Source organism: Microcoleus sp. MOSTC5, from assembly GCF_036701825.1.
GTDB lineage: Bacteria > Cyanobacteriota > Cyanobacteriia > Cyanobacteriales > Microcoleaceae > Microcoleus > Microcoleus asticus.
This window is the reverse complement of record NZ_JAUBRK010000023.1, coordinates 1-112,156: the sequence shown is the minus strand read 5'-3', so window position 1 is coordinate 112,156 and position 112,156 is coordinate 1. Positions and strand designations below refer to the sequence as shown.

Here is a 112,156-nt window from a genome sequence, read left to right as displayed (position 1 = left end):
AGGAGGAACTGGACCCTGACCCACTGTGCTGTCTTTAAAAATTGTAGCAAGTTCTTCTTGAAACTCATCATTAAATATGAATGAACGATTCAATCGAAGAAACGTGAATAACTTGGCTCGTTTAATGCGTTTGACGATCGACGCTTCAGCGTCTGAGAGTTCAACTGGAGGATGCCATAAGGGAGGACGCATAAGGTTTCTTTCTTTTTCCCGATCGATGAGAATTTAACAGGCTTCTCAATTCACATATCATTTTCAGTCTTTTTTGTCAACTCCTAATACTGAACCGACGCCCTAGACAGCATTTTGCCTCCGCCATCAAATCCGCCTAAATTTTCACCGCTAAATGCTCTAAGTGCTGCTTACTGCATTCACTTAGAAGTCAACCGCAAAAAAGATGGCAATCCCGACTGGGGGAAATTGTCAGATTTAGCACGCGATTTAGAAACCAGTCCTCTTTATGTCTTTCACTACCTGAATAAATGGCTGCGGAAACAAGACAAACTTGAGTCCGTACCTATTGCCAAAATCCGCCTGTACCTAAATTTTTACTACTACTTTGAACCGGAGGGAAAAACCGTGAATCAAATGCGAGAACTGACCGAACTGTACCGCCGCTTTTATCGGGCAAAAAGTCAATATGCGAAAGCTAATGCGGTGCTGAAACCTATTGACGAAGCTGCTGATGTTATTCTGAAACTTGATAAATCTTTAGCCAACAATACTGAATCTTTAACAGATATTGTGGGGGGACGTTTATCAAGGCTGATGCATAATGTGCGGCGGCGGGCGGCGGAAGGAAAACCGACACTTACTTTTGTTGATGGGAAGTGGAAACCTGCTTTGAATTCTGAGGAAGAACGGCAAGCAATTTATGATTTTGCTAAGTATTTTGTGGAGGTGATTTTTGATGGGAGTTTAAAAGGCGATCGCGCGCGTTTAGCAGGCACTCAACTCAACTTAATCCGGGATACTTGCGATTACCTTTATCGCTTGGAAGATGACAAAGAACGCAGGGAGCGCAAGCAGGAGGAACCTGATGAAGTTCCCGAAACAGAAACACAATCCTCCTAAATTGTCCTTATTTTTGCAATCAACTTGTACTGGAGAAACAAACCATGAAATTTTTGAAAAGCCTCGATTCTAAATTTTTCCACGATGAAATTCCTGCAAAACCGATGGGAAAATATGCTCACTTCATCACCATTCGAGTCACCGAGTCTTACCCGTTATTTCAGACAGACGGCGAATTGAATAAAGCAAGGGTAAGTGCTGGAATTGAAGACAAAACGCACATCAGCCGTTTAGCAATGTTTAAGCGGAAACAGTCTACACCCGAACGTTTAACAGGACGGGAATTGCTGCGAAACTACAAAATTGGCGACTGGGAAAAGTGCGACTACAACGTTGATTTCAGCAAAACTACTCCTGATTGTATTTTGTACGGTTTTGCGATCGGCGATTCGGGTTCTGAGAAATCCAAGGTAGTTGTAGACACTGCTTATTCCATCACTCCTTTCGACGATTCTCACCTCAATTTCACCCTCAATGCACCGTTTGAAAGTGGAACAATGAGCCGTCAGGGGGAAGTTACCAGTCGCATTAACAGTCAAGACCACATTTTGCCTCAAGTTTTTTTTCCCAGCATTGTAACGTTGAAAGACCCGACAGAAACAGGTTTTATCTACGTTTTTAATAACATTCTCCGAACGCGGCACTACGGGGCGCAAACTACTCGCACGGGTCGAGTTCGCAATGAATTGATCGGAGTGATTTTTGCTGATGGCGAGATTGTTAGCAATCTGCGGTGGACGCAAAAAATCTACGATTTGATGAGCAGTGCGGGCAAAATTAATCCCCCAGATCCTCTCAATGAAGATGATGTTTTGACTCATGCGAATCGAGCAATTTCTGAACTGATGGATGGAGAGTGCATCTCGCACCGCGATTTTCTCGGCGAAGCTTTTAATAGCCTTTTGGCAGAAGTTAAATCGATTTCCAGTGATGAAACTAAACTGCAAGCAATGCTGACTCAAGCCAATACAGAATCAACAGCTTACGCTCAGAAAAATATCTTAAAGAGTTCTGAAAAAGGCAAGAAAGGTAAAAAAGCAGTTGCACCTACGGAGTAAAGATCGTGGCTTTTATTTACCGCTGTCAAATCGAGTTGCACGATAGCCTTTATTTTGCAACTCGCGAGATAGGGAGACTTTACGAAACAGAGCCTGTAATTCACAATTACGCGCTTTGTTACGCCCTCGGTTTGGTGGATAGCGAAATCTATTCCACCACCGTTTCTGAAGAACATTCCTATCGCTATTTCTGTCCCGAACAAGTTCCTAAATACGAGCCGCATTTAACGGCGCTCAACGAACAGGGGATTTATGTTACTCCGGGGCGTTCTATTTCTCACTCTTCCACTCTCAATACTTGGAAATACGCCAACAACAACTATCACGTTGAGATGGAGAAAACTCAGAAAAATATCCCTAGTTTTGGCAGAACCAAAGAAATTGCGCCGGAAAGCAAATTTGAGTTTTTCCTAATCTCAGATAAGTCTCTCAAACTGGCAAAGTGGATACGGTTGGGAAAGTGGATGAGCAAAGCAGCAGTTGAAATTGTAGAACAGAAGGAAGTGAAGCGATCGCCCTCAGAAACAAACTTCATTTTTCCCTATCTTCTCAACCCTTTAGATGTGATGTTTTCCCATCAAGTGATTAGCTACGATGTGATTAATATGCCTCCGGTTAGCCTCATCCAAAATGTCAAAATCCTAGGGCGATATTACGAGTTTGACAAACTCAAAATTCCGGCGTGTATGGAATACCGCTTTCGAGCCGATTAATAGGAGGCAGAGCCTCTAGAAATGCGTTCCCAGGTAGAACCTGGGAACGATAAAATTTAAACCAATTTTAAGCATTAACCATTAACCAATTATGCCACACAGCCTCGTCCTCAACATTCTTCCCCTGGCCCCAATTCCCCCCGGATACCTCACCGGAAGACACCTGCACGCCCTCTTCCTCACCCTCGTGAGCTCCGTTGACAAAAAACTCGGCGATCGCCTCCACGATGCCGCCGCCCAAAAATCTTTCACCCTCAGCCCTTTGCAAACTAAAAAATGCCCTTTCAAAAAACACCATTTCCTCCAATGGGAACACGCAGAACCGATTCCAGAACACACCCTCTGTTGGTGGCGGATTACTCTGCTTGATGACACTTTATTTGGCAAATTAACTAACCTTTGGCTGAATCTCAATCCGTCGAAGCCGTGGCATCTAGGGCCAGCCGATTTTATGATTACTAAGATTCTCGGAACGCCCCAAGTAGATCAGCCTTGGGCTAATGCTTGCGATTACTCTCAATTGTACGATCGCGCTTCCGAAACTAATCGTTTAATTGCCTTCAGTTTTGCGACTCCTACTACCTTTAGGCAGGGGAAATTTGATTCGGTGATTCCTACTAGAGATTGCGTTTTTAACAGTCTCCTCAGTCGGTGGAATAAGTACAGCCCGATCGCAATTCCCGATCTTTCCTTCGATGCACTTTTCTCGACATTTGTCAATATCCGAAGTGAAAAGTTGACTAACTATGAAAGCAATTTTGTCGGCATGGTTGGGGAGGTTAGTTATCGGATTTTGGGAGATGTCGAGCCTTTAGCGATCAAGCAAGTTAATGCTTTGGCTGATTTTGCTGTTTACTGCGGGGTGGGGAGGAAAACTCCGATGGGGATGGGAATGACTAGGCGAATAGTTGTTAAAAAATAACCGAATGCAGCAAAGCGATTTAACTGGTTCCTAGGCTCTGCCTGGGAACCGATATCCAGAGGCTCTGCCTCGCTTGCTTGCGGAGGAAAATTGGAGGCAGAGCCTCCGGTTCTGTGTTACCAGGCAGAGCCTGGGAACCAGTTAAATCTATTATAAACCCTTGGAATTATGAATGATTTTGATTACATTTCTATTGCATCTCTCAACCAATATTCCTATTGCGCTCACCGCTGTTGGCGGATGTTTTGTGCGGGCGAATTCGCGGACAATCAGTATACCATTGAAGGGACGAGCTTGCACGATCGCGTTCACACGATGGGCGAGATTAACCGCGATGAAACTTGGCAGGTTCGGGCAATTTGGCTGAAGTCTGAGCGCTACAAACTGATTGGTAAATCGGATTTGATTGAGTCGGCTGAGGGTGAGATTTATCCCGTGGAATACAAGCGGGGACGGAAGGGAGAATGGGATAACGACGAGTTGCAAGTTTGCGCTCAAGCGCTTTGTTTGGAGGAGATGACGGGGAAAACTATTGCGACTGGATATGTGTATTACGCGCAGTCGCATCAGCGGCAATTAGTGGAGATTTCTGAGGGGTTGAAACAGGAGGCGATCGCCACTATCACCGCTATCCAATTTTTGCTGCAAACAGGCACAATGCCTCCATCTAATTATAGCAAACGCTGTCAAGGTTGCAGCCTTTATCAGCAATGTTTGCCGCAAGCTGCTGAGAAAGTCCTGCGCTATCAAGAAGCTAATTAATCCAAACTACAAATTTAGGAGTCAATCGTGGGGACACTGTATATCAATCAAGATGATGTGTTTATTGGGAAAACAGATGAACGCCTCAATGTCAAGGCAAAAAATCAAATATTACAGGATGTGCCTTTGATTCATTTAGATGGAGTGGTGATTTTGGGACGGGCGACTATTTCCCCGGCGGCGATCGCAGAATTGCTACAACGGAAAATTCCTCTGACTTTTATCACCGATACGGGTCACTATTTGGGTAAGCTGGAACCGGAATTAAGTAAAAACATTTTCGTTCGCAATGCTCAGTGGAAAGCGGCAGGGGAAACTCCGCAAGCTATTCATGTTGTTCGGGGTTTTATTCGGGGTAAATTGAAGAATTATCGCAGCAGTTTATCTCAAACTCAGCGGGAACATTCGGAAATCAATTTAGCTTCGGCAATTATGCAGATTTCCAATGCGATCGCCAAACTTGACAAAACTGACAATATAGACTCCTTGCGCGCACAGGAAGGTGCTGGAAGTGCGGCATATTTCAGGGTTTTCAACCAATTAATTCGCGCGGAAGGCTTTGTGTTTCGACCGCGACACCGCCCTGCTACCGATCCGGTGAATTCTTTGATGAATTTTGCTTACACGCTGCTGCGTCACGATGTGCAAAGCGCGATTAATATTGTGGGATTTGACCCTTATTTAGGATACCTTCATATGCAGCGCTACGGCCGCGTGGGTTTAGCATTTGATTTGATGGAAGAGTTCCGCCCTTTGGTAGCAGACAGTATCATTTTGAATGCGATTAACCGCCGGATTCTGACGCTGAATGATTTTACTGTGGAACCTCTGAGTAATGTGGTGCGACTGTCGGAAACGGGACGGAAAGAGTTTCTGAAGTTGTATGAAAAGAAAAAGCAGTCTGAGTTTAAGCATCCTGTTTTGAAACGCAAGTGTACCTATCAAGAAGCATTTGAAATTCAAGGGCGGCTGTTGGCGAAATATTTGATGGGCGAAATTGACAAATATCCACCTTTAGTTTTGTACTAGATATGCACATTCTGATTTCTTACGATATTTCGGAAGACAAGCGGCGGACAAAGATTCACAAAATGCTGAAATCCTATGGGCAGTGGATGCAGTACAGTGTGTTTGAGTGTGCTGATTTGAGCGAGACTCAGTATGCTAAGTTGCGATCGCGCCTGAACAAAGTCATCAAACCGAACGAAGACAGTATTTTGTTTTTCCCGCTGTGCGCTTGCTGTCAGGGTAAGATCCAACGCATTGGTGGGGTAGTGCCAGCCGATCGCACTATATTTTTTGCTTAGTTTCCGTGAATGGGTAGGTGTTAAAATCGGGGTATCAAATTTTTCCGCTCAAACTCACGTGCAGCAAGAGTTTGATGCCCCTCCTCTGAAAAAACGCTTCACCGAAATTGTGAAAGCTTTACAGGATAAAGTTTTGGAGTGAGTATGAATTTTTTGGTATTGACAAGCCGCAGGCTGGAATGGTACTTTTGTTTGAGATTTACGGAACTGCACCTTGAAAACCAAATACAGCAAGGCTTCTGGAACGGGCTGGCCGGAAAAAACCTAAAACCCTATCAGGGATTGAAACTTATAACGCTTAGCTACTTCCTCAAGAAACCAGGCCGGAAAAAACCTAAAACCCTATCAGGGATTGAAACTTTCAAAACTTTAATTACCGCGTCTATAGCTTCAGCCGGAAAAAACCTAAAACCCTATCAGGGATTGAAACTAAAGATTGAGACATCAGGTATGTCTAATTCTATGCCGGAAAAAACCTAAAACCCTATCAGGGATTGAAACTAAACGCTTCCAAAGATTTAGCAGCAGCACCGCAACTCTGTGCCGGAAAAAACCTAAAACCCTATCAGGGATTGAAACGCAGAAAGGGATAGCGCTATAGCTAGAGTGAATTCGAGCCGGAAAAAACCTAAAACCCTATCAGGGATTGAAACTCACGACACTCAAGGAAAAAGCTACGAATTTGGGCCTGCCGGAAAAAACCTAAAACCCTATCAGGGATTGAAACTTGATTTTGGGTGATTTAGGCATTGGTTTTTATAAGCCGGAAAAAACCTAAAACCCTATCAGGGATTGAAACGGAACAATCGAACCCCCAAGAATCATTCATGAAGCCGGAAAAAACCTAAAACCCTATCAGGGATTGAAACTTGTTAGAAGCTAAAGTTTTATCAGCATTCCACGCCGGAAAAAACCTAAAACCCTATCAGGGATTGAAACATTCCAGGCAGCCACGGTAACGCAACTGAATTAGCCGGAAAAAACCTAAAACCCTATCAGGGATTGAAACATTCTACGCAATCATTTCCGTTTTTTTTATCGTAGGGGCCGGAAAAAACCTAAAACCCTATCAGGGATTGAAACGCCAGTGCCATCTTTTCGTGCCAGTTGCATCCGTGGGCCGGAAAAAACCTAAAACCCTATCAGGGATTGAAACCTGGTATTGGATTCCAGAGATTGACAAGTACGAAAGGCCGGAAAAAACCTAAAACCCTATCAGGGATTGAAACCGATAGCTGCATTCTTATTTGGAGAATGGGAACCGCCGGAAAAAACCTAAAACCCTATCAGGGATTGAAACTCCAAATCTCGCAGCAGCAGCTTATGAATCACCCAAGCCGGAAAAAACCTAAAACCCTATCAGGGATTGAAACAGATAAAAAAATCATGGTACTGGCAGGAGGATTAGTAACGCCGGAAAAAACCTAAAACCCTATCAGGGATTGAAACTCAATAAATTTATCTGGCAACCCACGGTATCTTTCAGGCCGGAAAAAACCTAAAACCCTATCAGGGATTGAAACTAAACTAGAACCAGGAATGCCCGTTAAAATAACACTGCCGGAAAAAACCTAAAACCCTATCAGGGATTGAAACTTTCCCGGTCAGCGCTACGGACACAGAATCGAAGGCAAGCCGGAAAAAACCTAAAACCCTATCAGGGATTGAAACCTTAAATTTTAAATGTGGATGTTTACGGCGAAGAATAACGCCGGAAAAAACCTAAAACCCTATCAGGGATTGAAACGAGATGAAAACCTTGCAATTTTATCTACCTGCCTACGCCGGAAAAAACCTAAAACCCTATCAGGGATTGAAACGATGAGGTGGAAGAATACCTCGCAAGCAATCAGATGAGGCCGGAAAAAACCTAAAACCCTATCAGGGATTGAAACCTGTTGCGATCGGAGCAAGCCAAATCCCTGACATTGAGGCCGGAAAAAACCTAAAACCCTATCAGGGATTGAAACGGCAGTGATCCAAACAAACCACCATCCCTTGCGCCGGAAAAAACCTAAAACCCTATCAGGGATTGAAACACGGGGTAAACCAGCATTGGGGCTACGATTTGCCCGCGCCGGAAAAAACCTAAAACCCTATCAGGGATTGAAACCGATTCCAACTCCAAGCCCGACTTGAGCGCCTTTTGGCCGGAAAAAACCTAAAACCCTATCAGGGATTGAAACCGACGAGCGAGTGGAAAGTATAATCTGCCATTTAAAGGCCGGAAAAAACCTAAAACCCTATCAGGGATTGAAACCCATGAAAGCAAAAAGTAAGACAACTACGCCAGAGCCGGAAAAAACCTATTTCCCCATCTAGGGCTTGAAACGCCCAAACTACAAAATTATTGGCTCAAAAATAGACTTCTCCTCTCTCTTTTTATCTCCTCCCATAACCTCAAACAATCGATCGACTACGCGCCTCCAAGTAAAATTTTCAGCAACAAAACCCGGGCCCGCAAACCTAGCTTTCGCAGCTATACCAGGCTGCTCGATCGCTATGCGCATCAAATCAGTCAAATGTTCCCACTCAGGAGCTAGGATAAATAAGGTTTCCCCATCGCTCGCCACAGCCGTCAATTTACTCTCAATCCGCAGTGCAAAGTCCGATCGCGTAAAATCATCCGTAGGGCCGCCCTGCGTGCAAATAACCGGCAAACCGCAAGCTGCAGCTTCCAACACCGGCAGATTAAAACCTTCTGCCAAATAGGGAGAAACATAAGCATCTGCTGCTTGGTAAAACTCAGCTATTTGAGCAAAAGATAGCTGGCTGCCAGTATAAATTAATCTCGGTAAAACTCTCGCTCTTTCGGCATCGTCGAGCACAACTCGGCTGGCTTCAGCAATCTCGTGTCTCGACGGATAAAGCAGTTCAGAACCTTTTAAAACCAATCTCGCATCTGGATATTTGTCAACTACCGCAGCGAAGGCTTTTAATAAAGGGCGAATACCTTTGCGATCCGTTTGCCCTCCGATGTTTAAAAATATAAAATAGTTTGACCAGCCAAAGCTTTGGCGCAGCGATTGACGCCGATCGCCCGAGACAGGATAATAAATCTTAGGATCGACTCCCAAAGGTACGACGGCTATGCGATCGGCTTCAACACCGCTGCGAATTAAGCCAGCTTTTGACCACGCCGACGGTGTAATAATTTTGGTTTCTGAATTAACCGGGGTTTGGGCGATCGACTTAACCCCCATCGCCTGCAATACTGTACTCGTAACAATCCCCCATTCTGTCGCTGCAAATACCCAAGTTGCGGCGCTGCTAGAGCCCGAGAAGTCCCACGGGCAGTACATTCGCAGGGTAACATCCGCTGACTGATTTGCGGCAGGGCTCTTAATGCTGCGGAGTAATGTTTCATTTGGGCGATCGAACAAACTAATTTTCGTCTCCCAAGCTGCGTCTATGTAAGGCATATCGCGGTGGAAAAGCTCAATTTGTCCTCGCGGGCGATTCCCTACGGGATAGCTGCGCCGCGCGTGCATTTCCAGCAGTTGAAATTGATTGGCTACGCAATAGGAATGATAAATAAAACGCCAGCCTTCAACAATAATCTGCAATTTAAAACTCCAGCTTTTGGGATTAAAAATTTAACTAACAATCAGAAATTGGTAATTAGCAACTAGCAAGCAGAAATTACCAATTACCAATTACCAATTCCTTACTTAATCACTTGCCAATCCATAATCCGCCACTGTCCGTCTTGGCGGATCAAGTCGTAGCGCACCCGGAGGTTTTCGTTGCGGGAAGAAACAAGCTGATCGCGATCGAACACTTCGGCTTTTTCCGCTACTTGGGCTTCTACTTGGGCGCGATCGGGATTAGTCGGATTCGTCTTAACTCCATTAACTTGCAGCTTGTGTACGTAACGCTGATGCGCGTTGTTTCGCTCTTGAGCGTCTGCCATCAATTGCCAGCGAGACAAAGCCGGTTCTGTCAGAACTTGCTTTAATTCTTCCACAGTGTGGTTGGGGCCCAAAGCCGCTGCTTTCGCCGACAGCCAGCCTTGAACTATTTGTTCGGCTGATTCTTCAGTGATTGCTCCCGACACGGGGGCCGCGGTGCCAGGCTCTGGGGCCGCAGAAACAGCCGGGATTTCTACGGGCGCTGCTTCCAGCCCGACGCGGGCTTGCTCTCCTTGCAGGGATGGGCCCGAGAGGGCTTGCATCGCGCTCGCCAACAGACTGAGTATGAACCACAGCAGTAAAAGGCTCAGGACACCTGCGACTAGAAACAGAGCCAGTCTGTTTCGAGGCATAGACTTGACTTGGGCGGAAATTTCTGCTGCCTTAGTGCGCGCCCGATCGACCAAATCGCCTGTTAGCGCCTTGCCTGTTGCTCCGCTGCGCCCTGAATGTTGGCGCCTGCGATGCTTGGAAGTTGAGTCTGCGGGCTGTCCCGCCGTAGCTGTCGGGAGAGAGACGGCGGCGAGCCCTGCTGCCGCAGCAGCCGTTGCCTGGAATTTCGGGCCTGAGGCTGCGGTTTCGGTCTCGGCCGGTACGGGGGTCAAGGTGACGGTACTAGCTCCCTGCGGGGCGGATGGTGGGGTTACTGCTGCGGGCGATCGGCCTGCTGTCGGTTGCAGCCGCGCCGCGGGCTTGCCCGAGCGGGGCTGCACCACGACCCATTCGTTGGCGGTTTCTGCGTCCTGTGGCAAAGCTTCTAGGTAAGCTTGTACTTTCGGGTCGGCAAAGTAATCTTTCAAAGAGACTGACTGGTTGGCCAAGTCGCGGAAGTGGGGAAACACTTCCTCTTGCAGCCAGTGTTCGGCGTACAAGCACAGTCCCGGCAACAAATCGGGAGAATCTTGGGAATGTTCGCGAATGAACGCGAGGGGTTCTTTTTCCGAACTGAGTTCGAGGGCTCTGCTGGCTTCTTCTGTCTGGCCCAGCAGCAGGGAACAAACGGCTTTTTCCAGGTGAACGTCTTGGCGGCGGCCGAGCTGCATCAGCATGAGCTTGGCGCGACGGATCATCGATGGCTGTCTGGCGGCAAATCCTTGGGCTAACAGGGTGTAGACCGAGAGGTAAGTTGCGACTGCGGAGGGGCGGCCGGCTTCGGCTTCAAATAGGGTCTGCTGCTCGCTGCTGGTTAGGTGTTTGCGCAATTGCTGCACGAAGCGGAGGAAGTCTTCTATTCCTAAACCCGATCGATCGTCTCCCGAGCCGTCGATACCGCCCCGTTCTTGAAGCATTTCTCGCAGGATTTGCAGTCCCCGGCGACGCTCGGCGACTTTTTCTTCAGGGAGGGATAGTAGCTCTAAAATGTTGTACGGACGGAGTTTGTATAGGTCGGCTTGCATTTCACCCCTCACGCTTGCAAATAGGCTTTCGCGCAGCAGCACTTCTTGGCCTGCTTCTAATGATTTTGCGGCATTTTCGTACTGACCTTGCTGCCACTGTTCGCGGCCGAGTTCTAGACAGGCAAGGCTGACGGTTAAAACTATATCTGGCCGCACGAGCTGGGGGTCGCCGAAACGACCTTCTGCGATCGCGATGCTGCCATTGTTAAGATACGGGCGACCCAGCTTCTGTACGAGTTCGTATTCCCCCAGTTCTTGCAGTATGAGCAGGGCTCCTACGAATTGGTTGTCATCGATTTCAATACTTGGAGTGTGGGGGTCGGGAGCAGCCTCTAAAGGCTTGGACTCTGCCGGAGCTGTTTCTCCTGCGTCTTGCAGGACTGTGGCCGTGCCTGCTGAGGTTTTCAACCTCTGGTGCTTGGCTTCCTGTGCGGCTTCCGACTCTCGATCGTAAGTTTTGGCTAAAAAACTGGCATCGTAAGCTTTGCGCTCGTCTGAGTCTGACAGAACGGCGCAGGCTTCATCGAGCAGTTGTTTGCGGGCCACGATCGCAACTTCGGAATACTCCCTGCGCGGAAGCTGTAAAGTTCGATCGCGGTGAGCCTGCTGCAACTGTTCGGCAGTAGCTTGAATCGGTAGACCCAAAATCCGGTAGTAATCTAGTGGAATTAACACTGTCCACTTCCCCAAAGCGCTAGCAACTGAATTAGCCTATCTTAAGTGAGATACTCCCGCAAACCAAATCAAAAATTCTGGTGTTGGCTTCCAACCGCCCAATTCACGGTATGTTGGAGTTACGGTAGAGATAATGTGATTTTTTTCCCTCTACAGGGTTTTACAGCAAGGAAAATGGAAAGCCCCACTGCCCCTGAGCTAAATGAGTTGTTTGACTCTTGAGCATTTTCGGGTTTGAGAGTAATGGAATTATATCATTCGTCGGCATGGGGTTTAGATGGGAGTTGGTTCTCCGAGTCCGGGCAATCGGCCCCGCCTGCCAAACTCATTTTAACAATTGGTGAACTGCTGCGGAGCAAAAGTGCGATCGTTTTCTGCTGCGGTTGTGTCCCATCTGGGTTTAAATTTAGATGTCTAGGAAGCCGATCGTCGGGTATTAATTATTTATGGTTCAGGAACGGACTTTACCAGTTTTTGACGCGCAAAGCGTAAACATTTCTCGGGATGAGGGCTTGATGCTCTACGAGGATATGGTCTTGGGGCGCTACTTTGAGGACAAGTGTGCTGAGATGTACTACCGGGGCAAAATGTTTGGTTTTGTCCACTTGTACAACGGTCAGGAAGCTGTGTCTACTGGCGTGATTCGATCGATGCGCCGGGATGACACCGATTACGTCAGCAGCACCTACCGCGATCACGTTCACGCTTTGAGCGCGGGCGTGCCGGCGCGAGAGGTAATGGCGGAGTTGTTCGGGAAGGAAACAGGTTGCTCGAAGGGCCGCGGCGGTTCGATGCATATGTTTTCGGCCGAACACCGACTGTTGGGAGGTTATGCTTTTGTGGCTGAGGGGATTCCTGTAGCTACGGGGGCGGCTTTTCAATCGAAGTACCGGCGCGAAGCTTTGGGCGATGAGAGTTCCGATGGGGTAACTGCTTGTTTTTTTGGCGATGGTGCTGCAAATAACGGGCAGTTTTTTGAGTGTTTGAATATGGCGGCTTTGTGGAAGTTGCCGATTCTTTATGTTGTCGAAAACAACAAATGGGCGATCGGGATGGCCCACGAGCGAGCTACTTCTGACCCGCTGATTTACAAGAAAGCTCATGCTTTTGGCATGGTTGGCGTCGAGGTTGACGGGATGGATGTTTTGGCGGTGCGGGAAGTGGCGAAAGAAGCTGTAGCGCGGGCGCGGGCCGGCGAAGGGCCGACTTTGATCGAAGCTTTGACTTATCGTTTTCGCGGCCATTCTTTGGCAGATCCCGACGAGTTGCGTTCTAAAGAAGAGAAGGAATATTGGTTCCCCCGCGATCCGATTAAGAAGTTGGCTGCTGATTTGATCGATCGAACTTTGGCAACTGCTGAAGAATTAAAAGAGATCGATAATAAGATTCAAGCAGTAATTGATGATGCGGTAGATTTTGCTGAGAAAAGCCCCGAACCCGATCCGAGCGAATTGTATCGATTTATCTATGCTGAAGATGAATAGTCTTTAGAGATATTTTGCGTGCGGTTGCAGCCTACAGGTTAACACCTGTGGCTGCACGGATTTCAAGCTATAATCAAAGGTAGACTTTCTAGACGAAAAGAGAGGCGATATGATAAATCTCGATCGCGATCGAAGTCAAAGCAGCAAAAATATCGGTGCAGTTCGAGTCAAAGTCAAGCTAACGAATGCCATTGATGAAGCCTTAGTGAGTCGAGGAGTGCTCAATCCAAATCTGTTGCGCGTGTACGAAGCAGAAGCACTCATAGATACTGGCGCAGTCAGAACTGCGTTACCTGCGGATGTAGTAGAGCAGCTCGGTTTAAGAATTCGGAGTCAGGAAATAGCAAAATATGCTGATGGCAGACAAGAAACAGTAGGATTGACTGAACCTGTTATCATTGAAATAGAAGGGCGCGAAACTATTGAGGCGGCAATGGTTTTAGGCGATATGGTGCTAATCGGTCAAACTGTGTTAGAAACTTTAGATTTGCTAGTAGATTGCCAAAATCAGCGTCTAATTCCCAATCCCGAAAATCCCGAAAAGCCTGTATTGAGAGTTTAATCTAAATCACGCTTAAATACCTCCTTTATTTATTATGTTCGAGTGCCGGTCGCGGCATGATGCCAGCATTTTTAATCAGCACATCTTCAACGGTTTACGCAGGCTTGTAGCTGTAGAGCCATTCTTGAAATTTATCTGGATTCATTTGCGACGGCTTCATCATTTCGCGGAATCTTGTCTCGCTCTCTGGCTTGTAGGAGACTTTCCCCTCATAGGCACTTTGAGTATAAATCGCTTCTAGGCGAGGGATGCGACTGTGCTCGTAAGCCTCCAGGGCGGCTTCAATGCTAGGTGCTGAAGAAAGGCATTCTGCAAGTTCGTAAGCGTCCTCAAATGCGCTGTTTGCTCCTTGCCCCAGAGATGGCACAACTGGATGAGCGGCATCTGCCAAAAGCGTTACTCTGCCAGAGCTCCAGCGTGGTAACGGGGTTCTGTCACAGATAGGTCGCTCCACAATGTCATCCGCAGGGGTTGCCTTGAGGATCGCCTCGACAGGCTCTGTCCACTCTGCAAATATCTCCAAAACACGAGCCTTGGTATCAGTTGCACGTTGACAAACAGAATCGTCTGTTAATAGTGCACCGGCACTCCAAAAGGTGTAACCGTCACCCACATCAATTAGGACGATATTTTTGCCATCGGGTGCCGTGATTAAGGTTGCTGACTCAGGAGATAACAATTCGTGGGGATATTGAATTACGGCACGCCAAGACATTCGACCGGCATAGAGAGGAGAACCATCACCGATTAGCTTTTGCCTCACGATAGAGTTGATGCCATCTGCCCCAATCAGCAAGTCTGACTGGACTGTTTTTCCATTTTCAAAATGAGTTTCAACACTGTTTTCATCCTGCTGAAAACCGATACATCGATGATTGAGATTGATAATATCTGGCGGCAGTACCGATGCGAGGATGGCTTGCAGACGCGACCACTGAATGTTCAACAGAGGTTGTCCATATTGCTGCATGGTCGTGAGCTGCTGCAATGCGATCGTCTCTCCGGTGCTTCGCTTCAGGGTAAGCGTTTTCACTTGGCTGCCTGCTTTTTTCAACAACTCAACGATCCCTGGGTGAATGGCGTCAATACTATTTAATCCGTTTGGGGTCAAGGTCAGACCTGCACCTATGGGTAGCAAAGCCTGTGCCCGCTCGTAGACTTGCACGTTAAATCCGTGTTTGAGCAGGGCGATCGCAGTTGCTAAACCGCCAATGCCACCTCCGACAATAGCAATGTTCATTCGATTGATTACCTTTCTTGAAACTTCTGATTTATTTTGAGGAATTGGATTTTTTGCATTAGTGCTAGATGGAGTTATAAAATCCTCAACCAGCCAATCACTAGAAGGAAGATTAAGTTTGCTGACCAAAACAACAGCAGTATCCATAGTAAGCCATGCGCGAGTCGATCGCCAACCTTACCGCTTGGAGCGCCGATGCTTCTTAAAAAGTGTTTACTTTGCCACAGTTGCCAAACTCGAAATGCGGTGTAAATGGGGCCGATGATGACTAATATACTAGAAGAAAAAACGCGACTGAAAATTTGCTCGCTGACAATTTGAATTGCCAAAACTAACAAATAGAATCCAAAAACAGCCCGCAGGTTGGGGTGACGTATCCACACCAAAAATGCAACTCCAGGCAAGAGCAAGCCAATCACGATCGCTACCTGGAGCCAAATCTGCACAAAGCTCCGCTCCGCCTCGCTGTAGTCGATCGTGGCTTGAATCGGCAGCAGATTTGCGACCATCAACCAACCGCTCATTAGAGTCAGGACTGTTGCACTGACAATAAATGAAAGTATCGTTTTCCAGGTCATGATGGGTCGATCGCGCCTGAGATGGATATAGAGCGATAAGTTAAATGGACAATGGTCTATCGTCCCATATTTCCAGCGGTACTGGCCGCAATCTTCCCGCTACTTCTACACTCGGCCAATTCGGATCGAATGTCAAATTTTCCAACGTTCCATCGCTGTGAATTACAAACGTATCCTCAATTTTTGCTCCTGACAAACTCGGATTCCAAGCCACAGCCATATTTTCTGCCAAAATATCTGAAGTAGCCGGATTCGCCACAATTTCCCGCGCCAAATATCCGGTAGTTCCGCCTTGATGGTGTTGCCTAATTGCTTGAGGATATCTGTGCTCTTCGTAGGCAGTTTTAAGGGTATCATAAACCGCATTTAACGATACTCCCGGCCGGCACGAATTCAGCGCGGCCGCTTCAATTTCTCTGACTTGTCGGTGCAACTCTGAATGCTTTTCTCCAAGAAAGTCGAAACTGACAAATCTGGTTAAATTTGCATACAAACCCCATCCCCTCGCGCAAAAGACTAACATTGCTTGCCGCCCAATTTCTTCGGCGGTTGCGGTGGCGTGGCGGTACAGCGGCAAACGCCTTTCTCCAGCAACTAATGTCAGGGCTGGATGCAAACCTCTGGCCCACAATGCCTCTGCACCGGCTCCCGCTAGCTGATATTCTGTCCATGTTGGTTTGGCTGCGGAAAGTACCTCTGTCATCGCTTCGCTGGCTAAACGCCCGACTCGCCGGTATCGCTCTAATTCGCTTGACATCATTGTCTGTTTGCGAGACTGTAAAGATGCGATTATTGGCGTTTCTTTGGGATAAATTGGCCGATCGCTCATCACGTTACCGCCACCAGTAATTTCTTTGACAAAAGCTTCGCGCTGTGAAACATCTGCCCAAGGATAGATGTGCATTTGAAAGTTGGCTGGCAATTCTTCATCTTGCAAGCGCTGGGCTTCGATTTCATCGGTGAGAACCCAAGCGTTTTCGGCGGTAATTAATATTTCTGCAACTCCGGTTTCTGCGGTTAGCAATACTGTATGGGAACCGCCGGCTGTGGCCCAAGCAAACCAGTCTGTACCGCGCAAGCGAAGGGCGATCGCTCCTGTTTCGGTTAAGGCTTTGCGGATGAATTCGAGTTTGCTGTCAACTTCTGGGTTTAATGAGTTTATCATCTGCTTTCTTGCATCTAAATTATATTTTTAGGGCGGGCGGGACACCCCACGAAGAAGGAAGAAAATCAATTATTTGAGTCAGCATTTCCTCAATCTAAAATCTAAAATCTAAAATCTAAAATAGATGGATGGATACGGCTTGCAATTCTTTAGCTTTTTCTTCGGGTAAAGCGTCGTTGGCAAACATTCCGGCGGCTAGTTCGGTTCCTGCTAGATATTTTAGCCGATCGCTCGATCGATAGGGCGGATAAAATTGGGCGTGCAAATGCGCTTCAGGATGCGGTTTCCCGTCTGTGGGCCCTTGAAACCAAGCCATCAAATAAGGGAACGGGCGGTGCCACAAACCGTCATATTTGAGGGTGACGGTTTTTAAGGCTTTAGCGAGTGATTGACGCTGTTTTTCGGTAAGATCGATAAACGTGGCAGTGGGGGCGATCGGGGCAATCCACACTTCGTAAGGATAGCGGGCGCAAGCGGGGACAAAGGCGATCGCCTCTTCGTCTAAATAAATAATTCGCTGTTTGTCAGCAATCTCTTTTTGAATCAAATCTTGCAGCAAACCGCTACTGTTTTTTTGATAGTAAACCGACTGACATTCTAACATCCGCGCTGGAACTGGTGGCACGAACGGGTAAGCGTAAATTTGACCGTGGGGATGGTGCAAAGTTACTCCGACTTCAACGCCGCGATTTTCAAAAGGCAAGACGTATTCTATTTCGGGATTGCTGCCAATCACTGAAGTGCGATCTGCCCATACTTCTAACAGCAATTCTAAGTGAGATAACTCCAAAGCGCCGAGGGAAGCCAGCGGATCTTGAGTGAAAACAACGACTTCGCAAATGCCCTTAGCGGGAAGAGTTTCCACAATACTTGCAGGTGCGTTTTTGGCCTGCAAAGTCAGCGAGGGAAAGCGGTTGTCAAAAACAGCTACATCGTAATCTCCCGGCGGCAATTCTGTCGGGAATTTGGGATTAATTGTAGCAGCTAGCGGGTTGTATTCCGGCGGCGGCATGAAAGTTCTTCCCTGACGGTGGCTGGCGTATGCTACCCATTCCCCCCGCAAAGGATGCCAGCGAAAGTGCGGGTTCGCCTGTACCGGTTCATTGCTGGGACTTACGGCCGCGATTCCTTCTGGGATTGGGTAGCGGCTGTAGAGTGTGAGTGGGCGGCCGTCTGGTTTTAGCAATGTTTGGACGTACATTTTGGTTGGGGCGGGCGATCGCTTTTAATATATTTTAGGAGTATAACTTCGTGCTTGGAGAATTGGCCCCTATCTAAAGTCGCAAATTATGTTAAAAAGATACTCGGCGGTTGAAACCGCGTCTACACAAACAAAGTCCGCCTGCGCGGACTGAAGAATAAAGGAGGTATTTAAGTGTGATTTGTTATGAGGAGTGCGATCGCACTTTCGTTAGTTTGTACCATTGCCATTGATATCGAAGTTTTCTATAATGGGAATCTCAGAAGGTGAAGAGGCTACTATTCGCAGATTGATATCAACTATGATTTGATTTTTATCAACAACTACATTGGCTTTTTTTATTAAGAATTTTATTGGTAAACAATCACCTGATTCAGGTTCGGGAGACGACTGAGTTTTATATCCTGCGTCCTCCAGCCATTCACAAATCTGCCTCCAGTTTTCTACCTTTTCATCAGCTTTGCCTACAAGATTTTTTACATATTGGTATAAAGTATTACAGAAATCTACGGCAATTCCCTTGGGGTTTTTACTGAGCCTTTCGGCAATTTCGGCGGGACTGTAGCCGCAGAGTAGACCCCGTAGATGTTGTTTCTCTGTGGGCGTGAGTCGCTTTCCCTTGGCGGATGCTAGGTCTGTGTAGAGGGTTTCTAAGTCCCAGTCGCGGGCAGCTTCGGGGAAGCGATCGTTAGAGGATGCCATTGCAGGGGATATGTTTCTGGATTTTTTATAATCAAAGTCTAACACGATTCCTAATGCTTATTAGTTTCTTTGTTAAAGGTAGTTAGGTTAGTATCAGGAAAAGCAGTATCGTGATTAATTTTACACAAGCAATTCGGGCAAGGCTCACTTCTTGCAGCGTAGAGTTTTCTCCAAAACAGAGTTATTAAGCCAAAGTATCTAAAAAATCGCCTATTTTTAAGATGTCGAAAAATCCGACTTAAAAATCAAACTTAGGAGTATTTTATGCCTTCATTCTATCCAGGTCAGAAAGCTAATGAACTTGCCAAGGAAGCTCAAAAGCGATTCGAGTTGGCGGTTGAAGATTTGAAAAGAGAAGAAGCAGCCACAAACAGATTAGCCGAAGAGTACGGTCAACTGCAACTGAATGTCATAAGAAGCACAATTAAGCGCTTTGTTACCTTCCTTGAAAATACTGGTCGGAAGGCTTCAGAAAGTGAAAAGCGGCTTTTAGAAGGGATGGATTTTTCAGTTCAGCAGATGAAGGAGTACAAAGCTGCAGCGGTAGGAGCAGAACAATATTTTATGGCTGGCGTTAAATCTGCTGGAGCAGCCGCAGCAGGTTACGGCGGTGCTATTGGTGCTGTTACTTCACTAGGAGCAGCAAGCACGGGAACCGCTATCTCAACTCTCAGCGGAGCGGCTGCTTGGAATGCAACTTTAGCATGGTTTGGCGGTGGAGCGATCGCGGCTGGTGGCGGTGGTATGGCTGTGGGTGCTGTTGTGCTAGGCGGTATCACCATTTTACCAGCTTTGGCTATTGGTGGCTTTTTTGCTGCTAGTGAAGGCGAGAAAGCGATGACAAAGGCGCGAGAGCATGAAGCTCAAGCAAATAAGGCGATCGCAGACATGAAACTTGCTAAGGACTTTGCTAAACAGGTAAGACAGCGGATAACTGAGTTGAGAGGAGTGTTTGAATCCATGAACACTCGTGCTGTTGAAGGTTTGACTCAACTAGAATCTCAGCCTTTTGATGCTAAGAGGGATGCTGAGAAGTTCCAACAGGTAGGACTTCTGATGAAGGGACTTGTAGAAATGTTGAAAACTCCTGTCTTAAATAATGACGGTAAGCTTAACCTCGGTACTGTGAAGGTTTTGGAGAAATATCGGATTTTACCAGGGAAATAGAAATCACCATCGAAGTAGTCTCAAGACTTACGCAGAAAATCTATTTGTAGGGTGGGCATTTCCCACCTTACTACTTAAAAATAAGGAGGTTGCAATGAATCCGTGGGAAATTTTAGGAAATGTTGGTGATTTACATCAGATATGTACAGAGAATGACTTTGCAAAAAAAAACCAAGCGGGTGCAGTTGTAGGAGGAGGTGCAGCACTTGCGGCTGGTGTAACTTTTTTGGGTGCGGCTGCTCTAGGGCCTGTGGCTATTCCTTTCATCATGGTTGGCGGTGCAATGGCTGGTGCCACAGCAGAATCTACAGTTAAGAATTTAGGCAAAGGCGTAGCAATGGCTGGTGCCACAGCAGAATCTACAGTTAAGAATTTAGGCAAAGGCGTATCTAAGGGAATTACAGGATTTTTTGATTTCTTCAAAAGCGATGAAGACTTTTTTAAGCGAGGAATAGAAAAGCTTGAAAGTGGAGAGTACGGGGCCGCTCTTGAAGATTTCACGAAAGCGATCGAACTCAATTCTCAAAATGTTTATGCCTACTTTGTGCGCGGCTGTATTCTCGATGAACAGCACAATTATGCAGGAGCAATTTCAGATTATACTAAAACTATCCAGCTCGATCCTAGCTATGTAGATGCTTACCGTAATCGAGGTAACATTTACGTCGCTAAGAATGATTATAGCAAGGCAATTGCCGACTACACCCAAGTCATCAAACTCGCTCCCGGCAATGCGGATATCTACTTAATACGAGGAAGTGCCTACAGCGAACTAAAAAATTACAAAGAAGCCATTGCTGACTTCACTCAAGTTATCACTATCGATCCTAGTAATGTGAATGCCTACTACTGTCGTGGTTTAGCATATACTGAACTAGAGGATTATGAGAGTGCTATTGCTGATTATACTCAAGTTATCAAACTTGACCCTAACTGTGTCGATGCCTACTTCACGCGGGGCTGTTTACTTGTTGAGCTAGAACATTACAAAAAAGCCATTGCTGACTTCACTCAAGTTATCAAAACTAAACCTAATGATGTTAACCTGTATTTTCAGCGGGGTTATGCTCGCGCCAAAGTAAAGAATTATAAAGGAGCTATTGCCGATTTCACTCTGGTTATAAAGCTTAGCCCTAATGAAGCAGTTAATTATTTGTATCGCGGTCATGCACGCGTAGCAAACAAGGATTATGATGGTGCAATAGCTGACTACAATCAAGTCATCAAGATAGAACCAAACTGTACAGATGCTTATTTTCATCGGGGATGCGTCCGCCATGAAAAGGGAGACAAGCGGGGAGCTATTGCCGACTACAATCAGGTCATCAAAATAGAGCCAGACAATGCTTATGCCTACGTTAAAAGGGGTTCTATACGCAGAGAAAAGGCAAAAAGAGAGGAAGCGGTAGCAGATTTTCAGAAAGCTATCAGCCTCTTTCGCAAAGAATCCAGGATGGATGAAGTCCGAAATCTTCAAAAAGAAGTCAGGCAACTTCAGAATGAAATTCAGAATACTCCTTGGTGGCAGACTCGGGTGTTTTAGGATTCTGTTTTTTAGAAATATCGCATTTTACCAGGGAAATAGAAATGGTAGCTAAAAAAGTTCCTGTAGAAATTTTTAATCCCGGCTCCGTGGCTGAGTGCTTACGCGATGTTGTTGAAGCTTACACCGAATACAAAATAGTTGCAGAGCAAGAGCGGACTAAACGGCGTGGTATAGAAGCTTGGGAAAAAGCAACGATTGCTGAAATTCAAGCAAAACGCGATGCTTTTATCGAGTATCTTGAATGCTCGTTTGATGAGCGTGCTAAGAACTTTTACTTTCTGTTTGAAAAGGTCGATGAGGCAATAGCAATCGGTGATAATAACCAGTTAGCTTTAGCCATGACTTCAATTACCGAAATAGCTAAGTCTAGTCCGTTCAAAGACCTTGCTAATTTGACATCTGTCAGAACAGCCCTTGACGATCCAGATTATGAATGGGAGTTTTAAGCCAATCAATGTAAGCTATAGCCCTTAATTCCCCCTCAAAAATAGAAGAGCGATCGCCCCTTTATATCTAATCCCAAATCCGGCTTAAATACCCCCTCAATCTCTTAGTCCGCGAAGGCGGACTTCGTTTGTATAGAAGCGATTTCAATCGCCGATTGAAATCGCCTATTTTTAAATCGCCGATCGCCCGATTGTCAATTCTTCAACTTCAGCAGCGGTTCAATCTGCTGCCTTTGAAACTGCAATTCATCCGCCAAAGGCTGATAAATTTCTCGATCGCCCGATTCATTGCAATAATCCCAAAGACCATTGTAACAGTGCCTGTCGTCATCCCAACCCGGATGGTTGACAATCGGATACAAGCAGATTCCGTCTATTGGAACTCCTGCTTTCATCGCGGCCGCTACCTCAGTGCACACATAATTAAACCAGACAGGTCTAAAATCGTCTTCAGTACCTGTTTCTGCTACGAATAAGGGGCGGCGGTAGCGCTCGAACACTTCTTGCAGCAGTTCGCGAAACGGGCGGTACAGCGGATCGGTGTATTTCATCGGGTCTTCATTGTGAATCCACTGATTGCGATCGTAATAATTCACCCCAATAATATCGAGATATTTTTCCTTGCCGCCGAGTTCCGGGCGAAAGCGTCCCGCCAACATATCCCAAGCTTGATATTGAGATAAGCGATAACCTTCCGCCGCGTCCCGATCCTCCGGTTTGTCAGGGTCAGCAATAATGTTAATTGTGGGGTCGATTTGAACGATGCGGGTGCGGGGATTGACTTCCCAAACTGATTCTATCGCTGCGATCGCTGCTTTAATCAACTGGATTTTGAGCTCGTCTCCTCTTCCTTTGGCAAAAGGATTGATATAAGCAACTTCGCCGCCTGCCCAAGCAATAAATGAAATTTCATTGACAGGTGTCACGAAAGGTGTTTGGTTTGTTTCCTCAGTTAGCACTTCCATAAAAGCGCGCACCATCTGAGCAAATCTAGACACGAATTCGGGACTGAAAATATCAATATCGTCAGGCCAGCCGTAGTGAAACAAATCCCAAATTACCTGCATTTTCATGTCGCGGGCGGCGCGGATGATTGGCAGGGAACTGGAAAAATCGTATTTTCCGGGTGTTTGTTCGATTAAGTGCCAGCGGAGGCCTTCGCGGACTGTGTAAATGCCTTGATCCTGCAAGCGCTGGTAGTCGGCTGCTGCAAATTTATCGTGACCGGTGGCGGCTGTGACATCGAGGCGTTTTCCAGATTGCACTCTGTGGGTGGAACATTCAAATCCGCCCATGAAAAAACTTTGAAACATCAATCGAATGGGTAATGGGGCATTCAGGTTTGCAGTCAGGACTAAAGTCCTTAGATTTCAATCATAAAAAACTAAAGTCCTTACTACAAACGGTATTTTTGTAAGAAGTATATCGATCGGTAAAAGTCAAAATGAAATCAGAAAAAAATCTCAGATTTTTACTTTTTTCTTGACTAATCACCAATTAGCACTGAGTAATAGCTTGTGGCTGTGAACTTTCTTCGGGAATATCCCAGCCGAGAGTTGCCGCCGCGATTACGTCTATGGGAAATTTGGGAGTGCGATCGGCATACAGCAAACCGTTAGCTTCTTGGTAAGTATCGGTCAATTGCGTGTAACAAAATCCGCTGAACATTTCCACTTGGTTTACCACCTTCAGCAGCGCGGTGTAGCGCCTTTGCAGTTCGATCGTGTCCCACGCGCGCACGTAGCCCCAAACTCTGTGAAAATCCGGGTTTTCGCGGCCGGCGCAGGCGATGCCGCCGAATTCTGTCAGCATCACCGGCTGTCCTTGGTGCGGGTGCCCGTCCAGGGTGAGGATACGCCCTCCCGGACGCCCGCGATCGAACAAATCGGCTAGCTGCACTTCGGGTCCGTAGCGTTTTGCCACAGTTTGCGGGTTGTTGTCGTAGTCGTGAATCGCCAGGATGTCGGTATCGATGCTTTCCCAGCCGTCGTTACCGATGACGGGGCGAGTCGGATCGAGGGTTTTTGTCAAGAAATAAAGGGCTTGCACGTAGTTGCGGTGGGCTGCGGCTTCGACTAAATTCGGAACTCCCCAGGATTCGTTGAACGGCACCCAGACTACGATACAGGGGTGGCTGGCGTCGCGGTCGATGACTTCCGTCCACTCCCGCGTCAGCCGTTGCACGGCTTTGGGAGTGAAACGGTAGGCGCTGGGCATTTCTTCCCAAACTAGGAGCCCGAGCACGTCAGCCCAGTACAAAAATCGCGGGTCTTCGATTTTTTGGTGCTTGCGGACGCCGTTGAAACCCATTGCTTTAACTAATTCGACATCGTGACGCAAAGCTTCGTCGGAGGGGGCAGTCATCATGGTGTCGGGCCAGTAACCTTGGTCGAGCACCAGCCTCAGGTAGTAGGGGCGGCCGTTGAGCATGAAGCGATCGCGCTGAATGCTGACCGTCCGCATGGCGGTATAAGATTTAACCTCGTCGAGCAATTTGCCGTCCGCCCACAACTGCACTTGAGCGTTAATTAGCGTCGGCTTTTCGGGACTCCACAGCAGTTCGTTGCGGTAGTCGTCGATACCAGGGTCGGAGAGGGCGATGCGGCGGTGGATTTCGCCGTTAATGACTTCGTAGGTATCGTTGACCAGCAGCATACAGCCGATCGACAGTTTAACTTTAATCTGGATTCCAGACTGGCGATCGCCGGCGACAAACGCTTCAAAACCGATTTCCCAGCGTTCAAACTGAGGAGTCCAGCGGATGCGCTCGATATAAGTGTGAGGCACCAATTCTACCCAGACTGTCTGCCAAATGCCGGTCGTGCGCGGATACCAAATACTGTGGGGCTCTATTTGCCAGTCTTGCTTGCCGCGCGGTTGCTCCAAATCTTGGGGGTCGTCTTGGGCCCAGACTGTCACCCGCTGCGGCCCGTTGAGGTTCAAAACTGCTGTAATGTCTGCCGTGAAAGGAGTGTGTCCGCCTTCGTGTTGGATGACAAACTGACCGTTCACCCAGACGCGCGCGCGGTAGTCTACGGCCCCGAAGTGCAGCAGCACTCTGCTTTCTGTGTGGGGTAAGTCAAATTCGCGTTCGTACCAGCAGTTGGCGTGAAAATTCGTGTCGCCGATGCCGCTTTTTGCCGATTCAGGAGCAAACGGCACTTCTATAGTGTGAGTCCACTCAGAAATATCGATCGGCTGCACGCAGCCTCCCGCGTCGTCGTAAGCAAACTTCCACTGACCGTTAAGACAAATCCAGTTGCTGCGGCGCAATTGGGGGCGCGGATAACCTGTTTTCCGCCCTTGAACAGTTACCTTGCTGTCTATAGTGGAAGACTCTTCAATATCGCAATTTTCTAGCTCTCTACCTAACCAGCTCATCGGCACATCTACCCGAAGTTATATATATAGGTTAGCGACAATTACCCCGACTTTGACAAGTTTTTTGCTGATTAATTGTAAAAGTTTAGCAAATTAAAACAGCCTCATCTAAAGGCTGTCTTGTGCTGAAGGCAGAAGTCATTACTCATGAGTCAAAAGCAAGGAAGAAGCAAGATTTTTCTGATCCCCGACTCGGACAGTCGGACTCTCTGGGCCTCTCCAGTCTGGGCCTCTGGGCCTCTGGGCCTCTCTGAGTCTGACACTCTCCCGAGCTCATAACTCTAGTTTAGCTAGCAAGACTGTGCAAACCTGCTAAAGGTTCAATTTGGTCACTTTTGAGGGGAACTTCATTTTCTACAGGCGGCAAACACTGAAATATTTGTTCTAGTCCCGTGAGTTCAAATAGGATTCTAACTTGTTCACTCATGGCAGATATCAAAAGTATACAGGCGCTGTCTCTAACTAATTTTACGATCGCCACTACAGCCATTAACTCCGAATTCTTCAAGAAATTAATTTTTGAGAAATCGAGCATCAGAATTTTGCCACCACTTTCAATTAAGCGCTCTATTTCTTTATGGAAATGCGGAAATTGAGAAGTTTGCAAAATCTCATGAGACAAAACTATTTTAATTATAACTCTCATTTTCACCTCAACACTTGTTTGAATTGTTAAATAATTTTTGATCCAAACCGAGTAGGGTGATCCGTGCATACCTTACGTTTTTAGCGATCGCCGTAGGGTGCGCACGGATCACCAGACATCTTGACCCTTACAAACTCACAGATTCCAGCTACTTGCTACCAGATTTGCCGCCGTTGCCGTTGCCGTTGCCGTTGCCGTTGACAGCAGCGACTTCTAGAGAAGCTGCGGCTGGGCGATCGACAACTCCATTCGAGGAGCTTACATTAGAGGCAGAACCGTTAACATTCGCCGCCAATTCAATCACCGGCTTGGTAGTAATTTGATTGTAAGTTGTCAAAGCTTGAGCGACCACTTGATCCATGTTGTAATACCTGTAAGTCGCCAGCCTTCCCACAAAAGAAACTCCCGGAGTTGCATCAGCCAAAGCCTTATATTTCTTGTAAATTTCGGCATTTTCGGGACGCGGAACCGGGTAGTAAGGGTCTCCCTCAGCTTGGGGATATTCGTATACAATGCTAGTTTTTAGATGCTCTTGTCCGGTGAGGTATTTAAACTCCGTGCAGCGAGTATATAAATGCTCGTTGGGGTAATTTACCACCGGTGCTGCTTGGTGTACGGGTACGTTTAGCGTTTCGTGCTTGAATTCCAAGGAACGGTAAGGAAGTTTGCCGTAGCAATAATTGAAATAAGAATCAACAGGCCCGGTGTAAATCATTTCTCCGTAAGGGATAAAACCCTCAATCTCCCGGTAGTCGGTATTCAGCATCACCTTGATGTTTGGGTGAGAAAGCATCTTTTCAAACATCCGAGTGTAGCCGTGCAGGGGCATTGCTTGATAGGTATCGGTGAAATAGCGATCGTCCCGGTTAATGCGAGTGGGAACGCGCGCAATCACTGAGTTGTCGAGTTCCGAGGGGTCCATTCCCCACTGTTTCCGGGTGTAGTTGCGGAAGAATTTCTCGTAAAGTTCGCGGCCGACTTTGCTCACAACTACATCTTCGGAAGTGCGAATGTAATCCTTTGGTTCTGCTACTTTCGCGAAGAAATCTTCTACTTCAAATGAGGTGAGATTCAGTCCGTAAAGTTGGTTTACGGTGTTGAGATTGATGGGAATTGGCAGCAATTGACCGTCAACGCTGGCGAGGACGCGGTGTTCGTAGGGCCGCCACTCGGTGAACCGCGAAAGGTACTCGAAAACTGGGCGCGAATTGGTATGAAAAATGTGGGGGCCGTATTTGTGTACCAGGATGCCGTGATTGTCGTAGTGATCGTATGCGTTGCCGCCGATGTGGTTGCGGGTATCAATTATCAAGACTGTTTTTCCGGCCTCATTTGCTAGTCTTTCGGCAATGACGCTACCTGCAAATCCTGCACCGACAATTAAATAGTCAAACATTAAAACACCTCTGATTTTTGGTAAGGGTAATTGGTAATTGGTAATCAACAAGCGAGCATAGTTGAGTGTTGAGTTTTGAATTCATAAATTGGTAACTCTTTAACTTATAACCTCAACATTCCTAACTTAAAACTTTCATCCTGCCTTCTGCTTTGGGCCTTTTCTCGTCGATCGCACTTTCGATCAACCCCAGCATTTCGCTCCAGGTATTGTCCCAAGAATTGTCTGCTAAAAAAGCGTCAACTTCGCTCAGCCATTTGGTGCGAACGTCCGAACTTGTGCTGAAGATTTCTTCAGCACAAGCAACGAATTCTTCAGAATTGCTAGCAATCCGAACCAAGCCGTTTTCTCCGTAGGGTCGCACCACGTCGCGGATAGGAGTAGAAATCACAGGTTTGCCGGCAGCGAGGTATTCTGGAGTTTTCGTCGGACTAATAAACTTAGTCGATTCGTTAATCGCAAAAGGCAGCATGGCTATATCCCATCCGCCAAGATACGCTGGCAGTTCTTGATAAGATTTGCCACCGAGATAGTGGATATTTGAGTGAGTTGGCAGAGTTGCCGGATCGATTTTCGCCACCGGGCCAATGATGACTAAATGCCAGTCCGGCCTTGCTTGGGCAATGCCCGCCAGCAGTTCGATATCCATGCGTTCGTCTATGACGCCATAAAATCCCAAACGCGGGTGAGGAATGTCTTTTTGATCCGCTGGTTCTTCTGAAAGATTCCTGGCTGTCGCAAAGTGTTCTTTTTCGATGCTGCTGGGGAAGGCGTGAATGTTTGGGTGCTGGTGCTGTTTGGCTTCGTAAAGGTTGTGTCCCCCGGTAAATACTACGCTGGCGCGCTTTAATAATTGGTTTTCATTGGCTTTTAAATCCGGGTGCGCGCCTTGGAATGCTGAGAGTTCATCCATGCAGTCGTAAACTACAGCTAGCGGCTTTAAGTGGCTTGTGAAACTGACAGCCATTGGTGTGTAATACCAAAGGATGTACTGGCTAATTTCTGCTGCTTTAAACAAATCATCTAGCATGGCTTGCTGAGCAGTTTGTGCTGTTGCTTCGCTGGTTCCTTCACTCAGGTGCGGTACTATTACCCAGACTCCGCTTTCGTGGATGCTGACATCAAGCCACCAATCTGTAGCCTCGCTAAAAACCGGTTCTTCTACAAAGAATACGCGACGAGTTTTCGCACAGCGACCCAAGAGATGTTGCGGACGCTGATAGACAAAATTCCACCGCAAATGAGACAGGCAAACTAAATCCGGTGCATCTAAAGAATCAGCTTTTAATAATTTAGCGCGCAATGCCGGCGAGGGAGCGAATTGAGAAGGCGATTTGGCAGGATCTATAGAGGTAAATCGGATCTCCCATGCTCGACCTTTATTGCGGCTATAATTATTGTTTACTGAGTTTGGGGGGGGCGACATAATTAGCCTCTGGAATTTGTCAATGAAAATTTGTCAATGAAAATTTGTCAATAGAATCTGTTTCTCAGGAGTGTCTTACTAAAAGTCGCAAGAAGCATCAATCTGAGAACTTTTATTGACGAGCAAGCGCCGCATTCATGGAACCAAACAAAGAAACTGTTTAGCTGCGGAGAAACACGCTTATCTGCTTTTTTCAGAATTGAAACGGGGAGATAAGTTAATATTGTTATACTTGCTATTGTTGTTAACTATAACCCAGTTTTTCTGCCATAACTTCTATCTGAAGGATGACTTCTATCTCAGGATGCGCTTAGCTTACACGCTGGGTTCAAAAGCGGTTAAAATGCCGATCGACCTTGTAAAATCACCCTTAACTGGCAGCTACGGGGTGAAAAAAGAGCGAGTTTTATTGCTTTATTTGGAGAGGATAGAAAATTTCCCATCAAGTTTATGTTGCTTTTTAATTTAACAAACCTAGCCTTTTTTAAACTCATCCGATCGCTCGCAGGAAAAATTTGTATCCTAATATACAAAGCTGCACAGAGATTTCAGACTTCCGATAGATTAACAATTGACAGTTTATGCAGTGGGGTAAAACTCACCGAAGAGCACCTGTCTCAACAATAGCAAAGAAACCAGGCAACGGCAACAATAAACCTAAGATTTTGCACGAGTCAGGGCAAGAAACCAATGTGATGACATTTGCGCTGTGAACCTCAGTTTAACGTCGCGTCCACAGCACAAATATCAATCATCCCTCTAAGGGCGGGTTCGCCGATATCTGCGATCGAACGCAAAATATCCACGTAAACCCGCGATAAAAAATAGCAGCAACTTTACAGTCGGCTGCTGTCAATTTTGGCGATTCCCCCTCCAAAGGCAAAATCTTGCACACTCGAACTCTTTAAGAAATCGTGGGGAAAACCCAATTCAATTGCACTTACTTTGTCTAACTGCTGCATTTGTTCCGGGGTTAATTCAAACTCCAAACAAGCGAGATTTTCCTGAAGTTGCGAGAGTTTGCGCGAACCCACAATTGGAATAACTTTGACGGGCTGTTGTCGCAGCCAATTTAGGGCTACTTGAGAAGCAGGCTTGCCAATTTCGGCTGCTATTTTGGTAACTTCGTCAGCAATTTTGAGGTCTCGTTCGTTAATTTTTCCAGAGTCCGGTGAATTAAGCCGTTTAGTTTCGGTGGCTGTTTCTGAAGTGTTGTATTTTCCTGTCAGCAAACCGCCTGCTAGGGGGCTCCAAGCTGTGACGCCAATATCAAAGGCTTTTGCCATAGGGATCAAGTCCCGTTCGGGAGTTCGCTCTTTTAAAGAATACTCGATTTGCAAGCCGATAAATGGTGTCCAACCGCGCAGGTTGGCGATCGTATTTGCTTGAGAAATAATCCAAGCCGGCGTATCGGAAATGCCGATATAAAGAACTTTGCCGGCGCGCACCAAATCGTCAAAAGCGCGCATCACTTCTTCCACTGGTGTCGTAAAATCCCAAGCGTGCAGCCACAGCAAATCTATGTATTCAACTTGCAATCGCTTCAAACTTGCTTCTACTGCTTGCACCATATTTTTGCGGTGGTTGCCGAAACCGTTGATTTCGCCATTCTTCATGTTGAGGCTATACTTAGTGGCAACTACCCATTTTTCGCGATCGGCTGCTATGAACTCACCGACATATTTTTCGCTAGTACCGTTGGTGTAGAGATTCGCGGTATCAATGAAATTGCCGCCCGCTTCTGCAAAGGCGTCGAACATTTTACGGCTTTCGTCGTAGGAACCGCCCCAACCCCACTCTTCCCCAAAAGTCATGGTTCCGAGGCAGATTTCCGAAACGCGAAGTCCGCTGTGACCTAGTAGTTTGTATCTCATGTCACCCTTCCGCTAGTTAATGGTTGTTAACAGTTTAGATCGGGATTTCCCAAACTGTTGCCATCAGTCGGGGTGGCGGGCTTTTGCAGTGCGTTAGCGCTATGCAGGATGTTGAATGTTTGGCTAAGCTAATCAAAATATCGTAGCAGGGGCGAGGGTTCCCAGACATCGCCCGTGCGTTTAGTTTAAATAGCGCGCAGGGGCGATCGTCTTAACTAAGGTATTTAGGATTAAATTGCTAATTTAAAATATAGTAATATCCGAAAAATTTTATCTACCTTTAGATAGGTATTTTAGGAAAGGAGTTAAATAAAAAAAGTGCTATTTTAATATTCAGAAAACCAGACAGAACAAGAGAAAAAATTAATGTAGCTAAATTAACTTTTTAGCGTTATAGTGATTTATAGATTACAAAAACTAGGTGACTCACTTGGCTGATATTGTTGATACCGCCGTTTCGGCTGGCTCTTTTACAACCCTAGTTGCTGCTGTCAAAGCTGCTGGTTTAGTAGATACTCTCAAAGGCGCTGGCCCCTTCACAGTTTTTGCGCCTACGGACGAAGCTTTTGCTAAGCTTCCCGAAGGTACTGTAGAAGCACTGCTTAAGGACATTCCTAAGCTCACAAAAATCCTGACTTATCATGTCGTTTCTGGCAAAGTTCTGGCCGCTGATGTGGTCAACCTGAAATCTGCCAAGACAGTTGAAGGTTCAGAAGTAAAAATTGATGCTTCCAATGGCGTCAAAATCAATGATTCTACCGTTACAACAGCCGATGTTGCTGCTGATAATGGTGTCATCCACATTATTGATTCAGTCTTGCTTCCTGCGTAAGCACAAATTTACGTAGCGCAATACTATCTTGAGGGCGGTGGCTGTTGTTAGCCACCCCCCTGTTTTAGTTGATAGTTGAGATTTAAATATTTTACGCAGGTCGATAATTAAATTTATTATATAGCAATCGTCAATGAGTCGTAAATTTTTTACCCCACCCCAACCCTCCCCAAGGCATCGGGGAGGGAGTAAGAAATTCACAAATGATTTAGGATTGCTATAGAGTAGCGGGAATTGGGCGATCGCACTCAGCTTGAGTGTGCCCCAAATTTGTCGCTGCTGGATTTACCGGGAAAACAGGTGGCAGGCTAACTGCGACAGGTACTGGGAACAAAAAAATTATCAAAAAAATAAAAAAGTGCGATCGACAGCGTTAGCAATTGCCGATAATTAGCGGCCCACTTATTTTGCACTCTCGGGCTGATTCCCGGTTGATGCGTAGATACCATGCCACCAAACCCAACATTTTTCCGAGAAACTGGGTTAACGAGGCCTTGTCCTAATTAAGATACAATAAGAACCACAAGGAAAGTGCGATCGACGTTATTTGACATTCAAGCTATGCAATCTACAACAACTCAGTCCGAGACTGAACCGGCGATGGACGCTCCCAAACACGGATTGCCCGTTACAATCATTACAGGATTTCTTGGCATTGGTTAATCCAGTTTACATAGTTTTAGAACGCCTAGCAAATCTCGACTATCTAGTAGTCGAAACAACCTGATTCGCCACAGTCAGTGGCATTACAGACAATTTCACTCACCCAGACTTTGCACTGCCCGTAGAAAGTAAGTATAAAGTAAATTTATGTCTGTTGAAATAGCAAAAATAAACTATTTATTTGAGCTTCCGAATGGGAACATTCGACTCAGTTGATGCAGACAGTTATCGCACAACCTGCACTTACAGCCCAAGCTCGAATTGTAGACCCCCGTTTTGTAGCTAAAAACTTTCCTTGAAAACATGGACTCGACCATTTGCTAGATGCCATGTTACCCGAAAATACGAGCTATAAAATTGAGAAATCAACTTTTGAATCAATAATTTTTTAATACCAAACGGACGTGCTTGTTTGCCACAACAAAATGGGGAATTCTGCACAACGAAAACTTTAGAATAACGGGCGCAGCTTCCCTCCGCGAAGGACACAGCAACTCGGATATAATTATTATTACGCCTTCCCATTGGTCGAAAACCGGATTTATCCGCAGCGGTGCGAATCCCGATCGCACAATTGTCATACCCTGCGGCACCGATCCGAATATTTACAAACCTTTAACAAAATCGGAACGCGAAGCTTTGCGGAAACAGTTAGGATGGGACGGATTTGTATTTTTGAATGTCGGTGCAGGATCTCCCAATAAAGGCATCGATTTATTATTAAAAGCTTTCGCAGTTGTAGTTGAAAGTTATCCCGCAGCCAGATTAGTATTGAAAGGAGAAGAATCAATATATGAGTCGGATTCTCTGATCGCTCAAAACCTAGACGAACTAACCTTTGACGAAGCAGAAAAAGTTTTGCCGCGCATGGCTTACATAGGAGAAACACTGCCTTTTGCAAAAATGGCTCAACTTTATCAAGCAGCCGATGCCTACGTATCTCTTTATTTAGCAGAAGGATTCAATTTGCCAGCACTAGAAGCAATCGCTTGCGGCTTGCCGCTTATCTGCACTAAAGGCGGCCCGACGGATGATTTTACAACTCCAGACTTTGCTTGGCACGTCGAAAGTACGTTTCAAGAAGGTACTTCTAACGATCGCCCGATATTTCGCCTGATGCCAGATTTAGAACATTCGATCGCCTTAATGAAAAATATTATAGAACAGCCGGAGTTGTGCGATCGCTCTCGGGAAGCAGGCCCCAAATTTGTAGCGAGTGGGTTTACCTGGAAACACGTTGCAGACCAACTCCTAGAGGTACTTTTGCCAACAATTCGATCGCCAAATTAAACAGGTGCGATCGCATAGTTGGCAACTTCCGAGAATTAGCGCTGGTAACGCGCTGTTCGGAATTCATATAAGATACAATAAGAACAACAAGTTTAAGTTTCAGACCTTATTTGACATTCAAGCTATGCAATCTACAACTCAGTCCGAAACAGAACTGGCGATGGACGCTCCCAAACACGGCTTACCCGTTACAATCATTACAGGATTTCTCGGCAGCGGCAAAACAACCCTGCTCAACCACATCCTGACCAACCAGCAGGGTTTGAAAACAGCAGTTTTGGTAAATGAATTTGGCGAAATCGGCATCGACAACGAACTGATTGTCACCACCGAGGACAACATGGTTGAGCTGAACAACGGCTGCATCTGCTGCACAATTAATGAAGATTTAGTTAATGCAGTTTACAAAGTTCTGGAACGTCAAGAAAATCTCGATTATCTAGTAGTCGAAACAACCGGACTCGCCGACCCGCTGCCAGTAGCGATGACTTTTTTAGGCACAGAACTGCGCGATCTGACTCGTCTCGATTCGATAGTGACAGTAGTAGACGCAGCCAACTACAGCTTAGATTTGTTCAACTCTCAAGCAGCTTACAGTCAAATAGCTTACGGCGATATAATTATCCTCAACAAAACAGATTTGGTTGAGGAAGCAGATTTAGATTTGTTGGAAGTTAAGATTCGCGATGTCAAAGAAGGTGCTCGAATTCTGCGAACTATAAAATCGCAAGTTCCACTGCCGCTTGTCCTCAGTGTAGGATTGTTTGAATCTGACAAATATTTCCAATCTGAGGAAACTCCTAGCAGTCACGAACATCACGACCACGGCCATCACGATCACAGCCATCACGACCACGAACATCACGACCACGGCCATCACGACCATCACGACCATCACGACCACGGCCATCATGACCATCACGGTCACGACCACTCCAACCATTTAGAAAATGACGGATTTACCTCAATTTCTTTTCAGAGCGACAAGCCCTTTTCTCTGAGAAAATTTCAATATTTCTTAGACCACCAACTGCCAACAAACGTGTTTCGCGCGAAAGGGATTATGTGGTTTGAAGAAAGTCCCAAACGGCATATTTTCCATTTGAGCGGCAAGCGATTTTCGATGGACGATGACGAGTGGAAAGGTGAGCGGAAGAACCAGCTTGTTCTCATCGGTCAGGGTTTGGATACCGAGAATTTGCGATCGCAACTTGAAAACTGTCTTTGTATGCCTTCAACCAGTCGCGGCAAAGGTTTTGGGAAAAACTAAAGGTTGAAAATTAAACAGAACAGACGTGCGCTGGCTAGAAACCCGGTTTTTTCGTCGAGACTTCGCGGTCAAAACCAAGATTTATCCGAGAAACCGGGTTTCTTTCGATCGTTCCTATTCAAAAGGTAAGTTTACCTTTTGATTTTTAGTTTTAAATTTAAGCATTTCTAATTTCCCATGCGAGTCATCATCCAGCGAGTCAAATCATCTCAAGTCGAAATTGACGGTCAAATTGTCGGCAAAATTGGCTGCGGACTTAACTTGCTTGTAGGTATTGCAGATACCGACACCGAAGCAGAACTCGATTGGATGGCTCGCAAATGCCTAGAATTGCGTTTGTTTCCTGACTCGGCTAGGGATACCGGCCGCTGGGACAAGTCGGTACAAGACATCGGCGGTGAGTTGCTGGTTGTCAGTCAATTTACGCTCTACGGCGACTGTCGCAAAGGTCGGCGGCCTTCCTTTGACCGAGCAGCGGCTCCGGAACGAGCCGAAATTTTTTATGAGAAATTTGTAGAAAAGTTGCGCCAGAGCGGCTTAAAAGTCGAAACAGGCTTGTTTGGAGCGATGATGCAAGTCTCGATCAAGAATGACGGGCCGGTGACTTTGGTATTAGAGAGAGAATCGGGGTGAGTTGTTTGACAAGCATCTCTGTGCACCGCACCGCACCCTACTTTTCTTGTCTTCCTTCGTGTCCTTTGCGTCTTCGCGGTTCGTTCAAAAAAGGCCGTTGCGCGTTTTACTAAGAGCAAATTTGCAGATCGACCGGGTTTCCTAATTGCTGTTGCGTAGGTTCAGAAGACATGGGTTTTCGCTACATTTTCTCCCATCCCGATTCCAGAACATCAAACCCTTAAAAAACCAGTTTGTAAATCGTCCACTCAGCGGCCCCGGAACACCGTCAATCTTTGTCGCGATCGCCACACCCGCATAACAGCTCAGAATGCTTGTACAGTAAGGCTTTAATGGCAATAAAACATATCTCCCACAGTCAGCGCTTAGAATCAGATTCAGCAGCCAAAAACTGTTGCATGAGAGAGTGGAACACTGGCATCACTGCGGTTATCTCTACTTCCGTAACATTCAATGTATAGAGAGTTGAATCAGCACAGCAAGCGAAACCGCCAGCAACTGCAGCCTCACTCTCTGACAAATGTCCTCGCACACCCGCTGTGCCCTACCACCCGATAAACGCCATGACTGTCAAAGCTGCCACCAACACCGTCAACTGCAACACCGCTTCTGACCTCAACAGCATTCCGGCCGCCTCCAGCGAACAAACCGCTGAAATCAATACTCTTCCCAGCATCGATATCCTCGCTTTGGCTAACTTCGCCCTCAAAGAATTGCAAGCGGAAATGAAAACTGCCAGCCGCAGCACTCAAGCAGTGGCGATGCGGATTGCTAAGGAAGTCGAACGGATTTGCCAAAAAAGCGATCGCATCCAAATTTCCGGCGAAGTGGAAGCTTGGCAAATCACCTTGGCCGAGCACCGGTTGCAAAAAACCCTGCAATACTACCGCCTCGGTTCCAAACAAGGCCGCGTCGAACTGCACTCTCACCTGGCGGCCATGATTTACCGCCATGTTGCTTCCTTCAGATCGAACTTGAACTTCCAAGCTCGCTACAACATGATTGAAGACTTTTTGCAAGGCTTTTACATCGAATCTCTGCGAGCTTTCCGCCGCGAACACCAACTCGATGCCACCTACCAGCCCCGCACGCAGCTAGAATTGGCAGAGTACATGGCTTTTACCGAGCACTACGCCAAGCGCCAAATCGGTTTGCCCGGCCGCAACCGCCAGCGCCTGATCGTGTTGCGCGCTCAAGGATTTGCCAAGGGCCAACCTCCGGAAACTGCGATCGACATTGAAATGGCTGTAGAGTCGGGCAAGGGAGAAGATGCGGAAATGTACAGCCGCTCTCCGGCGCTGCAACAAGTGCGCGAGCAAATGGTATCGGAAACTGTCGATCCGGCTGATGCTGTGCTGCGCGATCGAGTAGTCTCAGAATTGATTGCCTATCTGGAATCTCAAAATCAACCAGAATGCGTGGACTACCTCACTTTAAAATTGCAAGACCTTTCGGCTTCGGAAATCGATCAAGTTCTCGGTTTGTCTTCCCGCCAGCGCGACTACTTGCAACAGCGCTTTAAGTACCACGTCGAAAAATTTGCCCGCACTCAAAATTGGAAACTCGTGCACGAATGGCTGGGTGCTGATGTCGATCAAAAGCTGGGAATGACTTCTGACAAATGGGAAGCATTTCGCGCTCAACTGTCGCCGGAAATGCAGCAACTGTTAGAAATGAAGCGGAATCAAGAAAGCGACAAGGCGATCTCCACCGCGCTCAAATGCACTCCCAAACAAGTCCAAAAACGCTGGGCGCAACTGTTGGAGCTGGCAAGCCAGACTCGCAACAGCAACCAAGCTTAATTGGTGCTCAAATATGAATGCAACTGTTTTCTTGAGACTGGAAAATGCGATCGGGTGCGGCACCTGCACAGGAATGCCCGCCCCGGCGTCCGCTCTCAAATTAACAAGGGCTGCTACTAATTTATCGCCGCTTTTTGGCAAATTCAATTTATTAAAACAACATTACTTTTTTTAATATTTGTCCTTCCCCGGTGATGCCGGGGAATTTGTTTTTATTAGTCATTAGTCATTAGTCATTAGTTATTAGTCATTGGAAATTGCTTGCTAAACAGGCAGTACCTCGCTCGGTTGAGAAATGCTGTATCCGCTGTCGTCCCGCAATTAAAACTATATAATTTTCCAGCGGGCATAAAAATTTTTCCTTTGAGGTGCGGCTGATGTTTCCAGTGTGGTTGCAGGCAGGATTTTGGGGTTTAGTGGGGGGTTCGGCGCTGCTACTGGGAGCGGCGGTGGGTTACTTTGCGAGCATCCCTCAACGGGCGATCGCGACAATTATGGCTTTTGGCGCTGGTGTGCTGATTTCAGCGCTATCCTTTGAGCTGATGGATGAAGCTTACAAGCGCGGCGGTTTCGACTCGACGGCGATCGGCTTTTTGGGGGGCGCTGCTGTCTACACAGCCGCCAATTGGTTTTTGAATAAACAGGGAGCAAAACACCGCAAGCGATCGGGCAGTTTGCACCCAGCTAAAACAGAGTCAGGCGATGGCGGATTACCCATCGCCCTCGGCGCGCTGTTAGACGGGATACCGGAGTCGATCGTCATTGGCGTCAGCATGATTTCTGGAGGCGCTGTCAGTTGGGTGACAGTAGCGGCAATTTTCCTCTCCAACATTCCCGAAGGACTCTCCAGCGCCGCCGGCATGAAAAAAGCAGGGAGATCGATCGGTTACGTTTTTGGAGTTTGGGGCGCGATCGCAGTTATTTCCGGTATCGCAGCATTGTTAGGATATGCGGTTTTCAGCCACTTTTCTGCGGAAGTAATAGCCGCAACTACCGCCGTAGCAGCAGGGGGTATTTTAGCAATGATCTCAGATACTATGATTCCCGAAGCATTTGAGGAAACTCACGATTTTGCGGGACTAATTACTGTCTGCGGATTTTTAGCTGCTTTTGTACTCAGCAAGTTAGGGGAAAGATAATTGGGAATTAGCCATCAGTCATCACTAATGTATAATTGCGAATTGCTGAGAGTTATAGTGTTTTTGATATTGACACAGACGAATTTGATATGTTGCCAAGCTGTATCTGGCAACAAAAAAGCTTATAATCAACATCAGCGATCGCAGCCTGTCAAGAGGTGTTGGAAAATTTATGTGTGTCAACTTAGGGCGTATCCTGCACGAAAGCTACGAAATTCTCGCTTTGTTGGGACAGGGAGGCTTTGCTAGAACCTACACGGCTGTACAAATAAACCAACGTAATAATCCTCTGTGCGTTGTTAAGGAAATTCCTTTTCCCCCATCGAACGATCCGCGCGTCTTGGAGAGGGCAAGGGAGCGATTTGAAAGGGAAGCTAGCGCTTTGCGCCGTCTGGGGAGAAACTCGCGCATTCCCGAATTATTCGCTCGCTTTGAAAACAACGACCATTTTTATTTAGTGCAAGAATACGTTCAAGGACATCCGCTCAGTCAAGAACTTGCTCCGGGCGATCGGTGGAATGAGCAACAAACTGTTGCTTTGTTGCGGGAAGTTCTGGAAATATTACAATCTGTCCACCAAGAAAATATTATTCACCGCGATATTACACCTTCTAACTTAATTCGGCGCGAAACAGATAAAAAAATTGTTTTAATTGATTTTGGGGCGGTCAAAGAAATCGGCACTTTTATCTCTAACTCTACAGGTGAAATATTCACATCGCAGGCGATCGGCACCAGCGGTTATATGCCAGCCGAACAATACAATCCGCGGTCTACCCCGCAACCCTACAATGATATTTATGCAGTAGGAATCATCGCGATTCAAGCCCTCACCGGGCAGCTTCCCACCCATCTGCCACAAGACCCCGAAACTTGCGAAATAATCTGGGATTACTCGACGCCCGATCGCCCTCCGGTACAAGTTAGCGATGGTCTAAGAAATATTTTAAACACAATGGTACCTTTCCACTTTCAGCAGCGCTACCAATCTGCTACTGAGGTGTTGGAAGCCTTGGATTCGCTGCAATTCCCGCAGTCGATCGCATTGCCACAGTCGATCGCATTGCCACAGCCGATCGCATTGCCACCGCCACCGCCACCACACTTTCGCTGGTTGTTGTTCCCAGTTGCGGGACTGGGCGCTGCATTGGCGATCGCATTTTTAATCCCCAGAATTTCCCCGCTAATCCCCAGCATTTTTCCGCAACCAACGCTGCCTACACCCTCCGCAGATGGTATAAGTTCTGGCGAAAAACTCCTCGTTCAAACCTCGCCTCTTTGGTCAAAACAAAGGGGAATTAGTGAGTTGGCAGACTCAAATTATCCTGATGCTTTGAAATTGCTCAAACAGTCCTGGCGAGAAGACCGCAGAGATCCAGAAACTTTAATTTATATCAACAATGCCCTGCTGAAGGCAATAAATGCAGAATATTACACGATCGCGATCGTTGTTCCCATCCTCAGAAATCCCGACGGTAGCATCGCTAACGCAAATTTAGCAGAAGAACTGCTGCGCGGCATTGCTCAAGCTCAAACCGAAGTTAATTTAGGCCTGATCGCTGCAAACGATCGCAACCAAGACTTTCCCGGTCAAGAATTTCTCAAACCGAAACCGATTAACGGTAAAGGTCTCAGAGTGATTGTCGCTGATGAGGCAAATATCAAGTCAGAGGCAATTAAAAGGGTAAATTCCTTAGTCGCTCAACCAGATATTTTAGCAGTCATCGGACACTATGCCAGCGAGATGACTGTGGCAACAGTAGATATTTACGATCGCCATAAATTAGTCGCTCTTTCTCCGGGAAGTACCACCGAAGAACTGACGCGAAAACCTCGAAAATTTTTCTTTCGGACTGCTCCGACAACTAGCATCGAAGCTGAAGCTTTAGTAAATCAACTGCTCTCGGTCGGTGAGAAAAAAGTGGCAGTATTTTACAATCCCAACAGTGCGTTCAGCGCTTCTTTGTGGGAAGAATTCAAAAAGCAATTTGAAGCCAAAGGAGGAACGACTATCAGGAACAGAGAGTTTTACGACTTATCTAAAAAAAATTTTAACGCCGAAGCAGCAATAAAAGAAGTTGAGAAAGTCGGAAAAACAGCCTTACTTGTCATTCCCGACGCTCAAGTCACAAATGCCCAGCAAAATGCGATCGAAATGATTAAAGCTAACCAGGATCGCCATTGGATTGTCGGGCCTTGGGGACTCTACGATTGGAAAACTTTAGAAGTTGCAAAACAGCTAAAGTCTGTCGAAAAACTAGCTATATCTGTGTTCTGGCATCCTATAACCAGTTTTGACAAAAAATTTGCTCAAAATACTGAAAAGTTGTGGGGAGGCCCGGTGAATACTCGATCGGCCTTAACCTACGATGCGGCCCGGACGCTGATCAAAGCCATAGAAATGCAGCCAGAACCCAGCCGCGAAGGAATGCAAAAAACCTTGGCCGATCCAAATTTTAAAGTCGAGGGAGCCACGGGTATAATTGAGTTTGACTCGAACACCGGCAATCGCAAAAATCCTCCTAAAGGATTATTGGCGCATATTGTACCGTGTTCTAGAGAACAATTGGGTCTTACCTTTGTGCCTATCGAATTTCCCACAGGAGCAGCAGCCGGTTTAAAATGCGATTGAATTAATATCTTGTGCCATTCTTAACAAACCTGTAGGGGCGGGTTTTACCGATCGTAATTGCCTAAAATCAATAATCTCATAAACCCGCCCCCGCACCACGGTAAATCGCTATTGTAACTATCGCGATCGGTGCAACATATAAATTTATTCGATATATTAAACAAAGCTAGTTTTTTTTATAATAACGCTTATGACTGTCAATCTCGCTCCCTTCCCCGGTTCTAGTCTCAAACCTGAAGCCCAAAATATCTCAGCACTCAAACAAGTCTTGCAGACAATTGATGCCGATAGCTGTCCCGGTTCCTATAACTTCCACCTGCACACAATTAACTCTGACGGGCGATCGCAGTCAGAAAAAGTGATGGAACAAGCGATCGCGATCGGTCTCAAAGGCTTAGCTATCACCGATCACCACAGCACCAAAGGCTACGCTCAAGCTCAAATTTGGTTGGATAATTGGAAATTAAACCATTCCAAGAACAACATCGCAGCACCAACTCTATGGACGGGTGCTGAAATTAATGCCGAATTGCTCAACAACGACGTACACATTCTCGCTTACGCCTTCGATCCGCAACATCCCAGTCTCCAACCTTACTTGCGAGGTAAAGGTACTGAAGGCAGCGCTAATTATCCAGCAGCCAGGGTAATTGAAGCTATTCAAGAAGCAGGAGGTTTAGCAGTTCTAGCACATCCTTGCCGTTATCGTTCTACCGCAGATAAATTAATCCCAGAAGCCGCTCGTTTAGGAATTGACGGCGTAGAAACCTACTATGCCTACGGTAATCCAAATCCTTGGAAACCGAGTCCCAAACAAACAGGTTTAGTCAAAGATTTAGCAGAAACTCACGGCTTGCTGGGAACTTGCGGAACCGACTCTCACGGCCTGAGTCTTCTAGTCCGAATCTAGAGAGTTTGGAAATTAGAAATGGCGATTTATACGGACTGTGCGGGAATTGCGGCAAAGACATACAGATGTTTTTCGGTCAGTCTGTCTTTGACAAACAACTTGTTTGGCATCTATCTTATGACTGCCCTCACTGCGGCGAGGCAATCGAGTTAGATGATACCGGCACTCTACCTAACGAACTCAGAGAAGCGATTTTAACGAAAGAAGGGACTTGGAACTTTACTGTTCTGGAAACAGAAGAACGCGCTACGCTAGCAGTAAAGATATTGAGCGCGGCTATGTCGTTGTCATTAGCTGAAGCTATGAAGCTAAAAAAGAAGATGCCCGGTGGTGTTTGCAGCGGAACTAAAGCTGAGGTCGATCGACTCAAACAGCTTTTAGATGCTGAAGGATTGAAAGCTGAGATCGGCATAAATTATATAGCTTAAAAGGGAATTTCTTCCTCAATTGCAGGAAACCTGGCAACCAGTTTATCCCAGGCTTCATTTGCCGCTTGTTTTACCCTATAATCGCTATCCCGTAAAACATCAATCAGGGGTTCTACTGCTCTTAAATCTCCGATTTCTCCTAACGCCCAAACTGCCATCTCTCGAACTCGATTATGGCTATCTTTCAAATGTTCGATCCAAGGGTCATTTGCTGGTTTATATTTGACCTGACCTAGCGATATTGCTGTCCAATATTGAGTCATCCAGCTATCGTTTTGTAAAGCAGAAATGAGAGGTTCAACAGCCCCAGCATCGCCTAATTCTCCCAACATCTTGGCAGCGAATTTTTGAATACATAAATCATCGTAAGTCAAAACAGGTCTTTGTAAAACCCGAATTAGGAGTTTTACAGTTCTTGGGTCTTTTAGCTCCCTTATATCGGCTGCTATATCTATAAAGGATTGATAAGACGATAATTTTTGCAGTTTTTCCAGTAGTGAATCTACGATTTCTGAATTGTGTTTGCACCAAATTTGATGCGCTTTTTGGTAATCTTTAGTTTGTGACCCTGTAAAATATTCATCTTTAGTTATGGAATAAGCCCCTGTTTCATAACACTCTGCTATCGTTGTTATCATGCTGGTGAGGCTGGCATATCGATCGGCAGTTTCAGCGCCGTCTTTATGATAGGCGAAAATTACCTGACCAGCTTCTTGAGAGTCGTCAATAACTACATAACCTCCCACTTCTTTTCCTATATAATGAAAAAATATTTCTATCCAACCTGGATTGTTAATATTTAACGTAGACCTGTTACGCTCGATGAGTTTTTGTCGATATATTTTTATGGCATCTTCTAGAGGATAAAAGCTGAATCCATTAAAAATGTAAGCAACATTTTCTTGTTCGGGACTATCTTCTGAGCCATTTTTCCATTTGTATAAATCGTAAAGTTCTTGTGGAAAATGAATCGGCAAGTCCTTAACCAGTTCTTCAATTTCTCTATTAGATAAGCCTGGTTGTAATAATGAAATAGCTTCCGGCTTGTGTTCTTCTAACCATTTTAAAATTCGATGTAAAGCTTGATTCAATGATGTCAAAGTCATTTGAACTCACCAGAAAGCAGCATTTTCACAAACAATTAAGGACTTACGTGCTGCGATGTTTAGAAACCGGGTTTTTTACCTGATCTGCTGGCTGGAACGCGTCTTTTTGGCAAAAAACCCGGTTTCTGGCCCCCGTGCGTCCAAGACTGCGATTGTAGTGCTCCTCGCTGTGGACTTTAGCTTTGAGCAAGGGGTTTAAACCCCTTGCGGACTGACGGGATACGTGAAAGATATCAGTTTATTCGATGTATTAAACAAAGCTAGTTTTTTGATAATAACCTCTATAACCCTTATTGTCAATACAAATTGGGGTGCGTGACTTCCGCATTCGCAAGTTGCGAGTCAAATATTTCTCGCTGTCACGCACCCTACAATTACCGTTCTGGGAACAACTGACAGGCCCTGTTAGTTGGCTGATTTGCCCAATCCAAGCGAGAATTCCCAAACCGATCCATCCAACCTTCCAAATAAGCCCGATTAGCCTTTCTTTCCTCATAATCCAATGTATTCATGGGATGAGGTGCTAAACCCAAAATAGTCGCCGTCGTCACGCAAAACATCGACTTTTGAAAACTCTGACAAATTTGCACCCGCACATCGTCTTCACCCCGACAGCTAGTGCGATAAACTTCGTGCAAATACTCCGGCAAATAATGCCGCATATCTTGCATTAATTGAGTGGGCGGAATCCCTGCACCTCCAATCGGTAAAGGGTCAGCAAACAAAGCCCCGTAGGCAAATTCTCTTTGTTCTTCCGGGATTTGATGGGCTTGAGCATTGTATGAAACTGTGCCAAAAAAAGCTGTGCCCCGAAAGAAAACAGCCTCTACATAAGGCACGGCTACATCTGGTAAAAATGTCAAATTAGCCGTCGCTGGCAGTATATCGTAGACTTGACCGCTAATCTTGACGCTGTAGGTAATCGGTAGGCTGGCCGCGGCGACTAAACCGGCTTTGACAAAATCAACTACATCAGAAATAGACTTAGTTTCCCCTCGATCGTAGGAATCAGATAAGTCCATAAACAAATCGCTCATTACCCGCCAAAACTGACCGAGACCGGTGTAGTAAGCCAGCATCCGCACTTGTTCCGGCAAAAAATCGGGAAATGCTTTGTGAAGTCCCTGCATGAAAAAATTGCCTTTTAATTTAGCTGCGATCGCCTTTTCGGCCAAACTGCTAAATTCCGGGGAATCCAAATAACTGTCCAAACCGCCACCGCCGTGCCAAAGCATTGTTCTCATGCAATACTCCGCATACTCAAAATTAATGCGATCGTGCCACAAATAGCGTATTAACTTCGGCAGAGTGACTTCCCCATTGAAATATTTAAAAAACGGGAAAAGCACTAAAAACTGTTCTTCAGCAATATAATTGAGATTGCGAGAATAGGCATCTAAAACAATACCATAACTTTTCAGAACGCCGACAACTTCTACTACATTTTCCGCCGATTCAGGCAGCAAAGCTTTGCCTGATTCTAAGACATCAATGTATGCGGCTAGGGTATGGACAGACGGTTTTAATACGGTACTTTTCATCTGGATTCAGCCTGAATTTAATAACTATTTTCTTACTGCTTATAGTTCTGGTATTATATCATTTTTGGCAATGTTGGCTACCTAAAAACACAAATATTTACTTTGTTTTGATATAAAAATACCTAACATCTTGGAGGCACTCTAGATCTAAAAAAGCGGGTTTTTTAGGTTTCTGCGGGGTGCGTTTGTTTGTAGTGAGGAATGCAAGTCATCATACAATTATGAGGACTGTCATACTCACTACAAACGAATTGGAGTGCGGTCGATCGACCGGACATCCTATCAGTCTAAGTTTTGAGAAACTTTAACTTGCGCGGGCCCAGGAGCTGCCATTGCGATCGCAGTTTTCTCGCTCAAAGCAACTAAAACTCCCGGCTGCACTCCCATGATTGCAATAATTATTGCTAAAACCAGCGAAGGAATGCGATCGTTCCAGCGGACTTGTGGCAAATTTACCACCAAATCCGAAAGGCGGCCGAAAAAGGCGCGGTTGACCATAATTAAAAAGTAAACTGAAGTTAAACCAGTGCCGATCATGCAGAGGAAAGTTTGCACGGGAAACACTGGCAAACTGCCCCGAAATATCAAAAATTCAGCAATAAATCCAGCCAAACCCGGAATCCCCGCACTTGCCATCACGCCGAGGATCATTAAACTGCCAATCATCGGCAAACCGCGATCGGGATTGAACAAACCTTTGAGCACATCGATGTTGCGGGTGCCGGATTTTTTGTAAACAACGCCGACACTCAAAAATAGCAGCGCCGAAATTAAACCGTGGCTAACCATTTGCAACACAGTTCCCAACATACTAATCGGAGTAGCTGCGGCGCTAGCTAACAAAATGTAGCCCATGTGAGCGATCGAACTGTAAGCTACAATTTTTTTCATATCTTTTTGGGCGATCGCGCAACTCGCTCCGTAAAGCACGCTTACCACAGCCCAACTCGCCAACCAAGGCGCCGCCACCGCCCACGCATCGGGAAACAAACCCAAACCAAAGCGCAGCATCCCGTAAGTTCCCAGCTTCAACAGCACCCCCGCCAGCAGCACCGAAACCGGCGTCGAAGCTTCTACGTGAGCATCCGGCAGCCAAGTATGAAAAGGCACCAAAGGCATCTTAATCCCAAAAGCCAGCAACACCCCAGCCAGTAAAATAATTTGCCTTACCAAAGGTAAAGGCAATCCTCCTTGCAAATGCAATGCGCCCGCTCCACCAACCAAATCGAAACTAGAAGCACCGCTCAGCCAAACAGTTCCCAAGAAAGCAGCCAGCAGTACAATGCCGGAAAAAGCAGTATAGATTAAAAACTTAGTAGCAGCATAACCCCGGCGCTCGCCTCCCCAAATCGCAATTAACAAGTAAAGCGGAATCAATTCTATCTCAAAAAACAGGAAAAATAGCAGCAAATTTTGAGATAAAAAAGCCCCCGTTACGCCGCCGGTAATTAACAGAATCAAAGAATAATAAAATCTAGGTCTGCGGATAGACTCATCCGTAGCGTAAATTGCCACCCCTGTCAGCAGAGTATTTAAAATTACCAAAGGCAGAGACAAACCATCAACGCCGAGATTGTAATTCAATCCCAAAGCATCTATCCAAGGAATAAATTCCGAAAACTGCAACTGACTCGTACTGGGATCGAACTGAGTTGCCAAAATCACCGAGAGAATCAAAGTTATGCCCGCAATGGCGATCGCGGCATTCCGAACTATTTTAGAACTCACTGAACCGGGCCACAACCCAATCACGGCGGCAGCCAACATTGGTATCCAGATTAAAGCACTGAGCATCAATTAAAACTTTCCTTTACTACAGATTTTTAAACTATATTTAACATTAACGCAAAGCAACTAAATATAAAAGCGATCGGCTATTTTTTTTCTTAACATAGCTTCAGATGTATTTGGAACCGTCCCATGACCTCAAGTCTTACAGAAAGTCTCACAGATCGGGAAGATTTGCAAATTAAATCCGACTATCCTTCCACCCCCTTAACAGTTGCCGAGTTGGAACAACTGGAAAGTATACTCTGCGAAGCACATCTAGACTACCAATTAGAACTCGTAGACCATTGGTAACAAGTTAAGCTAAGAAAGCATTTGTCAATCAGCAATTATGCTCAACATTTACTCGGATTTTGGGCATAAAACTGAGATTTGGGCGATCGTGCGATCGTGCCGAGGGTGATATTTATACCTACTCTCTCTCAAATCGTGAATTTTCCACTCCTAAAAAAGCAGTTTTTTTGAGTAATATTACTGATTGACAAATGCAATTAAGTCTTAACTTATCACCAATGCTCGTAGACGGAAAGATTATCATTATGGGCCCATCAGACATTGTATCGAGCGAAATAGGGGCAGAGTTAGTCAGACTTTTGGGCAACTGGGTCAAACTCCGCAAACTCGGACGAGTGTTTGAGTCTAGCGGCGGGTTTATCCTCCCCAATTCCGATCTGAGAGTTGCCGATGTTTCGTTTGTGGCTGCCGATCGCCTCAAACAAAGTAAAAGGAAAGGTATTTTGCCGAACTCGTTCCCGACTTAGTTGTAGAAATCAAATCTCAGTCCGATCGCCTCAAACTCCTGCGATAAAAAATTCTATCATTGATCGAAAGCGGAGCCAAAGTCGGAATATTAATCGACCCGGACAAGCGCACAGTAACAATTTACACTCCGACAGCCGAGCCAGTTGTATTGAGAGATGGCGACACGATTGCAATTCCCGATATTTGGCCCGGTTGAGAAGTTCCGGTTACCGAATTGTGGCCGATCGAGTTTGAGTAAAACTCGATAAAAAAGCAGACAAACCCAGAAGAAAATCATCTGCGTTCATCTGCCCTCATCTGCGGTTTAAAGTTGCATAAAATTAGATCGAAAGCAGACAAACCCAGAAGAAAATCATCTGCCGACCTCTACAGTTTAAAACTGCCAAATAATCAACCCCAGCAACACAGCAACCCCCGACGCAATAGTCAACACATAAAACTGCGACTGACCGGTGCCGCTGTACTTCAACCCTTCGCCGCTGAAAATTGTCGCCAAACCGAACAAATTCACCGCCCCGTCCACCAAATACCTGTCAGTCCAAGCACTGATTTTAGAAATAGAAGCCACAGCCCAAACGACAGTCAAGCGGTAAACTCGATCGATATAAAAATCGTAAGCAAACAAATCCTGCAAAACCGGAACAGGTAGCCGTACCGGTCGAGGTAACACCCCGTACCAATAAATCGCCACCCCAACCGCACAGCCAATCAACCCAGATAACATCAACAGCGGCGTATCCAGCGTCTTCAAAAGCAAATTTAAAGCATCAAAATCTCCCGTTTCCGACCAAGGCCCGCTCCAACTAATTAATAGTTGCCACTTCTGCAACATCCAAGGCACTAACAGCCCCATCACCGTCAAAATTACCATTGGCAAAGCCATCGGCCAACCAACTTCTGGAGCTCTGCGAGTTTTCGGCTGCGGTTTTCCGACAAACACTAAACCGAAAATGCGAGTTAAATTTAGCGCCGTCAAACCATTAACCAAAAGCAACACAATTACTAGCCACAAAGGCACCGTCCAAAAACCGTTGAGCCAGCGGCGCATCGCCCAAAAATTGCCCAGAGGCAACAGCGCTACCATCCCCGCAGCGCCTACTAAATAAGCCGTAGTCGTGGCAGGCATCTTCGACCACAACCCACCCATTTCTGTTAAATCTTGAGTGTTAGTTGTGGTAATAATTGACCCTACGCTCATGAATAATAAGCCCTTGGCGATCGAGTGCGCGAACAGCAACAGCAAAGCAATGTCAACTTGATTTAGCCCCACGGCGATAAACACCAAACCCATAGAAGCGCTGGTAGAATGCGATAGTGCTCTTTTGATGTCGATTTGGGCGATCGCCACCAAGGAAGCGCCAACCGCAGTCACCGCGCCCAAAACCACCAGCACCCCCTCTACGATCGGCGACAGCGCTAAAACAGGCTGAAGTTTAATCAAAACATAAGCCCCAGCGCCCACAACTACCGTATTCCGCATAATCGAAGCCGGGTTGGGCCCTTCCATCGCCTCGTCGAGCCACAAATGGAAGGGAAATTGAGCGCACTTGGCCGTAGGTGCGGAGATTAAAGCCAAACCTAAAAGAGTCGCCACTACGGGAGACAAAGTTGCAGTTTCTGCCCATTTTTCCAAATCGGAAAAATTCAAACTTCCCGCTAAAGTTGAAAGCGTCACTACTCCCATCAGCAGCGGCACGTCTCCTACACGCTTTGTTAAAAACGCATCTCTAGCCGCTGTTACTACTAGCGGTTGAGCGTACCAAAACCCGACTAGCAAGTAAGTTGAAAGCGTCAGCATTTCCAACAAAGCGTAAGTTATAAGCAGCGAGTCGCTAATGGCAATGCCGCTAATTGCCGCTTCAAAAAAACCCATCAGCCCAAAAAATCGAGCTAGCGCCCAGTCTTTTTCCATGTAGCCGAGAGCGTAAATTTGTGCTAGTAAACTCAGAACACTAACTAACTCCATTGCTCCGACGCTGACCGTGGAGATTTCTATTGCAAAAGACAAATCTAAATCTGCTGCTTGCACCCAGTGCACGAGCAACTGTTGGGGCGGTCGATCCCAAGTCGCTGTAAAAATAACTGACCCGTGTATGAAAGCCAACACCGTCATCAGCAAATTGAAGTAAGCTGCCGGTCTCGGCCCTGTTCTGCGAACGGTTCCCGTAGACCACGGCAAAGTTAAAATTGCGCCTATTAAGCCATATAAAGGTACCCACCAACAGGCTTGGAGGAGAAATTGAGTCATTTAATCTATCCCTTAAACTTCAAATTACCGGCTGCGTTTATACAAAAACAGTCGCGGGCGATCGTGCGATACCCTAAAAATTTAACTAAAGCCGATCGTATAGTTCTGGCAAAATAATTTGCACTCAACAAGATTAACTATACATTAAAGCATCAAAACAGATAATTATCTCAATACAAAATTACCGACTGAGCAGGCTCGGCACTCAAAGAAAAAAATGCCTGCCGATCGGCCAAGACTGCTTTTTTTGCCGATTTCCCCGCGATCCCCCTTTTTGAAATCCCCAAGTTTCCCGGCAATGCTCAGCTCCGGCTTCACATACCGAACTCTACTTGATAAGTATTGTTACTTACTCTAATCCCCGATCCCTGTCGGCATCTACTCGTTTTTATATTAACTTTATTAAATAAATATTAAATTATTTGAAGTAACATAAAAAATTTTAATTTTTGTTATTAAACATTATGATGTTAGTTTATATTGTCAAGGTGGACAGCTTCCCCTATTCTTAAAGAATAGGAAGCTTTACACTGCATTACTAAATAATGTGGGCCTCCCCGTCCAAATTTTTAGATTTCTCAAAGATTTGTAACGGTAATTTCACTAATCCTCTAGGAGATTCAAAAATGTCAATTGCCGTGGGAATGATTGAGACAAAAGGTTTTCCCGCTGTTGTGGAAGCTGCCGATGCTATGGTCAAAGCTGCCCGCGTTACCCTCGTGGGCTATGAAAAAATCGGCAGCGCCCGCGTCACCGTAATTGTGCGCGGCAACGTGTCGGAAGTCCAAGCCTCAGTGGCCGCCGGAGTGGAATCCGTCAAGCGGGTGAACGGCGGAGAAGTCGTCTCTACCCACATTATCGCTCGCCCCCACGAAAACCTAGAATACGTTCTGCCGATTCGGTATACAGAAGCAGTAGAACAGTTCCGAGGCTACTAAGTTCTTTGCGCACAGAAATTTCGTTTGACGAAAATTAGTGCGCTCGTCAAAAATTAACTGTTTAGTTCCCCAAATATTCAATCAGGAGTAAAACCAATGGCAATTGCAGTTGGCATGATCGAAACCTTAGGCTTCCCCGCAGTTGTAGAAGCTGCTGACGCGATGGTCAAAGCAGCCCGCGTCACCTTGGTAGGCTACGAAAAAATTGGTAGCGCTCGCGTTACAGTCATTGTCAGAGGAGATGTCTCGGAAGTGCAAGCTTCGGTCGCCGCTGGAGTAGAGTCAGTGAAGCGCGTTAACGGCGGACAAGTGATGTCCACCCACATTATCGCCCGCCCTCACGAAAACTTGGAGTACGTGCTGCCGATTCGCTACACCGAAGCTGTAGAACAGTTCCGCGAAGGCGTCAGCGGCATTCGCCCTCTCAACAGATCGTAAGATAGGCGATCGGCAAAGGGGCATTAGGTAATTAAAAATTAAAAATTAAAAATCGCGATGTTTTTGATTTAGCATTTTTAATTTTTAATTGAGGAGGGCATGGGATATTGGTTATTAGTCATTAGTCATTAGTCATTCATTAGTTACTAGACGAAGAACTCTAAACGGCGGACAGCGGACTGAGTAAAGCTAATTAAAACAAAGACAAGTGACAGTGTAAAAATGACAGTTACCAATTACCTATTACCTATTACCTAAAATGCAAATGGCCAAAGTTCTCGGCACAGTTGTCAGTACCCAAAAAGAGCCGACACTGAGAGGATCGAAATTTCTACTGCTGCAATTCATCGATGAGGAAGGTTCCCCAGTTCCCGGATATGAGGTAGCCGCTGACTGTGTGGGCGCTGGTATCGATGAATGGGTCTTAGTGACCCGAGGCAGCGCAGCCCGGATCGCGCCCGGAAGCGAAAACCGTCCGATCGATGCTCTGGTAGTAGGCATTATAGATACTGTCAATGTAGAAAATCGCCTCATTTACAGTAAAAAAGACGACCCGTACCGCTAGTTGCAACCGTTAGCAGTTAGCAGTTAGTGGAAGAATAACTAACAACTAACAACTAACAACTAACAACTAACAACTAACAAAAAGATTTTTCAGCTTAGGAGAACTTAATTTATGGCAGTCCGCAACGTTGCGGCTCCCCCGACGCCTTGGTCGAAAAACTTGGCTGAGCCTAAAATTCACGACACCGCCTTCGTACATTCCTTTTCTAACATTATTGGGGATGTGCATATCGGTTCTAATGTGATGATTGCCCCCGGGACATCTATCCGCGCCGATGAAGGCACTCCTTTTTATATTGGAGAAGGAAGCAACATTCAAGACGGAGTAGTGATTCACGGCCTAGAACAAGGCCGAGTCACAGGAGATGACGACAAATCCTATTCTGTGTGGGTGGGGAAAAATACTTCCCTCACCCACATGAGTTTAATTCACGGCCCTGCCTACGTGGGCGACGAGTGCTTTATCGGCTTTCGCTCTACGGTGTTCAATGCCAGAGTGGGCAACGGCTGCATTGTCATGATGCACGTACTAATTAAAGATGTGGAGATTCCCCCCGGTAAGTACGTACCTTCGGGAGCCATTATCACTAATCAGAAGCAAGCCGATCGCTTGCCTGACGTTCTAGATTCTGACGTTCAATTTGCGACCCATGTCATCGGCATCAATGACGCTCTGAGAACGGGTTATCGCTGCGCTGAGAACATCGCCTGTCTAGCACCAATTCGCAACGAACAAACTAAAAACCCAAATATGACTCAAACCAAATATTCTACCCATGCCGGCACCCAATTGAGTTCAACTCTTGCCGATAGCATCCGCAATTTACTAGCTCAAGGATACAGCGTGGGAGCCGAACACGCTGACGTGCGACACTTCCGGACCGGTTCTTGGCGCACTTGCGGCCCGATTTCCTCAAAGCGCGACTCTGAAGTAATCGCGGCTCTGTCAGCTTGCATGGCTGAGCACCAAGGAGAATACGTCCGCTTGATCGGGATTGACACCAAAGCCAAGCGCCGCGTACTAGAAGAAATCGTCCAAAGACCTGGAGACAACGGCTCTAACGGTTCTAACGGTGCGAAAACTCACCAATCTAACGGTAAAGTTGCACAACAAGCTTCATACCACAATAGCGGTTCCGTGTCAAACGGAAAATTGAGTGCCGAAACAGTGGCTCAGGTTCGCGGCTTGCTAGCTCAAGGCTACAAGGTGGGGACGGAACACGCCGACGCGCGCCGCTTCCGCACCAGTTCTTGGCAAAGCGGGCCTTCGCTACAAGTGAGAAACGAATCTGAGGCGATCGCCGCTTTGGAAGCTGTGATGAATGAGTACCCGGGCGAGTACGTGCGCTTGATCGGGATTGACCCGAAAGCTAAGCGGCGCATAGTTGAAGAAATTATTCAGCGTCCCGACGGCCCGGTTGGTCAATCGGCTAAGCCGGCAGCAACATCTAAGCAGGCAGCAACATCGGGATACAAAGCAGCTTCAACTGGTTCGGCCAATAGCAGCGGAAGTTTGACCGGAAAGACGATCGACCAAATCCGCAACCTGCTCTCCCAAGGCTACAAAATTGGCTCGGAACACGCTGACGCGCGCCGTTTCCGTACCGGTTCTTGGAGCAGTTGCGCGCCGATCGCCTCCAACCGCGAATCCGAAGTGATTTCTGCCCTCGAAAGCTGTCTCAAAGAACACAGCGGCGAGTACGTCCGCTTGCTTGGCATCGACTCCAAGGCCAAGCGCCGGGTACTCGAAGAAATTATCCAACGACCTTAATTTGCCTGGTAATTAGCCTGTTTCTCCCGTTAAGCCCTCGCACAGGGGCCAACGGGAGAAACCCAAGCGGATTGAAGTTGGATTTGAGATAGTTATAAAGCTCGATTGAGAAATGTTGGTCAAAATCTAGAATCTTCTGAAAGTTTCTATAAAACGTTAAAGCATCAAGCTTCTCAGTATTAGTAAATTATCGTTTCTTAGATTGACATGGTTAAATTTATCAGTCGAAAAAACCCATAATTTAAAGTCCTTTTATCGAAAAAAATAGCTCCTTTCATGGTGAAGTCGAATGTATTTATCGCCACTGCAATTAAGTAGCAACTCTCAGATTTTGATGAGTGGCGATGTAGTTGTGAATGAGGGTGCGGCGATCGCCCCTGGAGCAATCCTGCAAGCAGATTTGGGCTGCCGGATCTCGATCGCCGCCGGTGCCTGTATCGGTATGGGAGTTATCCTTCACGCCCGTGAAGGTACTCTGGAAATCGAGGCGGGCGTTATTCTGGGTGCAGGGGTGCTGGTGGTAGGTGCGGGAACGATCGGGGCAAATGCCTGTATTGGGGCGGGGACGACACTGATCGATCCTTGTATCGACCAAATGCAAATTATACCAGCAGGTTCTCTAATCGGAGATACCAGCCGCCAAGTCGCCGCAGAAGCAACCGCAGCAGCGCCAAAATCACCAGAAACCCCCGAAGCCACTACGCCACCAGTCGATCCACCGATCGAGCCGATCGAGCCGATCGAGCCGCCACAACCCGCCCAAACACCGCCTCAAACTGCGCCGGAGACGGCCCCAGACCCGCCGGAATCCACCGCCGCAGAGCCTCCGCAACCAGGGGAGACGCCAACTATTCTCTACGGCCAAGCTCACATCAATCGGCTGTTGGGGACGCTGTTTCCGCACCGGCAAGCTTTTAATCGATCGGACGAAAACGGTCAAACTTTATCGGGCGGTTCCGGGTAGCCGTCATTTCGGCAAAAGGCAGCTATGCTGAAGGCAGAAAGATCAAATATAAATAGGTAATCTCATATTATTGGTAGCTCAGCAATTTGTCAGGCCTTGCCGCAGCAATCTGTGTCTTGTAGCTCGTGCAGTCGGTCTTCTCATCTGAGAAACTATAAACTATCAACAAATTTTTATTTTGGGAAGTTTCTAAGGGTAATAGAAGATGGACGGACAAACAGATCGTAACAGTCACGAAGAGCGATCGCAGCGCCAGGAATACTTCAAAGACACTGCTTTGGGTTTGGTATCGACCAAGAGTTTTCCGGCAATTGTCGGGACTGCTGACATGATGCTGAAGTCGGCAGGGGTGATTTTGGTAGGATACGAAAAAATTGGTTCCGGTCACTGTACGGCGATCGTCCGGGGCAGAATTTCGGATGTGCGTTTGGCTGTGGAAGCTGGAGCTCAAACTGCCGAACAGTTCGGGCAGTTTGTTTCTAAGTTGGTGATTCCTAGACCCTTGGCTAATTTGGAAGTGGTTTTGCCGATCGGCTTTCGCCTGACTGAGCTTTCGGAAAGCGGCAATTATTCTCGGCTTAGCAATCAGGCGATCGGTTTGCTCGAAACCCGGGGATTTCCGGCAATGGTCGGCGCTTGCGATGCTATGCTCAAATCCGCAGACGTACACTTGGCAGCTTACGAGAAAATCGGCGCCGGTTTGTGCACGGCAATTATTCGCGGTGCAGTTGCAGATGTAGCAGTAGCCGTAGAAGCCGGGATGTACGAAGCTGAGCGAATTGGCGAGTTGAACGCGGTGATGGTAATTCCCAGGCCTTTGGAAGATTTGGAACAAACTTTACCGCTGGCGAGTTGCTGGATCGAACACCGTAAACCTGTGATGATGCCCGTGTCGGTTAAGGAAAAGGAACAAGAATTGATCGAACTTCCAGATTTGGAGAAATTGACTGTTTATGTGGAAGAAGAAATCAATCGGTAATTCGTAATTAGGCAACAAAATTTTGTAGAGACGTGCTGCTGCAAATACTCAGACGAAGTTTCTCAAAAAAATATAAAGTTTACTCGGTGGGAGTGGGTGCAACAATTTATACTGAGTAGCTGTCTCAAACTTAATTTGGCGATCGAGCCGATCGCAGCCGTATCAAGAGACACAGAACACCAACTAAAACTAGGCTTTTAAGATCGAGTCGATCGCCTAAACAATGGAACTGACGAAGTAAATCCAGCCGAGGTGCAGACTCTTTCCACAGGATTTAACTGCTGTTAAAATGAACCTAAAATCCTGTTTCCGGTAGATAGCCTACCATCAATTTGAGGGTAATCTAATAACGGGTGGCAAAAAAAGAGAAGTTTAACAGTTGTTCAACTCAAAACTGGCAGCAAAGGAATCAACCCCCAGAATCAAGCACTCCTGAAAGTTGACCTATGAACCTCAAACAATTTTACAAGCGCGGTTTGCACAGCGCCAAGAAAGGAAACTATGAAGCGGCGATCGACGATTTCGATCGCATCCTGCAACTCAACCCTGCCGATGCCAAAGCCTATAACAATCGCGGCTTAGTCTACTATTACATGAAAGACTACCAGAAAGCGATCGCAGACCTCAGCCAAGCGCTAGATATCAATCCTAATTTGTTCGAGGCTTACCTGAATCGAGGCAATGCTTGGCGCCATCTCGGAGAACACGAAAAAGCCATTGACGATCTCAACTGCGCTTTAGCAAGTAAGCCTGGCAACCACGCTATCTACAACAACCGAGGACTCGTACTTGCTAATTTAGGACATTACGAAGAAGCAATAGAAGACTACAATCGAGCTCTCTCTATCAATTCCCACAATTATAAAACCTATTACAACCGGGGGCGCGCTTACTACCTTTTGGGAGAAAAAGAGGCCGCAACGGAGAACTTTAACGAAACGCTGCGGTTGAATCCTAAATATATCAAAGCTTACATAAATCGCGGTCTCTGTTATCACCAATTAGGAGACAACACGCAGGCGATCGCCGATTACAACACTGCACTGGGCATCGATCCACAAAATGTTTATGCGTATTATAACAGAGGCTGCGTTCGCTATAAATTAAAACAAATGCAGCTTGCAATTGAAGACTTTGACAAAGCAGTGGAACTCGATCCGAACTATGTTAAAGCTTATCTCAACCGGGGTTTAGCGCTCTATAAACTCGGAGATGTGACGGCAGCAAATAAGGATTTTTACTTGGTAATGTGCATTAATGCTGAAGCTTATGTATACTACCAAGCTCAGCGTTGTACGCCTGATATTAATTCGTACTTCAAAGAAGCGCCGCAGGTGGAACTTAATAATGCTGTAGAATACTACAACACAACCTTAAATACAATGTCAACTTCCTTAAGTTCGGCAGCATTAAACGCGGTCTGGAATCAAGAAGATTTGGAGAACAGAGACTCGATTATCTGTGAAGGTGAATTTATCAATAATTGAATTAGTCAGCAGTCAGTAGTCAGTAGCCATGAGGCTTAGTGCATAAATTTTTGAGCGATAGGAAATCGCATATGCAACGCAAAGCCATCTCAAGATAGGAGAGCGAATGTATGGAATTTAAGTCTCATGACTCAGCAGTCATTAGTCATTTTTCATTAAGTAGGTCATCGCAAAAAAACAATACCTCAGAAAGCCAGTTTCTTCGTATATTTCTCGTGAGTCGTGGCAAAATCTCGTAGAAATCGGCTTTCTAGCCCCCTGCGCAAGCCCCGAGAGGTTTTTAACGCGGATTGTGTACCAGTTAAAAATTAAAGTCCTTACTGCAAAAAAAACAGCAAGGACTTTAATCATTTATTCCTGAGTTTTAAGGACGAACGTCCTTACGACACACGTTAAATACTTGCCATCACTTCACGCGCTGCGGCCAAAGTTCGATCGACATCTTCATCAGTATGAGCCAAAGAAGTAAATCCAGCCTCAAACTGCGAAGGAGCAAGATAAATTCCGTGCTCCAACATTCCCCGGTGAAAGCGGCTGAACTTAGTCAAATCCGACTTTTTCGCATCATCGTAATTGTGAACTGGGCCAGCCGCAAAAAACAAGCCAAACATCCCGCTAATTTGCCCGCCGCAAACCGCGTGTCCGGCTTCCTTAGCAATTTTTAGCAATCCGTCGGACAGTTTTTTCGTAATCTTATCCAACTGTTCGTAAGTACCGGGTTTTTGCAGCAATTCCAAAGTTTTAATCCCAGCAGTCATCGCCAAAGGATTACCCGAAAGCGTACCTGCTTGATACATCGACCCAGCAGGAGCCACCATCCCCATAATATCCCGCCGTCCGCCGTAAGCTCCCACCGGCAAACCGCCGCCGATAACTTTACCCAAAGTTGTCAAATCCGGGGTAACGCCGAATTTTTCTTGGGCGCCGCCGTAGGCGATGCGGAAACCGGTCATTACTTCATCAAAAACTAACAAAGCACCGTTATCTTTGGTAATTTCCCGCAGGCCTTCGAGAAAACCTGCATCCGGGGTAATAAAACCGGCATTGCCCACAACTGGTTCGAGAATTACCCCTGCTATCTGGCCCGGATTTTCGGCAAATAAAGCTTTTACTGCTTCCAAGTCATTGTACGGAGCGTTGAGGGTGTTGGCGGTAACGGATTTCGGAACGCCCGGGGAGTCTGGAAGGCCCAGAGTTGCCACGCCGGAACCTGCTTTTACCAAGAACATATCGGCGTGTCCGTGATAGCAGCCTTCAAATTTAATGAGTTTATCGCGCCCGGTGAAGGCTCGCATCAGCCGCAAAACGGCCATGCAGGCTTCGGTGCCAGAATTGACAAATCGCACCATTTCAATGCTGGGAACCGCATCGATGACCATTTCCGCGAGCACGTTTTCCAACAGCGACGGTGCCCCGAAACTCGTACCTTTTTCTAAAGCTTCGTGAAGGGCTTTGATGACTTCTGGGTGGGCGTGGCCGCAGATAGCCGGGCCCCAAGTGCCTACGTAGTCGATGTATTGGTTTTCGTCAACATCCCAAATGTAAGCTCCTTTTACCCTGTCAAAGACGATGGGCTGTCCGCCTACAGATTTGAAGGCGCGGACGGGGGAACTGACGCCACCTGGCATCAACTTCTGGGCGGCGGCAAAAATTTCTTCTGATTTGGTCGTTTTCAAGGTTGTGGAAACCAATGTTTTCTCCTTAGTGAACGTCTGTTGTTGGTAGAATAATTTTATAGCCAGTTCAACATAAAGGTTAGGTCGATTCAAGGAAACTATTCTAGTAGATTTTAGGGTACAAACCAATGAGTAGCAATACTAGCTTGGGTTTTTTAGGCTTTGTCGCACTAGCACCGTGAAGCGAAGCTATCCCGTAGGGAATCGCCCTAAAGTGTAATATTTTGTAAAATACTTCTTGACAATTTGTCCATCACTTCCTCAAACTCCTCTCTTCTCTTCCTCTGCGTCCTCTGCCTTCTCTGCGGTTAATTAAAAAAAATCTCCGACAGGAAAGCGTTAATCTATATTACCAAGTTGAAATAAAATTATGTCTGCTAATGATTTATCGAGTTTGAGCCGATCGATCCCAATTGAAAAGATTCGTTACGACGATCGCGGTTTAGTGCCGGCGATCGTCCAAGATTATTTGGACGGTACGGTGTTGATGATGGCATGGATGAGCCGGGAGTCGCTGCAAAAAACCCTGGAAACCGGTCAAACTTGGTTTTGGAGTCGTTCTCGTTCCGAATTGTGGCCCAAAGGCGCGACTTCGGGACACGTTCAAAATGTCAAAGGGCTGCGTTACGATTGCGATAGCGATGCTTTGTTGGTAACAGTCGAACAAGTCGGAGATATTGCTTGTCACACCGGAGAAAGAAGTTGTTTTCACCAAGTTGACGGAGAAATTGTACCGCCGCCTGGAGATATGTTATCTCAATTATTTGAGGTAATTTGCGATCGCCGCGACCATCCTAACGAAAGTTCTTATACTTGCAAGTTGTTCGAGGGCGGCGACAACAAGATTCTCAAGAAAATTGGCGAAGAGTCGGCGGAAGTTGTGATGGCTTGCAAAGATGACGATAAAGATGGAATTGCTGGGGAAGTTGCGGATTTATTTTATCACACTTTGGTTGCTTTGGCTCACCATCAAGTTGATTTGAGAGCAGTTTACCGCAAATTGGACGATCGACGAAAATAATCGGTAATTGGGCATCGATAATTGGTAATTGATAATTGCCGTCCTGCACGCACTCTGACGCTCAGAAACCGGGTTTTTTACTAAGTATGCGATGCTCGAACGCGTCTTTTCGTAAAAAAACCCGGTTTCTCGGCCCCCATGCGTACTCGTGCGTAAGTCCTATCTAGGTTAGCACTGCTTAAGCGGCAACAGTATCAATTCCTGGTAATTGCAGATAGTATCGCGATTGCCTTTAGAAGGTAAAAGTTGTGCGCAGGACTCCCACCCCTACAGTGTCATTATCCTTAGTTCCTTCAGGATTGAACAGCACAAAAGCTCCGGGTGTAATGCTGATATTATCGTTGACTTTGAAGCGGTAATAAGCTTCTAAATGGTAAGGAGTTGCTCTGTTTTGCTGAAAGCGAGCACCGCCACTTACTGAATCGCGATCGAGTGGCTGTCCAAACAGAATACCTGCATTATTGCCCTGTGCGAACAAATCCCGGAAATGGAAACCTACCATCCAACTGGTGAAAGTTGTAGAAGCATTGCTTCTTTCAGCGTCAGCAACTATCCAACCTCCATAGGTAGAAATAGCAATTTTCGGAGAAAACCGCCAAGTTGCGGTACCGCCAAAGGAATTTATCCTCACGCCACCGTTAACAGGTTCTCTATCCGATCCCAAAATAGAACCCAAATCGGCATCACCTAATCCTGTAGCAAGAATATTCACTTTGTGGCGACTGTAAGCGTAATTTAAACCTATGTCGATACTGCTGGTAGGTTTAATAGTTAACTGCGCCGCAGCCACCGTACTTCCCTCAAATGCACCTGCTCCTAAAGGCGTGGCTGGAAAGCCTAAATCAACGGGCAAGGCTGCATTTGCACTGCCGTACAAAGCTGTGAGATTAAGCTTGCGGGAAATGTTCCAAATAAACCCGCCTGCTGATGCCAAACCCCTGCCTGAAGTGCCACCGGATACGCGGACTACAGGGTTATAACCTGCAAACCTAGAGACGGCTTCTTGCCCTTCTCCAGCAAAGGGAGTAATAGCTTGAAAAGCGTCAGAAGTTTCTGCTTTCGGGCCGGCAAATAAAGTGATACTATTAGAAACTGGAAAGACGTAAAGCAGCTTGTAAAGTTCAACAGTATTGGCGTCAATGCTAGATAGAGTCTCAGGATTAATTCCTGGAAATTGCGGTTCAAAACTCAGCTTTGCCTGACTGTCGGACAAAGCACTAAATGCCCCTGTTGACAAACCTAAATTAGGCCCGAAGCTGCGAATGTTGTAAGCTTGCAAGCCAGTTATTAGGGTATCTTTGCCTGTAAAACTGGTCAGCAGATTCAAGCGCACTCGGTAGTTTAAGACTGTCTGAGTATCGCTGTTATTGTTTTTAGTAGTATCGGCAACGCTAAAAATTGCTTCGCCACTGAGTTTAGTTGTTGTCGAAAATTGATTGGCTTCTAGTTCGGCGGTACGGGATTCTAAAGCATCGACTCTACCGCGCAAAGTGGCTAATTCTGCTGCAAATTCTTCTTGCAATCTTTGCAATGCGGCTAAGTCTTCCTTGGTTGCTAAGTTGGTTGTACCTGTTTTAATTAGCTCACTAACTTTATCCAAGCAAGCGTTTAAACCGGCGGCAAATTCGTAGCGAGTCATTGCCCGATTGCCTCGGAATGTGCCGTCTGGATATCCTGCTATGCAGCCGTATCTTTCTACTAGAGATTGCAGGGCTTGAAATGCCCAGTCCGTCGGGCGCACGTCGGAGAGTTGAGATACAGATGTTACTTGTTGTAGTTCGATCGACCCCTCGGTTTCGCTGTTGGTTGCTGCGGGTTCTAAGGAACTGCTGTTTTCGATTTCAGCCAACTTTTGGGCAGTAGAAGTTTCTGTGGGTACTGGTGCAGTTATGCCTGTTTGGGCAATAGCTGGTGCGGGTGGGTTTTGGGCAGGAATGACTGATGTTTCTGCCGTAAATTCTGCTGGTGTCTGCTGGTTTTGGGAAGGGGTAACAGATATTTCTTCTGTAACTGAGGCTGGCTCTGGGTTGGCTGGTTTTTCAGCTAACTTTAATAAGTTTTCCGGCGTATTTTCTGCGGTAAATGTTGCTGTTTGTCGCCCATTGAGTTGAGGGCTGTCTTGGGGGAGAGGGGCGAGTTCCTTTGCTGTTGAGACGGGGCGATCGCCCGTGTTTTCAACTTCCACCGCATCGGCGGGTTTTAATTCATCTATTCCCGGAATTTTGACCGGATTGTCAACACTACTTGTATCCAGGCTGATTTCAGTCTCTAATTGTTTCAATACTTCAGTACCTAATGTCTGTTTCTCAGGGACGAGAGGCATCGCTGCCAATGGTAGAGAACCGACAAGTAGATAAACTAAACCTATTCCGCTAGCACTAAAGAGTAGATGTGCTTTCATTACAGATCCTCACCAAATAGATTCTAAAATGGCTCTTATGTTTCGAGAATTATAAATCTATTTGGCATCCACAACCACAAAGTTTTTAATTCATAATTATTATGTTTTTCATAAGAAATAGCAGGATAACTTATCACAAAACAAGTATTTAGGCAACTATTTTTTTAACATTCGATCGAGGCTCTGTAAAAAAGAGATATAAATTTATCACAGAACAGGTATTTAGGCAACTATTTTTTTAACATTCGATCGAGCTTTTGCAAAATAACAATAGCAGCGCCCACACTCAAAGCCAAACCCAACCAAAAATTATCCGCCGCCAATTTACCTCTATCCAAAGCCAAACCGCCCAGCGGCGGCCCGATTAAATAGCCGATCGCCCAACACTGAGAATTAACCGCCAAATACACGCCGCGCAAAGACTCCGGCGCTAAATCCACCACCAAAGCCGAAGCAAAAGGCGTATAAGCAACAGTCGCCACCGACAAAAAACTCAAGCCTAAAACAGCTAACAATAGATTGCCAGTTGCAGCCATTCCCGTCAAGCCGATCGCAATAAATCCGATTCCCCATAGCAGCGCAGAAATCATCAAAGCTTTTGGATGGGAAAATGGCCTCAAAGCTTTAACAACTGGCAGTTGCAAAGCCACAGTTAAAAAGGTGCTAAAAGCAAACAAAACGGTAATTGTACCTGTTGAAAAACCTTTTTCCGTCCCCACCGCGACAAACTTGCTAAAGTAGAGCGGCATTGTGGTTTGGATTTGGGAAATGTAGAGAGTGAAAAGAGTATTTACTAAAGCATAAACTAGAAGACTTCGATCGCTCAGCGCCACCATCCAGCCATTTTCCCGATTTTTGCTGCCTCTATCCGCTGAATTAGCTGGTTTGTAGGTTTCGGCGATCGCGATCGCAACTACCGCAAATAGCACTAAAAACGAGATACCATCAATAATAAAGAGCGATCGATAATTACCCGTTACCTCAATCAATAAACCCCCCAAAATAATCCCAACTTGCAAACCTAAATTATCAGCCAGCCGCGTCAAAGCAAAAGCTTCCTGTCGCTGTTCGCCTTCGGTTAAATCCGCCACCATCGTCTCGGTTGGAGGCCAATACAAACCCACCCCCAAACCCATCAGTAAATTGCCCGCAACTAAACCAGCGAAATCATTAGTCGCCGCCAGTACAAAAGAAGCCACAGCAGAAATAATTGCCGCCAGCAATAAAGTTCGCCGCCTTCCCCAAAATTTGGAATCGCAAAAAGAACCGCCCAAAACTCTGCCGAATATTCCCGAAACTGAACCGCTACCCAAACCAATCCCAACAGCAGTAGCAGATAAACCGACGCCATCGACAAAAAATATGGGCGCGTAAAATAAAGTAAAACCAGTGCCGCTTTGGGAAAGGAATCTGCCAGCGGCAAGAATCCAGACTTGATGGGGGAGACGGGGAAACCAAGATGATAATTGAAATTTAGGCATATACAGTTAAATTAGGAGTTAGTCCTGGACGCAGAAACCCGGTTTTTTTTTACGAACATACGTTATAGCCTTTAATCACGGTCAAAAACCCGGTGTCTTTGGTCGCAGTGCGTAAGTTCTGTGAGTAATTATTAATTTATTCCGTACTTTTTCCGAATTAGTATTAGTTAACGCAGGTGATGACCAACATCAGTGAGCTTAACAATTCTTCAGGCTCTGTTACACAAAAGTTACCTTTAATTTAAAAATACTTAACACGATTTTATAAAAAAGTTAGTTAAACTCTAAAAAAGGCAGAAGAAAATTTTAGAGGGTCTAATTATGTCAGGAACCTCAGCCTAAAGGCATGAGGCTTGAAAGAGAAATCTAACAAGCCATCCTGACCAGCCTAAGTCTTTACTGACTACGTTTTTTGAGTCACGATACCGGAGAATGCGAAGCTAGTTTTCCGCTCTATCACTTGCAACTAAACAGTCTTAAGGTCACTGAGATAGTGTTGCTAGCCTAACAAGCTCTTAAAACATTGGCGAAGCTAACTTTACCCCAGAAATGGGAGTTTGAGGCAACAATGCCTCACCGGAGGGGCAACCATACCCCTCCACCCCGCGAGGGGATTCAAATTAAATGTAAAGCCGTGCTAAAAGCACGGGGTTTCTACCCATTTTTATGATGACAGCTATTACAACATCGAGAGTGGAATCAATCAAACCGCGCTGGCAAGCAATTGTCATGGTGGCCTTAATTTTCTGGGTCAGCGTTAGCCTGATTTTGGATCTAGTAATTATGCCCAGTCTCTACGTATCTGGCATGATGACATCTCCCGAGTTTGCAACGGCCGGAAATTTAATGTTCTGGGGATTCAACCGCGTTGAGTTAATCTGTTCGGGCCTGGTGGCAACGGGTTTGATGGTTTTGAGCAATTTAGTCGGTGACTTCGGCAAGCGCAGCCGCACAGCAATCTTATTATCATTGGTACTTCTGGCGATCGCCCTGATTGACACCTACGCGCTGACGCCCCAAATGAGCGCCTTGGGAATGCAGCTAAATCTGTTCGATTCCGCAGCAGAAGTGCCTACCGGGATGAATCTACTGCACCAAGGCTATTTTGGCTTGGAAGCGCTGAAGTTGGCTGTCGCCGGTACGCTGATCGGCTGGTGCTATCAAAACCAAGTTTAATCAACGATAAAAATTAGGACACGGCAGTGCCGTTTCCCTACAATGAATTGGGGTAGGGAAACGGCACTGCCGTGTCCTCTTATTCGGATTCTTCTGACACATCAGATAATTCAGATTTCGGCCACAGCAGGCGCAAGCCCATCACCGCAAATCCGATCGCCGCGATCGCCTTTACCAGTCGCTCCGGCAATACCTCTGCCGTGCCTTGCCCAACTAAAACGCCGATTAAACTCGCCAGCAGCAGCGCCGACGCCGTACCGAAAAATACAGCCCGAGGCGAGTTACAACTGCTGCCGAGGGCGATCGCAGCTAATTGACTTTTGTCTCCCAATTCTGACAAAAAAACTGTAAGAAAACTTATTCCCAAAAGTTGCCAATCCATATTTTTTAGTTATTAGTTAATTAAGAAATCTCGGACAGTATATGTAGGGTGCGCCTCGGCGCACCTTGCCCATATAAGGTGGTTAAAGTCAGGGCGATTGACAATTAACCCAGCACTTCCCACAGCAGAACAGCCGCAATCCCCAGCAAAATCACTCCTGCAGCTCTCTCCAAAGTTCTCGGAGCAATCCGATTTGCCAGCCACCTTCCCAGCAAAACTCCCAGCAAACTGGTTGCTATCAAAGCCGAACCCGCACCGGCAAACACAATCCAAGGCTCACGAGATTCAGCCGTCATCAGCAAAATTGCTAGTTGAGTTTTGTCTCCTATTTCAGCTAAAAAAATAGTTGCAAAAGTAGAAGCAAAAATTGCCCACTGCTTCGACTTCAGTTTCTTTTGTTCCTGACAAATATCGGGATTTGCACTCACTGAGAGTTCAGCGGGTTCCGGGTTTAAAGCAGCACAAATCTCAGAAACCTCTTTTATTTGTATTTGTACCTGTTGTGGCAAATCATAATTGAGGTTTACTGAGTCAGAAGCAGACAAGCTTGGCGGAACAGAATCAAGTTTCACGGGCAATGAGTGCTAAACGCTATTTATTTTTGAATTGTACTTTTGATTCTAACTTTCTCTGTACCTGGTTTTACGAAACCAGGGTCATCTTTTTCTCCCGAGATTTCAGCAACTGATTCCTGGAACAACTCACCGCACCCAAAAAGGGATACAAGCCCCCAGATTTATCTGTCGAGTCAATCTAAAATCTAAAATCTAAAATCTAAAATTGACTGGCTGACTGATTGGTTCACGTACCGTAAGTTCGATCGCCCGCATCTCCCAAACCAGGTACAATAAAGCCCTGTTCGTTGACTGTTTCGTCGATCGTGGCCGTATAAATAATCAAACTCGGGTACTCTGCACTCAGCCTCTTCAAAGCCGGAGGAGAAGCTACCACAGAGATAATCCGAATCAAGTTTGGGTCAATTCCCCGTGCAGTCAATTCCTGCATTGTCGCTACAATCGTCCCGCCAGTCGCCAGCATCGGCTCGCTAATTATCACCCGCGTTTCCGGGATAAACTGCGCCGGCAACTTGTTCAAATAACAACTCGGTTCCAGCGTCTCCTCATTTCTTGCCATGCCGAGGTGGTAAACCGACGCCAGCGGCACAACGGTCTGAATTCCTTCCAGCAGTGCCAAACCCGCCCGCAAAATCGGTACCACAACTAACGGAGCTTCCGGGTTGATAAAAGTCGCCGGACATTCTGCCAAAGGCGTCTGCACCGTTGTTTCCACTGTCGGCAGCCACTCTCTAATTGCCTCGTAAGCCAGCCACCTTCCCAATTCTGTCATCGCAGAACGAAAAAGTACCGAGGGGGTGGCGGCGTCGCGGGCGACAGCCAGCCAGTGTTTAATTAACGGATGCGGGGGAACGTAAACGCGCAGTTGCAGGGACATTAGAAAATTGGGGAGATTGCTAGGTTTGAGGGATTTTATGCGGTGCGGTCGATCTTCTTCGAGGACTTCGCCAACCGGCGATCGATCGCTCTGTGCAACTTATCACATCCTTGAGGGCGCATACAAGTCAGAGAGTGACAATCGACATCTTGCACCATTTTCAACAGGTCGCCACGGTTCAAACCCCTGCCAGACTGCGGGATTGCCGGACTGTTGCGACAAGCGCCAGCCGTCCGTTAGAACCCGTTTGCCGATCGACATCCATCCGCTTATTGAAATATTTTTCTAATAGTATTGACATTAATTAGCAACAAGGCTATAGTAATTTTCAGTGTTCTCCTCTCAAAGGATCGGCAGACGGGGGCAGTCGGCAATGGTAGACTGTTCCCGCATTTTTTTTGGGGAAAGAAGAAGGAAGAAGTCCGATGGAACAGGGAAGAGGAAAAAAGGCAGAAGGCTACATATACAAAGGGAAAATGGCAGACGCCACAGTTGAGGGAGGGCGATCGACTGTAATATTATGGAAATTATTAAGATTTTTAACCCAATGTCAGCTCCTACCCAATCCCAGTTATTTTCTTCCAACTCCCGCTCAACAGAGCAAGAGTTTGATGTAATTGTCATCGGTTCCGGCATTGGCGGACTCGTGACAGGCACCCAGTTAGCCGCTAAGAAAGCCAAAGTTTTAGTGCTCGAAAGCTATACAATTCCGGGGGGTAGCGCTGGATATTTCGATCGAGAAGGCTACAGATTCGATGTCGGCGCCTCCATGATTTTTGGCTTCGGACAGCGCGGCACCACCAACCTCCTCACCCGCGCCCTGAAAGCAGTCAACGTCACCTTAGAAACGATTCCCGACCCCGTACAGCTTCACTATCACTTACCCAGCGGCTTGGAACTTGAAGTTCCCCAGGCTTATGATAAATACTTGCAAGAATTAACAGACAGGTTCCCTCACGAACGCGAAGGAATCCACAAATTTTACGGCGAATGCTGGAACGTCTTTAACTGTCTCAACGGGATGGAATTGCTATCCCTAGAAGAACCCGGATATCTGGTTCGAGTCTTTTTTCAGAATCCTTTAGCCTGTTTGGGATTAGTAAAATATCTGCCTCAAAATACTGGGGACATTGCGCGGCGCTACATAAAAGACCCTACTTTGCTGAAATTTATCGACATGGAATGCTACTACTGGTCTGTAGTACCCGCAGACTTGACGCCGATGATTAACGCCGGAATGGTATTTTCGGATAGACATTACGGCGGCATAAATTATCCCAAAGGCGGAGTCGGTCAAATTGCCCAAAAATTAGTAGAAGGATTAGAAAAATGCGGCGGGAAAATTCAATACAAAGCTAAGGCGAAAAAAATTATCACCGAAAACGGCCGCGCTGTCGGAGTTGAGCTAGCAACCGGCGAAGTTTACCGGGCTAAGCGGATAGTTTCTAACGCCACGCGGTGGGATACTTTTGAGAAATTGCTGCCCGCAGAAGAGATGCCCGCTAGCGAAAAGAAATGGCAGCAGCGCTATCAAAAAGCCCCCAGTTTCTTGAGTTTGCATTTGGGAGTGGAAGCAGGCGTAATCCCTGTCGGTAGTGCCTGCCACCACATTTTGTTAGAAGATTGGGACAAAATGGAAGCGCCAGAGGGAACTGTTTTGGTTTCAATTCCGACCGTGCTCGACCCGGATTTAGCTCCCGCAGGATATCATATCGTTCACGCTTTTACGTCGAGTTGGATGGAAGATTGGGAAGGACTTGCGCAGCAGGCATACGAGGATAAAAAGGAAGAGGCCGCAGGAAGAATTATTGAAAGATTAGAAAAGATTTTTCCCGGTTTAGATGTCGGTTTGGATTATATGGAAGTTGGGACGGCGCGTTCTCACCGCCGCTTTTTGGGGCGCGAAGACGGAACTTACGGGCCGATTCCGCGACAGAAGTTAATGGGTTTGCTGGGAATGCCGTTTAATCGAACTTCTATGCCTGGTTTGTATTGTGTGGGTGACAGTACGTTTCCCGGACAGGGTTTAAATGCGGTGGCGTTTTCTGGGTTTGCTTGCGCGCACCGAATTGCCGTTGATTTGGGTTTTTAGCGGTAGCGGTAAGGTGCGTCAGATTGTTCGCTTGAAATACGAGAGAAAATGTGAGACTCCCGGCCACCCTACAAAAAGTTTAAAAACCCGGTTTCTGGGGAGAAACCGGGTTTTTAAACTGAAAATTGGCGTTTTCCATTCTTTTAAGGAGTTTACTGGTCGTAGCTGCCGCCGACGCCAATTTGAGTATTGTAGATTTTTGCCTCAGTGATGGTCATATCTTCCATTGATGCGCCGGATACGTCAGTGGTGTTAATGATGGCGGCGGTCAGATTTGCCCGATCGAGGTCTGCGTAATTTAAACTGGCATTAGTCAGGAAAACTGCGGTTAAGTTAGCACCCGTCAAGTTAGCACTCGTCAAGTCAGCGCCTTCGAGGTTGGCTTTAGATAGGTTTGCTCCTCGTAAATTTGCTTCTCTCAAGTCAGCACCAATTAAATGGGCTCCCGTTAAATCTGCTCCAGCCAAGTCGCACTGAAAACATTGCCCGGTTGACAATAACTGTTTGACGTGAGCGGGATTTTCAGCGCGAGCCGGGCCTGCCAACATTAGGGGAGTAATTAAAAAAGTAGCGGCTAATAGATGGCGTTTCATAATCCCTTTTCCTCACCAGACTGTGTGTTGAAGTTCTTCTGTTTATATCTACAATCTTACCACGGTTGTTTTCGGAATTTGCGATCGAATTCACAGATTGGCTGTGATATCCATTCCCCTCGACAAGCCACAGATGGTCTCGAAAAGCTCGCAAAACTTACTTTGGCAAAACTTAACACTGCCGAACTTAATACAGTGCTTTTTCGTAGTAACCTTTCTAGGTTAGCTACTAAAGCTAACAGATGTGTATTTCTGAAGATGGATATGATTAGCGCTGCGATGGATGATTTTAGCCAGCAATCCGATCGCAACAAGTTCAAAATTAATACATTATTTTTAATAAAAGTGTCACGGGACAGAAAATTTAACTTAAAATAAAGATCCGCTTATAACTTTATAGGTAGACGGAGAGCTGTCACCGACCAGATCCCCAGCCAAAGAGCGGGTGCATTCTTAACAAGAAATTTTAATTAGGTCTCAGTAGCAGCGCTGTAAAAATTCACCTAGTGCTTGAAAAGCAGCGCTTTTTTGGAATGTCGCAGAATCAACGCGATCGCAAAACTAAATTAAATATGCTCAAAAACGATTCCTCTAAGTATCTGCCAACCTTAGATCAAGTAATTGACCCTTACCCCTTGACAGTTACGCCCGATACCCCACTAGCAGAAGTAATTACCCTGATGGGCCAATGGCGCGGAAGTTGCTCTCTAAACGCAGACATTCCACCAAGCGATATCTACCAGCAACTAACAGAAATCGTAAATGCCCCCACCTCAAGTGCGTTCAGAGACGCCACAGGTATCTGCGTCTTTGTCGTGGAAAAATCTCTCGAAAAATTATCCTCGCACTCTGCTCAAAATTATCAATTGCAAGGAATCTTTACCGAGAGGGATCTTGTCGATTTGATTGCTTCGGGCAAAAACTTAAAAGGTGTCACCATCGCAGAAGTGATGAGGCAGCCGGCAGCAACTCTGACAAAATCCGAGACTCAAGACATTTTCAGCGCCCTAATTCTGCTGCGGCAACGAAGAATTAACCATTTGCCAATATTGGACAGCGAGGGTCAACTCTTAGGAGTAATTACGCCGGAAAGCATTCGCCAAGCCATGCTGCAACCGGGAAATATCTTAAAAATGCGCAGCGTGAAAGAAGTAATGACCGCACAAGTCATTCAAGCGCCTCGATCCGCCTCAGTTATGACTTTAGCCGAGTTGATGGCGCAGCACCGGGTTAGCTGCGTGGTAATTACAGAATCAACAGAATTATCGATGAATTTGCCGTTCCCAATTCCAGTAGGTATAGTCACAGAACGGGATATTGTCGAATTTCAAGCTTTAGATATAGATTTGTCGCAAACGATCGCCCAAACAGTGATGAGTACCCCCCTATTTAGTCTCAAGCAAGAAGACTCGCTGTGGGTAGCTCATCTTGAAATGCAGCAGCGTTTAGTGCGCAGGTTGGTAGTAACGGGGGAACGGGGAGAACTCCTGGGAATAGTCACTCAAAGCAACTTACTGCGGGTACTTGACCCGATGGAAATGTCCGGGGCGATCGATGTTCTGCACGATTCAGTCGTAGAACAGACTAGCGAATTGCAAAAAGCGATCGCATCACTCAGCTTGACTAACGCCACACTAGAAAGCGAAATCGCTACCCGCGTGCGGGCCGAGGTGCGGCTGCAACTGCTAGAATCTGCCGTAGTTAACGCTAACGACGCGATCGTGATTATGGATGCGGGACACAGCGATATCTCCGATCCCAGCATCATCTATGCCAACGAAGCTTTTACCCAAATGACGGGCTACCTACCCGAAGAAATCATCGGACAAACCCCCAGTTGCTTGCGCGGCCCAAACAGCGACCCGGCCCAGGTCGCTAAAATTCGCCGTGCTTTCTCTCGCCGAGAACCCCTACGCGTGGAATTGATTAACTACCGTAAAGACGGTTCAACTTATTGGGTCGAACTCAACAGCGTACCCATTGCCGACACATCCGGGAACGTTACCCACTGGGTGTCCGTGCAGCGGGATATTAGCGATCGCAAGCGCATGGAACAAGCATTTTTTGAAGAAAAAGAACTCGCTCAGGTTACTCTACAATCGATCGGCGATGCCGTAATCGCTACTGATGCCGGCGGCTGCATTTCCACCCTGAATCCAGTTGCCGAAAAACTCACGGGTTGGTCTACCTGGGAAGCTAAAGGTTTGCCCCTCGACAGCGTACTCAGAATAGTTGATGAAACTACCCGACTGCCGGTCGAAAATATCGCCGAAATCGCTTTGTGCGAAGGCCGGATTGTTGACCAAAGGCACAACAGCTTGCTGATTGCCCGCAACAACCAGGAATTTGCGATCGACCACTGCGTCGCCCCCATCCACGCCAGCAGCGGCAAGATTGTCGGGGCCGTCGTTGTATTCCGAGATGTTACCCAAGTGCGAACTCAAGCGCGACAACTTACCTGGCAGGCAACTCATGACCCCCTGACGCAATTAGTCAACCGCCGCGAATTTGAGTACCAGCTAGAACAAGCCCTGCACAGTGCTCAAGGTTACGGGCACGAACACGTTATGCTTTACCTGGATCTCGATCGCTTCAAAATAGTTAACGACACTTCCGGTCACGCTGCTGGCGACGAATTGCTGCGCCAAGTCAGCCAGCTATTTAAAGGCAAAATCCGCCAAACCGATATTTTGGCGCGTCTGGGCGGCGATGAATTTGCTGTACTCCTGTATTACAGTCCCCTCGAACGAGGCTTGGATGTTGCAGAATCGCTGCTGCGAAGCATTCAGGGATTCCGGTTTGGCTGGCAGGACAAAACTTTTTTGATCGGTGTCAGTATCGGTTTGGTAACAATTAATCCCAAAACAGTATCGACATCTGCGGTTTTGAGCGCGGCCGATATGGCCTGCTACGCTGCTAAAAATAAAGGCCGCAACCGGGTGCAGGTTTATCAAGCGGGCGATCGAGAATTAATCAAACAGCACGGCGAAACCGAGTGGGTGGTGCAAATTAATCAAGCTTTAGAAGAGAATCGCTTTTGCTTGTACTCTCAGCCGATCGTACATTTGCTCAACTCTCCAACCACCGGAACCCACTGCGAAATCCTGCTCCGCCTGCAGCTTGAAACCGGTCAGTTGGTGTCGCCGATGGCGTTTATTCCGGCGGCCGAACGCTACAACTTGATGCACGCCATCGACTGCTGGGTAATTCGCACTTTATTTAGCAATTTATCTAAAATTTTTACGGCCAATTTATTTGTCCAAAACCCCGGGGTAGACAGCGATAAAATAGTTACCTTCCCTGCTTGCTCTCTTTTGTCTAATCCCAAATTCTCATGTGGCAAGTATCCCAGTCTTTATTCGATCAACCTTTCTGGGGACAGCCTCAACGAAGAAAAGTTTATCGAGTTTATTCAAGAGCAGTTTTCCATCCATCAAATACCGCCAGAAATAATTTGTTTTGAAATTACAGAAACCGTGGCGATCGCTAATCTCAGCAAAGCAGCCAGCTTAATTTGGCAACTCAAGGAACTCGGCTGCCAGTTTGCCTTGGACGACTTCGGCAGCGGGATGTCTTCCTTTGCTTACCTGAAAAGCTTGCCGATTGATTATCTCAAAATTGACGGCAACTTTATTAAGAATATTGCCGACAATCCTATTGATATCGCAATGGTGGAAGCTATTACCAAAATTGCTCACGTCATGGGAATTAAAACTATTGCCGAGTATGTGGAAAGCCAAATAATTATGGATAAACTCAATGAACTTGGGGTAGATTACGCTCAAGGTTATTATTTGGGAAAGCCTCAACCTTGTAACTTCATATCTCCTAGTTTAGAGGAAGTTTTGGGGGATTTGACGCTTAATTCTTTGGCTTTTGAGGCTAAGCTGGCTTCTTAAACAGGGACGTTGAGCAATAGATTGTATAACGAATTTAACAGAGGGATGTTGAGGGAAGAAGGAAAAGAGAGTATGAAAAGGGAGATTTTAAGTTGTGATATCAATTCCCGATTCCCAATTCCCGATTCCCGATTACCCATTACCTTCTACATTAGTTTCCGCCGCTTCAATGTACTGACTGTCTAACAGAAAAGCACCTTTTTCAAAGCGAATGCCCCAATAATTGCCGGGACGCCGATCGATCACAACACCTTCAGCGCCGATCGCAATTAAATTCGCAGGCCGCAGCATCGGCATCGGTTCGGCAGTTTTGACGTAAGGCGGCATCGCCACAACTCTGACTTTTTGACCGATTGTAAATTCTTTTTCCATAATTTTTATTTCCTAAAAAAACACGGCAATAAAGTAATTTTAACAAGGAATGTTTCTGTTTGATTGATTGATTAGGTATGATATAAAATGAAGAACTATGAAGCGTAATTAAGGGAGTTATCGGCAAAATTATTTATATTTTAGGGTACCATCTTTTTTATATTCAAGTTCATGATATTTTCCGCCTAACCCTAAGTCATGAAGACATCGTTGGTAGTTTTTGGCTCCCATATCGAAAGGGTTAGTCCTGTTCAATCTTGCCCATTCAGCTATCTTTAGCTGGTTAGTTACCCCTGAAGCATCGGCTACGGTTTTGACAATCCAATCAAACATTTTTTTTCCTCTAAGCTGTCTCTCACTCTACCTCTCTATATTAGCTATATATTCACCTATAGGCAATCAAACATTTTTTTTCCTCTAAGCTGTATCTCACCCCTAACTCGGACGATCGCCCGTAACACCCCTGACCGATCGCGCTACAATTGTCAATCGGGATGAAAATGGCTGATTAGGAAAGTAGAGGAGTAGGTGTTATGGCTACAAGTCGTCGCATTGAGCGTGTAGCTTCAATGGTTAAACGGGAAGTCAGCCTGATGTTGCTGAATGGAATCAAGGACGACCGGGTAGGTGCCGGTATGGTTAGCGTTACCGATGTAATTGTTTCGGGAGACCTTCAGCATACAAAAATTTTTGTCAGCATCTACGGTACTGATGAGGCAAAGGCTGAGACTATGGAGGGTTTGAAATCTGCAACTAGCTACGTCCGCAGCCAGTTGGGCCAACGATTGCAACTGCGCCGGACGCCGGAAGTGATTTTTCTTGAAGACCATTCTTTGGAACGGGGCGATAAAATGCTGATACTGCTGAATCAGCTTTCTGCCGATCGCAAACCGGATCTTCTAGATGCGGAGGAAGAATTCGCTGACGATGAAATTGACGAAACAGACGAGAATTAGTTTATGAAGGAAGAAGGAAGAAGGAAGAAGGAAGAGGAAAGAATTTCTGATTCCCGATTCATAATTCCTGATTACCAATTCGCAATTCCCGATTCCCAATTCCCGATTCCCAAATCTAAAATCTAAAATCTAAAATCTAAAATCGAATGATTGACAATCTTTCCTTACCAGAACTGGTGGCCCAGATGTTCGTGGTGCGCGCTTCTGGCTACTTGTTCGACCACCAAATTCGCTATCCCGAATGGGAACCAACTGCCAGCAAACTCCGCTATTATCTGGAAAAGTTGGGCGTCGGCGGTGTGATTTTGGTGGGGGGAAGTGCTGCGGAGTTGGCGGTTCGATCGCACCAATTGCAGTCTTGGGCCAAGTTTCCGCTGCTGCTGGCGGCTGATATTGAGGAAGGTGTAGGCCAGCGGTTCGCGGGGGCGACTTGGTTCGGGCCGCCGATGGCAATTGCCGAAGTGGCGCGGCACGATGCAGGTAAAGCAGATCGATATGCTGAAGCAATGGGCGCTGTCACTGCGATCGAAGCTAGGGCGATCGGTCTCAATTGGGTTCTCGCACCGGTGGTTGATGTTAACAACAATCCCGACAATCCTGTGATTAACGTCCGCGCTTTTGGCGAGACAGCGGAAATTGTCGGCAAATTAGCCGCTGCTTTTATTCGCGGCGCAGGCCCGCACCCGGTTTTGACTACAGCTAAGCATTTTCCCGGCCACGGAGACACGGCGGTTGATTCTCACTTGGAATTGCCGGTTTTGCCGCATTCGCCAGCGAGATTGGCTGAGGTTGAGTTAACTCCTTTTGTCGAGGCGATGGCTGCTGGGGTCGATGCTGTGATGAGTGCTCACTTGCTGATTCCGGCTTGGGATGCCGAGTTTCCTGCTACTCTTTCTCGCAAAATTTTGATCGGGAAGCTGCGAGAAGAGTTGGGATTTGAAGGTTTGATCGTGACGGATGCTTTGGTGATGGGCGCGATCGCCAATAAGTACGGCACTAATGAAGCTGCTGTTTTGGCGGCTGAGGCTGGTGCTGATGTTTTGCTGATGCCGCTTGACCCGGAAGGGGCGATTCTCGCTGTCTGCGAAGCTGTCACTCAAGGACGGCTTTATATAGCACAAATCAAGGAATCTGTCAAGCGAATTTGGGAAGCAAAAATAAAGGTGGGTTTGTCGATTTCTGACCCCCCCCAATCCCTTGCTAAGGGGGAAAGCAAGAATTTACAATCCATCGACTCGATAGACTTAAGTTTGCTGGCAAATCCTGACTCAAGGGCAACTGCTGCCGATATTTTGCGAGATTCTGTGAAATTTGGCGGAAATCTGCCTTTGCAGGTTTCAAAGTCCCCAAAAAACCAGCTTTTGCGGAATTTGATTGTTGTAGATGATGTTTTGGGGTGCGAGTTTTTGGGAAACCACACTCCGGCGATCGCCCTTCCCGAACAGTTTGGTTACGAATTGCAACTGATTGACGATCGCACAGGTGCGATCGCTGATAATGCAGGTGCAGAGCATTTTTCTCCTACACTGCTGCAAATTTTCATTCGCGGCAATTGCTTCCGAGGCAGTGCTGGTTTGACCCAAGCAGCTCAAGATTTGTTTAAGAAATTATTAAAGACGGGAGAACTGCAAGCTGTATTAATTTACGGAAGTCCCTACGTTTTAGAGCAATTTTTGCCGCACTTGCCTCCGAGTATTCCTTATGTATTTTGTTTCGGGCAGATGCCGGTAGCGCAATCTCTCGCTCTAGAAGTGCTGTTTGGAATTGACGCCACGGGCAATGCTTGAACTGCCGGACTCCTAAATCTTTCTTTTGCTGCTGCGTCAGGACTTAAATTCATCAACCCGGTTTCTCGCAAGAAATAATTTTGGCTTTGGCGGTGAAGCATCCAGAAACCGGGAATCGGGCGCGGGTTCCTACATTCAGAATTGAGCTTTGCAGCAGATGGGCCTGCTAGCGCGGAAAAGTTGCGGCCAAAATCCCAAGACAAATCCCATCACTTACTAATCGTTCCTATAATTTTTTAAAATAGACGGCAGTGAATTGTATACCTGTATACTGACAAAATTTTAATTACATATCCGGAATTTTGGATTATATTATTACCAGGGCCATAATTTTTTTTTTACTAAAACCTTGAGGGCGCATTATGATTCAGTCCACTATCAAAATCCAATACTCTTTAGATGTCATCCAGGATGAAGCCCGCCACCTCGTGAACGAGGGCGTGCTGAGCCGACAACAGCCTATCTACACGCTTTGTCAGTTCATCCCACCCCGAGAATGGGCTTGCGTGGAGTGCGAGTTAGAAAAATGCGACTTCTTGCTGCGCGATCGCATTGCCGACCTGATCGGTTCTGAAAACTGGGACAATGACTAAAGTTTGGTTCTCTTAAATAAGTTTGCAAGTCAGTTTCCAAGTCAACTCCGGCTGTGTTAGAGAATCTTGATTCTTTAATCCTGGAAATTTTCGGTCTGCAAATTTTCCAATTCGGCCCTCAGCGCTGCCATGTGTGCAGTTAATTCTTGAATCTCTAGCTTTACGTCAGGCTGTACAACCGACTCGGGAGGAGCATCAGTCGCTGCATCCGATTCCTTGGGCGAGACAGATTCGCTGTCTGCATTCTCCCGCTCCCTCGGTTGAGAGAAAATAGTATCTACAAAATTCCGCGCTTCTCGATCGGTCATTTCTCCTTTTTCCAGCAGCTCATCGGCGAGCTGGCCCAAATCTGACTTCAGTTTGTCAAGATTTTCTTCTCGCTTTAACGGATCTTGCAATGTCTCAATTAAAAAGGAAGTTGCACCTAAAGTCAGGTGAAATCCTGTTTGCAGCATTTGAGGCAGGTTGTCGAGATTCATCTAAAAATGCCGCTAGAATGTTTTTATTTTTATGAGTTTTTGGTTCGCCAGTTGCTCCCAAGTCGGCGCGTCAGGCCGCTTCTTAGCCGGAAGATGCGCAGTCGTAGGTGGCGATCGCGCCGAGCCAGGAATGATACGCCTTTGAGATGATAGTTTTCTTTGGGGCGGACACTAATTGTATCATTACTCCGTAAATTAATAAATGTCAAGTGTAAATTTTTGTAACGAGCAATAAAAACCTCCCCACTCCAAAAGTCAGTCTATCAGGACTTACGCATGGGGGGAGAAATCCGGTTTCTACTAAAAATTTGGGACGAGGAACGAGAAATACAGCAAGAAAACCGGTTTCTGAGTCAGCGTGTACAAATCCTATCTATTTAAGATTTGAGATTTCCAAATTTTAGGTTCAATCGAGTTAAGGATAAAGCGCCTCACCTGTGGATGGGTCAAATATAAATAGTCGATCGAAGTCAAGCTGTACCTTCAGCCGATCGCCCGATCGCAAGCGAACACTCGCAGGTATTTGTAACTGTACAGTAGTTTCAGCGCTCACCAAAGGCAAACTCGCGCGGATTAAAGTTTCTCGCCCCAGAGGTTCCACTACTTTTACCTCTACATCAAGAGGAACTTTTTCTAAAGCCCAAACATCGGTTTTCAAATCATCATCTTCTACTGTTTGTGGCGTAAAGATTTCTATATTTTCTGGACGGATGCCCAAATCAAATCCTTGTCCTTCTCTCGCCTGCAATTTTTTCTGGATCGAGGGCGGACAGGCTAAAGCTTGATTTCCTACTTGAAAGGATTCGTTAGTATATATTACAGGCAAAATGTTCATGGCCGGATTGCCTAAAAATGTGGCAACCATGCGGTTAGCTGGTTTGGCATAAATGCTTTGCGGGTCTCCAATTTGTTGAATTTTTCCCCCATTTAAGACTACAATCTTATCAGCTAAAGTCATAGCTTCCACTTGGTCGTGGGTGACGTAAACTGTGGTAATTCCCAGCCGTTGATGCAGTTGTTTTAGTTCTGCTCTAGTGTCGTCTCGCAGTTGAGCGTCGAGGTTAGAAAGCGGTTCATCTAAAAGGAATACTTTCGGTTCGCGGGCGATCGCCCTTCCCAGTGCTACCCGCTGCTGCTGTCCGCCTGATAGCTGTTTGGGCTTACGCTTGAGGAGGTGGTCGATCGAGAGCGATCGGGCTACTGTTTCAACTCGTTCTTGAATTTTAGTCGGGTCAACATTCCGCATCCGCAATCCAAAAGCCAGATTTTCTGCGACAGTCATGTGCGGGTAAAGCGCGTAATTTTGAAACACCATTGCTACATCCCGCTGTCTGGCCGGAATGTTGTTAACTAAATTATCTCCGATGTAAAGATTGCCGGAAGTTGCGGTTTCTAAGCCGGCAATTGTCCGCATAATTGTGGATTTCCCGCAGCCGGAGGGCCCGACTAATACCCAAAATTCCCCGTCCGGGATTTTGAAGCTGATGTTTTCGATCGCGGTGACGTTTTGGTAACGTCTGGTAATATTTTCTAAGCGAACATTTGCCATTTTGTGACTGTAATTGGTAATTGATAATTAGTGATTTTTACCTTCAGTCTTCAGCCTTCAGAAAACTGTTGCAATTCTAAAACTGTGCGGTTTAATTCTTCAACTATAGGCGTTAACTCAGCTTTGCGGAATGCTTCTACTAAAGAACGATAATACCAGAGAGAACCGTCTTTGCCGCCTTTGAAGCGTTCCCAAACAACGTCACCCAATTGACGGGAATCTTTCAGGATCGATCGAACATTATAAAGTTTATCAGCAGCCGAGACTAATCTCACTGAGGCTGAAGCTGTAGAAATGCGATCGATATAAGCTTGTTTTCGCTGACGCCAAGGGGGTTTCGGCGTCTCGTCACTGTCGGTACAGCCGTCTACAATCGCTGTGACGGTATCGCCAAAGCGGCGGCGGATGGCTTCGCGGGTGGTGGCGCCGCCTCGATCTTCGATCGCATCGTGAAGCAAAGCTGCGATCGCCTCATCTTCATTTGCCCCATATTCTAAAGCTATACTAGCAGTGCCCAACAAATGGGCAATGTAGGGAACGCCCGAACCTTTGCGAAGTTGGGTAGCGTGCAATTCGGCGGCATAGGTGAGGGCTTCAGAAAAACGGTTTGAGAGAATCATGAAAGTCACCTTTCTTAATTGCTATGATATATAAATTGTAGGGCTAAGTTGAAAAGACAAAATCTACCAAATTCCCTAAGATCGTAAAGAAGCGATCGAGAGCGATCGCTTGTAAACTTATAATCGTTAAACAGAGGTTTAGAGCATGACAGCTACTATAATTATACCCAAAAATGCCGACCCAAACTCAGAGCCAGAATCACATCCAAAATTAGAAAATATACCCGAAATTAACCCAGAATCTGACCAAAAAAAAGTCATATCTCTAGAAGAGTTTTTAGTCAAGCCTGCTGATAGAATGGAATGGGTTGACGGCAACTTAGTGGAGAAAACAGGAATGACATTCAAGCACAGTCTAGCTCAATCTAAATTATCACGTTTCTGGGGAAATTATAAAGAATCCAGCGGACAAGGAGGAGAAGTTCTTACAGAAATACTTTGTCGCACTAACAAACAGGGTCGCCGTCCCGATGTTGCTTACATTACTCCTGAATTGTTGCCAGAATCAGGCAATTTTACAGCATTTTCCCAAAGTTTTCCTTTGATAGCGGAAGTTGCTTCCCCGGAAGATAGCGGCGAAGAGTTATTTGCGAAAGCTCAGGAATATTTGGAATCGGGATGTTTAGAAGTTTGGTTGCTGTTTCCTGAAGCTAGATTAATATTTGTCCATGCGGGGCAACGCTGGTTGTTGTTTAATGCCGATGAAGTTGTTAACACTCAAAGGGTACTTGCAGGTTTTAGCGTAGCTGTGAATGAATTGTTGGCTTGAGGAATTTGTTAAAATAATTTATTAAAATTAGAAACTTTAGCTTAGGATAGGGTTTAATGAGAATGTGGGAGCGATAAAATCGAGTTTAAGATCGCTCTAGAGGTAAATTAGAAGTATTAATAAAGTCGATCGCGCTCTAAATCTAACGTTCCGCTTTTCCAAATCAACGTCAAAGGCGTTTTTCTAGGTTTGTAAGAGACCGCAACTCGGCTTGACGATCGTGGATGGGCAATCATTTTTCTGCGTCTGTTACCCGTTTGATGTTGCCGACTCATGGCGTTTACTCAGCAACCAAAGCAGCAGTAGAGCAGTTAACAGGGGTGTTTGCAAAAGAAGTAGCAGCGCGGGGTCTCACAGCTAATTATTTTTATCCAGAAAGTACAAATACTGACTTGTTTCTAGAGGGTAAAGTAGTTCAATACTTTAACCAGTATAATTAAGGTATCTCTAGCTGTGGTATCTGTCAATGCCCAAGCCCGATGTATCTATTACGTTTCGCATCACTCAAGAAGAGAAAGAATTATTAAATAAAAATTGCGATCTAGAAGTGAGAAATCAAACCAGTTGTGCTAAGAGATCGGATTAGGGGAATGCGGTTTAGACTGAAAATGACTGACCTTAAACGGTAAGTAGATTAATCTCACGACTAGAAGCCCTAGGCTTTATCTGCGATTTTATGTAAGCGGTAGTCTTCGATTGGAATTGGGTTGAGAGATTGCGGGTGGAGTGCGATCGCCTTTAAACTTGAGCCAGAACGATCGCCCGATTTACTACAAAAAAAAGTCGGCTAACAGATCCGAGCCGATCGCAGTCTCCCAGCGACTCCACCAACCAACGGCACATCAACCAACTCAGCGATTGTTGCACTTCCGTGAAAAAGAGAAAACCACTCCCAACTTAGTAATGCAACTGCTCGTTGGAGGTACGACATTAATTGTTAGCGTCGGTGTCTAGCCAGGAATTTAAGCTTCTTGAAAGCTCTATCAAGGTGGATTGAACATCAAGTTAGCAATTCCTCAAGTCTATTTTATATAAAAGCCACTACCATGTCTGTGCCAAACTCATCCCTGAATCTATTTAAACTTAAGCGCAAACTTTCCCTGCGATCGCTCTTGATTGTCCCGTTTGTTCTACAAATCTTTGCAGCAGTTGGATTAACCGGATATATTTCACTGAGAAATGGACAGAAGGCAGTCAATGATGTTGCCAGTCAGTTACGACAAGAGATGAGCGATCGCCTCAACCTGCAAGTTCTGAACTATTTGGAAAAACCTTATATTGCCGGACAAGTAATTGTGGCTGCGGCTCAGAAGAAACAGTTAGATTTAACCGATGTAGCGAAACTGGAGCAGATGCTCTGGCTGTTAGCCAGGCAAGACCTCATCGAACAAATGACGATTGCCAAGCCTGACGGCACGAGCGTGTCGATAGAGGAGCTAATAGATGGAAGTATCGTTTCTCGGATTGGTAGCAAAGCGAATCTCCCGCAGCGCTCAATTTATAGCCTAGACGATCGAGGTCAACAGATTGCCCTGATCGAAACTCAACCAGATTTTAACCCACTGAAACGACGTTGGTATACGCTTGCACGGGAAACCGGAAAACCAGCCTGGACAAAGCCCTTCGTAGGCAAGGCAACTAAAGAGTCTGCAATTTCCCTATGCCAGCCAATCTATAGCGAGGATCGAACGTTGTTGGGGGTTCAAAATAGTGTCTTTCGGACTAGCAAGATTCATCGCTTTCTGAGTGAGCTAAAGGTAGGGCAGACGGGTCAAACTTTTATTATCGATCGATCGGGTAATCTGATTGCAAGTTCAACTATTAAAGAGCCTTACATCATTGACCTGAAAAATGAGAATTTGCAACAAATTCCCGCCGAGAAGTCTGAAAATTCTGTAATTCGTGCCACAGCGCAAGCAATCCTCGATCGGTTTGGCAACTTTACCGCCATTCAACAAAGTCAACAGCTTGATTTTATGCTGGCAAATCAGCGGCAGTTTGTTCAAGTTTCAACCATTCAAGATGAACGAGGTATCGACTGGTTGAGCGTCGTTGTGGTGCCTGAATCAGATTTTATGGCACAAATCAATGCCAATACTCGCACCACTATTTTGCTGTGTCTAGGGGCTTTGGCGGTGACGACTATACTGGGTTTGTTAACTTCGCGTTGGATTACCAAACCGATTTTGCAGCTACAAAAAGCCAGTCAGGCTATTAGCTTCGGACAGTTGGACCAAACACTTCAGGTGCAAGGCATTAGTGAATTAGAATCGCTGGCAGATTCCTTTAACCAGATGGCAGGTCAACTCAAAACCTCCTTTATTAAACTGGAAAGTCGGGTTGAGGAACGCACCGCAGAACTGAAAGAAGCAAAACTGGTAGCCGATAGCGCGAACCAAGCAAAAAGCGAATTTCTCGCCAACATGAGCCACGAACTTCGCACTCCCCTCAACGGCATTTTAGGCTATGCTCAAATCCTCAACCGCAGCAGCGCATTGCCAGCAAAAGAACGTCATGGGGTAGAGGTCATTTACCAGTGCGGTTCTCATTTGCTGACGCTGATTAACGATGTGTTGGACTTGTCCAAAATTGAAGCCGGCAAACTAGAACTCACACCTAAAGCGATTCACTTTCCCTCATTCCTCCAAGGCGTGGCTGAAATCTGCCGTATTCGTGCCGACCAAAAAGGCATTGACTTCGTTTACGATCCCGATCCGCAGTTGCCGGAAGGGGTTTTTGCCGATGAAAAACGGCTGCGGCAGGTATTACTCAACTTGCTGGGAAATGCGATTAAATTCACCGACAAAGGTGCTGTTACGATCGAGGTTGCCGTAGTTGAGAATCATGCCAATCCGTCCACTCGCTCTTTCAAATTTCAAGTTGAAGATACGGGCGTAGGAATTGCGCCCGATCAATTGGATCAAATTTTTCAGGCTTTTGAACAAGTCGGAGATCGCCAGCGCCAAGCCGAGGGCACGGGTTTAGGACTGGCGATCAGCCAAAGAATTGTCCAACTCATGAACGGACAAATCCAAGTTAAGAGCCAACCCGGAGTCGGCAGTGAGTTCTTTTTTGAGGTGGAACTGGCGATCGCCACCGATTGGGTACAGCAAAACTCCTTCACAACAGGAAAACAAATTATTGGTTACGAAGGACAACGGCGCAGCATACTTGTGGTAGACGATCGTTGGGAAAACCGAGCCGTTCTCGTCAACTTGTTAGAACCACTAGGATTCCAACTTAGTGAGGCAGAAAATGGACAAGCAGGATTGGAAAAAATCCGACAGTCTCAACCTGACTTAGCGATTACAGATTTGGTGATGCCAGTGATGGACGGCTTTGAACTGCTCAAACAAATTCGCAGTGCCAATGATTTGCAACACCAGAAGATCGTTGTTTCTTCTGCATCAGTGGCACAAGCCGATCGACAGATGAGTTTAGAAGCAGGGGCAAATGATTTCTTAGCAAAGCCAGTGGAAGTCAGTGAATTATTTAACCTCTTAGCCACTCATTTAAAATTGGAGTGGAAATATGAAACGACATCAAGTAATTCTCAGCCATCCACTCCGACGACTGGATTACAAAATTCAGAGATAACTATTTTTCCTACCACTGTGGAGTTAAAGACGTTACTAGAAATGGCCCAAAAAGGCCATTTAAAACGGCTCCGAGAACACACAGAGCAGATTGCTCGCTCTAACCCTCACTACGCTAGTTTTGCCTCACAAATTATTCAACTTGCGAAGCAATTTAAAGCCGAAGAGATTGAAGACTTGCTGAAACAACACCTCACAAGGGAGAAAGCCGATGTCTAGTCCTGAATTAATTCTGGTGGTGGATGATACCCCTGCAAACTTAGAAGTGGTTTGTGAAACCTTAAGTGATGCGGGGTACGAAGTAGCAACCGCGATCGATGGCGATCGCGCTCTTAAGAGAGTCCAAGCTTATCCTCCCGATCTGATCTTGCTCGATGTTCAAATGCCAGGAATTGACGGCTTTGAAACCTGCCAACGTCTGAAGGCAGATCCCAGGACAGCCAGTATTCCGATCATTTTTATGACCGCTCTCTCCGATGCCGACAGTAAGGTGAAAGGATTTGTTCTGGGTGCTGTGGACTACATCACCAAACCCTTTCAAGAACAAGAGGTGCTGGCACGGGTGAAAACTCATTTGCAGCTACGGCAGTTAACTAAAAATCTCGAACAGCGTGTAGCTGAGCAAACGGCTGATTTAGAAGCAGCATTCACACAACTGCAACAGTCTCAGCTTCAGTTAGTCCACACCGAAAAGATGTCTGCTTTGGGCAATTTAGTGGCGGGTGTCGCGCACGAGATTAATAATCCGCTTGGCTTTATTGCTGGCAATCTGAAACCCGCTCAAGACTATATTAAAGACCTCTTTAAACTGATAGATTTCTACCAAAAAGAACTCCCTTGTCCAAGTGCCTCGCTACAGGCAGTCGTGGAAGAAATAGACTTGGAATACTTGCAAGAGGATTTACCCAAGTTGATCGATTCGATGCAAGAAGGAGTCGATCGCATTCGCACAATCAGTACCAGTTTAAGAACCTTCTCGCGTTCGGATTCCGATCGCCCCATTCATTACAATATCCACGACGGGATAGACAGCACGCTCTTGATTCTCAAACATCGCCTCAAAGCCAACGAATCTCGCCCGGAAATTAAAGTCATCACAGATTATGGCGATCTGCCACAGGTAGAATGCTTTGCCGGACAGTTGAATCAGGTATTTATGAATCTGCTGGCCAATGCGATCGATGCCCTTGAGGAATCAAATAAAGGACGCAGTTTTGCTCAGATCAAAGCCAACCCCAACCAGATTACTGTCAAAACTCAATTGTCGGAATCTCAGGCAGCGATCCGAATTCAGGATAATGGGATTGGCATGACAGATGCGGTGAAGCCAAAAATCTTTGAGCATCTGTTTACCACCAAAGGCGTGGGGCAAGGAACAGGGCTAGGATTGGCGATCGCTCGTCAAATCGTAGTCCAGAAACACTCTGGAACTCTAGAAGTCAACTCTAATTTAGGTGAAGGTACAGAGTTTGTGATTTCAATTCCCGTGAAGGCGATCGCTGTAAAAGACATTCAGGCAAAGATCTGCGTTGACGCAGCATAAGAAATCGTTGCAGCGGCGGTATAAAGATGATGGCTGATGCTGCAAAGGCGATCTGCCGCCGCTGAACTCAACCTTTGTTATAGATATCATTAACGGAACAATGCCAGTATGCCAGATGAATCATCGCCTCCTTCCTTCCCGAAGCTCTTTAAAGTGCCATTACAGGCGATTCTAATTGTCCCATTTGTTGTTCAAACGGTGGGCGCAGTGGGTATTATCGGTTATCTTTCCTTCAGGAACGGACAGAAGGCCGTGAACGATGTAGCAGCTCAGTTGCGCCACGAAACGAGCGATCGCATCGCGCAAAATCTAACTCACTTGGTTGCCACTCCTTTTCAAGCGTTTGAAAGTTATGAAGCTGCACGAAGCCAAAACCGGATCGACCTTAATAACGGAAGGGATATAGAGAAGTTCCTGTGGCGACAACTTCCTGCTTTTAGGAATCTCAGCCTGACAGCGTTCATTACAACCAACCAAGAGTTTTTTGGTGCTGAGCGGCAAGATGATGGTGCGATCGTGATCCGCACTTCTGAAGTAGAAAGTAACCGTGCGCTGATCACCTACCGTACTAACTCAAGCGGCTCACGACTCGAAGTCATAAGCGCTGGCGAGCCGAACTTTGAGCCACACCAACGGCCTTACTACAAAATTCCAGTCCAGCAGAGGGAAGCAACCTGGGGAAAAGTGTTTCGGCACGTCAGTGGCAAAACGATGTATATTGCGCCTGGCAAACCCGTATACAACCAGGCAGGTGAGCTGCAAGGCGTGTGGATGGCGAGCTTAAACTTGTCAATGATTGGGGATTTTCTCAGAAGCCTCAAAATAGGAACAACCGGACAAAGTTTTATTCTGGAACGTTCTGGAGAAATGATTGCCACCTCTACAGGCGAAAAACCGTTCCGATATTATCCAGACAAAGTTGTGCAACTGCCAGAAGAGCGGATTGAACGACTCAATGCGATCGATAGCGAAAATTCCACCACTCAGAAAACAAGCCAATTTTTGCTAGAGAAGTTTCAAGATTTTGACCAGATCCAGGGATTTCAGCAGCTTGAGTTTTCTATTAAAGGTACACGCCAGTTCGTGCAAGTTGCTCCTTTTCGGGATGGCAGGGGGATTGACTGGCTGGTGGTTGTCACCGTTCCAGAATCAGACTTTATGGCACAAATTAATGCCAATACTCAAAGTACGATTTTGTTAAGTCTACTGGCGCTAGCTATCTCTCTGGGAATTGGCATACTCACCACTCGCTGGATTACTCAACCGATTTTGCAGCTCAATCAAGCATCTTCGGCAATGGCTGCCGGAACTCTGAGCCAAGCGGTGACAGAATCATCCGTCTATGAGTTGCAAGAACTCACGCAGTCGTTTAACCGCATGGCTCAACAGTTACAGGAATCATTTAACACGCTGGAACAAGCCAATGAACAATTAGAGCATCGAGTCGAAGAACGCACGGCTGAGCTAAAAGCGGCAAAGGATGAAGTTGAAACTGCCCTGAGAGAACTACAACTGGCCCAGACTCAACTGATTCAAAGCGAGAAAATGTCGAGTTTGGGGCTGCTAGTTGCCGGAGTTGCCCATGAAATTAATAACCCAGTCAATTTCATCTATGGCAATCTCAGTCATGCCGATGAATACACTCAAGAACTCTTAAAACTCGTGCAAGCCTACCAGACTCATTACCCCGAACCTCCAGCAGCGATCGCACAGCAGTCAAAGGCGATGGATTTAGATTTTATGGTTAACGATCTATCTAAGCTGATCGAATCAATGAAAGAGGGGGCGCGACGAATTCAAGAAATTGTCTTAGCATTACGAACATTCTCTCGGCTGGATGAAGCAGAAGTTAAATCAATCAATATTCATGATGGCATTGATAGCACGCTGGCTATTCTGGGCAACCGTCTGAAGCCCAAGCCTAATCATCCAGGAATAGAAATCCTGCGAAACTATGGTTCTCTTCCCCTGGTGGAGTGCTATCCGGGACCGCTCAATCAGGTTTTTATGAACATCTTATCTAACGCCATTGACGCCATTGAAATCGCGTTTAAGCAGGGAAAACAAATGACTCCCGCAATCTCCATTCATACGGCCATCATCGACGAGAGTCGGGCCCAGATCCGAATTGAGGACAACGGCATCGGCATTCCAGAAGCTATCAAACAGCAAATCTTTGACCCCTTCTTTACAACCAAGCCGGTTGGAAGTGGCACTGGCATGGGGCTGGCAATGAGTTATCAGATCGTCACCGATCGGCATCAGGGCACTTTAAGTTGCAGCTCACACTCTGGAGAAGGTACGGAATTTGTAATTCAAATTCCGCTCAAACAGAATTTGAGAGATGAGGAGCTATCTAGAGAGTGAGCAGTTGTCATTGGCCCGTGCGATCGCCGCATCACACGGCACTGAAGTCGATGAAACAAGCTACAAAGAAGTGGTTCACAACAGGAAGATGAGCATCATTAAAGGTTCTTTATTCCTTGGCTGCATTCTATCCTATCTCTCGAAGTGTTCAGCCAGATCGCCCCTTCAAACTATCCAAACTATTGATATAGTAGTACGCGGTGCAAAAAACGGTAAACCATGACAGCCACAAATCTCGTCAATAAATTTGAGTACAAACCCCTATACAAACCAAATCAATTAATTTGCGGAACGGGGCAAACAGCCATTGTCAGCGGCTGGACGGTAAAAAGTGCGAGCCTCTTCGAGGGCTGCGCTAACGGCAAATATTTACAACCTCAAGAATATGCTGCGATCGGGTAACTTTACTAGGACTCAGATTTTAGCGTAGCTGTGAACGAATTATTAGCTTAAAAAACTTGCCAAGAATGCCATCTTATGAAATAATTTAAAATGTTAAATTTTTCAACTATAGCGAGCTTCAAAAATAAAAATATATATGGATAGATTTCGAGTAGAAGTTATTTCTCAAACACCAAATCCTCAGCAAGTAATTTACGCAGCCCTCCATCAAGACTATACTGAGAATTTCGTGTTTGACGATCGCGATTCCTGGCCCTCAGACGCAGAATGTGGCGAAATTATCATCAAAAGGCTCCTCGCAGGCGATCGGGGGCATTACGGCCCCTTAGAACATCCCCAAATTATTTTTAATTGCGGCTACTTTCCCCACAGTGTCATGCAGCAAGCCAGGACACATCGTGTAGGAGTATCATTTGATGTGCAATCTCTGCGTTATACAGGCAATCAATTCCTGGATGCAGCAGTCGGCAAAAAAGACATAGAAGATATTTTTTACCTGCGTCCAGTAGATTATTATACAGACCGCGAAGGCAAAAAATACTACTATTCTCCCGAACAAAGACAAAAAGATTTAGAGTGGTGTCTAGAAGCCGCTAAACGTTATAAAATTGACTTCGACGCCGGTATGTCCGAGGAACACGCCAGAGGCAAATTACCCTTTGACTACCGTCAGCATTTTGTAGTCAGTTTCAATTTAAGGTCTTTCCTGCATTTTTCTGACTTGAGAAATAAGAAAAATGCTCAACTGGAAATTCAAAAACTCTGCGAAATGATGTGGCCTCATTTTGAGAATTGGGCACCGGACATTGCCAATTGGTACACAACTACTCGTCTGGGAAAAGCAAGGCTAGCGCCGTAATATACAGCGTACTCCAGGTTAATGAAGTGTAGTAGGGACACCGCACCGTGCTTTGTCCCTACGGGGATTGAGCGATATGGGGTATACTTCATAAACGTGGAATCTGCTGTAGCCGAAGGTAGAAGGTAGAAGGAAGAAACAAAATGAAACTAAAAATTCTGCAACTGCATGAATTAGCGATAATCCCGCAGTATGCCCATGATACTGATGCTGGACTGGACTTATTTTCTATAGATGAATTAGAAATTACTCCGGGAAAAAGCCAGTTAATTAATACAGGCATATCCATAGAATTACCCCAAAAAACAGAGGCTCAAATTCGTCCCAGAAGCGGTTTAGCTCTCAAGCACCAAATCACTGTACTCAATGCACCAGGAACAATAGATGAGGGCTATCGAGGCGAAATCAAAGTAATCTTAATCAATCACGGTCAAACTTCTTTTCAAGTGACAAAAGGCATGAAAATTGCTCAAATGGTAATCGCGCCGGTAATTCACGTGGAAATTGAAGAAGTAAAAATGTTAAGTACCAGCTCTAGGGGAGATAATGGATTTGGCTCGACTGGAATCTCGCCATAAATCACTTGTCTCAATACAGTTATAATTCTACATTTTAAATGGACAATACACCAGACAACTACGAACCCCTTCAAAGACCAAACTGGGACGAATACTTTTTAATGTTGGCAAAATTAGCCGCAACTCGATCGACTTGTCTGGCATTTCCCGTAGGTGCGGTAATAGTTAAAGATAGGCAAATTTTAGCCACGGGTTATAACGGTTCGCCGTCAGGTTCGGCACACTGTACTACTCAAGGCTTCTGCTATCCTGGTTTAAGCAGTTGCGATGCCAGCAAAATTTTGCCTTCGCGGGCGGTTCACGCAGAAGCAAATGCGATCGCCAAAGCTGCTAAACACGGTATATCTACTGCTGGGGCTAGTATTTACGTCACTTTAGAACCCTGCATCTATTGTTTGAAATTAGTCATTGCGGCTGGAATTCGAGAAGTGTTTTACGAAACGACTTTTAACAGCGGAGAAAAAGCTGCTTTGAGAGATACTTTTATCAGTGAAGGTATTGTTGAGTTAATACAAATTCAGCTATCTGAAGATACAGCAAAAAAGGCAGCTTTGTCTCTGCTGAATCCTACCTCTGTGTCCCAAAAATTAGTGTAGGATCAATCCTCCCCGTGGTTCTCGCAGCCACAGGAAGTAACTGTGCTGTGTTCCTATAAATGATATTTATTTGCTAGCCATTTGTAGGGATACGGCACTGCCGTATCCTAAACCCAGCGTGATACAAATGATATTTATTTTACGCTTTGTAAAGACACAGCACTGCCGTGTCCTTACAACAAATAGAGATGGCAATTAACCAAAAAACGTCCTTACAAATTGTGAATACCGTGTAGTTGAATCAATCAAACTCATTCACAGCTTGCAAATAGTCGATCGCTGCATCTATCCTCGAAGAATACTTAAAAGCAAACTGATCGAACCAATATCCCTCATCGGAATTCTTATCCAACTTTTTCAGCCAAACCTGAGCTTGCCTAACTTTCTGTCTGTGCGTTTGTACCTCCAACTGCGGCCCTACGACTTTTTCTGCTGGCCGCGGTTCAAGTGAAGCCACTTCCTGAGCTTTATTTTGCGCTTCGTGCTCAGCCTTAAGCCGTTCCAGTGAAGCTGCTTCCTGAGCTTTATTTTGCGCTTCGTACTCAGCCTTAAGCCGTTCCAGTGAAGCTGCTTCCTGAGCTTTATTTTGCGCTTCGTACTCAGCCTTAATTTGAGCCAAATCCTTATCCAAAGGACTAGCATACAAATTTATATCTGATGTTTTAAATGTTGGATTTGACGGCGCTTGTGCTTGCACCGACGCCTGACTTTTCAACTCAGCAATTTTTTGAGATGCTTGATACTCTGCCTTAAGTTCACCTAACAGGCGATCGATCGATTCCATAACTTAAACCCCCTAAAAAATGCTGCTGGGCAAACTGCCCCCAATATAATCACGGAAACTTCGCCCGCCTCCTCAATCAGTTATTGCATTCAGCAATACCTCCGTCAGGGTCATTCCTTCAATATCATCCATCGTGACAGTATCAACGATATCGAATTTAGCCCCAGCGCTTTGCAGTTCGTCATCCAATATCTTGAGAAACTTAGTAGCTTCCGGCGCATTCCCTACTTGAATGAAAGAAATCGCCAACTCTTCATCTCGATCGAGCTTCCGCGAAGCCTCTATAATCGTTTTCATCACTTCTTTGCGATCGTCCGGTTCCCCGTCCGTCACCACTAATATTGTTTCCCCATTTTGCTTGGTCTTACCGGATGCTTTGCGCTGAAAATAACTGCTCAGGGCGTCTTGCAGAACAGCAGCTAAATTCGTAGTTCCCGAAGGTTCGTTTTCTTGGAAAATTTGCACGACTTTAGCTGATGTTACGTTGTCATAGCGCTTGAAGCGACCCGAAAACAAATAAACTGTTAGGCCGTCCGGGTCGAGTTCTTCGCATTTATTCGCTAATGCGATCGTCGATTCTTGCATGAGCGCCCACCGACTTTTACCCCCCGTCTGGTCTTTCGTGTACATACTGCCGCTTTTGTCAATGATGAGTGTATAATCGCGGTTCTGAAGCATAAGATTTTTCCTGTTAATTAAGTTTTTTCCCAAAAAAATTAAAACCAGCGAGCAGAAGCTGTTGAGCTTTAGTTGCTCGCTGCATTTTTTAGGTGATTTGCGATCGAAAATAGCCGAATTTAAGCTGCAACTAAAGCATCTTTAAGTGGCTTCCAGCTAAAAGCTCGATCGCCACCCATCTCCACTGCTATTTTAACTCGCGGTTCTAAGGTCGGCAAAACAGTCAAATACTCAATCTCCTGACTAGACAAAATTTGCCCTTCAATAATCCACAGCACCAGTCCTTTTGCTTTCGGCGGCAAATTGTCTAATTGAGTTTGCAAAATCGGCGGCAGGTAGTATGTATAACCCACAGCCGCTTCGTTGCCAGTAGTTTTCTTGCCCAAATGCGGCGGCCGCACCCCGTGAACTCCCGTCAAATACATCGCCAAATCTCCCAAACCCCGCGCCGTAATCGTGTGCGCACCGTAACCTGCAGCTCTCAGCCGCCGCAGGTAGCGCCCCTCAAATCCTCCCTCTAAAGGAACGTACAGGGCCAGCGACCCCGACTTTTCCAAATCCCGAATCAGATCAGATCCCGTCGTAATCAGTCCCATAAATTTCTGTTTCCTGCTGTATCAAAATTTGGTCGATCGCTGCTTGCGAGCTTGAAATATTATAAATCCTAAAGTTGAGGCGAAAAATTCTCATCGCGGCCTTGACAAACGGCAAACACTTCATGTACTATTGTGAATTGTCGTCGCCGTAAAGGATACTGAGTATATTTATGCTCAAGTCCTGGCGCAAACAAGCAAGACCGAAAAAAAAACTCGGAGATTTAGCAGGTAAAAAGCCGCAGATCTAAACTCTTGCAAGACTTCCACAAGCTCGCTCCCAAATTTAAAACTCCAATTTTAAACACCGAGGAAGGCTGTTGGTTGATAACAGTTAATTGCAGGAACACTGAAATAAATGTTTCTGCACAAGAGCAAGCGGATTGACGTAAACTTCGCAATCCGAAACCTCTTGCGTACATAAAAGGAAAAAAATCCGTGTCTGTAGGCATTCTTGGCACTAAACTAGGCATGACTCAAGTGTTTGACGACCAAGGGAGAGCAATCCCTGTCACCGTCATACAAGCAGGGCCTTGTACAGTAACGCAAATTAAAACGAAACAAACTGACGGCTACAGTGCCGTTCAAGTTGGATACAACGAAGTCAAGCCAAAGGCTCTCAACAAGCCAGAATTGGGACACCTTGGCAAGTCTGGGGCAAGTCCCTTGCGCCACTTGCAGGAATACCGCTTGCAAGATACCAGTTCATTTGAATTAGGTCAACAACTAAAAGCAGATACCTTTACACCGGGACAAATAGTAGATGTCATCGGTACAAGCATCGGTAAAGGTTTTGCAGGTTTTCAAAAGCGCCACAACTTTAAACGAGGCCCCATGTCTCACGGTTCCAAGAACCACCGCGAGCCTGGATCGATCGGACCTGGAACTACTCCCGGTCGCGTTTATCCCGGGAAAAGAATGGCAGGACGTATGGGCAACGTTCAAGTCACCGTCCGCAAACTAACAATTGTCCGGGTGGATACAGAGCAGAATTTGCTGCTAATTAAGGGAGCAGTTCCCGGCAAAGCTGGCGCCTTAGTCAATGTTGTGCCTGAGAAAAAAGTAGGACGTTAGTCAGTAGTAAGTAGTCAGTAGTCAGCAGTCAGTAGATAGTGTTTGGCCGTTAGTAGCAAGCAAGAACTAAGAGCTGAAAACTAAGAGCTGAAAACTAAGACCTGAGAACAGACAACAGACAACAGACAACAGACAGCAGACAACTAACAGCAGACAACTAACAACAGACAAAGGACAAAAGATATGGTTAATTGTGTAGTGCGAAATTGGCAAGGCGAAGAAGTTGGGGAAACAACTTTAGAACTGCGCGTAGCCAAAGAAGAAAATGCGTCTCACATCGTTCACAGAGCATTGACGCGGCAACTGAATAACGCCCGTCAAGGAAATGCTTGCACCAAAACTCGATCGGAAGTCAGAGGCGGCGGCCGCAAACCCTGGCGTCAAAAAGGCACCGGCCGAGCCAGAGCAGGTTCGATCCGTTCTCCGCTGTGGCGGGGCGGCGGTGTCATCTTCGGGCCAAAACCGAGAGACTTTGAAGTCAAAATGAACAAAAAGGAACGCCGTCTCGCTTTGCGGACAGCATTCCAAAGTCGCACCGAAGACATCATTGTGGTTGAAGAATTTGCAGAGCAATTTCCGAGACCGAAAAGCAAAGAATTGCTGAGTGCGATCGCTCGCTGGGGCATCGAACCCGATACAAAAGTTCTGTTAATCTTGCCAGAACCGCAACTAAACGTCTACTTATCAGGACGCAACATCGAATTAGTAAACGTCATCTTGGCAACTTCCCTGAATGTTTACGACGTTCTCGCGGCTGACAAAATTATTGTCACATCTACAGCCATAGCTAAAATTCAGGAGATTTACGGTGAGTAAAATCGACCCCCGCGACTACGCAGATTTGATCCAGCGTCCGATTCTCACCGAGAAAGCTACCCGAATGATGGAGTTAAATCAATTCACATTCGACGTAGCCCCCAAAGCGACCAAGCCTCAAATCAAAGCTGCAATCGAAGAACTGTTTAAGGTTAAAGTCACCGCAGTTAACACCCAAAACCCGCCGCGCAAAAAGCGTCGAGTTGGCAAATTCGTCGGCTTTAAACCTTGTTACAAGCGAGCAACCGTAACTCTGACGGACGGAGACTCGATCCGCAAACTCCTATTCCCAGAAGTCTAGACGATTTTGGATTTTAGATTTTAGATTTTAGATTTTAAATTGCGGTTAACTGGTGGAAATTCTCAAACTAGAAAACTCGTAAGTTAACCAAAGATCGCCAATCTTCAACCTAAAATCTAAAATCGATAAACGTCAAATCCAAAATCCAAAATCCAAAATCTAAAATAGATCGATTATGGGCATCCGTTCTTACCGACCTTATACCTCCAGCACCCGGGAACAGACCGTCTCGGACTTCGCTGAAATTACCAGATCAGAGCCTGAAAAGTCTCTAACCAGCAACAAGCACACCAAACAAGGCCGCAACAACCGAGGCGTCATCACCTGCCGCCACCGGGGAGGCGGTCACAAACGGCTGTATAGAGACATCGACTTCCGCCGCGACAAACACAGCATTCCAGCTACCGTCAAGGCGATCGAATACGACCCCAATCGCAACGCCCGCATCGCCCTCCTGTTCTACAAAGACGGCGAAAAACGGTACATCCTGCACCCGCTCAACTTAAACGTCGGTACAGTAATTGTCTCAGGCCCAGACGCGCCGATCGAAATCGGTAACGCCCTTCCCCTGAAGAACATTCCCCTCGGTACCAGCATCCACAACGTCGAGCTAGTACCCGGAAAAGGCGGACAAATCGTTCGTTCCGCCGGCTCCAGCGCTCAGCTAATGGCAAAAGAAGGTACCTACGTCACCCTCAAACTGCCATCCGGCGAACAGCGCAAAGTCCGCGCCGACTGCTACGCCACCATCGGTCAAGTCGGCAACACAGACGCCAGAAACATCAGCCTCGGCAAAGCAGGTCGCACCCGCTGGAAAGGTCGCAGACCCACCGTTCGCGGTAGCGTCATGAACCCGGTAGACCACCCGCACGGCGGTGGCGAAGGCAGGGCTCCCATCGGACGTCCGGGACCTGTCACTCCTTGGGGCAAACCAGCACTGGGTGCCAAAACCCGACGCAAAAACAAACGCAGCGACGCTTTAATCGTCCGACGCCGCCGCAAATCTTCCAAACGCGGCAAGGGCGGCAGACAAAGTTAGTCATCACTCAGCAGTCTTCAGTCCTTAGTTGTTAACTGCTAACTAATGACTGAGGACTGATGACCCATGACTGCTGAACCCTGATTAATGACTCCTGAATTACTAAAAAAATCATGTCTCGATCGCTAAAAAAAGGCCCGTTTGTCGCAGATCATCTGATGACAAAAATCGAAAAGCTCAACGCCGCAGGCCAAAAACAAGTAATTAAAACTTGGTCGCGCTCTTCCACAATCCTGCCCCAAATGGTAGGTCACACGATCGCCGTTCACAACGGCAGACAGCACGTACCAGTCTACCTCACAGACCAAATGGTAGGTCACAAACTAGGAGAATTTTCCCCCACTCGTACCTTTAGAGGTCACGCGAAAAGTGGTGATAAAAAGGCAAAAAGATAGCCTAATTAGGTGACAGGTAATAAGTAGTAGGAAAAAAATTACCAATTACCAATTACCTTTTCCCCAATTACCAATTACCAATTACCAAAATCGAAATGGCTATAGATACCACATCCGAAATTAAGGCGATCGCCCGTTACATCCGGACATCCCCCTTCAAAGTGCGCCGAGTCCTCGACCAAATTCGCGGCAAAAGCTACCAAGAAGCGCTGATTTTACTCGAATTCATGCCCTACCGCGCCTGCGAACCAATCGTCAAAGTTTTGCGATCGGCAGTAGCAAACGCCGAACACAACGCAGGATTGGATAAAGCCAAACTCGTAGTTTCTCAAGCTTACGCAGACCAAGGCCCAGTCCTAAAACGATTCAGACCCCGCGCTCAAGGTCGCGCCTACCAAATCCGCAAGCCAACTTGTCACATTACCGTAGTAGTGGCTCCGCTCGTAGAAAACTAACCAGCGAAAACGTAATAGGTAATAAACAGCTTTAAGTTGAAAAAACAGGTAATCACCAATTACCAATTACCAGTTACCAATTACCAGTTACCAACTAACTCATCAACTTTTATGGGCCAAAAAATACATCCAATTGGTTTCCGCCTCGGTATTACCCAAGAGCACCGCTCTCGCTGGTTTGCTGACGCCAGAAACTATCCAGAACTCTTGCAAGAAGACTACAAAATTCGCAAGTACGTTCGCAAAACCCTCAGCAATGCTGGCATTTCCTCAGTCAGAATTGAGCGGAAAGCAGATCAAATCGACCTCGAAGTATTCACCGCCAGACCCGGCGTTGTCGTCGGCCGCGGCGGAGCAGGCATCGAAACTTTGCGCGTCGGTTTGCAGCAGCAACTCGGCAGCAACCGCCAAATCCGCATTAACGTCGTCGAAGTCCAGCGAGTAGATGCCGATGCCACACTGATCGCAGAATACATCGCTCAGCAACTAGAACGGCGCGTATCCTTCCGCCGAGTAGTCCGCCAAGCAATCACCCGCGCCCAAAAAGTAGGCATCCAAGGCATCAAAATTCAAGTCAGCGGACGCCTCAACGGCGCAGAAATCGCACGTACCGAATGGACGCGCGAAGGAAGAGTCCCCTTGCACACGCTGCGGGCAGACATCGACTACTCCTACTGCACTGCTCAAACCATCTACGGTATTCTGGGCATTAAAGTTTGGGTTTTCAAAGGCGAAATTATTCCCGGACAGGAACAAGAGGCTGCACCAAATGCAGCAGTGCCTCGCACCAAACAAAAGCGCCGCCGCCAAAATTTTGAAGATCGATCGAACGAAGGCTAACTAATTGTTAACTGTTAGTTGTCACTTGTTAACTGTCAGTTGTTCTAAACCAATTAGCAATTAGCAATCACCAATTACCAATTACCAATTACCAATTACCCAACTCCCAAAGCCATGTTAAGCCCTAAAAGAACCAAATTCCGCAAACAACAGCGCGGGCGAATGAGCGGTGTTTCCACCCGTGGCAACACAGTTAGCTTTGGCGAATTCGCGCTCCAAGCCATCGAACCCGCCTGGATAACTTCCCGCCAAATAGAAGCCGGACGGCGCGCCATGACCCGCTATATCCGCCGGGGCGGCAAAATCTGGATTCGCATTTTTCCCGACAAACCAGTCACCCAGCGCGCAGCAGAAACCCGGATGGGTTCTGGTAAAGGTAATCCTGAGTTTTGGGTTGCCGTAGTCAAACCAGGCCGGGTAATGTTTGAAATTGGTGGGGTAAATGAAGAAACTGCGCGCGAAGCAATGCGTTTGGCATCTTTCAAATTACCAATTAAAACCAAGTTCATCACTCGCGAAGAAGGCCAGTCATAGCGATAATCGAAGGTAGAAGTAGGTCGGCATTGGTCAAAATTTTAAACGGCTACAGCAATTTAAAATCGGTCATTCATAACTTTTCTTTCCTTCGAGATTCAGCATCTAGACAATTCTGCCTTCAAAAGACCGATCGCTAACGAGAAAGCACACAATTATGTCTTTGCCCAAGATTAAAGAAGCTAGAGATTTAAGCGATGCCGCACTAGCAGAGCAAATTTTAGCCGCCAAGCGCCAACTAATGGAATTGCGGCTCCAGCAAGCTACCGGCCGCATGGAAAAGCCTCACCTGTTCAAGCACGCCAAGCACCGCGTCGCTCAATTGATGACAGTTGAACGCGAGCGCCAAATCGCTGCTGATGCAGAAGCGGCAGAAAAATTAGTCGCAGCTAAAGATGCCGCAGATTCGGCTCCAAGCGCAGAAGTCAGCCAAGAGTAAGCAGCAGCCTAGCCTCGGCTCGCACAGTAGCTAAAAAAACTCAATTGCAGAACAACAATAGGTAGGTATGGCAATTAAAGAACGAGTTGGCGTAGTAGTCAGCGACAAGATGGATAAAACCGTCGTGGTAGCAATCGAAAACCGCTCCTCCCACACCAAATACGGCAAAATCGTAGTCCGCACCAAGCGGTACAAAGCTCACGACGAAGAAAACCAGTGCAAATCGGGCGATCGCGTCCGCATCACTGAAACTCGCCCTTTGAGCAAAACCAAACGCTGGACGGTTGCTGAGATTTTCGGTGCAAAAAATGGCTAACAGTTAATTCTTAATTGCTTTGAAGCGTGCGATCGTCAAATCAATCGATCGACCCTGTGATTAACCATCAATTAGCAATTAGCAGTTATCAGTTAGCAAGCATCAAATTACCTTTTCCCCAATCACCATGATTCAACCCCAGACATACCTCAATGTCGCCGACAATAGCGGAGCCCGCAAACTGATGTGCATCCGCGTATTGGGAGGCGGCAACCGCCGCTACGGCGGAGTCGGCGATGTCATCATTGCCGTCGTCAAAGACGCCATCCCCAATATGGCCGTCAAAAAATCAGATGTCGTCCGGGCTGTCATTGTCAGAACCCGCAAAGGCCTGCGCCGCGACAGCGGCATGAGCATTCGTTTTGACGATAACGCCGCCGTTATTATCAACGTAGACGGCAACCCCAGAGGCACTCGGGTTTTCGGTCCCGTAGCCCGCGAACTGCGCGACAAAAACTTTACTAAAATCGTTTCCTTAGCCCCGGAGGTACTTTAAAATGTACGGAAAAAAGGGTAAACCAACTAGCGAACTGCAGCGCTACAGAATGCACGTCAAAGCAGGCGACACCGTGCAAATAATTACTGGCAAAGAGAAAGGAAAAGTCGGACAAATCTTAAAGACATATCCTAAAGTCAGCAAAGTAATTGTTAAAGGTGTAAATATCAGAACCAAGCACGTCAAGCCCCAGCAAGAGGGAGAATCCGGCAAAATAGTCACGTTTGAGGCTCCCATTCACAGCTCAAATGTCATGCACTATTCCGAAAAAGAGAAAATAGCGAGCCGCGTTTGCTATACATTTAGCGAAGATGGTCGGAAACTGCGACAGCTCAAAAAAACCGGAGAAATCCTCGATAATTAGTCATTAGTCATTAGTGATTAGCTGACAACTAACAACTGACAACTGACAACTAACAACTGACAATCGACAAATTCCCTGACCAAGCCCAGGGACAGTTAACGAAACACAAAAACTATGCCGGACAAACTCAAGGTTCTTTATCAAGGAAAAATCGTTCCCACACTGATGGATCAGTTTAAATATACTAATATCCATCAGGTTCCCAAACTCGTCAAAGTCACCGTGAACCGCGGTTTGGGAGAAGCATCTCAAAACGCTAAGGCACTGGATTCGTCGATCGGCGAAATTGGCATCATCACCGGGCAAAAACCGGTGGTGACGCGGGCGAAAAAAGCGATTGCAGGCTTCAAAATCCGCAAAGGAGTACCCGTCGGCGTTATGGTGACGCTGCGCGGCGATCGGATGTACGATTTTCTCGATCGGCTGATCAACCTCGCACTCCCCCGAATCCGCGACTTCCGCGGCATCAGCCCCAAAAGCTTTGACGGGCGCGGCAACTACAGCTTGGGTCTGAGAGAACAGCTCATTTTTCCAGAAATAGAATATGACCGCATCGATCAAATTCGAGGCATGGACATTTCAATAATCACCACAGCAAACACCGACGAAGAAGGACGCGCCTTGCTTAAAGAAATGGGAATGCCGTTCCGGGACAACTAAGCACTAGAGTAAGAAGCAAAAGATGGCAGCTAACGATACCATAGCAGATATGTTGACGCGCATTCGCAATTCTTGCATGGCGCGCCACCAAACAACGCAAATTCCAGCTACAAAAATGACCCGCAGCATCGCCCAAGTCCTCAAAAGTGAAGGCTTTATCGGCGAATTTGAAGAAGCAGAAGCAGAAGGGATCAACCGACATTTAGTGCTTTCTCTAAAGTACAAAGGTAAAACTCGCAAGCCCATTATCACGGCACTTAAGCGAGTTAGCAAACCAGGACTGCGCGTTTACTCGAACCGTAAAGAATTGCCCAGAGTGTTAGGCGGAATTGGCATAGCCATTATTTCTACCTCCAGTGGCATTATGACGGATAGAGAAGCCCGACGCCAAGGTTTGGGCGGTGAAGTGCTTTGTTATGTTTGGTAGTCATTAGTCATTAGTCATTAGTCACCGCTCGCGGGCAACAAACTCAAAAATCGATCGCTAAGGACTAATAACTAAAGACTAATAATCAAGGACTAATAACTAAAAACAAAGGACAAAAAACTATGTCGCGAATTGGCAAGCGTCCGATTAGCATTCCCAATAAAGTCACCATCACCCTAGACGGTCAAAAAGTAGCCGTCAAAGGCCCTAAAGGTGAACTTTCCCGAGTTCTCCCAGCCGAAATCCTCATGGGACTCGAAGGCGAGACTTTACTCGTTACCCGCCGAGACGAATCTCGCGTCGCCAGACAACTGCACGGCTTGTGCCGCACCCTAGTCGCCAACATGGTCGAAGGTGTATCCCAAGGTTTTCAGCGGCGCCTGGAAATTATCGGCACAGGTTATCGGGCACAGGTTCAAGGACGGAACCTGATTTTAAACGTCGGTTACAGCAAGCCGGTGGAAATGCCTCCTCCAGAAGGCATCACAATGGCAGTTGAAGGCAACACCAACGTCATTGTCTCCGGCATTGACAAAGAACTCGTAGGCAATACAGCAGCCCGCATCCGCGCGGTGCGTCCGCCCGAAGTCTATAAGGGCAAAGGCATTCGCTACAGCGGCGAAGTCGTCCGGCGCAAAGCTGGTAAAACAGGCAAAACAGGTAAGAAGTAACAATGAAGCTTACTCGCAAAGAATCAGTCCAGCGCAGACACCGCCGGGTGCGGCGCAAGGTGTTCGGCACCTCCGAACGTCCCAGACTAGCGGTATTTCGATCGGATCAGCACATCTATGCCCAAGTAATCGACGACACGGCACAGCACACTTTGGCTGCTGCGTCAACCCTCGATCCCGAATTGAAGTCAACTCTCAGTTCTGGTGCCAACTGCTCCGCGAGCGTGCAAGTCGGTCAGTTGATTGCCAAACGCTGTTCCAGCGCTGGCATAGTCAAAGTCGTATTCGATCGCGGAGGCAACCTCTATCACGGTCGCGTCAAAGCCCTCGCAGAGGCAGCTCGCGAAGCCGGGTTAGACTTTTAGGAAGAAGGAAGAAGTCCGATGGAAGTCGGAAGAAGGAAGAAGGAATCAATAAAATTCTTAATTCCTCATCGTTAATTCCTCATTCCCGACTACCAGTTACTAATCCTCAATTCCCACAAGACAAAACTATGGCAGAACAAAAAGAACAGCGCAACAAGAAAAAAAGCAGCGGCAACAAAACGCGCGAAAAAGAATCCGAATGGCAAGAACGGGTCGTCCAGATCCGCCGCGTTACTAAAGTAGTCAAAGGCGGTAAAAAACTCAGCTTCCGCGCCATAGTCATTATCGGCAACGAACGCGGTCAAGTTGGAGTGGGAGTCGGCAAAGCTAGCGACGTAATCGGTGCCGTTAAAAAAGGCGTCGCTGACGGCAAAAAGCACCTAATTGAAGTCCCCCTCACCAAAGCTAACTCCATCCCTCACCCCATCAACGGTGACGGTGGCGGAGCAAAAGTCATGATGCGTCCGGCCGCTCCGGGAACCGGGGTAATTGCAGGGGGAGCAGTGCGAACTGTTCTCGAACTAGCAGGAGTCCGCAACATCTTGGCAAAACAGCTAGGTTCTGGAAATCCTTTAAACAACGCCAGAGCAGCAGTCAACGCCCTCTCCACCCTCCGCACATTGTCCGAAGTTGCTCAAGAACGCGGAATTCCAGTAGAAAACCTCTACGGTTAGGGCATAGAGAATGGGAAACTGTAAGTTTTGAGTGTTAAGTGCTTGCGTTGAGAATAAAAAAATCCGCAACTCAAAACTCACGCACTCAAAACTACTGCGCACCCGCTCTCTAAATACCAATTACCAATTACCAATTACTAAAACTATGAGATTGCAAGACGCCCGACCCAAAGCAGGCTCCCAAAAGCGCCCCCGACGCTTGGGCAGAGGTATTTCTGCCGGTCAAGGCGCGAGCTCCGGCAAAGGGATGCGCGGTCAAAAATCTAGAGCCGGTAGCGGCACTAGACCCGGTTTTGAAGGTGGTCAAAATCCCCTTTACCGCCGTCTGCCTAAGCTGAAAAGCTTCCCTTTAGTGAACCGCAAAGAGTACACTACCATTAATGTAAGTAAATTAGCATCGCTGCCAGCAAACACAGAAGTTACTCTCACCTCTTTGATCCAAGCAAAAATTGTCACCACAGACGACGGGCCGCTGAAAATCTTAGGAGATGGCGAACTGAATGTGCCTTTGCAAGTGCGCGCCTCGGCTTTTACCGCAGGAGCTCGCACCAAAATTGAAGCCGCCGGCGGAAGTTGCGAATTAGTTGCGTAAAGATTTGAGGTTTGAGAGTCTGTCCAAATCTCAAATCCTCAAGCTTGCTATCAGAAAATGATTTAGTCGAAAATCCCAAATCTAAAATCCAAAATCGTAACTATGGACGTTAGTAGAGAGAAAGCGCCAACTGCACAAGAGACGTTCATGCAGATGGCTCAAGCTGCTGGTTTGCGAGGCCGCATCCTCGTAACTATTGGCTTACTGATTTTAGTACGCCTGGGTGTCCACTTGCCAGTCCCCGGCATCGATCGAGTCGCCTTTGCCCAAAACGTCCAAAATAGCCCTTTAATTGGCTTTTTGGATTTGTTCTCAGGAGGCGGCTTGTCAGCTTTGGGGATTTTCGCGCTGGGGATTTTGCCCTACATTAATGCTTCAATTATCGTGCAACTTCTAACTGCGGCTCTGCCAAGTTTAGAAGACTTGCAGAAAAATGAAGGGGAAGCAGGGCGGCGCAAGATTTCTCAAATTACTCGCTACGTTTCTTTGGGCTGGGCAATTTTGCAAAGCGTTGGCATTGCGATTTGGGTCAGCCCTTTTGCTCAAGCTCCGGCGCCTTTATTCATAGCACAAACTGCTTTGGCCCTGACGGCCGGCTCAATGTTTGTGATGTGGATATCGGAAGTGGTGACGGAGCGGGGTATCGGGAACGGAGCGTCGCTGCTGATTTTTATCAACATTGTGTCGGTTTTGCCACGTTCTTTGGGACAAACTTTTGAATTGGCTCAAAGTGGGGACACGCAAGTTGTGGGCCGTGTAGTCGTTCTGCTGTTGGTCTTTTTGGTGACGATTGTTGGGATTGTTTTTGTTCAGGAAGGTACTCGTCGCATTCCGATTATTTCGGCCCGCCGCCAAGTCGGCCGCAAAGTTTATCGGGAGAGCCGGAGCTATCTGCCCCTGCGCTTGAATCAAGGCGGAGTGATGCCGATTATTTTTGCATCTTCGGTTTTGATTGTGCCTTCTTTCCTCGCTCAGTCTCTCAATAACCCATTTTTGGTTCAAGTTGCTAATGTTTTGAGTCCGAACGGGCCGGCGCCTTGGGCTTACGCGCTGTTTTATCTGACTTTGATTCTGTTCTTCAGCTATTTCTACGCTTCGTTGATTGTCAACCCCGTAGATATGTCTCAGAACTTGAAGAAAATGGGCGCCAGCATTCCTGGAATTCGTCCGGGCCAGAAAACCAGCGATTATGTGGAGAAGGTTTTGAACCGTTTGACTTTCTTGGGAGCGATATTTCTCGGTCTGGTGGCCATTGTACCAACTGCTGTAGAAAGCGCGATCGGAGTGCAAACTTTTAGAGGTTTTGGCGCAACTTCCCTACTGATTTTAGTAGGTGTAGCGATCGAGACTGCTAAGCAAATTCAAACTTACGTCATCTCCCAACGATATGAAGGAATGGTGAAGTAATCGCAATGCACTTGATTTTTATGGGGCCTCCAGGGGCAGGAAAGGGAACTCAGGCTCAGCTTTTATCAGCTCTCTGGAAAATACCCCACATTTCTACCGGTGACATCCTACGCGCCTGCGTAGTTGCCAAAACGGAGTTGGGTCAAAAGGCACAATCCTACATGGATCGGGGAGAGTTAGTTCCTGACGAGTTATTGATGGATATCGTGCAAGAACGTATGAATCAGTCTGATGCTCGTGCTGGCTGGATCCTTGACGGCTTTCCCCGCACAGTCGCGCAGGCAGCTTTTTTTGACAAACTGCTATGCGAGGTTGAGGGTGGGGGAAGTTCGTCTGGAAAGGACTGCGCTCTCAGAGCTGTCAATTTGGACGTTCCTGACAATATTTTGGTGGCTCGCCTGTTGTCGCGGGGTCGCCAAGATGACAATGAGGAAACGATCCGCCGCCGGTTGCAAGTTTATCGCGAGCAAACTGAACCTTTGATAGAGTTTTACAGAAACCGCGAACAGTTAGTTGCGGTTGATGGCGATCGAGCGATGGAATCAGTCACAGCACAACTGCAACAAGCTCTCTCGGGCGACTCTTGAACCGTCTCAATACAGCTTGTTACTCACAAGCTTTTGCTAAGATATGTTAACTAGGAGCTTTTTGTGCTATCAGGTTTTGTGAGGGTTGCTAGTTCCGGGATTGAACTCGATACTAATTGCCACAACTTTACTCAAGTAAAGCCAAAGCAAGCGGTTTGTTGAGTCAAGAAATCGATCGAGTCGCCCGAATTCTTGCCCCCGTTCCCGTTTGACTCGTACCAGTACATAGGCTTTGAGGCAAACAGCGGGACACTCCTAGTTAATCAAATGTAGAGTTGAGGTAAATACCAAATTGTCTAAGCAAGATTTAATTGAAATGGAAGGGACAGTGACGGAATCCCTGCCCAATGCGATGTTTCGCGTTGACCTAGATAATGGGTTTAACGTGCTGGCTCACATTTCCGGCAAGATCCGCCGCAACTACATCAAAATTCTGCCTGGCGATCGCGTCAAAGTCGAATTGACTCCCTACGACTTGACCAAAGGTCGGATTACTTATCGCCTTCGGAAAAAATAGGCTTAGATAAAACTTTCTAAAAACTAATTCTAAGTTTAATTAGAGAGAATTTGGTAAAAAGCGCCAAATTTATGCTATAATGCTACGTTTGTAGTGTTGCCGAGAAGGGCGTCAACAACCCACCGGTGTACCGGGTTAAGTCATTGCTACGCCGTAAAAGTATTGCTCGCCAACACTCTGGCGCAGGCGAACTTTACCCCAGTAATGGGAGTGGGTGCAAGCGGGCTCCTTCATGAAACAACCCGCACTTTATACAATTTAATCGAGGAGAGGCCTACACCTTGCCCAGCCTCTCCTCCCACCGCTCTACGGGCAGTCCCAGCGTGCCTGCTCTCCGGTAGAGCGGGGTTCTCCAGGCAGGAAGAAAGATGAAAGTTCGAGCATCTGTCAAAAAAATTTGTGAAAAATGTCGCGTCATCCGCCGTCGCGGTCGAGTGATGGTGATATGCACTAACCCAAAACACAAACAGCGCCAAGGTTAGAAAAAACGAAGATTGGGCACTGCACGCAGGTGCATCCTAATTGAACATTGTAACCAAACAGGAAAACTAGGGAGACAAAAAGTGTGGCACGGATTGCCGGGGTAGACCTTCCACGCGATAAGCGCGTCGAAATAGGTCTGACATACATTTACGGAATAGGCTTGTCGCGGGCCCAAAAAATTATCGCTGCAACAGGCGTAAATCCTGACACTCGCGTCAAGGATTTAACAGAGGCCGACGTGACAGCTCTGCGGGCTCATGTAGAAACCACATACCAAATCGAAGGAGACCTCCGGCGCTGGGAGTCAATGAACATCAAGCGCCTGATGGACATCGGAACTTATCGCGGTCGGCGTCACCGTTTGGGTCTGCCGGTGCGGGGACAACGAACCCGTACCAACGCCAGAACCCGTCGCGGCGTCCGCCGAACAGTTGCGGGCAAGAAAAAGGCACCTTCCAAGAAGTAACATCTTTTTGGGAAAAATACGCTGGGGGCTGCTGGCTCCTAGCGCTTCGGAACATTAGTTGAGAGAAACGTTAAAGAGACTAATATGGCGCGACAACAAACAGGCAAGAAATCTGGTGCAAAAAAGCAGAAACGGAATGTACCCAATGGGGTAGGCTACATCCAGTCTACCTTTAACAACACGATTGTCACTATTACCGACCTCAACGGGGAAGTAATATCTTGGGCATCAGCAGGTTCCAGCGGTTTTAAAGGAGCTAAGAAGGGGACTCCCTTTGCAGCTCAAACAGCAGCAGAAAGTGCTGCCCGCAGAGCTAACGACCAAGGAATGCGCCAAATAGAAGTAATGGTGAGCGGGCCCGGAGCAGGTCGAGAAACGGCCATTCGGGCGCTGCAAGGGGCGGGACTGGAAATCACCCTGATTAGAGATGTTACCCCAATTCCTCACAACGGCTGTCGCCCTCCCAAGCGACGTAGAGTCTAAAACGATTTGAGATTTTAGATTTTAGATTTTGGATATTGGCTAACTGCTTAAAGTCAAAAACTAATGGTTCTAACTGTTGCCCCGTCCATCCAAAATCCGAAATCCGTTCAGGGGTATGCTCTGCAATCTAAAATCCAAAATCAAAAATCCAAAGTGGAAAAGGGAGGTCACTCCGTGGCGCAGTTTCAAATTGAATGTATAGAGTCTAACACTGACAAAGACCGCAGTCAGTACGGAAAATTTGTCTTGGAACCGCTCGATCGCGGTCAGGGAACAACTGTTGGGAATGCGCTTCGGCGAGTTCTGCTGTCAAATTTGGAAGGAACGGCAGTAACTTCAGTCCGAATCGCGGGGGTCAATCACGAGTTTGCCACGATCGAAGGGGTACGCGAGGATGTTCTAGAAATTCTCCTGAACATGAAAGAAGTAGTCCTCAAAACTCATTCTCAGCAGCCGCAAATCGGCAGGTTGCGGATTGAGGGGCCCGTCACCGTTACGGCCGATCGATTCGATTTGCCCTCAGAGGTGGAATTGATCGATCGCTCCCAGTACATTGCAACTCTCTCGCCCGGCTCTGTTCTGGAAATGGAATTCAGAATTGAAAAAGGCATCGGATACCGAGCAGTAGACCGCAGTCGCGATGATGGGTCGGCTTTGGATTTTCTCCAAATTGACGCCATCTTTATGCCGATTCGCAGAGTCAACTACAGCGTTGAAGATGCTAGGGTAGGCGGCACGGTCGAGAAAGACCGGCTGATTATGGAAATCTGGACTGATGGCAGCGTGACTCCTCAAGAAGCTTTGAGTCAATCTGCCCACATCCTGGTAGATTTATTTGCACCTCTCAAAGACATCACCCAAGATTCTCTCAAACCAGAGTATCCCGGTGAAGCCGATCCTACCAGCCAAATTCCGATCGAAGAATTGCAGTTGTCCGTCCGGGCTTACAACTGCCTCAAGCGGGCTCAGATCAACTCAGTTGCAGACTTATTGGATTATACCCAAGAAGACTTGCTCGAGATCAAGAATTTCGGGCAGAAGTCCGCAGAAGAAGTGATTGAAGCTTTACAAAAACGCTTGGGCATTACCTTGCCACAGGAAAAATCAGCTAAAAGTTAATCAACGGGTAACGGGTAAAAAAGTTCTCAATTTTAAGTAGGTGAGTTTTTAAGTTAAAGAATTCACCGCTCAAAACTAGCGGACTATCCCGGCGCCCAATTACCAATTACCAATTACCAACTGCCATGCGTCACCGCTGTCGCGTTCCCCAACTCAGCAAACCGGCTGACCAGCGCCGCGCCCTACTGCGCTCGCTGACCACCGAATTAATCCGCCACGGTAAAATCACTACCACTCTCGCCCGCGCCAAAGCGCTGCGCTCAGAGGCGGACAGGATGATTACCCTCGCCAAAGATGGCTCCTTGGCCTCTCGCCGCCAAGCTATGGGCTATATCTACGATAAACAGTTAGTACACGCCTTGTTTGAGGCGGCACAAGAACGGTACGGCTCGCGCAACGGGGGCTACACCCGCGTAGTACGAACTGTCCCCCGTCAAGGAGACAATTCCGAAATGGCGATCGTTGAACTGGTTTAATTCCATTTTGGGTTGGAGATTTGTGATTTATGACTGACAATCGAAAATCCCCAATCGAAAATCCCCAATCGATACAGCGCGTTGCTCTAGTAATCCAATACCTCGGCACTAACTTTCACGGTTGGCAGCGACAGCCGAACCAGCGTACAGTACAAGAAGAAATTGAAACAGCAATATCGACTGTTCTGGAACGCCCGGTAACGCTGCACGCTGCTGGGAGAACCGATGCGGGAGTTCACGCCGCTGCTCAAGTAGCCCATTTTGATGCCCAGGGCCCAATTCCGGCTTACCGCTGGGCAAGCGTTCTCAACTCTCGACTGGCAAAAGATATTTTAATTCGAGCTTCGGCAAAGGTGGAACCTACCTGGCACGCTCGGTTCTCAGCCAGTTGGCGGCGCTATCGCTACACCCTTTATACAGATCCGACCCCTAATTTGTTTGTGCGTCCTTTTGCTTGGCACTGCTATCACGCCCCTGTGGATGAATCTTTGATTCAGACAGCTTTGACACCGCTCATCGGGCGGCATCACCTGGCTGCTTTCCACCGCGCGGGCTCTGTCCGCCCCCATTCCTGGGTGGACGTACAAGCGGCAGAGTGTCACCGTTCTGGGCCTCTTGTCTATATAGAGGTTCAGGCGAGCGGGTTTCTGTACGGGATGATGCGGCTGCTGGTGGGGTTGCTGGTGCAGGTGGGTCGCGGGGAAAGGCCGATCGACAATTTCACAGATATCTGGGTCAACGAACGCCGAGAAATGGTAAAATATGCCGCTCCCGCTCAAGGTTTGTGCCTGCTGCGGGTTGGCTATTCAGAATTTCCCTTTCCCCCAGATGTCTGGTACGACACTCAGCCAAAATTAGTCATTAGTCATTAGTCATTAGTCATTAGTCATTAGTCATTAGGTAACTACTAATAAAAAACTAAGGACAACTAACAATTAAAAACTGACAACTGACAACTGACAACTGACAACAGTTAACAGTTAATAGACAACTAAGAACAAACAATGAACAAAACTTACGTCCCTACTCAAGACTCCCTAGAGCACAAGTGGTACGTGGTCGATGCCGCAGACCAGCGGCTGGGCCGTCTGGCAACTGAAGTTGCCATGTACCTCCGGGGGAAACACAAACCGACTTACACTCCTTCTATGGATACCGGCGACTTCGTAATAGTCATCAATGCTGACAAAATCGCTGTTACTGGCAAAAAACGCACCCAGAAAATCTACCGCCGCCATTCTGGAAGACCGGGCGGCATGAAAACAGAAACTTTTGCTAAATTGCAAGCACGTTTGCCCGAAAGAATTGTCGAAGAAGCTATTCGGGGAATGCTGCCTCACACTTCTCTAGGCAGACAATTGTTTACTAAGCTGAAGGTGTACGCTGGCCCAAACCACCCGCACCAAGCTCAAAAACCAGAAGAGTTAATTGTTCACACGATTCCGGGAGGAAATGACTAATGCAAGCAACAGATACCGGCCGCGCTGTGTACTGGGGTACCGGTCGCCGCAAATGTTCAGTAGCGCGGGTGCGCTTGGTTCCCGGCACTGGCATACTGACTGTCAACGGTAAGGAGGGGGATTTGTACCTGCAATTCAACCCTACTTATTTGGCTCTCGCTAAGGCCCCTCTGGAAACTTTGGGTCTGGAAAATGAGTACGACATTTTGGTAAAAGTCGAAGGCGGTGGCTTGACAGGTCAGGCTGACTCGATTCGCTTGGGTGTCGCTAGAGCACTTTGTCAATTAGACCCGGACAACCGCAAGCCTCTGAAGACTGAGGGCTATTTGACTCGCGACCCGCGGGCCAAAGAACGGAAAAAGTACGGTTTGCGGAAAGCTCGGAAAGCTCCTCAATACTCGAAGCGGTAATCGAGGGAAGAAGGAAGAAGGAAGAAGGAACCAGGAAAAGGCAAAAATTATCTATCCAGATTATATCTGCCTTTTTTTGAAGTTTATTTCCGATTCCTGATTCCTGGTTCCAACAGATATAAGGCAAAATTCGTGCTGTTGTTGGTGTACAAGTCCTGCGGCAGCTAAAATGGTTGTAAAGTCAAAAATTAGAGAGTAAAAAACAATGGCAAAAGATGGCATTCACCCTGAGTGGTATCCCGAATCTCAGGTTTATTGCAACGGGGAACTTGTGATGACTGTGGGTTCAACTAGACCAAAGCTTCAAGTTGATGTCTGGTCGGGAAATCATCCTTTTTATACTGGCACTCAGAAGATTATTGATACTGAAGGTCGTGTGGAGCGCTTTATGCGGAAATACGGCATGACGGAGGTAGAAATGCCTAAGGCAGATGCTTCCTCTGGGCCGCTGAAAATGGAAGAGCCGAAAGCAGATGCTTCTAAGGCTGCTGGTAAAGGCAAAAAGAAGAAGTAGCCGGATTGTCATTTGTCCGCAGTTTGTTGAGAGTAGTTCTTTCTACCGACAACTTACCGCCCTCGGATTTTAGATTTTAGATTGAAAACTTGCTATGCAGGCAGTTGAGTTCGATCGAGTTAAGTTAGATCGACATTCTATCCTAAGTGCTTTTCAGTTCTAAGATCTAAAATCTAAAATCTAAAATCGATCCGCCCTCGGATTGGAGAGTTTAGATTGAAGACTTGCTATGCAGGCAGTTGAGTTCGATCGAGATTCTATCCCAACTGTTCTTCAAATCTAAAATCTAAAATCTAAAATCTAAAATCTAAAATCGATTGACAAAGGACAACTGACAATGGCTGAATCTTATTTGCTGGATAAATTGAAGTCGGTAGAGCAAACTTTTAATGAGTTGACTCGCCGCATGGCTGACCCGGATGTGGCTAGGGACAATCAAGAGTTTCAACGGGTAGCGAAAGCTCGATCGTCCTTGGAGGAAGTGGTCGATACTTTTGCTCTGTGGAAAACCACTCAGGAAGATTTGGTGGGCGCGCGACAGGTTCTCAAGGAAGCCGCGGGCGATCGAGATATGCAAGAAATGGCTGCGCTGGAAGTTCAGGAACTTGAGTCGAAGCTGGAGAATTTGGAAAGTCGTTTGAAGGTTTTGCTGCTCCCCCGCGACCCGAACGATGACAAGAATATTATGCTGGAAATTCGGGCGGGTACTGGCGGAGATGAGGCCAGTATTTGGGCGGGAGATTTGCTGCGACTGTATTCCCGTTACGCTCAAACTCAAGGCTGGCAGGTGAAGTTGGTGAGCGAGTCGCTGGCGGAAATGGGCGGCTTTAAAGAGGTGATTCTGGAAATTACAGGCGACAGCGTTTACAGCAAGCTGAAGTTTGAGGCTGGAGTACACCGGGTGCAGCGAGTGCCTGTGACTGAGGCTGGTGGCCGGGTGCATACTTCGACGGCGACGGTGGCTGTGATGCCGGAGGTTGATGATGTGGAGATTCACATCGATCCGAAGGATATTGAGATGAGTACAGCTCGATCGGGCGGTGCTGGCGGCCAAAATGTTAACAAGGTGGAAACTGCTGCAGATTTGTTTCACAAGCCGACTGGGATTCGGATTTTCTGTACAGAGGAGCGCAGTCAGTTGCAGAATAAGGAGCGGGCGATGCAGATTTTGCGGGCTAAGCTCTATGAGATGAAGTTGCGGGAGCAGCAGGATGAGGTGAAGTCGCGGCGTTTGGCTCAGGTTGGTACTGGTTCGCGATCGGAGAAGATTCGCACTTACAACTATAAGGACAATCGGGCTACCGACCACCGTTTGGGGGAAAATTTCTCGCTCAATAGTGTTTTGGAAGGGGATATTGAGGGGATTATTCAAACTTGCATTTCTCAGGATCAGCAGGAACGTTTGGCTGAGTTGGCTGCTTCTACTAATTGATGGAGTGATGGGGGGCTAGGCGCATTGTTGGCTCAGCCTCAGTTCCCTTGTTACGCGGGAGATCTGGTTGAGTAGGGCTTCCCAAATTGCATCGGCGATCGCCACTGGATATTTGAAATGTTCGAGGTCGTATTGTACGATGATTTCTAGAGGTGCTAGGGCGTCGGTACAGTATTAGAAGTTGACAACAAAAGAGATGTATGCAATTACCCGACCAATGAATTCGACTCTA

At 46.7% G+C, this 112,156-nt stretch carries 115 protein-coding genes, 1 pseudogene and 1 CRISPR repeat array; of the genes and pseudogenes, 82 read left to right on the top strand and 34 right to left on the bottom strand.

Annotation, left to right across the window (positions count from 1 at the left end):
* Positions 1-192 (bottom strand): annotated as a pseudogene (locus QUA54_RS15040) (IS5/IS1182 family transposase); the annotation flags it as partial.
* A 114-nt stretch (positions 193-306) separates the two neighbouring features.
* On the opposite strand from QUA54_RS15040, the gene cas10d reads away from it, so the two are divergent.
* The 7 genes from cas10d to cas2 all read left to right on the top strand — a co-directional run bounded on the left by cas10d (position 307) and on the right by cas2 (position 5,836).
* Positions 307-1,074, top strand: a complete 768-nt coding sequence (gene cas10d, locus QUA54_RS15035; protein WP_333415256.1) for a type I-D CRISPR-associated protein Cas10d/Csc3 — start codon at positions 307-309, stop codon at positions 1,072-1,074.
* 44 nt (positions 1,075-1,118) lie between these two features.
* The gene (gene cas7d / locus QUA54_RS15030; protein ID WP_333415255.1) at positions 1,119-2,132 is read left to right on the top strand and encodes a type I-D CRISPR-associated protein Cas7/Csc2; all 1,014 of its coding nucleotides are present in this window, start codon (positions 1,119-1,121) and stop codon (positions 2,130-2,132) included.
* A gap of 5 nt (positions 2,133-2,137) precedes the next feature.
* A complete protein-coding gene (gene cas5d, locus QUA54_RS15025) occupies positions 2,138-2,845 on the top strand; it encodes a type I-D CRISPR-associated protein Cas5/Csc1 (protein ID WP_333415254.1) in 708 nt (235 codons plus the stop codon).
* Positions 2,846-2,936: 91 nt separating this feature from the next.
* Positions 2,937-3,767 (top strand): CRISPR-associated endoribonuclease Cas6, encoded by an 831-nt coding sequence (cas6, locus tag QUA54_RS15020; RefSeq protein WP_333415253.1) that lies wholly within the window; start codon positions 2,937-2,939, stop codon positions 3,765-3,767.
* A 168-nt stretch (positions 3,768-3,935) separates the two neighbouring features.
* Positions 3,936-4,529, top strand: a complete 594-nt coding sequence (gene cas4, locus QUA54_RS15015) for a CRISPR-associated protein Cas4 (protein ID WP_333415252.1) — start codon at positions 3,936-3,938, stop codon at positions 4,527-4,529.
* A gap of 27 nt (positions 4,530-4,556) precedes the next feature.
* Positions 4,557-5,558, top strand: a complete 1,002-nt coding sequence (gene cas1d / locus QUA54_RS15010; protein WP_333415251.1) for a type I-D CRISPR-associated endonuclease Cas1d — start codon at positions 4,557-4,559, stop codon at positions 5,556-5,558.
* A gap of 2 nt (positions 5,559-5,560) precedes the next feature.
* Entirely contained in the window at positions 5,561-5,836 is a 276-nt protein-coding gene (gene cas2 / locus QUA54_RS15005) for a CRISPR-associated endonuclease Cas2 (protein WP_333415250.1), read from the top strand.
* A gap of 252 nt (positions 5,837-6,088) precedes the next feature.
* Positions 6,089-8,096: direct repeats of the CRISPR family, unit length 37 nt; unit sequence GCCGGAAAAAACCTAAAACCCTATCAGGGATTGAAAC.
* 79 nt (positions 8,097-8,175) lie between these two features.
* Here the strand turns inward: cas2 and QUA54_RS15000 are convergent.
* Positions 8,176-9,402, bottom strand: a complete 1,227-nt coding sequence (locus QUA54_RS15000) for a glycosyltransferase family 4 protein (protein WP_333415249.1) — start codon at positions 9,400-9,402, stop codon at positions 8,176-8,178.
* A 101-nt stretch (positions 9,403-9,503) separates the two neighbouring features.
* Positions 9,504-11,819 carry an IMS domain-containing protein gene (locus QUA54_RS14995; RefSeq protein WP_333415248.1) on the bottom strand — a complete coding sequence of 772 codons (2,316 nt, stop codon included), beginning with the start codon at positions 11,817-11,819 and terminating at the stop codon, positions 9,504-9,506.
* Between the two features lie 446 nt (positions 11,820-12,265).
* Here QUA54_RS14995 and pdhA point away from each other — a divergent pair, with 446 nt between their 5' ends.
* Both pdhA and QUA54_RS14985 read left to right on the top strand, forming a co-directional pair.
* Positions 12,266-13,303 carry a pyruvate dehydrogenase (acetyl-transferring) E1 component subunit alpha gene (gene pdhA, locus QUA54_RS14990; protein ID WP_333415247.1) on the top strand — a complete coding sequence of 346 codons (1,038 nt, stop codon included), beginning with the start codon at positions 12,266-12,268 and terminating at the stop codon, positions 13,301-13,303.
* A gap of 109 nt (positions 13,304-13,412) precedes the next feature.
* A complete protein-coding gene (locus QUA54_RS14985) occupies positions 13,413-13,865 on the top strand; it encodes a retroviral-like aspartic protease family protein (RefSeq protein ID WP_333415246.1) in 453 nt (150 codons plus the stop codon).
* Between the two features lie 94 nt (positions 13,866-13,959).
* Here the strand turns inward: QUA54_RS14985 and QUA54_RS14980 are convergent, their stop codons facing one another.
* From QUA54_RS14980 to QUA54_RS14960, 5 genes are all read right to left on the bottom strand, one after another.
* On the bottom strand, positions 13,960-15,105 hold the full coding sequence (locus tag QUA54_RS14980) for an FAD-dependent monooxygenase (RefSeq protein ID WP_333415245.1): 1,146 nt from the start codon (positions 15,103-15,105) through the stop codon (positions 13,960-13,962).
* A 74-nt stretch (positions 15,106-15,179) separates the two neighbouring features.
* Complete coding sequence (locus QUA54_RS14975; RefSeq protein WP_333415244.1) at positions 15,180-15,683, bottom strand: hypothetical protein; 504 nt, start codon at positions 15,681-15,683, stop codon at positions 15,180-15,182.
* Between the two features lie 40 nt (positions 15,684-15,723).
* A complete protein-coding gene (locus tag QUA54_RS14970) occupies positions 15,724-16,848 on the bottom strand; it encodes a M24 family metallopeptidase (RefSeq protein ID WP_333415243.1) in 1,125 nt (374 codons plus the stop codon).
* Positions 16,849-16,963: 115 nt separating this feature from the next.
* On the bottom strand, positions 16,964-18,049 hold the full coding sequence (gene galT / locus QUA54_RS14965) for a galactose-1-phosphate uridylyltransferase (protein WP_333415242.1): 1,086 nt from the start codon (positions 18,047-18,049) through the stop codon (positions 16,964-16,966).
* Positions 18,050-18,259: 210 nt separating this feature from the next.
* A complete protein-coding gene (locus QUA54_RS14960; RefSeq protein WP_333415241.1) occupies positions 18,260-18,751 on the bottom strand; it encodes a helix-turn-helix domain-containing protein in 492 nt (163 codons plus the stop codon).
* Positions 18,752-19,015: 264 nt separating this feature from the next.
* Between QUA54_RS14960 and QUA54_RS14955 the strand changes: the two genes are divergently transcribed.
* From QUA54_RS14955 to QUA54_RS14945, 3 genes are all read left to right on the top strand, one after another.
* A complete protein-coding gene (locus tag QUA54_RS14955; protein ID WP_333415240.1) occupies positions 19,016-19,918 on the top strand; it encodes a hypothetical protein in 903 nt (300 codons plus the stop codon).
* 94 nt (positions 19,919-20,012) lie between these two features.
* Positions 20,013-21,461, top strand: coding sequence for a tetratricopeptide repeat protein (locus tag QUA54_RS14950; protein WP_333415239.1), 1,449 nt, complete (start codon positions 20,013-20,015; stop codon positions 21,459-21,461).
* 44 nt (positions 21,462-21,505) lie between these two features.
* A complete protein-coding gene (locus QUA54_RS14945; protein ID WP_333415238.1) occupies positions 21,506-21,910 on the top strand; it encodes a hypothetical protein in 405 nt (134 codons plus the stop codon).
* A gap of 194 nt (positions 21,911-22,104) precedes the next feature.
* Here QUA54_RS14945 and QUA54_RS14940 read toward each other — a convergent pair whose 3' ends face one another.
* The 6 genes from QUA54_RS14940 to QUA54_RS14915 all read right to left on the bottom strand — a co-directional run bounded on the left by QUA54_RS14940 (position 22,105) and on the right by QUA54_RS14915 (position 30,633).
* Positions 22,105-23,223, bottom strand: a complete 1,119-nt coding sequence (locus QUA54_RS14940; RefSeq protein ID WP_333415237.1) for a beta-glucosidase — start codon at positions 23,221-23,223, stop codon at positions 22,105-22,107.
* A gap of 184 nt (positions 23,224-23,407) precedes the next feature.
* Positions 23,408-25,291 carry a glycoside hydrolase family 2 TIM barrel-domain containing protein gene (locus QUA54_RS14935; protein ID WP_333415236.1) on the bottom strand — a complete coding sequence of 628 codons (1,884 nt, stop codon included), beginning with the start codon at positions 25,289-25,291 and terminating at the stop codon, positions 23,408-23,410.
* Positions 25,292-25,577: 286 nt separating this feature from the next.
* The gene (locus tag QUA54_RS14930; RefSeq protein ID WP_333415235.1) at positions 25,578-25,937 is read right to left on the bottom strand and encodes an STAS domain-containing protein; all 360 of its coding nucleotides are present in this window, start codon (positions 25,935-25,937) and stop codon (positions 25,578-25,580) included.
* A gap of 148 nt (positions 25,938-26,085) precedes the next feature.
* Positions 26,086-27,333: a UDP-galactopyranose mutase gene (gene glf, locus QUA54_RS14925; RefSeq protein ID WP_333415234.1), complete on the bottom strand. Its 1,248-nt coding sequence runs from the start codon at positions 27,331-27,333 to the stop codon at positions 26,086-26,088.
* Between the two features lie 121 nt (positions 27,334-27,454).
* Positions 27,455-28,759 (bottom strand): glycosyltransferase family 1 protein, encoded by a 1,305-nt coding sequence (locus tag QUA54_RS14920; protein ID WP_333415233.1) that lies wholly within the window; start codon positions 28,757-28,759, stop codon positions 27,455-27,457.
* A gap of 836 nt (positions 28,760-29,595) precedes the next feature.
* Positions 29,596-30,633 carry an aldo/keto reductase gene (locus QUA54_RS14915; RefSeq protein WP_333415232.1) on the bottom strand — a complete coding sequence of 346 codons (1,038 nt, stop codon included), beginning with the start codon at positions 30,631-30,633 and terminating at the stop codon, positions 29,596-29,598.
* A 430-nt stretch (positions 30,634-31,063) separates the two neighbouring features.
* On the opposite strand from QUA54_RS14915, the gene QUA54_RS14910 reads away from it, so the two are divergent.
* From QUA54_RS14910 to QUA54_RS14865, 10 genes are all read left to right on the top strand, one after another.
* Positions 31,064-31,465: a fasciclin domain-containing protein gene (locus QUA54_RS14910; RefSeq protein ID WP_333185817.1), complete on the top strand. Its 402-nt coding sequence runs from the start codon at positions 31,064-31,066 to the stop codon at positions 31,463-31,465.
* Between the two features lie 1,071 nt (positions 31,466-32,536).
* Complete coding sequence (locus QUA54_RS14905) at positions 32,537-33,418, top strand: glycosyltransferase (protein ID WP_333415231.1); 882 nt, start codon at positions 32,537-32,539, stop codon at positions 33,416-33,418.
* Positions 33,419-33,542: 124 nt separating this feature from the next.
* Positions 33,543-34,688, top strand: coding sequence for a GTP-binding protein (locus QUA54_RS14900; protein ID WP_333415230.1), 1,146 nt, complete (start codon positions 33,543-33,545; stop codon positions 34,686-34,688).
* Positions 34,689-34,865: 177 nt separating this feature from the next.
* On the top strand, positions 34,866-35,321 hold the full coding sequence (gene dtd, locus QUA54_RS14895; RefSeq protein ID WP_333415229.1) for a D-aminoacyl-tRNA deacylase: 456 nt from the start codon (positions 34,866-34,868) through the stop codon (positions 35,319-35,321).
* A gap of 563 nt (positions 35,322-35,884) precedes the next feature.
* On the top strand, positions 35,885-37,123 hold the full coding sequence (locus QUA54_RS14890) for a HetZ-related protein (RefSeq protein WP_333415228.1): 1,239 nt from the start codon (positions 35,885-35,887) through the stop codon (positions 37,121-37,123).
* A 13-nt stretch (positions 37,124-37,136) separates the two neighbouring features.
* The gene (locus QUA54_RS14885; RefSeq protein ID WP_333415227.1) at positions 37,137-37,298 is read left to right on the top strand and encodes a hypothetical protein; all 162 of its coding nucleotides are present in this window, start codon (positions 37,137-37,139) and stop codon (positions 37,296-37,298) included.
* 202 nt (positions 37,299-37,500) lie between these two features.
* Positions 37,501-38,262 (top strand): ZIP family zinc transporter, encoded by a 762-nt coding sequence (locus QUA54_RS14880; RefSeq protein ID WP_333415226.1) that lies wholly within the window; start codon positions 37,501-37,503, stop codon positions 38,260-38,262.
* 172 nt (positions 38,263-38,434) lie between these two features.
* Complete coding sequence (locus QUA54_RS14875; RefSeq protein WP_333415225.1) at positions 38,435-40,894, top strand: bifunctional serine/threonine-protein kinase/ABC transporter substrate-binding protein; 2,460 nt, start codon at positions 38,435-38,437, stop codon at positions 40,892-40,894.
* Positions 40,895-41,084: 190 nt separating this feature from the next.
* Positions 41,085-41,804: a PHP domain-containing protein gene (locus QUA54_RS14870; RefSeq protein ID WP_333415224.1), complete on the top strand. Its 720-nt coding sequence runs from the start codon at positions 41,085-41,087 to the stop codon at positions 41,802-41,804.
* Positions 41,805-41,809: 5 nt separating this feature from the next.
* Entirely contained in the window at positions 41,810-42,232 is a 423-nt protein-coding gene (locus QUA54_RS14865) for a hypothetical protein (protein WP_333415223.1), read from the top strand.
* On the opposite strand, the gene QUA54_RS14860 is transcribed toward QUA54_RS14865, so the two are convergent.
* From QUA54_RS14860 to QUA54_RS14850, 3 genes are all read right to left on the bottom strand, one after another.
* Positions 42,229-43,338 carry a HEAT repeat domain-containing protein gene (locus tag QUA54_RS14860; protein WP_333415222.1) on the bottom strand — a complete coding sequence of 370 codons (1,110 nt, stop codon included), beginning with the start codon at positions 43,336-43,338 and terminating at the stop codon, positions 42,229-42,231. The genes QUA54_RS14865 and QUA54_RS14860 overlap by 4 nt on opposite strands.
* 374 nt (positions 43,339-43,712) lie before the next feature.
* Entirely contained in the window at positions 43,713-44,879 is a 1,167-nt protein-coding gene (locus tag QUA54_RS14855; protein WP_333415221.1) for a CO2 hydration protein, read from the bottom strand.
* Between the two features lie 282 nt (positions 44,880-45,161).
* Positions 45,162-46,673 carry an NADH-quinone oxidoreductase subunit M gene (locus QUA54_RS14850; RefSeq protein WP_333415220.1) on the bottom strand — a complete coding sequence of 504 codons (1,512 nt, stop codon included), beginning with the start codon at positions 46,671-46,673 and terminating at the stop codon, positions 45,162-45,164.
* Between the two features lie 126 nt (positions 46,674-46,799).
* Between QUA54_RS14850 and QUA54_RS14845 the strand changes: the two genes are divergently transcribed.
* The 3 genes from QUA54_RS14845 to QUA54_RS14835 all read left to right on the top strand — a co-directional run bounded on the left by QUA54_RS14845 (position 46,800) and on the right by QUA54_RS14835 (position 47,625).
* Positions 46,800-46,961, top strand: a complete 162-nt coding sequence (locus tag QUA54_RS14845; RefSeq protein ID WP_333415219.1) for a hypothetical protein — start codon at positions 46,800-46,802, stop codon at positions 46,959-46,961.
* Positions 46,962-47,152: 191 nt separating this feature from the next.
* A complete protein-coding gene (locus QUA54_RS14840) occupies positions 47,153-47,428 on the top strand; it encodes a Uma2 family endonuclease (protein ID WP_333415218.1) in 276 nt (91 codons plus the stop codon).
* A 59-nt stretch (positions 47,429-47,487) separates the two neighbouring features.
* On the top strand, positions 47,488-47,625 hold the full coding sequence (locus tag QUA54_RS14835; RefSeq protein ID WP_333415217.1) for a hypothetical protein: 138 nt from the start codon (positions 47,488-47,490) through the stop codon (positions 47,623-47,625).
* 177 nt (positions 47,626-47,802) lie between these two features.
* Here QUA54_RS14835 and QUA54_RS14830 read toward each other — a convergent pair whose 3' ends face one another.
* On the bottom strand, positions 47,803-49,677 hold the full coding sequence (locus tag QUA54_RS14830; protein WP_333415216.1) for an NAD(P)H-quinone oxidoreductase subunit F: 1,875 nt from the start codon (positions 49,675-49,677) through the stop codon (positions 47,803-47,805).
* 626 nt (positions 49,678-50,303) lie between these two features.
* Here QUA54_RS14830 and QUA54_RS14825 point away from each other — a divergent pair.
* The 7 genes from QUA54_RS14825 to QUA54_RS14795 all read left to right on the top strand — a co-directional run bounded on the left by QUA54_RS14825 (position 50,304) and on the right by QUA54_RS14795 (position 56,818).
* Positions 50,304-50,615, top strand: coding sequence for a carbon dioxide-concentrating mechanism protein CcmK (locus QUA54_RS14825; protein WP_006635059.1), 312 nt, complete (start codon positions 50,304-50,306; stop codon positions 50,613-50,615).
* Between the two features lie 96 nt (positions 50,616-50,711).
* Positions 50,712-51,053: a carbon dioxide-concentrating mechanism protein CcmK gene (locus tag QUA54_RS14820; RefSeq protein ID WP_006635058.1), complete on the top strand. Its 342-nt coding sequence runs from the start codon at positions 50,712-50,714 to the stop codon at positions 51,051-51,053.
* Between the two features lie 259 nt (positions 51,054-51,312).
* Entirely contained in the window at positions 51,313-51,618 is a 306-nt protein-coding gene (locus QUA54_RS14815; protein ID WP_172186882.1) for a EutN/CcmL family microcompartment protein, read from the top strand.
* Between the two features lie 111 nt (positions 51,619-51,729).
* A complete protein-coding gene (locus tag QUA54_RS14810; RefSeq protein WP_333415215.1) occupies positions 51,730-53,388 on the top strand; it encodes a ribulose bisphosphate carboxylase small subunit in 1,659 nt (552 codons plus the stop codon).
* A gap of 289 nt (positions 53,389-53,677) precedes the next feature.
* The gene (locus QUA54_RS14805) at positions 53,678-54,352 is read left to right on the top strand and encodes a carbon dioxide concentrating mechanism protein (protein ID WP_333415214.1); all 675 of its coding nucleotides are present in this window, start codon (positions 53,678-53,680) and stop codon (positions 54,350-54,352) included.
* Positions 54,353-54,557: 205 nt separating this feature from the next.
* Positions 54,558-55,331: a BMC domain-containing protein gene (locus QUA54_RS14800; RefSeq protein ID WP_333045652.1), complete on the top strand. Its 774-nt coding sequence runs from the start codon at positions 54,558-54,560 to the stop codon at positions 55,329-55,331.
* 446 nt (positions 55,332-55,777) lie between these two features.
* A complete protein-coding gene (locus tag QUA54_RS14795) occupies positions 55,778-56,818 on the top strand; it encodes a tetratricopeptide repeat protein (RefSeq protein WP_172186878.1) in 1,041 nt (346 codons plus the stop codon).
* Positions 56,819-57,210: 392 nt separating this feature from the next.
* On the opposite strand, the gene hemL is transcribed toward QUA54_RS14795, so the two are convergent.
* Positions 57,211-58,509, bottom strand: coding sequence for a glutamate-1-semialdehyde 2,1-aminomutase (gene hemL, locus QUA54_RS14790; RefSeq protein WP_333415213.1), 1,299 nt, complete (start codon positions 58,507-58,509; stop codon positions 57,211-57,213).
* A 355-nt stretch (positions 58,510-58,864) separates the two neighbouring features.
* Here hemL and hisIE point away from each other — a divergent pair, with 355 nt between their 5' ends.
* Positions 58,865-59,515 carry a bifunctional phosphoribosyl-AMP cyclohydrolase/phosphoribosyl-ATP diphosphatase HisIE gene (gene hisIE / locus QUA54_RS14785; RefSeq protein WP_333415212.1) on the top strand — a complete coding sequence of 217 codons (651 nt, stop codon included), beginning with the start codon at positions 58,865-58,867 and terminating at the stop codon, positions 59,513-59,515.
* A gap of 232 nt (positions 59,516-59,747) precedes the next feature.
* Here the strand turns inward: hisIE and QUA54_RS14780 are convergent, their stop codons facing one another.
* Together QUA54_RS14780 and QUA54_RS14775 are read right to left on the bottom strand one after the other, a co-directional pair.
* On the bottom strand, positions 59,748-61,916 hold the full coding sequence (locus tag QUA54_RS14780; RefSeq protein ID WP_333415211.1) for an iron uptake porin: 2,169 nt from the start codon (positions 61,914-61,916) through the stop codon (positions 59,748-59,750).
* Between the two features lie 230 nt (positions 61,917-62,146).
* On the bottom strand, positions 62,147-63,397 hold the full coding sequence (locus QUA54_RS14775; protein WP_333415210.1) for an MFS transporter: 1,251 nt from the start codon (positions 63,395-63,397) through the stop codon (positions 62,147-62,149).
* 669 nt (positions 63,398-64,066) lie between these two features.
* Between QUA54_RS14775 and QUA54_RS14770 the strand changes: the two genes are divergently transcribed.
* The gene (locus QUA54_RS14770; RefSeq protein ID WP_333415257.1) at positions 64,067-64,573 is read left to right on the top strand and encodes a hypothetical protein; all 507 of its coding nucleotides are present in this window, start codon (positions 64,067-64,069) and stop codon (positions 64,571-64,573) included.
* A gap of 79 nt (positions 64,574-64,652) precedes the next feature.
* Here the strand turns inward: QUA54_RS14770 and QUA54_RS14765 are convergent, their stop codons facing one another.
* The 4 genes from QUA54_RS14765 to QUA54_RS14750 form a co-directional block, all read right to left on the bottom strand.
* A complete protein-coding gene (locus QUA54_RS14765) occupies positions 64,653-64,955 on the bottom strand; it encodes a TMEM165/GDT1 family protein (protein ID WP_333300604.1) in 303 nt (100 codons plus the stop codon).
* 104 nt (positions 64,956-65,059) lie between these two features.
* Positions 65,060-65,527 (bottom strand): TMEM165/GDT1 family protein, encoded by a 468-nt coding sequence (locus QUA54_RS14760; protein ID WP_333415209.1) that lies wholly within the window; start codon positions 65,525-65,527, stop codon positions 65,060-65,062.
* Between the two features lie 229 nt (positions 65,528-65,756).
* A complete protein-coding gene (gene upp / locus QUA54_RS14755; RefSeq protein WP_333415208.1) occupies positions 65,757-66,407 on the bottom strand; it encodes a uracil phosphoribosyltransferase in 651 nt (216 codons plus the stop codon).
* A gap of 178 nt (positions 66,408-66,585) precedes the next feature.
* Positions 66,586-66,708 (bottom strand): hypothetical protein, encoded by a 123-nt coding sequence (locus QUA54_RS14750; RefSeq protein WP_333415207.1) that lies wholly within the window; start codon positions 66,706-66,708, stop codon positions 66,586-66,588.
* A 246-nt stretch (positions 66,709-66,954) separates the two neighbouring features.
* Here QUA54_RS14750 and crtH point away from each other — a divergent pair, with 246 nt between their 5' ends.
* Positions 66,955-68,499 (top strand): carotenoid isomerase, encoded by a 1,545-nt coding sequence (gene crtH / locus QUA54_RS14745; RefSeq protein WP_333415206.1) that lies wholly within the window; start codon positions 66,955-66,957, stop codon positions 68,497-68,499.
* A gap of 152 nt (positions 68,500-68,651) precedes the next feature.
* Here crtH and QUA54_RS14740 read toward each other — a convergent pair whose 3' ends face one another.
* Entirely contained in the window at positions 68,652-69,092 is a 441-nt protein-coding gene (locus QUA54_RS14740; RefSeq protein WP_333415205.1) for a pentapeptide repeat-containing protein, read from the bottom strand.
* A 533-nt stretch (positions 69,093-69,625) separates the two neighbouring features.
* Between QUA54_RS14740 and QUA54_RS14735 the strand changes: the two genes are divergently transcribed.
* Positions 69,626-72,991, top strand: a complete 3,366-nt coding sequence (locus QUA54_RS14735) for an EAL domain-containing protein (protein WP_333415204.1) — start codon at positions 69,626-69,628, stop codon at positions 72,989-72,991.
* Positions 72,992-73,123: 132 nt separating this feature from the next.
* Here QUA54_RS14735 and sipA read toward each other — a convergent pair whose 3' ends face one another.
* Positions 73,124-73,363, bottom strand: coding sequence for a regulatory protein SipA (sipA, locus tag QUA54_RS14730; protein ID WP_333067909.1), 240 nt, complete (start codon positions 73,361-73,363; stop codon positions 73,124-73,126).
* Positions 73,364-73,492: 129 nt separating this feature from the next.
* Complete coding sequence (locus tag QUA54_RS14725) at positions 73,493-73,696, bottom strand: hypothetical protein (protein ID WP_333185887.1); 204 nt, start codon at positions 73,694-73,696, stop codon at positions 73,493-73,495.
* A 200-nt stretch (positions 73,697-73,896) separates the two neighbouring features.
* Here QUA54_RS14725 and rbfA point away from each other — a divergent pair, with 200 nt between their 5' ends.
* The 4 genes from rbfA (at position 73,897) to QUA54_RS14705 (ending at position 76,699) form a co-directional block, all read left to right on the top strand.
* Positions 73,897-74,319, top strand: a complete 423-nt coding sequence (gene rbfA / locus QUA54_RS14720; RefSeq protein ID WP_333197690.1) for a 30S ribosome-binding factor RbfA — start codon at positions 73,897-73,899, stop codon at positions 74,317-74,319.
* A 3-nt stretch (positions 74,320-74,322) separates the two neighbouring features.
* Positions 74,323-74,445 (top strand): hypothetical protein, encoded by a 123-nt coding sequence (locus QUA54_RS14715; RefSeq protein ID WP_333415203.1) that lies wholly within the window; start codon positions 74,323-74,325, stop codon positions 74,443-74,445.
* Positions 74,446-74,465: 20 nt separating this feature from the next.
* Positions 74,466-76,106, top strand: coding sequence for a glycoside hydrolase family 3 N-terminal domain-containing protein (locus tag QUA54_RS14710; RefSeq protein ID WP_333415202.1), 1,641 nt, complete (start codon positions 74,466-74,468; stop codon positions 76,104-76,106).
* A 362-nt stretch (positions 76,107-76,468) separates the two neighbouring features.
* On the top strand, positions 76,469-76,699 hold the full coding sequence (locus QUA54_RS14705; protein WP_172186863.1) for a DUF4327 family protein: 231 nt from the start codon (positions 76,469-76,471) through the stop codon (positions 76,697-76,699).
* Between the two features lie 74 nt (positions 76,700-76,773).
* On the opposite strand, the gene QUA54_RS14700 is transcribed toward QUA54_RS14705, so the two are convergent.
* The 3 genes from QUA54_RS14700 to QUA54_RS14690 all read right to left on the bottom strand — a co-directional run bounded on the left by QUA54_RS14700 (position 76,774) and on the right by QUA54_RS14690 (position 79,347).
* The gene (locus tag QUA54_RS14700; RefSeq protein WP_333415201.1) at positions 76,774-77,178 is read right to left on the bottom strand and encodes a hypothetical protein; all 405 of its coding nucleotides are present in this window, start codon (positions 77,176-77,178) and stop codon (positions 76,774-76,776) included.
* A 415-nt stretch (positions 77,179-77,593) separates the two neighbouring features.
* Complete coding sequence (locus QUA54_RS14695; protein WP_333415200.1) at positions 77,594-78,727, bottom strand: ABC transporter ATP-binding protein; 1,134 nt, start codon at positions 78,725-78,727, stop codon at positions 77,594-77,596.
* A 50-nt stretch (positions 78,728-78,777) separates the two neighbouring features.
* Entirely contained in the window at positions 78,778-79,347 is a 570-nt protein-coding gene (locus tag QUA54_RS14690; protein WP_333415199.1) for an HD domain-containing protein, read from the bottom strand.
* 145 nt (positions 79,348-79,492) lie between these two features.
* Here QUA54_RS14690 and QUA54_RS14685 point away from each other — a divergent pair, with 145 nt between their 5' ends.
* The 11 genes from QUA54_RS14685 to QUA54_RS14635 all read left to right on the top strand — a co-directional run bounded on the left by QUA54_RS14685 (position 79,493) and on the right by QUA54_RS14635 (position 90,057).
* Positions 79,493-80,116, top strand: coding sequence for a Uma2 family endonuclease (locus QUA54_RS14685; RefSeq protein ID WP_333415198.1), 624 nt, complete (start codon positions 79,493-79,495; stop codon positions 80,114-80,116).
* 224 nt (positions 80,117-80,340) lie between these two features.
* Positions 80,341-80,556, top strand: a complete 216-nt coding sequence (locus tag QUA54_RS14680; RefSeq protein ID WP_333415197.1) for an SDR family NAD(P)-dependent oxidoreductase — start codon at positions 80,341-80,343, stop codon at positions 80,554-80,556.
* 286 nt (positions 80,557-80,842) lie between these two features.
* Complete coding sequence (locus tag QUA54_RS14675) at positions 80,843-81,070, top strand: hypothetical protein (protein ID WP_333415196.1); 228 nt, start codon at positions 80,843-80,845, stop codon at positions 81,068-81,070.
* Positions 81,071-81,162: 92 nt separating this feature from the next.
* Positions 81,163-83,931, top strand: a complete 2,769-nt coding sequence (locus QUA54_RS14670; RefSeq protein WP_333415195.1) for an ATP-binding protein — start codon at positions 81,163-81,165, stop codon at positions 83,929-83,931.
* The gene (locus QUA54_RS14665; RefSeq protein ID WP_333415194.1) at positions 83,924-85,255 is read left to right on the top strand and encodes a response regulator; all 1,332 of its coding nucleotides are present in this window, start codon (positions 83,924-83,926) and stop codon (positions 85,253-85,255) included. Before QUA54_RS14670 ends, QUA54_RS14665 begins: the two co-directional genes overlap by 8 nt.
* Positions 85,256-85,507: 252 nt before the next feature.
* Positions 85,508-87,622, top strand: a complete 2,115-nt coding sequence (locus QUA54_RS14660) for an ATP-binding protein (protein ID WP_333415193.1) — start codon at positions 85,508-85,510, stop codon at positions 87,620-87,622.
* A 4-nt stretch (positions 87,623-87,626) separates the two neighbouring features.
* Positions 87,627-87,845 carry a hypothetical protein gene (locus QUA54_RS14655; protein WP_333415192.1) on the top strand — a complete coding sequence of 73 codons (219 nt, stop codon included), beginning with the start codon at positions 87,627-87,629 and terminating at the stop codon, positions 87,843-87,845.
* Complete coding sequence (locus QUA54_RS14650) at positions 87,842-88,024, top strand: hypothetical protein (RefSeq protein WP_333415191.1); 183 nt, start codon at positions 87,842-87,844, stop codon at positions 88,022-88,024. The genes QUA54_RS14655 and QUA54_RS14650 overlap by 4 nt, the downstream gene beginning before the upstream one ends.
* A 136-nt stretch (positions 88,025-88,160) precedes the next feature.
* Complete coding sequence (thyX, locus tag QUA54_RS14645; RefSeq protein WP_333185925.1) at positions 88,161-88,883, top strand: FAD-dependent thymidylate synthase; 723 nt, start codon at positions 88,161-88,163, stop codon at positions 88,881-88,883.
* A 143-nt stretch (positions 88,884-89,026) separates the two neighbouring features.
* On the top strand, positions 89,027-89,461 hold the full coding sequence (dut, locus tag QUA54_RS14640; protein WP_333185926.1) for a dUTP diphosphatase: 435 nt from the start codon (positions 89,027-89,029) through the stop codon (positions 89,459-89,461).
* A 38-nt stretch (positions 89,462-89,499) separates the two neighbouring features.
* Positions 89,500-90,057 (top strand): dCMP deaminase family protein, encoded by a 558-nt coding sequence (locus QUA54_RS14635; RefSeq protein WP_333185929.1) that lies wholly within the window; start codon positions 89,500-89,502, stop codon positions 90,055-90,057.
* Positions 90,058-90,298: 241 nt separating this feature from the next.
* Here QUA54_RS14635 and QUA54_RS14630 read toward each other — a convergent pair whose 3' ends face one another.
* The 3 genes from QUA54_RS14630 to QUA54_RS14620 all read right to left on the bottom strand — a co-directional run bounded on the left by QUA54_RS14630 (position 90,299) and on the right by QUA54_RS14620 (position 92,115).
* A complete protein-coding gene (locus QUA54_RS14630) occupies positions 90,299-90,841 on the bottom strand; it encodes a salt stress protein, Slr1339 family (protein ID WP_333415190.1) in 543 nt (180 codons plus the stop codon).
* Between the two features lie 72 nt (positions 90,842-90,913).
* Positions 90,914-91,519, bottom strand: a complete 606-nt coding sequence (locus tag QUA54_RS14625) for a VWA domain-containing protein (protein WP_333197708.1) — start codon at positions 91,517-91,519, stop codon at positions 90,914-90,916.
* A gap of 119 nt (positions 91,520-91,638) precedes the next feature.
* The gene (locus QUA54_RS14620) at positions 91,639-92,115 is read right to left on the bottom strand and encodes an NAD(P)H-quinone oxidoreductase subunit N (protein ID WP_333185937.1); all 477 of its coding nucleotides are present in this window, start codon (positions 92,113-92,115) and stop codon (positions 91,639-91,641) included.
* 435 nt (positions 92,116-92,550) lie between these two features.
* Here QUA54_RS14620 and rplC point away from each other — a divergent pair, with 435 nt between their 5' ends.
* From rplC to prfA, 31 genes are all read left to right on the top strand, one after another.
* The gene (rplC, locus tag QUA54_RS14615; RefSeq protein WP_333415189.1) at positions 92,551-93,186 is read left to right on the top strand and encodes a 50S ribosomal protein L3; all 636 of its coding nucleotides are present in this window, start codon (positions 92,551-92,553) and stop codon (positions 93,184-93,186) included.
* Positions 93,187-93,369: 183 nt separating this feature from the next.
* Positions 93,370-94,002 (top strand): 50S ribosomal protein L4, encoded by a 633-nt coding sequence (gene rplD, locus QUA54_RS14610; protein ID WP_172190394.1) that lies wholly within the window; start codon positions 93,370-93,372, stop codon positions 94,000-94,002.
* Complete coding sequence (locus QUA54_RS14605; RefSeq protein WP_172190395.1) at positions 93,995-94,303, top strand: 50S ribosomal protein L23; 309 nt, start codon at positions 93,995-93,997, stop codon at positions 94,301-94,303. Before rplD ends, QUA54_RS14605 begins: the two co-directional genes overlap by 8 nt.
* 175 nt (positions 94,304-94,478) lie before the next feature.
* Positions 94,479-95,342: a 50S ribosomal protein L2 gene (gene rplB / locus QUA54_RS14600; RefSeq protein ID WP_172190396.1), complete on the top strand. Its 864-nt coding sequence runs from the start codon at positions 94,479-94,481 to the stop codon at positions 95,340-95,342.
* Positions 95,343-95,455: 113 nt separating this feature from the next.
* A complete protein-coding gene (rpsS, locus tag QUA54_RS14595) occupies positions 95,456-95,737 on the top strand; it encodes a 30S ribosomal protein S19 (RefSeq protein WP_041623488.1) in 282 nt (93 codons plus the stop codon).
* 95 nt (positions 95,738-95,832) lie between these two features.
* Positions 95,833-96,192, top strand: coding sequence for a 50S ribosomal protein L22 (rplV, locus tag QUA54_RS14590; RefSeq protein WP_172190397.1), 360 nt, complete (start codon positions 95,833-95,835; stop codon positions 96,190-96,192).
* A gap of 111 nt (positions 96,193-96,303) precedes the next feature.
* Positions 96,304-97,032, top strand: a complete 729-nt coding sequence (gene rpsC / locus QUA54_RS14585) for a 30S ribosomal protein S3 (RefSeq protein WP_172190398.1) — start codon at positions 96,304-96,306, stop codon at positions 97,030-97,032.
* Between the two features lie 114 nt (positions 97,033-97,146).
* Complete coding sequence (rplP, locus tag QUA54_RS14580) at positions 97,147-97,566, top strand: 50S ribosomal protein L16 (RefSeq protein WP_172190399.1); 420 nt, start codon at positions 97,147-97,149, stop codon at positions 97,564-97,566.
* A gap of 157 nt (positions 97,567-97,723) precedes the next feature.
* Positions 97,724-98,005: a 50S ribosomal protein L29 gene (rpmC, locus tag QUA54_RS14575; protein ID WP_172190400.1), complete on the top strand. Its 282-nt coding sequence runs from the start codon at positions 97,724-97,726 to the stop codon at positions 98,003-98,005.
* Positions 98,006-98,072: 67 nt separating this feature from the next.
* Positions 98,073-98,321 carry a 30S ribosomal protein S17 gene (gene rpsQ / locus QUA54_RS14570; RefSeq protein ID WP_015178711.1) on the top strand — a complete coding sequence of 83 codons (249 nt, stop codon included), beginning with the start codon at positions 98,073-98,075 and terminating at the stop codon, positions 98,319-98,321.
* Between the two features lie 127 nt (positions 98,322-98,448).
* On the top strand, positions 98,449-98,817 hold the full coding sequence (rplN, locus tag QUA54_RS14565; RefSeq protein WP_172190401.1) for a 50S ribosomal protein L14: 369 nt from the start codon (positions 98,449-98,451) through the stop codon (positions 98,815-98,817).
* Between the two features lies 1 nt (position 98,818).
* Positions 98,819-99,181 (top strand): 50S ribosomal protein L24, encoded by a 363-nt coding sequence (gene rplX / locus QUA54_RS14560; protein ID WP_333415188.1) that lies wholly within the window; start codon positions 98,819-98,821, stop codon positions 99,179-99,181.
* Positions 99,182-99,295: 114 nt separating this feature from the next.
* The gene (rplE, locus tag QUA54_RS14555) at positions 99,296-99,841 is read left to right on the top strand and encodes a 50S ribosomal protein L5 (protein WP_333415187.1); all 546 of its coding nucleotides are present in this window, start codon (positions 99,296-99,298) and stop codon (positions 99,839-99,841) included.
* A 22-nt stretch (positions 99,842-99,863) separates the two neighbouring features.
* On the top strand, positions 99,864-100,268 hold the full coding sequence (rpsH, locus tag QUA54_RS14550) for a 30S ribosomal protein S8 (RefSeq protein ID WP_006634988.1): 405 nt from the start codon (positions 99,864-99,866) through the stop codon (positions 100,266-100,268).
* A 122-nt stretch (positions 100,269-100,390) separates the two neighbouring features.
* Positions 100,391-100,939: a 50S ribosomal protein L6 gene (gene rplF / locus QUA54_RS14545; RefSeq protein ID WP_333415186.1), complete on the top strand. Its 549-nt coding sequence runs from the start codon at positions 100,391-100,393 to the stop codon at positions 100,937-100,939.
* Between the two features lie 2 nt (positions 100,940-100,941).
* Positions 100,942-101,304 (top strand): 50S ribosomal protein L18, encoded by a 363-nt coding sequence (gene rplR, locus QUA54_RS14540; protein ID WP_172190404.1) that lies wholly within the window; start codon positions 100,942-100,944, stop codon positions 101,302-101,304.
* A 128-nt stretch (positions 101,305-101,432) separates the two neighbouring features.
* Complete coding sequence (rpsE, locus tag QUA54_RS14535) at positions 101,433-101,978, top strand: 30S ribosomal protein S5 (RefSeq protein WP_172190405.1); 546 nt, start codon at positions 101,433-101,435, stop codon at positions 101,976-101,978.
* A gap of 145 nt (positions 101,979-102,123) precedes the next feature.
* Positions 102,124-102,570 carry a 50S ribosomal protein L15 gene (gene rplO / locus QUA54_RS14530; RefSeq protein ID WP_006634984.1) on the top strand — a complete coding sequence of 149 codons (447 nt, stop codon included), beginning with the start codon at positions 102,124-102,126 and terminating at the stop codon, positions 102,568-102,570.
* 102 nt (positions 102,571-102,672) lie between these two features.
* A complete protein-coding gene (secY, locus tag QUA54_RS14525; protein WP_172190407.1) occupies positions 102,673-103,977 on the top strand; it encodes a preprotein translocase subunit SecY in 1,305 nt (434 codons plus the stop codon).
* Positions 103,978-103,982: 5 nt separating this feature from the next.
* Positions 103,983-104,564 carry an adenylate kinase gene (locus QUA54_RS14520; protein ID WP_333415185.1) on the top strand — a complete coding sequence of 194 codons (582 nt, stop codon included), beginning with the start codon at positions 103,983-103,985 and terminating at the stop codon, positions 104,562-104,564.
* 292 nt (positions 104,565-104,856) lie between these two features.
* Entirely contained in the window at positions 104,857-105,081 is a 225-nt protein-coding gene (gene infA, locus QUA54_RS14515) for a translation initiation factor IF-1 (protein WP_006276978.1), read from the top strand.
* 368 nt (positions 105,082-105,449) lie between these two features.
* A complete protein-coding gene (gene rpmJ, locus QUA54_RS14510; RefSeq protein ID WP_015178722.1) occupies positions 105,450-105,563 on the top strand; it encodes a 50S ribosomal protein L36 in 114 nt (37 codons plus the stop codon).
* A gap of 83 nt (positions 105,564-105,646) precedes the next feature.
* Entirely contained in the window at positions 105,647-106,030 is a 384-nt protein-coding gene (gene rpsM / locus QUA54_RS14505; protein WP_006634981.1) for a 30S ribosomal protein S13, read from the top strand.
* Between the two features lie 84 nt (positions 106,031-106,114).
* Positions 106,115-106,513 carry a 30S ribosomal protein S11 gene (gene rpsK, locus QUA54_RS14500; protein WP_006634980.1) on the top strand — a complete coding sequence of 133 codons (399 nt, stop codon included), beginning with the start codon at positions 106,115-106,117 and terminating at the stop codon, positions 106,511-106,513.
* A gap of 174 nt (positions 106,514-106,687) precedes the next feature.
* The gene (locus QUA54_RS14495) at positions 106,688-107,632 is read left to right on the top strand and encodes a DNA-directed RNA polymerase subunit alpha (RefSeq protein WP_332958426.1); all 945 of its coding nucleotides are present in this window, start codon (positions 106,688-106,690) and stop codon (positions 107,630-107,632) included.
* Between the two features lie 125 nt (positions 107,633-107,757).
* A complete protein-coding gene (gene rplQ, locus QUA54_RS14490; protein WP_006634978.1) occupies positions 107,758-108,108 on the top strand; it encodes a 50S ribosomal protein L17 in 351 nt (116 codons plus the stop codon).
* A gap of 29 nt (positions 108,109-108,137) precedes the next feature.
* A complete protein-coding gene (gene truA, locus QUA54_RS14485) occupies positions 108,138-108,980 on the top strand; it encodes a tRNA pseudouridine(38-40) synthase TruA (protein WP_333415184.1) in 843 nt (280 codons plus the stop codon).
* 132 nt (positions 108,981-109,112) lie between these two features.
* Positions 109,113-109,568: a 50S ribosomal protein L13 gene (rplM, locus tag QUA54_RS14480; RefSeq protein ID WP_172190410.1), complete on the top strand. Its 456-nt coding sequence runs from the start codon at positions 109,113-109,115 to the stop codon at positions 109,566-109,568.
* Complete coding sequence (gene rpsI, locus QUA54_RS14475; protein ID WP_106147490.1) at positions 109,568-109,978, top strand: 30S ribosomal protein S9; 411 nt, start codon at positions 109,568-109,570, stop codon at positions 109,976-109,978. Before rplM ends, rpsI begins: the two co-directional genes overlap by 1 nt.
* Positions 109,979-110,183: 205 nt before the next feature.
* Positions 110,184-110,492, top strand: a complete 309-nt coding sequence (gene rpmE / locus QUA54_RS14470; RefSeq protein ID WP_006634974.1) for a 50S ribosomal protein L31 — start codon at positions 110,184-110,186, stop codon at positions 110,490-110,492.
* A 337-nt stretch (positions 110,493-110,829) separates the two neighbouring features.
* Positions 110,830-111,924, top strand: coding sequence for a peptide chain release factor 1 (gene prfA, locus QUA54_RS14465; RefSeq protein WP_172190411.1), 1,095 nt, complete (start codon positions 110,830-110,832; stop codon positions 111,922-111,924).
* Positions 111,925-112,156: the final 232 nt, after the last annotated feature.

Coding starts and splice junctions, on each gene's coding strand:
- QUA54_RS14955 (WP_333415240.1), top strand. CDS start 19,016: ATGCCTTCATTCTATCCAGGTCAGAAAGCTAATGAACTTGCCAAGGAA.
- QUA54_RS14800 (WP_333045652.1), top strand. CDS start 54,558: ATGGACGGACAAACAGATCGTAACAGTCACGAAGAGCGATCGCAGCGC.
- QUA54_RS14740 (WP_333415205.1), bottom strand. CDS start 69,092: ATGAAACGCCATCTATTAGCCGCTACTTTTTTAATTACTCCCCTAATG.
- QUA54_RS14825 (WP_006635059.1), top strand. CDS start 50,304: ATGTCAATTGCCGTGGGAATGATTGAGACAAAAGGTTTTCCCGCTGTT.
- QUA54_RS14970 (WP_333415243.1), bottom strand. CDS start 16,848: ATGATAAACTCATTAAACCCAGAAGTTGACAGCAAACTCGAATTCATC.
- hisIE (WP_333415212.1), top strand. CDS start 58,865: ATGTCTGCTAATGATTTATCGAGTTTGAGCCGATCGATCCCAATTGAA.
- cas7d (WP_333415255.1), top strand. CDS start 1,119: ATGAAATTTTTGAAAAGCCTCGATTCTAAATTTTTCCACGATGAAATT.
- QUA54_RS14710 (WP_333415202.1), top strand. CDS start 74,466: ATGATTGACAATCTTTCCTTACCAGAACTGGTGGCCCAGATGTTCGTG.
- dut (WP_333185926.1), top strand. CDS start 89,027: ATGAAACTAAAAATTCTGCAACTGCATGAATTAGCGATAATCCCGCAG.
- QUA54_RS14950 (WP_333415239.1), top strand. CDS start 20,013: ATGAATCCGTGGGAAATTTTAGGAAATGTTGGTGATTTACATCAGATA.
- cas6 (WP_333415253.1), top strand. CDS start 2,937: ATGCCACACAGCCTCGTCCTCAACATTCTTCCCCTGGCCCCAATTCCC.
- rpsI (WP_106147490.1), top strand. CDS start 109,568: ATGCAAGCAACAGATACCGGCCGCGCTGTGTACTGGGGTACCGGTCGC.
- QUA54_RS14680 (WP_333415197.1), top strand. CDS start 80,341: ATGGGCAATCATTTTTCTGCGTCTGTTACCCGTTTGATGTTGCCGACT.
- rplO (WP_006634984.1), top strand. CDS start 102,124: ATGAGATTGCAAGACGCCCGACCCAAAGCAGGCTCCCAAAAGCGCCCC.
- QUA54_RS14775 (WP_333415210.1), bottom strand. CDS start 63,397: ATGCCTAAATTTCAATTATCATCTTGGTTTCCCCGTCTCCCCCATCAA.
- rpsQ (WP_015178711.1), top strand. CDS start 98,073: ATGGCAATTAAAGAACGAGTTGGCGTAGTAGTCAGCGACAAGATGGAT.
- dtd (WP_333415229.1), top strand. CDS start 34,866: ATGCGAGTCATCATCCAGCGAGTCAAATCATCTCAAGTCGAAATTGAC.
- sipA (WP_333067909.1), bottom strand. CDS start 73,363: ATGGAAAAAGAATTTACAATCGGTCAAAAAGTCAGAGTTGTGGCGATG.
- QUA54_RS14880 (WP_333415226.1), top strand. CDS start 37,501: ATGTTTCCAGTGTGGTTGCAGGCAGGATTTTGGGGTTTAGTGGGGGGT.
- rplB (WP_172190396.1), top strand. CDS start 94,479: ATGGGCATCCGTTCTTACCGACCTTATACCTCCAGCACCCGGGAACAG.
- rplQ (WP_006634978.1), top strand. CDS start 107,758: ATGCGTCACCGCTGTCGCGTTCCCCAACTCAGCAAACCGGCTGACCAG.
- cas4 (WP_333415252.1), top strand. CDS start 3,936: ATGAATGATTTTGATTACATTTCTATTGCATCTCTCAACCAATATTCC.
- upp (WP_333415208.1), bottom strand. CDS start 66,407: ATGTCCCTGCAACTGCGCGTTTACGTTCCCCCGCATCCGTTAATTAAA.
- QUA54_RS14875 (WP_333415225.1), top strand. CDS start 38,435: ATGTGTGTCAACTTAGGGCGTATCCTGCACGAAAGCTACGAAATTCTC.
- rpmJ (WP_015178722.1), top strand. CDS start 105,450: ATGAAAGTTCGAGCATCTGTCAAAAAAATTTGTGAAAAATGTCGCGTC.
- QUA54_RS14915 (WP_333415232.1), bottom strand. CDS start 30,633: ATGAGATACAAACTACTAGGTCACAGCGGACTTCGCGTTTCGGAAATC.
- QUA54_RS14750 (WP_333415207.1), bottom strand. CDS start 66,708: ATGTCAATACTATTAGAAAAATATTTCAATAAGCGGATGGATGTCGAT.
- rpsS (WP_041623488.1), top strand. CDS start 95,456: ATGTCTCGATCGCTAAAAAAAGGCCCGTTTGTCGCAGATCATCTGATG.
- truA (WP_333415184.1), top strand. CDS start 108,138: ATGACTGACAATCGAAAATCCCCAATCGAAAATCCCCAATCGATACAG.
- crtH (WP_333415206.1), top strand. CDS start 66,955: ATGTCAGCTCCTACCCAATCCCAGTTATTTTCTTCCAACTCCCGCTCA.
- QUA54_RS14625 (WP_333197708.1), bottom strand. CDS start 91,519: ATGCTTCAGAACCGCGATTATACACTCATCATTGACAAAAGCGGCAGT.
- QUA54_RS14860 (WP_333415222.1), bottom strand. CDS start 43,338: ATGACTTTGACATCATTGAATCAAGCTTTACATCGAATTTTAAAATGG.
- rpmE (WP_006634974.1), top strand. CDS start 110,184: ATGGCAAAAGATGGCATTCACCCTGAGTGGTATCCCGAATCTCAGGTT.
- QUA54_RS14620 (WP_333185937.1), bottom strand. CDS start 92,115: ATGGGACTGATTACGACGGGATCTGATCTGATTCGGGATTTGGAAAAG.
- QUA54_RS14890 (WP_333415228.1), top strand. CDS start 35,885: ATGACTGTCAAAGCTGCCACCAACACCGTCAACTGCAACACCGCTTCT.
- QUA54_RS14985 (WP_333415246.1), top strand. CDS start 13,413: ATGATAAATCTCGATCGCGATCGAAGTCAAAGCAGCAAAAATATCGGT.
- QUA54_RS14920 (WP_333415233.1), bottom strand. CDS start 28,759: ATGTCGCCCCCCCCAAACTCAGTAAACAATAATTATAGCCGCAATAAA.
- QUA54_RS14870 (WP_333415224.1), top strand. CDS start 41,085: ATGACTGTCAATCTCGCTCCCTTCCCCGGTTCTAGTCTCAAACCTGAA.
- rplN (WP_172190401.1), top strand. CDS start 98,449: ATGATTCAACCCCAGACATACCTCAATGTCGCCGACAATAGCGGAGCC.
- QUA54_RS14975 (WP_333415244.1), bottom strand. CDS start 15,683: ATGACCTGGAAAACGATACTTTCATTTATTGTCAGTGCAACAGTCCTG.
- thyX (WP_333185925.1), top strand. CDS start 88,161: ATGGATAGATTTCGAGTAGAAGTTATTTCTCAAACACCAAATCCTCAG.
- QUA54_RS14850 (WP_333415220.1), bottom strand. CDS start 46,673: ATGCTCAGTGCTTTAATCTGGATACCAATGTTGGCTGCCGCCGTGATT.
- QUA54_RS14940 (WP_333415237.1), bottom strand. CDS start 23,223: ATGTTTCAAAGTTTTTTCATGGGCGGATTTGAATGTTCCACCCACAGA.
- rbfA (WP_333197690.1), top strand. CDS start 73,897: ATGGCTACAAGTCGTCGCATTGAGCGTGTAGCTTCAATGGTTAAACGG.
- QUA54_RS14725 (WP_333185887.1), bottom strand. CDS start 73,696: ATGTTTGATTGGATTGTCAAAACCGTAGCCGATGCTTCAGGGGTAACT.
- QUA54_RS14780 (WP_333415211.1), bottom strand. CDS start 61,916: ATGAAAGCACATCTACTCTTTAGTGCTAGCGGAATAGGTTTAGTTTAT.
- rplR (WP_172190404.1), top strand. CDS start 100,942: ATGAAGCTTACTCGCAAAGAATCAGTCCAGCGCAGACACCGCCGGGTG.
- galT (WP_333415242.1), bottom strand. CDS start 18,049: ATGTACGTCCAAACATTGCTAAAACCAGACGGCCGCCCACTCACACTC.
- rplF (WP_333415186.1), top strand. CDS start 100,391: ATGTCGCGAATTGGCAAGCGTCCGATTAGCATTCCCAATAAAGTCACC.
- QUA54_RS14715 (WP_333415203.1), top strand. CDS start 74,323: ATGAAGGAAGAAGGAAGAAGGAAGAAGGAAGAGGAAAGAATTTCTGAT.
- QUA54_RS14820 (WP_006635058.1), top strand. CDS start 50,712: ATGGCAATTGCAGTTGGCATGATCGAAACCTTAGGCTTCCCCGCAGTT.
- rplX (WP_333415188.1), top strand. CDS start 98,819: ATGTACGGAAAAAAGGGTAAACCAACTAGCGAACTGCAGCGCTACAGA.
- QUA54_RS14770 (WP_333415257.1), top strand. CDS start 64,067: ATGACAGCTATTACAACATCGAGAGTGGAATCAATCAAACCGCGCTGG.
- QUA54_RS14670 (WP_333415195.1), top strand. CDS start 81,163: ATGTCTGTGCCAAACTCATCCCTGAATCTATTTAAACTTAAGCGCAAA.
- QUA54_RS14735 (WP_333415204.1), top strand. CDS start 69,626: ATGTCGCAGAATCAACGCGATCGCAAAACTAAATTAAATATGCTCAAA.
- QUA54_RS14805 (WP_333415214.1), top strand. CDS start 53,678: ATGTATTTATCGCCACTGCAATTAAGTAGCAACTCTCAGATTTTGATG.
- QUA54_RS14650 (WP_333415191.1), top strand. CDS start 87,842: ATGACAGCCACAAATCTCGTCAATAAATTTGAGTACAAACCCCTATAC.
- QUA54_RS14700 (WP_333415201.1), bottom strand. CDS start 77,178: ATGAATCTCGACAACCTGCCTCAAATGCTGCAAACAGGATTTCACCTG.
- QUA54_RS14795 (WP_172186878.1), top strand. CDS start 55,778: ATGAACCTCAAACAATTTTACAAGCGCGGTTTGCACAGCGCCAAGAAA.
- QUA54_RS14935 (WP_333415236.1), bottom strand. CDS start 25,291: ATGAGCTGGTTAGGTAGAGAGCTAGAAAATTGCGATATTGAAGAGTCT.
- QUA54_RS14980 (WP_333415245.1), bottom strand. CDS start 15,105: ATGAACATTGCTATTGTCGGAGGTGGCATTGGCGGTTTAGCAACTGCG.
- QUA54_RS14695 (WP_333415200.1), bottom strand. CDS start 78,727: ATGGCAAATGTTCGCTTAGAAAATATTACCAGACGTTACCAAAACGTC.
- rplE (WP_333415187.1), top strand. CDS start 99,296: ATGCCGGACAAACTCAAGGTTCTTTATCAAGGAAAAATCGTTCCCACA.
- prfA (WP_172190411.1), top strand. CDS start 110,830: ATGGCTGAATCTTATTTGCTGGATAAATTGAAGTCGGTAGAGCAAACT.
- QUA54_RS14815 (WP_172186882.1), top strand. CDS start 51,313: ATGCAAATGGCCAAAGTTCTCGGCACAGTTGTCAGTACCCAAAAAGAG.
- rpsC (WP_172190398.1), top strand. CDS start 96,304: ATGGGCCAAAAAATACATCCAATTGGTTTCCGCCTCGGTATTACCCAA.
- QUA54_RS14705 (WP_172186863.1), top strand. CDS start 76,469: ATGATTCAGTCCACTATCAAAATCCAATACTCTTTAGATGTCATCCAG.
- rplP (WP_172190399.1), top strand. CDS start 97,147: ATGTTAAGCCCTAAAAGAACCAAATTCCGCAAACAACAGCGCGGGCGA.
- rplV (WP_172190397.1), top strand. CDS start 95,833: ATGGCTATAGATACCACATCCGAAATTAAGGCGATCGCCCGTTACATC.
- cas2 (WP_333415250.1), top strand. CDS start 5,561: ATGCACATTCTGATTTCTTACGATATTTCGGAAGACAAGCGGCGGACA.
- secY (WP_172190407.1), top strand. CDS start 102,673: ATGGACGTTAGTAGAGAGAAAGCGCCAACTGCACAAGAGACGTTCATG.
- rpmC (WP_172190400.1), top strand. CDS start 97,724: ATGTCTTTGCCCAAGATTAAAGAAGCTAGAGATTTAAGCGATGCCGCA.
- QUA54_RS14855 (WP_333415221.1), bottom strand. CDS start 44,879: ATGAAAAGTACCGTATTAAAACCGTCTGTCCATACCCTAGCCGCATAC.
- QUA54_RS14685 (WP_333415198.1), top strand. CDS start 79,493: ATGACAGCTACTATAATTATACCCAAAAATGCCGACCCAAACTCAGAG.
- QUA54_RS14960 (WP_333415241.1), bottom strand. CDS start 18,751: ATGGCATCCTCTAACGATCGCTTCCCCGAAGCTGCCCGCGACTGGGAC.
- QUA54_RS14810 (WP_333415215.1), top strand. CDS start 51,730: ATGGCAGTCCGCAACGTTGCGGCTCCCCCGACGCCTTGGTCGAAAAAC.
- QUA54_RS14520 (WP_333415185.1), top strand. CDS start 103,983: ATGCACTTGATTTTTATGGGGCCTCCAGGGGCAGGAAAGGGAACTCAG.
- QUA54_RS14830 (WP_333415216.1), bottom strand. CDS start 49,677: ATGACTCAATTTCTCCTCCAAGCCTGTTGGTGGGTACCTTTATATGGC.
- QUA54_RS14845 (WP_333415219.1), top strand. CDS start 46,800: ATGACCTCAAGTCTTACAGAAAGTCTCACAGATCGGGAAGATTTGCAA.
- QUA54_RS14945 (WP_333415238.1), top strand. CDS start 21,506: ATGGTAGCTAAAAAAGTTCCTGTAGAAATTTTTAATCCCGGCTCCGTG.
- glf (WP_333415234.1), bottom strand. CDS start 27,333: ATGTTTGACTATTTAATTGTCGGTGCAGGATTTGCAGGTAGCGTCATT.
- rpsH (WP_006634988.1), top strand. CDS start 99,864: ATGGCAGCTAACGATACCATAGCAGATATGTTGACGCGCATTCGCAAT.
- QUA54_RS14900 (WP_333415230.1), top strand. CDS start 33,543: ATGCAATCTACAACTCAGTCCGAAACAGAACTGGCGATGGACGCTCCC.
- QUA54_RS14765 (WP_333300604.1), bottom strand. CDS start 64,955: ATGGATTGGCAACTTTTGGGAATAAGTTTTCTTACAGTTTTTTTGTCA.
- QUA54_RS14930 (WP_333415235.1), bottom strand. CDS start 25,937: ATGAGAGTTATAATTAAAATAGTTTTGTCTCATGAGATTTTGCAAACT.
- rplM (WP_172190410.1), top strand. CDS start 109,113: ATGAACAAAACTTACGTCCCTACTCAAGACTCCCTAGAGCACAAGTGG.
- QUA54_RS14635 (WP_333185929.1), top strand. CDS start 89,500: ATGGACAATACACCAGACAACTACGAACCCCTTCAAAGACCAAACTGG.
- rplD (WP_172190394.1), top strand. CDS start 93,370: ATGGTTAATTGTGTAGTGCGAAATTGGCAAGGCGAAGAAGTTGGGGAA.
- QUA54_RS14630 (WP_333415190.1), bottom strand. CDS start 90,841: ATGGAATCGATCGATCGCCTGTTAGGTGAACTTAAGGCAGAGTATCAA.
- QUA54_RS14665 (WP_333415194.1), top strand. CDS start 83,924: ATGTCTAGTCCTGAATTAATTCTGGTGGTGGATGATACCCCTGCAAAC.
- pdhA (WP_333415247.1), top strand. CDS start 12,266: ATGGTTCAGGAACGGACTTTACCAGTTTTTGACGCGCAAAGCGTAAAC.
- rpsE (WP_172190405.1), top strand. CDS start 101,433: ATGGCAGAACAAAAAGAACAGCGCAACAAGAAAAAAAGCAGCGGCAAC.
- QUA54_RS14690 (WP_333415199.1), bottom strand. CDS start 79,347: ATGATTCTCTCAAACCGTTTTTCTGAAGCCCTCACCTATGCCGCCGAA.
- QUA54_RS14840 (WP_333415218.1), top strand. CDS start 47,153: ATGCAATTAAGTCTTAACTTATCACCAATGCTCGTAGACGGAAAGATT.
- QUA54_RS14885 (WP_333415227.1), top strand. CDS start 37,137: ATGAATGCAACTGTTTTCTTGAGACTGGAAAATGCGATCGGGTGCGGC.
- rpsK (WP_006634980.1), top strand. CDS start 106,115: ATGGCGCGACAACAAACAGGCAAGAAATCTGGTGCAAAAAAGCAGAAA.